General features: G+C 71.1%; 88 protein-coding genes, 1 tRNA gene and 2 pseudogenes (1 of these 91 only partly in view). 56 read left to right on the plus strand and 35 right to left on the minus strand.

Translation table 11 applies throughout. The features are described 5' to 3' along the window. From ACIBCM_RS18730 to ACIBCM_RS18760, 7 genes are all read left to right on the plus strand, one after another. Positions 1–358, plus strand: partial view of a GNAT family N-acetyltransferase gene (locus ACIBCM_RS18730; protein ID WP_399244537.1) — the 3' portion only. The gene continues 167 nt to the left of window position 1, outside the view; 358 of the gene's 525 nt are visible here — the last part of the coding sequence; its start codon lies off the left edge, out of view; its stop codon occupies positions 356–358. A 209-nt stretch (positions 359–567) separates the two neighbouring features. Beyond that, a complete protein-coding gene (locus ACIBCM_RS18735) occupies positions 568–870 on the plus strand; it encodes a DUF4229 domain-containing protein (RefSeq protein ID WP_399244539.1) in 303 nt (100 codons plus the stop codon). Between the two features lie 694 nt (positions 871–1,564). After that, positions 1,565–2,899 (plus strand): dicarboxylate/amino acid:cation symporter, encoded by a 1,335-nt coding sequence (locus ACIBCM_RS18740; RefSeq protein WP_399244541.1) that lies wholly within the window; start codon positions 1,565–1,567, stop codon positions 2,897–2,899. Positions 2,900–3,067: 168 nt separating this feature from the next. Continuing rightward, positions 3,068–3,880 carry a helix-turn-helix domain-containing protein gene (locus ACIBCM_RS18745; RefSeq protein WP_399244543.1) on the plus strand — a complete coding sequence of 271 codons (813 nt, stop codon included), beginning with the start codon at positions 3,068–3,070 and terminating at the stop codon, positions 3,878–3,880. Between the two features lie 223 nt (positions 3,881–4,103). Then, on the plus strand, positions 4,104–4,700 hold the full coding sequence (locus ACIBCM_RS18750; RefSeq protein WP_399244545.1) for a dihydrofolate reductase family protein: 597 nt from the start codon (positions 4,104–4,106) through the stop codon (positions 4,698–4,700). Positions 4,701–5,396: 696 nt separating this feature from the next. Further along, positions 5,397–9,677, plus strand: a complete 4,281-nt coding sequence (locus ACIBCM_RS18755) for a Pls/PosA family non-ribosomal peptide synthetase (protein ID WP_399244547.1) — start codon at positions 5,397–5,399, stop codon at positions 9,675–9,677. Between the two features lie 184 nt (positions 9,678–9,861). Beyond that, entirely contained in the window at positions 9,862–11,193 is a 1,332-nt protein-coding gene (locus ACIBCM_RS18760; protein ID WP_399244550.1) for a M1 family metallopeptidase, read from the plus strand. Between the two features lie 202 nt (positions 11,194–11,395). Here the strand turns inward: ACIBCM_RS18760 and ACIBCM_RS18765 are convergent, their stop codons facing one another. After that, positions 11,396–11,599 carry a cold-shock protein gene (locus ACIBCM_RS18765; RefSeq protein WP_003967102.1) on the minus strand — a complete coding sequence of 68 codons (204 nt, stop codon included), beginning with the start codon at positions 11,597–11,599 and terminating at the stop codon, positions 11,396–11,398. Between the two features lie 402 nt (positions 11,600–12,001). Between ACIBCM_RS18765 and ACIBCM_RS18770 the strand changes: the two genes are divergently transcribed. The 5 genes from ACIBCM_RS18770 (at position 12,002) to ACIBCM_RS18790 (ending at position 18,023) form a co-directional block, all read left to right on the plus strand. Then, positions 12,002–12,883, plus strand: a complete 882-nt coding sequence (locus tag ACIBCM_RS18770; RefSeq protein ID WP_399244887.1) for a menaquinone biosynthetic enzyme MqnA/MqnD family protein — start codon at positions 12,002–12,004, stop codon at positions 12,881–12,883. 181 nt (positions 12,884–13,064) lie between these two features. Further along, positions 13,065–14,873, plus strand: a complete 1,809-nt coding sequence (locus tag ACIBCM_RS18775; protein ID WP_399244552.1) for a protein kinase — start codon at positions 13,065–13,067, stop codon at positions 14,871–14,873. A gap of 278 nt (positions 14,874–15,151) precedes the next feature. Beyond that, a complete protein-coding gene (gene mqnC / locus ACIBCM_RS18780) occupies positions 15,152–16,351 on the plus strand; it encodes a cyclic dehypoxanthinyl futalosine synthase (RefSeq protein WP_399244554.1) in 1,200 nt (399 codons plus the stop codon). Positions 16,352–16,562: 211 nt separating this feature from the next. Then, a complete protein-coding gene (locus ACIBCM_RS18785; RefSeq protein WP_399244555.1) occupies positions 16,563–17,222 on the plus strand; it encodes a hypothetical protein in 660 nt (219 codons plus the stop codon). A gap of 102 nt (positions 17,223–17,324) precedes the next feature. Further along, positions 17,325–18,023: a demethylmenaquinone methyltransferase gene (locus ACIBCM_RS18790; protein ID WP_399244557.1), complete on the plus strand. Its 699-nt coding sequence runs from the start codon at positions 17,325–17,327 to the stop codon at positions 18,021–18,023. Positions 18,024–18,225: 202 nt separating this feature from the next. Here ACIBCM_RS18790 and ACIBCM_RS18795 read toward each other — a convergent pair whose 3' ends face one another. Continuing rightward, on the minus strand, positions 18,226–18,702 hold the full coding sequence (locus tag ACIBCM_RS18795) for a hypothetical protein (RefSeq protein ID WP_399244559.1): 477 nt from the start codon (positions 18,700–18,702) through the stop codon (positions 18,226–18,228). Between the two features lie 40 nt (positions 18,703–18,742). Beyond that, positions 18,743–19,261, minus strand: a complete 519-nt coding sequence (locus ACIBCM_RS18800; protein WP_399244561.1) for a GNAT family N-acetyltransferase — start codon at positions 19,259–19,261, stop codon at positions 18,743–18,745. Between the two features lie 101 nt (positions 19,262–19,362). Between ACIBCM_RS18800 and ACIBCM_RS18805 the strand changes: the two genes are divergently transcribed. Next, positions 19,363–20,649: a geranylgeranyl reductase family protein gene (locus ACIBCM_RS18805; RefSeq protein WP_399244563.1), complete on the plus strand. Its 1,287-nt coding sequence runs from the start codon at positions 19,363–19,365 to the stop codon at positions 20,647–20,649. A 1,137-nt stretch (positions 20,650–21,786) separates the two neighbouring features. Next, positions 21,787–27,060, plus strand: a complete 5,274-nt coding sequence (locus tag ACIBCM_RS18810) for a DUF6923 family protein (RefSeq protein WP_399244565.1) — start codon at positions 21,787–21,789, stop codon at positions 27,058–27,060. Between the two features lie 234 nt (positions 27,061–27,294). Here the strand turns inward: ACIBCM_RS18810 and ACIBCM_RS18815 are convergent, their stop codons facing one another. From ACIBCM_RS18815 to ACIBCM_RS18830, 4 genes are all read right to left on the minus strand, one after another. Next, entirely contained in the window at positions 27,295–28,002 is a 708-nt protein-coding gene (locus ACIBCM_RS18815; protein ID WP_399244568.1) for a hypothetical protein, read from the minus strand. A 192-nt stretch (positions 28,003–28,194) separates the two neighbouring features. Then, positions 28,195–28,656, minus strand: coding sequence for a glycine-rich domain-containing protein (locus ACIBCM_RS18820; RefSeq protein WP_399244570.1), 462 nt, complete (start codon positions 28,654–28,656; stop codon positions 28,195–28,197). Positions 28,657–28,979: 323 nt separating this feature from the next. Next, complete coding sequence (locus ACIBCM_RS18825; protein WP_399244572.1) at positions 28,980–29,153, minus strand: hypothetical protein; 174 nt, start codon at positions 29,151–29,153, stop codon at positions 28,980–28,982. Positions 29,154–29,473: 320 nt separating this feature from the next. Beyond that, positions 29,474–30,703, minus strand: a complete 1,230-nt coding sequence (locus ACIBCM_RS18830) for a helix-turn-helix domain-containing protein (RefSeq protein ID WP_399244574.1) — start codon at positions 30,701–30,703, stop codon at positions 29,474–29,476. 444 nt (positions 30,704–31,147) lie between these two features. Here ACIBCM_RS18830 and ACIBCM_RS18835 point away from each other — a divergent pair. Continuing rightward, a pseudogene (locus ACIBCM_RS18835) lies at positions 31,148–32,071 on the plus strand (hypothetical protein); the annotation flags it as partial. Between the two features lie 298 nt (positions 32,072–32,369). Continuing rightward, the gene (locus tag ACIBCM_RS18840; protein ID WP_399244576.1) at positions 32,370–32,672 is read left to right on the plus strand and encodes a hypothetical protein; all 303 of its coding nucleotides are present in this window, start codon (positions 32,370–32,372) and stop codon (positions 32,670–32,672) included. Between the two features lie 325 nt (positions 32,673–32,997). Here ACIBCM_RS18840 and ACIBCM_RS18845 read toward each other — a convergent pair whose 3' ends face one another. After that, positions 32,998–34,422: an MFS transporter gene (locus tag ACIBCM_RS18845; protein ID WP_399244578.1), complete on the minus strand. Its 1,425-nt coding sequence runs from the start codon at positions 34,420–34,422 to the stop codon at positions 32,998–33,000. Between the two features lie 357 nt (positions 34,423–34,779). Then, entirely contained in the window at positions 34,780–35,595 is an 816-nt protein-coding gene (locus ACIBCM_RS18850) for a C40 family peptidase (protein ID WP_399244580.1), read from the minus strand. Between the two features lie 1,567 nt (positions 35,596–37,162). Here ACIBCM_RS18850 and ACIBCM_RS18855 point away from each other — a divergent pair. Genes ACIBCM_RS18855 through nuoN form a run of 15 tightly spaced genes read left to right on the plus strand, consistent with a single transcriptional unit; the run spans position 37,163 to position 53,382 of the window. After that, entirely contained in the window at positions 37,163–37,522 is a 360-nt protein-coding gene (locus ACIBCM_RS18855; RefSeq protein WP_003956195.1) for an NADH-quinone oxidoreductase subunit A, read from the plus strand. Between the two features lie 16 nt (positions 37,523–37,538). Beyond that, positions 37,539–38,093 (plus strand): NADH-quinone oxidoreductase subunit B family protein, encoded by a 555-nt coding sequence (locus ACIBCM_RS18860; RefSeq protein ID WP_003998928.1) that lies wholly within the window; start codon positions 37,539–37,541, stop codon positions 38,091–38,093. Further along, the gene (locus ACIBCM_RS18865) at positions 38,090–38,281 is read left to right on the plus strand and encodes a hypothetical protein (protein WP_399244582.1); all 192 of its coding nucleotides are present in this window, start codon (positions 38,090–38,092) and stop codon (positions 38,279–38,281) included. Before ACIBCM_RS18860 ends, ACIBCM_RS18865 begins: the two co-directional genes overlap by 4 nt. After that, positions 38,278–39,006, plus strand: coding sequence for an NADH-quinone oxidoreductase subunit C (locus tag ACIBCM_RS18870; protein ID WP_399244584.1), 729 nt, complete (start codon positions 38,278–38,280; stop codon positions 39,004–39,006). The genes ACIBCM_RS18865 and ACIBCM_RS18870 overlap by 4 nt, the downstream gene beginning before the upstream one ends. A 44-nt stretch (positions 39,007–39,050) precedes the next feature. Further along, complete coding sequence (locus ACIBCM_RS18875) at positions 39,051–40,361, plus strand: NADH-quinone oxidoreductase subunit D (RefSeq protein WP_399244889.1); 1,311 nt, start codon at positions 39,051–39,053, stop codon at positions 40,359–40,361. Next, complete coding sequence (gene nuoE / locus ACIBCM_RS18880; RefSeq protein ID WP_399244586.1) at positions 40,358–41,212, plus strand: NADH-quinone oxidoreductase subunit NuoE; 855 nt, start codon at positions 40,358–40,360, stop codon at positions 41,210–41,212. Before ACIBCM_RS18875 ends, nuoE begins: the two co-directional genes overlap by 4 nt. Then, a complete protein-coding gene (gene nuoF, locus ACIBCM_RS18885; RefSeq protein WP_399244588.1) occupies positions 41,212–42,588 on the plus strand; it encodes an NADH-quinone oxidoreductase subunit NuoF in 1,377 nt (458 codons plus the stop codon). Before nuoE ends, nuoF begins: the two co-directional genes overlap by 1 nt. After that, positions 42,585–45,092 (plus strand): NADH-quinone oxidoreductase subunit G, encoded by a 2,508-nt coding sequence (locus ACIBCM_RS18890; protein WP_399244590.1) that lies wholly within the window; start codon positions 42,585–42,587, stop codon positions 45,090–45,092. The genes nuoF and ACIBCM_RS18890 overlap by 4 nt, the downstream gene beginning before the upstream one ends. Further along, positions 45,089–46,498: an NADH-quinone oxidoreductase subunit NuoH gene (nuoH, locus tag ACIBCM_RS18895; protein WP_399244592.1), complete on the plus strand. Its 1,410-nt coding sequence runs from the start codon at positions 45,089–45,091 to the stop codon at positions 46,496–46,498. The genes ACIBCM_RS18890 and nuoH overlap by 4 nt, the downstream gene beginning before the upstream one ends. Next, complete coding sequence (gene nuoI / locus ACIBCM_RS18900) at positions 46,491–47,084, plus strand: NADH-quinone oxidoreductase subunit NuoI (protein ID WP_399244594.1); 594 nt, start codon at positions 46,491–46,493, stop codon at positions 47,082–47,084. The genes nuoH and nuoI overlap by 8 nt, the downstream gene beginning before the upstream one ends. Beyond that, entirely contained in the window at positions 47,081–47,956 is an 876-nt protein-coding gene (locus tag ACIBCM_RS18905) for an NADH-quinone oxidoreductase subunit J (RefSeq protein WP_399244596.1), read from the plus strand. The genes nuoI and ACIBCM_RS18905 overlap by 4 nt, the downstream gene beginning before the upstream one ends. Continuing rightward, entirely contained in the window at positions 47,953–48,252 is a 300-nt protein-coding gene (gene nuoK / locus ACIBCM_RS18910) for an NADH-quinone oxidoreductase subunit NuoK (RefSeq protein ID WP_389266582.1), read from the plus strand. The genes ACIBCM_RS18905 and nuoK (ACIBCM_RS18910) overlap by 4 nt, the downstream gene beginning before the upstream one ends. An 11-nt stretch (positions 48,253–48,263) precedes the next feature. Further along, a complete protein-coding gene (nuoL, locus tag ACIBCM_RS18915; RefSeq protein WP_399244599.1) occupies positions 48,264–50,159 on the plus strand; it encodes an NADH-quinone oxidoreductase subunit L in 1,896 nt (631 codons plus the stop codon). A gap of 5 nt (positions 50,160–50,164) precedes the next feature. After that, positions 50,165–51,736 (plus strand): NADH-quinone oxidoreductase subunit M, encoded by a 1,572-nt coding sequence (locus ACIBCM_RS18920; protein ID WP_399244601.1) that lies wholly within the window; start codon positions 50,165–50,167, stop codon positions 51,734–51,736. Next, the gene (nuoN, locus tag ACIBCM_RS18925; protein ID WP_399244603.1) at positions 51,733–53,382 is read left to right on the plus strand and encodes an NADH-quinone oxidoreductase subunit NuoN; all 1,650 of its coding nucleotides are present in this window, start codon (positions 51,733–51,735) and stop codon (positions 53,380–53,382) included. Before ACIBCM_RS18920 ends, nuoN begins: the two co-directional genes overlap by 4 nt. 205 nt (positions 53,383–53,587) lie before the next feature. Here nuoN and ACIBCM_RS18930 read toward each other — a convergent pair whose 3' ends face one another. From ACIBCM_RS18930 to ACIBCM_RS18970, 9 genes and pseudogenes are all read right to left on the minus strand, one after another. Further along, entirely contained in the window at positions 53,588–54,196 is a 609-nt protein-coding gene (locus tag ACIBCM_RS18930) for a Uma2 family endonuclease (RefSeq protein WP_399244891.1), read from the minus strand. An 86-nt stretch (positions 54,197–54,282) separates the two neighbouring features. Continuing rightward, complete coding sequence (locus tag ACIBCM_RS18935) at positions 54,283–57,024, minus strand: fumarate reductase/succinate dehydrogenase flavoprotein subunit (RefSeq protein ID WP_399244893.1); 2,742 nt, start codon at positions 57,022–57,024, stop codon at positions 54,283–54,285. Positions 57,025–57,156: 132 nt separating this feature from the next. Next, positions 57,157–58,038 carry an ABC transporter ATP-binding protein gene (locus ACIBCM_RS18940; RefSeq protein ID WP_399244895.1) on the minus strand — a complete coding sequence of 294 codons (882 nt, stop codon included), beginning with the start codon at positions 58,036–58,038 and terminating at the stop codon, positions 57,157–57,159. A gap of 233 nt (positions 58,039–58,271) precedes the next feature. Then, positions 58,272–59,108 (minus strand): annotated as a pseudogene (locus tag ACIBCM_RS18945) (ABC transporter permease); the annotation flags it as partial. Then, positions 59,105–60,472 carry an ABC transporter substrate-binding protein gene (locus tag ACIBCM_RS18950; protein WP_399244605.1) on the minus strand — a complete coding sequence of 456 codons (1,368 nt, stop codon included), beginning with the start codon at positions 60,470–60,472 and terminating at the stop codon, positions 59,105–59,107. The gene ACIBCM_RS18950 and the pseudogene ACIBCM_RS18945, both read right to left, overlap by 4 nt. Positions 60,473–60,488: 16 nt before the next feature. After that, positions 60,489–60,716: a ferredoxin family protein gene (locus ACIBCM_RS18955; protein ID WP_399244607.1), complete on the minus strand. Its 228-nt coding sequence runs from the start codon at positions 60,714–60,716 to the stop codon at positions 60,489–60,491. A 128-nt stretch (positions 60,717–60,844) separates the two neighbouring features. Next, positions 60,845–61,615 (minus strand): GntR family transcriptional regulator, encoded by a 771-nt coding sequence (locus ACIBCM_RS18960; RefSeq protein WP_399244609.1) that lies wholly within the window; start codon positions 61,613–61,615, stop codon positions 60,845–60,847. Positions 61,616–61,897: 282 nt separating this feature from the next. Then, complete coding sequence (fahA, locus tag ACIBCM_RS18965; RefSeq protein WP_399244611.1) at positions 61,898–63,124, minus strand: fumarylacetoacetase; 1,227 nt, start codon at positions 63,122–63,124, stop codon at positions 61,898–61,900. 61 nt (positions 63,125–63,185) lie between these two features. Continuing rightward, the gene (locus tag ACIBCM_RS18970; RefSeq protein ID WP_399244897.1) at positions 63,186–65,678 is read right to left on the minus strand and encodes a CocE/NonD family hydrolase; all 2,493 of its coding nucleotides are present in this window, start codon (positions 65,676–65,678) and stop codon (positions 63,186–63,188) included. 332 nt (positions 65,679–66,010) lie between these two features. Here ACIBCM_RS18970 and ACIBCM_RS18975 point away from each other — a divergent pair, with 332 nt between their 5' ends. The 5 genes from ACIBCM_RS18975 (at position 66,011) to ACIBCM_RS18995 (ending at position 72,009) form a co-directional block, all read left to right on the plus strand. Next, on the plus strand, positions 66,011–67,021 hold the full coding sequence (locus ACIBCM_RS18975) for a polyprenyl synthetase family protein (RefSeq protein ID WP_399244612.1): 1,011 nt from the start codon (positions 66,011–66,013) through the stop codon (positions 67,019–67,021). A 316-nt stretch (positions 67,022–67,337) separates the two neighbouring features. Beyond that, entirely contained in the window at positions 67,338–68,108 is a 771-nt protein-coding gene (locus tag ACIBCM_RS18980) for a nucleotidyltransferase domain-containing protein (protein WP_399244614.1), read from the plus strand. Between the two features lie 183 nt (positions 68,109–68,291). Beyond that, positions 68,292–69,596 (plus strand): outer membrane lipoprotein carrier protein LolA, encoded by a 1,305-nt coding sequence (locus ACIBCM_RS18985; protein ID WP_399244616.1) that lies wholly within the window; start codon positions 68,292–68,294, stop codon positions 69,594–69,596. Positions 69,597–70,028: 432 nt separating this feature from the next. Then, positions 70,029–70,970: an ABC transporter ATP-binding protein gene (locus tag ACIBCM_RS18990; protein WP_399244618.1), complete on the plus strand. Its 942-nt coding sequence runs from the start codon at positions 70,029–70,031 to the stop codon at positions 70,968–70,970. Further along, positions 70,957–72,009, plus strand: coding sequence for an ABC transporter permease (locus ACIBCM_RS18995; protein WP_399244620.1), 1,053 nt, complete (start codon positions 70,957–70,959; stop codon positions 72,007–72,009). The genes ACIBCM_RS18990 and ACIBCM_RS18995 overlap by 14 nt, the downstream gene beginning before the upstream one ends. Positions 72,010–72,321: 312 nt before the next feature. On the opposite strand, the gene ACIBCM_RS19000 is transcribed toward ACIBCM_RS18995, so the two are convergent. Then, positions 72,322–73,662, minus strand: a complete 1,341-nt coding sequence (locus tag ACIBCM_RS19000) for a M28 family metallopeptidase (RefSeq protein WP_399244621.1) — start codon at positions 73,660–73,662, stop codon at positions 72,322–72,324. Positions 73,663–74,554: 892 nt separating this feature from the next. Then, positions 74,555–75,004: a VOC family protein gene (locus ACIBCM_RS19005; protein ID WP_399244622.1), complete on the minus strand. Its 450-nt coding sequence runs from the start codon at positions 75,002–75,004 to the stop codon at positions 74,555–74,557. A gap of 21 nt (positions 75,005–75,025) precedes the next feature. On the opposite strand from ACIBCM_RS19005, the gene ACIBCM_RS19010 reads away from it, so the two are divergent. After that, a complete protein-coding gene (locus tag ACIBCM_RS19010; protein ID WP_399244624.1) occupies positions 75,026–75,661 on the plus strand; it encodes a CGNR zinc finger domain-containing protein in 636 nt (211 codons plus the stop codon). Between the two features lie 576 nt (positions 75,662–76,237). On the opposite strand, the gene ACIBCM_RS19015 is transcribed toward ACIBCM_RS19010, so the two are convergent. Next, the gene (locus ACIBCM_RS19015) at positions 76,238–76,681 is read right to left on the minus strand and encodes a winged helix-turn-helix transcriptional regulator (protein WP_399244626.1); all 444 of its coding nucleotides are present in this window, start codon (positions 76,679–76,681) and stop codon (positions 76,238–76,240) included. Positions 76,682–76,831: 150 nt separating this feature from the next. Here ACIBCM_RS19015 and ACIBCM_RS19020 point away from each other — a divergent pair, with 150 nt between their 5' ends. Beyond that, the gene (locus ACIBCM_RS19020) at positions 76,832–78,244 is read left to right on the plus strand and encodes an MFS transporter (protein ID WP_399244628.1); all 1,413 of its coding nucleotides are present in this window, start codon (positions 76,832–76,834) and stop codon (positions 78,242–78,244) included. A 291-nt stretch (positions 78,245–78,535) separates the two neighbouring features. Here the strand turns inward: ACIBCM_RS19020 and rarD are convergent, their stop codons facing one another. Further along, positions 78,536–79,690: an EamA family transporter RarD gene (gene rarD, locus ACIBCM_RS19025; protein ID WP_399244630.1), complete on the minus strand. Its 1,155-nt coding sequence runs from the start codon at positions 79,688–79,690 to the stop codon at positions 78,536–78,538. A 310-nt stretch (positions 79,691–80,000) separates the two neighbouring features. On the opposite strand from rarD, the gene ACIBCM_RS19030 reads away from it, so the two are divergent. From ACIBCM_RS19030 to ACIBCM_RS19040, 3 genes are all read left to right on the plus strand, one after another. Continuing rightward, positions 80,001–80,843 carry a hypothetical protein gene (locus ACIBCM_RS19030; RefSeq protein WP_399244632.1) on the plus strand — a complete coding sequence of 281 codons (843 nt, stop codon included), beginning with the start codon at positions 80,001–80,003 and terminating at the stop codon, positions 80,841–80,843. A 629-nt stretch (positions 80,844–81,472) separates the two neighbouring features. Further along, the gene (locus tag ACIBCM_RS19035) at positions 81,473–83,791 is read left to right on the plus strand and encodes a bifunctional serine/threonine-protein kinase/ABC transporter substrate-binding protein (RefSeq protein WP_399244634.1); all 2,319 of its coding nucleotides are present in this window, start codon (positions 81,473–81,475) and stop codon (positions 83,789–83,791) included. Positions 83,792–84,113: 322 nt separating this feature from the next. Then, positions 84,114–86,465, plus strand: coding sequence for an ABC transporter substrate-binding protein (locus tag ACIBCM_RS19040; protein WP_399244636.1), 2,352 nt, complete (start codon positions 84,114–84,116; stop codon positions 86,463–86,465). A gap of 125 nt (positions 86,466–86,590) precedes the next feature. On the opposite strand, the gene ACIBCM_RS19045 is transcribed toward ACIBCM_RS19040, so the two are convergent. The 8 genes from ACIBCM_RS19045 to ACIBCM_RS19080 form a co-directional block, all read right to left on the minus strand. After that, the gene (locus ACIBCM_RS19045; RefSeq protein WP_399244638.1) at positions 86,591–87,190 is read right to left on the minus strand and encodes a dihydrofolate reductase family protein; all 600 of its coding nucleotides are present in this window, start codon (positions 87,188–87,190) and stop codon (positions 86,591–86,593) included. After that, a complete protein-coding gene (locus tag ACIBCM_RS19050; RefSeq protein WP_399244640.1) occupies positions 87,187–87,684 on the minus strand; it encodes an SRPBCC domain-containing protein in 498 nt (165 codons plus the stop codon). Before ACIBCM_RS19050 ends, ACIBCM_RS19045 begins: the two co-directional genes overlap by 4 nt. A gap of 17 nt (positions 87,685–87,701) precedes the next feature. Next, a complete protein-coding gene (locus ACIBCM_RS19055) occupies positions 87,702–88,082 on the minus strand; it encodes an ArsR/SmtB family transcription factor (protein WP_399244642.1) in 381 nt (126 codons plus the stop codon). Positions 88,083–88,969: 887 nt separating this feature from the next. Further along, positions 88,970–90,031: a 2-oxoacid:ferredoxin oxidoreductase subunit beta gene (locus tag ACIBCM_RS19060; RefSeq protein ID WP_399244644.1), complete on the minus strand. Its 1,062-nt coding sequence runs from the start codon at positions 90,029–90,031 to the stop codon at positions 88,970–88,972. Beyond that, entirely contained in the window at positions 90,024–91,994 is a 1,971-nt protein-coding gene (locus tag ACIBCM_RS19065; RefSeq protein ID WP_399244646.1) for a 2-oxoacid:acceptor oxidoreductase subunit alpha, read from the minus strand. Before ACIBCM_RS19065 ends, ACIBCM_RS19060 begins: the two co-directional genes overlap by 8 nt. A gap of 307 nt (positions 91,995–92,301) precedes the next feature. Further along, a complete protein-coding gene (locus ACIBCM_RS19070) occupies positions 92,302–92,973 on the minus strand; it encodes a LuxR C-terminal-related transcriptional regulator (protein ID WP_399244648.1) in 672 nt (223 codons plus the stop codon). A 490-nt stretch (positions 92,974–93,463) separates the two neighbouring features. After that, entirely contained in the window at positions 93,464–94,828 is a 1,365-nt protein-coding gene (locus ACIBCM_RS19075; protein WP_399244899.1) for a sensor histidine kinase, read from the minus strand. Between the two features lie 338 nt (positions 94,829–95,166). Further along, positions 95,167–96,444, minus strand: coding sequence for a sensor histidine kinase (locus ACIBCM_RS19080; RefSeq protein ID WP_399244649.1), 1,278 nt, complete (start codon positions 96,442–96,444; stop codon positions 95,167–95,169). A gap of 270 nt (positions 96,445–96,714) precedes the next feature. Here ACIBCM_RS19080 and ACIBCM_RS19085 point away from each other — a divergent pair, with 270 nt between their 5' ends. The 12 genes from ACIBCM_RS19085 (at position 96,715) to ACIBCM_RS19140 (ending at position 108,616) form a co-directional block, all read left to right on the plus strand. Beyond that, entirely contained in the window at positions 96,715–97,116 is a 402-nt protein-coding gene (locus ACIBCM_RS19085; protein WP_399244651.1) for an NADH-quinone oxidoreductase subunit A, read from the plus strand. Beyond that, positions 97,107–97,715, plus strand: coding sequence for an NADH-quinone oxidoreductase subunit B (locus tag ACIBCM_RS19090; RefSeq protein WP_399244653.1), 609 nt, complete (start codon positions 97,107–97,109; stop codon positions 97,713–97,715). Before ACIBCM_RS19085 ends, ACIBCM_RS19090 begins: the two co-directional genes overlap by 10 nt. Next, on the plus strand, positions 97,712–99,385 hold the full coding sequence (locus ACIBCM_RS19095; protein WP_399244655.1) for an NADH-quinone oxidoreductase subunit C: 1,674 nt from the start codon (positions 97,712–97,714) through the stop codon (positions 99,383–99,385). The genes ACIBCM_RS19090 and ACIBCM_RS19095 overlap by 4 nt, the downstream gene beginning before the upstream one ends. Next, positions 99,382–100,347, plus strand: a complete 966-nt coding sequence (locus tag ACIBCM_RS19100) for an NADH-quinone oxidoreductase subunit H (RefSeq protein WP_399244657.1) — start codon at positions 99,382–99,384, stop codon at positions 100,345–100,347. Before ACIBCM_RS19095 ends, ACIBCM_RS19100 begins: the two co-directional genes overlap by 4 nt. Then, the gene (locus ACIBCM_RS19105) at positions 100,347–101,027 is read left to right on the plus strand and encodes a NuoI/complex I 23 kDa subunit family protein (RefSeq protein WP_399244659.1); all 681 of its coding nucleotides are present in this window, start codon (positions 100,347–100,349) and stop codon (positions 101,025–101,027) included. The genes ACIBCM_RS19100 and ACIBCM_RS19105 overlap by 1 nt, the downstream gene beginning before the upstream one ends. Beyond that, the gene (locus ACIBCM_RS19110) at positions 101,024–101,605 is read left to right on the plus strand and encodes an NADH-quinone oxidoreductase subunit J (protein WP_399244661.1); all 582 of its coding nucleotides are present in this window, start codon (positions 101,024–101,026) and stop codon (positions 101,603–101,605) included. Before ACIBCM_RS19105 ends, ACIBCM_RS19110 begins: the two co-directional genes overlap by 4 nt. Beyond that, positions 101,605–101,988: an NADH-quinone oxidoreductase subunit NuoK gene (gene nuoK / locus ACIBCM_RS19115; protein ID WP_399244663.1), complete on the plus strand. Its 384-nt coding sequence runs from the start codon at positions 101,605–101,607 to the stop codon at positions 101,986–101,988. Before ACIBCM_RS19110 ends, nuoK (ACIBCM_RS19115) begins: the two co-directional genes overlap by 1 nt. Further along, on the plus strand, positions 101,985–103,997 hold the full coding sequence (locus ACIBCM_RS19120) for an NADH-quinone oxidoreductase subunit L (RefSeq protein WP_399244665.1): 2,013 nt from the start codon (positions 101,985–101,987) through the stop codon (positions 103,995–103,997). Before nuoK (ACIBCM_RS19115) ends, ACIBCM_RS19120 begins: the two co-directional genes overlap by 4 nt. A gap of 3 nt (positions 103,998–104,000) precedes the next feature. Continuing rightward, positions 104,001–105,608, plus strand: a complete 1,608-nt coding sequence (locus tag ACIBCM_RS19125) for a NuoM family protein (protein WP_399244667.1) — start codon at positions 104,001–104,003, stop codon at positions 105,606–105,608. Positions 105,609–105,664: 56 nt separating this feature from the next. After that, positions 105,665–107,221: an NADH-quinone oxidoreductase subunit N gene (locus tag ACIBCM_RS19130; protein WP_399244901.1), complete on the plus strand. Its 1,557-nt coding sequence runs from the start codon at positions 105,665–105,667 to the stop codon at positions 107,219–107,221. Between the two features lie 145 nt (positions 107,222–107,366). Next, a complete protein-coding gene (htpX, locus tag ACIBCM_RS19135; protein ID WP_399244669.1) occupies positions 107,367–108,227 on the plus strand; it encodes a zinc metalloprotease HtpX in 861 nt (286 codons plus the stop codon). Next, the gene (locus tag ACIBCM_RS19140) at positions 108,224–108,616 is read left to right on the plus strand and encodes a YccF domain-containing protein (protein WP_399244671.1); all 393 of its coding nucleotides are present in this window, start codon (positions 108,224–108,226) and stop codon (positions 108,614–108,616) included. Before htpX ends, ACIBCM_RS19140 begins: the two co-directional genes overlap by 4 nt. A gap of 430 nt (positions 108,617–109,046) precedes the next feature. Here ACIBCM_RS19140 and ACIBCM_RS19145 read toward each other — a convergent pair whose 3' ends face one another. After that, a complete protein-coding gene (locus tag ACIBCM_RS19145) occupies positions 109,047–110,360 on the minus strand; it encodes an APC family permease (protein ID WP_399244673.1) in 1,314 nt (437 codons plus the stop codon). An 88-nt stretch (positions 110,361–110,448) separates the two neighbouring features. On the opposite strand from ACIBCM_RS19145, the gene ACIBCM_RS19150 reads away from it, so the two are divergent. Further along, positions 110,449–110,718 carry a GlsB/YeaQ/YmgE family stress response membrane protein gene (locus tag ACIBCM_RS19150; RefSeq protein ID WP_399244674.1) on the plus strand — a complete coding sequence of 90 codons (270 nt, stop codon included), beginning with the start codon at positions 110,449–110,451 and terminating at the stop codon, positions 110,716–110,718. Between the two features lie 9 nt (positions 110,719–110,727). Here the strand turns inward: ACIBCM_RS19150 and ACIBCM_RS19155 are convergent, their stop codons facing one another. From ACIBCM_RS19155 to ACIBCM_RS19165, 3 genes are all read right to left on the minus strand, one after another. After that, positions 110,728–111,432: an alpha-ketoglutarate-dependent dioxygenase AlkB family protein gene (locus ACIBCM_RS19155; RefSeq protein ID WP_399244676.1), complete on the minus strand. Its 705-nt coding sequence runs from the start codon at positions 111,430–111,432 to the stop codon at positions 110,728–110,730. Then, positions 111,429–111,944, minus strand: coding sequence for a methylated-DNA--[protein]-cysteine S-methyltransferase (locus tag ACIBCM_RS19160; protein ID WP_399244678.1), 516 nt, complete (start codon positions 111,942–111,944; stop codon positions 111,429–111,431). Before ACIBCM_RS19160 ends, ACIBCM_RS19155 begins: the two co-directional genes overlap by 4 nt. Before the next feature lie 360 nt (positions 111,945–112,304). Then, a complete protein-coding gene (locus ACIBCM_RS19165) occupies positions 112,305–112,793 on the minus strand; it encodes a YajQ family cyclic di-GMP-binding protein (RefSeq protein ID WP_399244680.1) in 489 nt (162 codons plus the stop codon). 236 nt (positions 112,794–113,029) lie between these two features. Here ACIBCM_RS19165 and ACIBCM_RS19170 point away from each other — a divergent pair. Together ACIBCM_RS19170 and ACIBCM_RS19175 are read left to right on the plus strand one after the other, a co-directional pair. Beyond that, positions 113,030–113,111 (plus strand) — tRNA-Tyr (locus ACIBCM_RS19170). A gap of 947 nt (positions 113,112–114,058) precedes the next feature. Beyond that, positions 114,059–114,673, plus strand: coding sequence for a hypothetical protein (locus tag ACIBCM_RS19175; RefSeq protein ID WP_399244681.1), 615 nt, complete (start codon positions 114,059–114,061; stop codon positions 114,671–114,673). Positions 114,674–114,778: 105 nt separating this feature from the next. Here ACIBCM_RS19175 and ACIBCM_RS19180 read toward each other — a convergent pair whose 3' ends face one another. After that, the gene (locus ACIBCM_RS19180) at positions 114,779–115,303 is read right to left on the minus strand and encodes a GyrI-like domain-containing protein (protein ID WP_399244683.1); all 525 of its coding nucleotides are present in this window, start codon (positions 115,301–115,303) and stop codon (positions 114,779–114,781) included. Positions 115,304–115,343 lie beyond the last annotated feature (40 nt).

Genomic DNA, 115,343 nt, shown 5'->3' on the forward strand with positions numbered 1-115,343 from the left:
CGACGGCTCCGCCCGGCTGCTGGTCGGCCGGGACGAGAACGGCGAGGTCGCGGCCACCGCCTTCTTCTCCTTCAACTCCCACCGGCTGATGACCCACTGGGTCTGGCTCTACACCGTGATGGTCCACCCCCGCCTCCAGGGCGGCGGCCACGGCCGGGAGCTGATGGCCGCGGTCGCGGCGGCCGCCCGCGGATTCGAGGGCATCGAGGCGATCCGGCTCGGCTGCCGGGGCGGTATGGGCATCGAGCGCTTCTACGCCTCCTGCGGCTATAAGGAGGTCGGACGGGTGCCCGGCGCGATCCGGGTGGCCGACGGCGACGACCGCGACGACATCACCATGCTCCTGCCGCTGTACTGATCGTTTTCCGTCCGTGCTTCACTGGTCCGAGGACATCAGCGTCCGTGACCGCGGCCGTGACGGTTGAACGCGGCCGTGTCCGCGGGCGCGGCCGTTTCCGTCACCGCACGGACCGCACCGCTTCCGAGGGAGCAGCCGCGTCCGCGTCCGTGCCGCGTCCGTGCCGCGTCCGTGCCGGAAGTAAGACCGGAAGAGAGAAGGGCCCCGCCGTGTCAGCCAAGTCGAGCGCCGCGCTCAAGTACACCGGCATGCGAGTCGCCGTCTTCGCCGGCTGCTTCGTCGTGGTGGCCGTCCTCGTCCAGTTCGGCATCCTGCCGAAGGGGCTCGGCGACTCCAACTTCATCTGGGTCGTGCTGCTCGCACTGGTGCTGTCCGCGCCGCTCAGCTTCATCCTGCTGCGCAAGCAGCGCGATGCCATGTCCGAGCAGATCGTCCACAAGGTCGACCGGGCGAAGGCACGCCTGGAGGCGAACCGGACGCAGGAGGACGGCGTGCGGGACGGCGCGGCGTAAGGAAGCACGGGCGTACGGCCTTCACGGCTCCGGTCTGTCCGGGGCCCGTACGGCTCCGGGCCGTCCGGGTGGTTCGCAGGGGCCGTCCGGGTTCGGTACGGGGCCGGTGCGGTCCGGCGCGGCGGGGGGCTTCGAGGCACACGGGGCCTGAGCGAGGCTCACGTAACCCCCTTGGTGTCCGGTACGTCCCCGTATCCCTCGCATATCGCATATCTCACACACGCCCCCGGCTGGAGCAGACGCTCCGGCCGGGGGCGTGGCCGTGTTCCGTGGCCCGTCGGAGGGGAGCGTCCCAGGGCCCTGAGGAGCCGTTCGGGAGCTCTCCCCGGGGCTGTCCAGGGGAGCCGGGGGGTGCCAGGGGAGCGGCCCGGCCCCGGCCCGCGCACGGGTCCTGGGGAAACGTTCCAGCATCATCGCGTCGATGGCTGGTTTCGTCCTGCTCCACCCCAAGGGGGCCTTTGAGAACCTCAAAGTTCAAGTGTTAACGTGTGCAGTATGAAGACAGCAGTGCGCCACCACGATGCCGCGAGCCCCCCGCTCGTGGCGCGCCTGCATGTCGACCTCTGCCGCTGTATGTCGGCGGTCTGTTGCCGCTCGTTCTGACCCCGGCATCACCCAGCGGAATCGCCCCTACTCGCGCACGGGCGCCGCCACCCGCTCTTCTCCCCCTTACGCCTTTCACTGGAGTGTGTCCGTGTCCGCGAACACGACGTCCCCCGCTGCCGGAAAGCCCTCGGGCCCCGGCTTCCGTATACCCAAGGTCCCCTTCTGGGCCCAGATCGTCGCCGGTCTGGTGCTCGGTGTCCTCCTCGGCTGGCTCGCCCGGGGCCAGGACATCGGCTGGCTCAAGGACACCCTTGAGCAGATCGGCGGCATCTTCATCCGGCTGCTGAAGCTGGCCGTCGCGCCCCTCGTCTTCTTCGCGATCCTGGTGTCCATCACCAATCTGCGGAAGGTCAACAACGCCGCCCGGCTGGCCTCCCGTACCCTCCTCTGGTTCATGATCACCTCGCTGATCGCGGTCGCCATCGGCATCACGATCGGCCTGCTCACCAACCCGGGCTCGGGCACCGGGCTCAGCCCCAAGGACGGCAAGCTCCCCGAGAACCAGGGCAGCTGGATCGACTTCCTCACCGGCATCATCCCCACGGACGTCATCACGCCCTTCACCGAGCTGAACGTCCTCCAGATCGTCTTCATCTCCGCGGTCGCCGGTATCGCGGCCCTCGCCCTCGGTGAGAAGGCCAAGCCGGTCCTCGACCTCAGCGAGGCCGTGCTCGAACTGCTCCAGAAGGCCCTGTGGTGGGTCATCCGCCTCGCGCCGCTCGGCACCGTCGGGCTCATCGGCTACGCCATCGCCGACTACGGCTGGGACCTGATCGGCAAGTACGCGACCTTCACCGCCGATGTCTACATCGGCTGCGCCCTGGTGCTGTTCGGTGTCTATCCGCTGCTGCTCGCGACGGTCGCCAAGGTCAACCCGATCCAGTTCTTCAAGGGCGCCTGGCCCGCCATCCAGCTCGCCTTCGTCTCCCGCTCCTCCGTCGGCACGATGCCGGTCACCCAGAAGGTCACCGAGCGGCTCGGTGTGCCGAAGGAGTACGCGTCCTTCGCCGTCCCGTTCGGCGCGACCACCAAGATGGACGGCTGCGCCGCGATCTACCCGGCCCTCGCCGCGATCTTCATCGCCCAGATCTTCGACGTCCAGCTCGGCATCCAGGACTATCTGCTGATCGCCTTCGTCTCGGTCGTCGGCTCGGCGGCCACGGCGGGTCTGACCGGTGCGACCGTCATGCTCACCCTGACCCTCTCCACGCTGGGTCTCCCGCTGGAGGGCGTGGGTCTGCTGATGGCGATCGACCCGATCCTGGACATGATCCGGACCGCCACGAACGTCGCGGGCCAGGCCCTGGTCCCCGTGATCGTCTCCGCGAAGGAGAAGATCCTGGACCACGACGTATACAACTCGGCCACTTCTTCGCCGGTCGACGAGATCGACTCCGGCCGCGAGGTCCCCGTCCCGGCCTGACGCCGGCCCCGTGATCACGGGCCTCTGACGGGCCATGAGCCCACGGCCCCCGCCTCCGCACCTGCGGAAAGGCGGGGGCCTTGGCGCGTTGTTGACCTTGTGGCGGCCCGTAGGCTTACCCGGCAGTAGGGGTGGATCTTCACCAGCTCGGGGCGGAGGGGTCTTGGCATGGGTGCCGTGAGGGGCGCGAAGAGCAAGCGGTTGCCGCGGGCCGTCCGGGAGCAGCAGATGCTGGACGCCGCCGTGCGGACCTTCGGGCGGCGCGGCTACCGCGCGGCGTCCATGGACGAGATAGCCGAACTCGCGGGGGTCTCCAAGCCGCTGGTGTATCTGTATCTGAACTCCAAGGAGGAACTGTTCACCGCGTGCATCCGGCGGGAGGCGGCGGCGCTGCTGGCCGCCGTACGGGACGCGGCCGAGCCGGACCCGCCGGCCGAGCCGGATCTGTCCGCGCGGGACGAGCGGGGACTGTCCGCGCCGGACGAGTCGGGTCTGTCCGCGCGGGATGAGCCGGGTCGGTGCGCGCCGGACGAGTCGCATGTGTCCGAGTCGCACATGTCCCGGTCCGACGAGCCGGGTCTGTCCCCCGAGCGGCAGCTGTGGGCCGGGCTCATGGCGTTCTTCACGCACACCGCGGAGAACCCGGACGGCTGGTCCGTACTGCACCGGCAGGCCCGGACCCACGGGGAGCCGTTCGCCCGGGAGGTGGGGGCGATGCGGAACGAGATCGTCGACCATGTGGCCACGCTGATCGCCGCGGCCGCCGCGCAGGAGGCGGGCGCCCGGCGCCGGGAGCCCGAGCCGGGCGCCCGGGACGTGACCGCGCTGGCGCAGGCGCTGGTGGGGGCGGCGGAGTCGCTGGCGGGGTGGATGAACGACACGGGCGCGGTCTCGGCGCGGGAGGCCGCCACCACGCTGATGAACCTCGCCTGGGTGGGCCTCGGCGATCTGCTCACGGGCGCGCGCTGGTCATCACGGTGATCCGGGGGCGCGGGGACGCGGGCACGTAGTGTCGCAGGGCGGCGGTCCGGACAGGGTTCGCCCTGCCCCGGGGCGGTGATCCGGGCGGGGTTCGCCGTACCCCGGGGCAGCGGTCCGGGCTGTTCCGCTGACCGCGGGCCCCCGGACAGCGGTCGCGATGAGTTCGGGGCCGCGGGACAGTCTTCATGTCGTAGCAGAGCAACAAGCAGGAGGAGCAAGTTCCGTGCGCATAGTGATCAGCGAGTTCATGAGCCTGGACGGAGTCGTACAGGCACCGGGCGGAGTCGACGAGGACACCGAAGGGGGCTTCGCCCACGGCGGGTGGTCGCACACGTTCTTCGACCCTGAGGTGGTGGGCGGCTTCATCGACGAGGCGATGGGCAAGGCGGATGCGCTGCTGTTCGGGCGCCGCACCTGGCGGACGATGGCCGACGCATGGCCGGACCGGGAGGGCGATCCGTTCGCCGACCGGATGAACTCCATCCCGAAGTACGTCGTGTCCGACACGCTCGGCGACGCCGACCTGACGTGGGACAACAGCACCCTCATCCCCGGCGGGGACGCCATCGCCCGGATCCGCGAACTGCACGCGACCGAGGGCGGTGATCTGCTGATCATGGGGAGCCCCACGCTGGTACGCGCCCTTCTGTCCGAGGGCCTGGTCGACGAGCTGCGGCTGATGATCATGCCGGTGCTGCTGGGCGGAGGGAAGTCGATCTTCCCCGAGGACGGCGGGCAGCGACCGCTCGAACTGGTCTCGACCGTCACGAGCGCGGCGGGCGTACAGGTGAGCACCTACCGGCCGGCCGCCAAGGAGTAGAGACCGGGGCGGCGGTCATGGACGGGCGTGAACCGCCGGGAGGGGGGCGGAGAAGGGCCGGGAGAGGCAACAGTTGGGGGAGCCGGGGCGGCCGGTCCCGCTGGCCAGGGATGCCCGGCCCGGGGCGAGCAGCGGGCCGGGTGAAGGCGTACGGTCAGGGGTGTACGGGCCCCGGGGGATCGCCCCCTCGCCCATGAGCCCGGCGGTGCGGCCGCACTCCCCGCAGGACGCGCCCGGGCCGTACAGCGTGTGATCGGTTCCGTGAGGTCCGGGGCAGACGCGCCGTTCCACTGTGCGGAACGCCCCGGGCCCGGGCTTCCGCGCCCGCCGCGGGGCCGTTCCATGCCTCGCGAGAGCCCGTACTCAGGGCCGGAAGGCGTGCCTTTCGCCACAATCCGGAGGCGGTGGCCGCGCCGGACGCGCGGCCCGGCCCGGGCCCGGCTCACCGTGGCGAGCTGGGACGATGTGCCTCGCCAGGGGCGTGAAGCGGGGGTGCTCCTTACGCCATGGTCGCGTTCTCACAACAGGCGAGTCGGGTCATCGCTGGATAAACTCCTCGTTTGCCGTGCGCGGAACGGGGATTCACAGCGCACTCCACACGACGGACGGAGAGTGAGAGATGCGTACGCACCAGTCTCGTATCGACCGGGGTGAGCCCGCGCGCAGGGTCCTGTCGGCCGACGACGGGTGCGCTGTATGACCGTCGCCCCGGTACCTCCCGATCTGCTCGACCCGCTGCTCGACGACGCGGCGCCGCCGGCGTACTTCTCCGCGGGGCCCGCGGCCCCCACCCGTACGCTCCTCGACATCCTCGACGAGACGGCCCGCCGTCACCCGGACGCTCCCGCGGTGGACGACGGAGTCACCCCGCTCACCTACCGCGCCCTCCTCGACGAGGTCGAGGACCTGCGGCGGCTGCTCGCCGCCGAGGGTGTCGGCGCGGGTGACCGGGTCGGTGTGCGGGTCCCCTCCGGCACGGCCGATCTCTATGTGTCGATCCTCGCGGTCCTGGCGGCGGGCGCGGCCTATGTCCCGGTCGACGCGGAGGACCCCGACGAGCGCGCGGAGCTGGTCTTCACGGAGGCCGCGGTGCACGCGGTGATCGGCGAGGCCCGCGCGATCACCCGGTCCGCCCCGGCCGGTACGGCCCCGGTCTTGGACCGTACGGCACCGGACCCGGCCGGTGCGGTGCCGGGCGCATCCGCCCCGGGCGCACCCGCCCCGGACGTACGTGACCTGGGCGGTACGGTCCCGGACGGTCCGGTTCCAGACGGTACGCGTGCCGCCGATGCCTCCGTACCGGCACCGGGCGATACGGACCCGGCCGCCGCACCCGAACCGGCCGGAACCCACCCCGGCGCACCGGCCCTCGGCCGTACCGCCCCGGACACACCCCGCCCGGCCGGGGCGAACCCGCCCGCGTCCGTGCTGAACGCGTCCGCGCCGGACGGGCCCGCGCTCAGGCGGCCCCTCCCCGGCGACGACGCGTGGATCATCTTCACCTCCGGCTCCACCGGAAAGCCCAAGGGCGTCGCCGTCACCCACGGCAGCGCGGCGGCCTTCGTGGACGCCGAGGCGCGGCTGTTCCTGCGGGACGCGCCGCTGGGCCCCGGCGACCGGGTGCTCGCAGGGCTCTCCGTCGCCTTCGACGCGTCCTGCGAGGAGATGTGGCTGGCCTGGCGCCACGGGGCCTGTCTGGTGCCCGCGCCCCGCTCACTCGTCCGTACGGGAATCGACCTCGGCCCCTGGCTTGTCGAGCAGCGCATCACCGTCGTGTCGACGGTCCCCACGCTCGCGGCCCTCTGGCCCGCCCACGCGCTCGACGACGTACGCCTGCTGATCTTCGGCGGTGAGGCATGCCCGCCCGAGCTGGCCGAGCGCATGGCCGTCCCCGGCCGCGAGGTCTGGAACACCTACGGCCCCACCGAGGCCACGGTCGTCGCCTGCGCCGCGCCGCTGACCGGCCGGGGTCCCGTACGCATCGGGCTGCCGCTCGACGGCTGGGAGCTGGCCGTCGTGGACGGCCGGGGCGAGATCGTGCCCATGGGCGCGACGGGCGAGCTGGTCATCGGCGGCGCGGGTCTCGCCCGCTATCTCGACCCCGTCAAGGACGCGGAGAAGTACGCCCCGCTGCCGTCCCTCGGCTGGACCCGCGCCTATCGCAGCGGTGATCTGGTGCGCGCCGAGGAGGAGGGGCTGCTGTTCGTCGGCCGCGCGGACGAGCAGATCAAGCTGGGCGGGCGCCGTATCGAACTCGGTGAGATCGATGCCGCGCTCCAGGCTCTCCCGGGCGTCGCGGGCGCGGCCTCGGCGATCCGTACGACAGCCGCCGGTACCCAGATCCTGGTCGGGTACGTGGTCCCGGACGGCACCCCGACGCCCCCGGCGCCCGGCCACGAAACTGGAGCCGGGTCCGTGACCGGGCCCGCCCACGCCTCCCGTGCCTTCGACCGCGCCGACTCCCTCGCCCGCCTCCGCAAGGAGCTGCCCGCCGCCCTGGTGCCGCTGCTCGCGGTCGTCGCGGAGCTGCCGACCCGGACGTCCGGAAAGGTGGACCGGGACGCACTGCCCTGGCCGCTGCCGGACACCGTCACCGGCACCGGCCCGGCGGAGGATTCCGAACCACTCACGGAGAGCGAGACCTGGCTCGCCGGACAGTGGACCGAACTGCTCGGGGTGCCCGTCTCCGGTCCCGGCGCGGACTTCTTCGCCCACGGCGGCGGCAGCCTCGCGGCCGCCCGGCTGGTGTCCCGGATCAGGGAGCGCTACGGCACCGGCTCCGTCGGGGACATCTACCAGAACCCGACGCTCGGGGCACTCGCCCGGACGCTGGAGACCACGGCGTCGAAGCGCGGGAGGATCCGCGAGGTACGGCCCGTACCGGTACGGACACAAGCGGCGCAGCTGCTGCTCATGGTGCCGCTGCTGACCGTCGCCGGGCTGCGGTGGAGCGTCGTCGCGGCGGCCGTCGCGAACATCCTCGGGCTCGGTCCCGGAGTCTCCTGGTGGTGGATCGCGCTCGGCTGGCTGCTGGTCGTCAGCCCGCCCGGGAAGATCGTCATCGCTGCGGGCGGCGCCCGTCTGCTGTTGCGCGGGGTCCGCCCCGGCACCTACGCGCGCGGCGGCGGTACGCATCTGCGGCTGTGGACCGCCGAGCGGCTGGCCGAGCTGAGCGGGGCGACGAGCCTCGCCGGTTCCTGGCTCACGTACTACGCCCGTGCCCTGGGTGCCCGCGTCGGCGAGAACGTCGATCTGCACGCCCTGCCGCCCGTCACCGGCATGCTCCGGCTCGGCCGGGGCGCGGCCGTCGAGCCCGAGGCGGATCTGTCCGGGCACTGGCTGGACGGCGACCGGCTGCACATCGGAGCCCTGCGCATCGGCGCGGACGCCGTGGTCGGCGCCCGCAGCACGCTGTTCCCGGGCGCGCGGATCGGGAAGCGGTCGGAGATAGCGCCCGGGTCGGGCGTCACCGGGTCCGTACCGGCCGGTGAGCGCTGGTCGGGCGTGCCCGCCACCCGCGACGGGAAGGCGCGCAGGGGCGAACCCCGCCCGCCGCGCCGCCGCCGCTGGACGGCCCTGTACTCGGTGGCCTCCCTCTGCCTCGGCCTGCTGCCCGCCGTCGCGGCCCTGCCCGCGCTGCTGGTGCTCACCCTCGGGCCCACCCCGCTCGCCGCGGTGCCGCTCGCGACGGTCACCGCCCTGGTGACGTACGCGCTGCTGATCCTCGTGGGCGTACGGGCGCTGAGCGTCGGGCTGCGCGAGGGCAGCCACCCCGTCGCCGGGCGGATCGCCTGGCAGGCGTGGGTGAGCGAGCGGCTGATGGACATGGCGCGGGTGCATCTGTTCCCGCTGTACGCGAGCCTGCTGACGCCCGTGTGGCTGCGGGCGCTCGGGATGAGGGTCGGCCGGGGCGTCGAGGCGTCGACCGTGCTGGCGCTGCCCGCGATGACGACGGTCGGCGACGGCGCGTTCCTCGCCGACGACACGATGGTGGCGTCGTACGAGCTGGGCGGCGGGCGGCTGCGGATCGCCGAGGCCCGGGTCGGCAAGCGCGCGTTCCTCGGCAACTCCGGGATGACGGCCGCGGGCCGCCGGGTGCCCAAGCGCGGTCTGGTCGGGGTGCTGTCGGCGACGCCCAAGCGGGCGAAGGCGGGCAGTTCCTGGCTCGGGATGCCGCCGATGAAGCTGCCGCGCTCGGCGGAGGAGGGCGACCAGAGCCGTACCTTCGCCCCGCCCGCGCGGCTGAAGTGGGCCCGTGCGGCGGTCGAGATCTGCCGGATCGTGCCGGTGATGTGCAGTGTGGCGCTGGCCGTGCTCGGGATCATGGCCTTCGCGGCTCTGGCGGAACGTTTCGGCTGGATGGCGGCGGTGCTGCTCGGCGGGGCTGTGCTGCTCGTGGGCGGACTGATCGCCGCCCTGACGGCGATCGCGGTCAAATGGGTGCTCGTCGGCCGGTTCCGGGCGGTCGAGCACCCGCTGTGGTCGGCCTTCGTCTGGCGCAATGAACTGGCGGACACCTTCGTCGAGGTGCTGGCCGTGCCGTGGCTGGTCGGCGCGGTCCCGGGCACCCCGCTGATGAATCTGTGGCTGCGCGGTCTGGGCGCCCGGATCGGGCGCGGTGCCTGGTGCGAGACGTACTGGCTGCCGGAGGCCGACCTCGTGACGGTCGGCCGGGGCGCCAGCGTGAACCGTGGCTGTGTGGTGCAGACGCACCTCTTCCACGACCGGATCATGCGGATGGACAATGTCGTTCTCGGGGCGGGCGCCACGCTGGGCCCGCACGGCATCGCGCTGCCCGGCGCGGTGATCGGCGACCGGGCCGTGGCGGGTCCGGCGTCCCTGGTGATGCGCGGGGAGCGGGTGCCCGCGGACACCCGCTGGCTGGGCAATCCGATCGCCGCGTGGCGTGGTCCGGGTCCGGGGCCGTCGGACCGCTCGCGCCGCCCGGCCCGCCGCCGGGCAGCACGGGCCTCGTGAGCAGGTCCGTGTCCGCCGGCACGGCGGTGTGAGCGGGGCTCCGGGGGCACGGGCAAGGGCACGGGTTCGGCAGCAGGCACCGGACACGGGCGGCGGGCGGCAGGAGTCCGGAGACGGGGGTTTCGCGGGGGAACCGCGGGGAGCACAGGGTTCCACAGGCACGGTTGGGTAAGGACGCACCAGGGTGACGGATTCGTATTTTCCGCAGCACGGCGACAGCGGTTACAGCACCGGGGAGTACGACCTGGAGCTGGACTACATCCCGCACACCGGGCGGCTCGCGGGCCGCGCCAGAATCCGGGCCGTCGCCACGCGGACCCTGCCCGAGATTCTTCTCGACCTCGGGCGGTTCCGCCTCACCAAGGTGCTCGTGGACGGCCGCCGCCCCGCCCGCTACACCCACCGCGCCGACAAGCTCCGTATCAAGCCGGTGAAGCCGCTCCGGGCGGGGACGGCCTTCACGATGGAGGTCCGCTACACCGGAGTCCCGCACCCGGTGCGCACCCGCGACTGGGGTGAGCTGGGCTGGGAGCAGCTGGAGGAGGGCGCGCTGGTGGCCTCGCAGCCGCACGGCGCGCGCTCCTGGTTCCCCTGCAACGACCGCCCCGACGACAAGGCCGCCTACCGGATCTCGGTGACCGCGCCCTCCCCGTACACCGTGGTCGCGAACGGCCGGCTCGTCTCCCGGACGATCAGCGCCTCCACGACGACCTGGGTGTACGAGCAGCCCGCGCCGATGGCGAGCTATCTGGCGACCGTGCAGATCGGCCCGTACGAACTGGTGGACGTGCCGGCCGGGGGAGAGGCGCCCCCGGGGGCCGTGCCGCAGCCCGCCGCCGTGCCCGCCGCGCTGCTCGGGGGCCGGTTCGAGCACGACTTCGCCCGTCAGCCGCGGATGATGGCCGCCTTCCAGGATCTCTTCGGCCCCTACCCCTTCGACGACTACGCGGTCGTGGTGGTCGACGAGGAGCTGGAGGTGCCCGTGGAGGCGCAGGGCCTGTCCGTGTTCGGAGCGAACCATGTGGACGGCCGGCGCGGCAGCGAGCGGCTCATCGCTCATGAGCTGGCCCACCAGTGGTTCGGCAACAGCCTCACCGTGGCGGACTGGCGCCATATCTGGCTGAACGAGGGTTTCGCGAAGTACGCGGAGTGGCTGTGGTCCCCGCTCGCCGGAGGGCCCTCCACGGCCGCCATGGCGGCCAGGTCCCGGGCCAGGATCGCGCTGATGCCGCAGGATGTGCGGATCGCCGACCCCGGACTGCGCCGGCTCTTCGACGACCGGGTCTACGAACGGGGGGCGCTCACCCTGCACGCGCTGCGGACGGAGATCGGGAACGAGGCGTTCGTGGCGCTGCTGCGGGAGTGGACCGGGACGCACCGGCACGGGGTGGTGACGACCGAGGCGTTCATCGCGCTGGCCCGCCGCCATTCGTCCCGTCCTGTGGACAAGCTGTTCACGATGTGGCTGTACGAGACGAGGCTCCCCGAGCTGCCCCGCCCCCGGGGGCGTTCCTGAGCGGGCCCGTGAACCGCCCGGAACCGCCTGTTGGCTACTCGGAACCGTCCTGAGGCGCCGTGGGGGTGCCGCACGGACACGGACTCGCGGTCGCGGTTACCCCGATCGGGTGGTGCCGGGAAAAGGCAGGAGCCCCGTTCCTGGCGGACGGGGCTCCTTGGGTACTGCTAAGTCGGTACGCGATCGTCAACCCAAATGGCGATTAGGCCGGGGTGACGTTCTCCGCCTGCGGGCCCTTCGGGCCCTGGGTGACGTCGAAGTTCACGACCTGGTTCTCCTCAAGGGAGCGGAAACCAGACGCGTTGATCGCGGAGTAGTGGACGAAGACATCCGGGCCGCCGCCGTCCTGGGCGATGAAGCCGAAGCCCTTTTCAGCGTTGAACCACTTGACGGTTCCGGTAGCCATAAGCCCTCCTTGGGCCAAAGGGTTGCCCTGCTCCAGAACCTGTAACAAGTCTGAAAACTACAAAAGCCTGCGGGTCACATGCTCCGCAGGCTCTGTACTGCAAGGGAAACCAAACTGCAACTTGCGTCGAGCCTAGCACGCAGGGTGTTCGCAGCGGTAGGGGCAATGATCACTTCACCCGGACGCCTGAACCGATCACTCTTTCGCCGATGAACCGCAGGTCGCAGGGGGCGCGGAAGCAGGGGCTCCGGCGCGCGCCCGGCGTGGCGGGCTGATGGATCGGTGCGGCTCTTCCGCGCCCCCGCGGCGTCCGGAACCCGTCCACGGGTCTAGCCTCACGATGTGGACAGTCTCGGAGAAAGCTCAGCAACCACCGAAGCCGGCCTCCCGGCGGCGGCCGAAATCCGGTCCCCGTCCGACCTCGGGACGGCGGCCGGACAGCGCCCCGCCCGGCCCCGCGTCGGCCATATCCAGTTCCTCAACTGTCTCCCCCTCTACTGGGGGCTGGCCCGCACCGGAACCCTTCTCGACTTCGAGCTGACGAAGGACACCCCGGAGAAGCTCGGCGAACGGCTGGTGCGCGGCGAACTCGACATGGGGCCCATCAGCCTCGTGGAGTTCCTTCGCAACGCCGACCGGCTGATCGCCCTCCCCGATATCGCCGTCGGCTGCGACGGGCCGGTGATGTCCTGTGTGATCGTCTCCCAGACGGGTCTGGAGAACCTCGACGGCGCCCGGGTCGCCCTCGGCTCCACCTCGCGCACCTCGGTACGCCTGGCCCAGCTCCTGCTCTCCGAGCGGTACGGGGTCACGCCCGACTACTACACCTGCCCGCCCGACCTCGGCGTGATGATGCACGAGGCGGACGCTGCCGTGCTGATCGGGGACGCGGCCCTGCGCGCCTCGCTGCACGAGGCGCCCCGGCTCGGTCTCCAGGTCCACGATCTGGGGCTGATGTGGAAGGAGTGGACGGGGCTGCCGTTCGTCTTCGCCGTCTGGGCGGTCCGCAGGGAGTACGCGGCACGTGAGCCCGGGATGGTCGACGAGGCGCACCGGGCGTTCCTCGACTCGCGGGATCTGTCGCTCCAGGAGGTCGCCAAGGTCTCCGAACAGGCCGCGCGCTGGGAGGTGTTCGACGCGGAGCTGCTCGAACGGTACTTCCGGACGCTGGACTTCCGTTTCGGCTCCGACCAGCTCGCGGGCGTACGGGAGTTCGCGCGCCGCACCGGCCCGACGTCCGGATTCCCCGCCGATGTCACCGTGGACCTCCTCGGAGCGGGGTAGCGGGGCAGCCCGAGTGGGGGCGGGAGGCCGCCGCCACCGGGCCCCGCCCGCCAGGCCGGCACCCCTGGTCCTCCCGTGCCCTGCCCCGCGTTCCGCCGGAGTTCCGCGTCCGGCGGGCGCCGTCCTGTTTCCTCTAGGCTGAGTTGCCGTACGGGCCGGGGTGCGACGGGGGGGAAGACGGATGCGGCCGCTGGATCCGGACGAGCCACGGAGCATCGGTGCGTACCGGCTGCTCGGACGGCTGGGCGCGGGCGGGATGGGCCGGGTCTATCTCGGCCGCAGCGCGGGCGGGCGAACGGTCGCCGTCAAGGTCGTCCATCCGCACTACGCGCTCGACGACGAGTTCCGGGAGCGGTTCCGCCGCGAGGTGGCGGCGGCCCGGCGGGTCGGCGGGGCCTGGACCGCGCCCGTTCTCGACGCCGACCCCGACGCGTCCGTGCCCTGGGTCGCCACCGGCTATGTCGCCGGACCTCCGCTCTCGGCGGCGGTGACCGGACACGGTCCGCTGCCCGGCCGCGCTGTACGCGCGCTGGGCGGCTCTCTCGCCGAAGCGCTGACGGCCGTGCACGCGCTGGGACTCGTGCACCGCGATGTGAAACCGTCCAATGTGCTGCTCGCCCTCGACGGGCCGCGTCTGATCGACTTCGGCATCGCCCGCGCGACGGACGGCACCGCCTCCCTCACCTCCACCGGGGTCTCCGTCGGCTCACCCGGCTATATGTCCCCCGAGGCCATCCTCGGCAAGGGCGTCACCGGTGCCGCCGATGTGTTCTCGCTGGGCGCGGTCCTGGCGTACGCGGCGACCGGTTCGGCCCCCTTCCGGGGCGACTCGTCGGCGACCCTGCTCTACAAGGTGGTCCACGAGGAACCCGAACTGGACGAACTGCACGGCGAGGTGAAGGAGCTGGTGGCCGGCTGCCTCGCCAAGGACCCGGCCGCCCGGCCGGTGCCGGGGGAGATCGCGGACGCCCTGGCCCCGGGCGGCGCGGCGGCCCTCGTCGGCGCGGGCTGGCTGCCGGGCCCGCTGGTGGAGGAGGTCAGCCGGGCTGCGGTCTCCCTGCTCGATCTGGAGCCGGACGCCCCGGTGGGGAGCCCCGAGGCGGCCTCGGGGCCGGTGCCCTTCAGCAGCCCGGCGATCGGGACGTTCGGGCCGCCGGTGGAGCCGTCCGGTGGGTTCGGCGCCCCGCACCCGGGCCCGGCTACCGCCCCCGGGCCGTACGGCACCGCTCCCGGGACCGCGTCCGGGCCCTACGGCTCTGCTCCCGGCACCGCCTCCGGACCGTACGGCACCGCTCCCGGGCCGCCCGCCCCGGATGCCGCCGGTTCCGCTCCCCCGGCCGGGGGAGCGCCCCGTGAGGAGCCGCCGGAGCCCGGCGCCTCCCGTCCCGGCCGCCGCCGGAGGGTCACCTGCTCGGTCACCCTCACCCTGGGGCTCGCTCTCGTCGCGGTCACCCTGGGCACGGCGGTGCTGTTCGACCTCTGGCCGGGGGCCGGCGGCAACACCGAGGACAACGCGACCGACACGCCCCCCGCGGCCTCCGCGCGGCCCTCCACCGGACCGCCCGGGACCACCGGACCCGGTGCCACGCCGGGAACCACCGGTCCCACGGCCACGCCCGGCGGCAGGACCGAGAACGTCCCCGAGGCGTTCATCGGCACCTGGAACGGCCCGTACACCCTGGAGTTCGCGGGCAGCGAGATCGAGAGCGGGAGATTCGTCGTCGTGCTCAAGGCCGGGAAGACGGGCGCGCGGATCGGCACGGTCAGCCAGTACAACGCGCTCGGCGGCCTCACCTGCGTCGACGATCTGGTACTGCGCGACGCGACCGCCACCCGGCTGACCGTCGACGGCACATCCAACGGCGAGTTGTCGACCTGTACCTCCGGCACCCACAAGGTCGAACTGCGCCTCGACGGATCCCGGCTGCGGTACCTCTCGAACGAGCCCCGCGCCGGCAACCCCAAGGCCGTCCTGACGAAGGGCGGCTGAGCACCCCGGCGGAGCCGGCCGTACGAGCGGCCCGGCCGGGCCCGTACGAGGGGGGGCGTTGAGGACGCGCGCGGTTCGGAAGGCCCGTACGGGCGGGGCAGGAGCGGGTGCGGACGGGTGGGTTCCGGCCGGTCCGAGGCCCGCCGGGGCACCTGGCGTAGGCTGGACCGGCCCGCAGACCGCCCGTACACGATCCGGATCCGACACGATCCGTATGCGACACGATCCGCATCCGATTCGGTACGGGCTCAGGAATCGACCGCCGAAAGGTGCACCCGGTGACCGAGAAGGCCGACCACCAGTCCGTGCTGGACCGTGCCGCCGAGGGCGGGCGCATCACCCCCGAAGAGGCGCTCGACCTCTACCGTTCGGCCCCCCTGCACGCGCTCGGCCGCGCCGCCGACGCCGTGCGCCGCTGCCGCTACGCCGGTACGGAGCACATCGCGACGTACATCATCGAGCGCAACATCAACTACACCAATGTGTGCGTCACGGCCTGCAAGTTCTGCGCCTTCTACGCCGCGCCGAAGGACACCGCCAAGGGCTGGACCCGCGACCTCGACGACATCCTGCGCCGCTGCGCGGAGACCGTGGAGCTGGGCGGCACACAGATCATGTTCCAGGGCGGGCACCACCCCGACTACGGCGTCGAGTACTACGAGAAGCACTTCTCCGCCATCAAGGCCGCCTATCCCCAGCTGGTGATCCACTCCCTCGGCGCGTCCGAGGTCGAGCACATGGCCCGGATCTCCGGCGTCTCCGCCGAGGACGCCATCCGCCGGATCCACGCGGCCGGTCTCGACTCCTTTGCGGGCGCGGGCGCCGAACTGCTCCCCGAGCGCCCCCGCAAGGCGATCGCCCCGCTCAAGGAGTCCGGCGAGCGCTGGCTGGAGATCATGGAGACCGCGCACGGCCTCGGCGTCGAATCCACCTCCACCATGCTGATGGGCACCGGCGAGACCAACGCCGAGCGGATCGAGCATCTGCGGATGATCCGGGACGTCCAGGACCGGACGGGAGGCTTCCGGGCCTTCATCCCGTACACGTACCAGCCCGAGAACAACCATCTCAAGGGCCGCACCCAGGCGACGATCTTCGAGTATCTGCGGATCATCGCGATCGCGCGGCTCTTCCTCGACAACGTCGCCCATATCCAGGGCTCCTGGCTGACCACCGGCAAGGAGATCGGCCAGCTCTCCCTGCACTACGGCGCGGACGACCTCGGCTCGATCATGCTGGAGGAGAACGTGGTCTCCTCGGCGGGCGCCAAGCACCGCTCGAACCGGCAGGAGATCATCGATCTGATCCGCAAGGCGGGCCGCGTCCCCGCGCAGCGCACCACGACCTATGAGCACATCGTCGTGCACGAGGACCCGGCGGACGACCCCGTCGACGAGCGCGTGGCCTCGCACATCTCCTCGACGGCGATCGCGGGCGGCACCGCGCACCCGGAGCTGAAGCTCCTGAACGCCAACTGAGGTTTCTGATCGCCCGGTGAGGCTCCTGAACACCGGCTGAACTCCCGGTCGCCTGGTGAAGCTTCTGAACAACCGGCTGAGGTTTCTGATCGCCCGGTCAGGCTTCTGAACACCGGCTGAGGCTTCTGAACAACCGGCTGAGGCTCCTGATCACCGGCCACCGGTCACCGGTTGACGCTCCCGCACTTCCACCGACCCCGGACGGAACGGCTTGCTCACGATCCACACGGCCCCGCTGCTGCTCCCCGGCGGCGGGCTGCCCCCGCTCCGGGACGGGGCCGTCGCCGTCCGGGGCCGTGAGATCGAGGCCGTCGGCCCGTACGAGCGGCTGGCCGCCGACCGCCCGGCGGCCCGGATCCGCCGCTGGCCCGGCGTCATCACCCCGGGCCTGCTCAACCCCCATGGCCCCGAGCTGCTGGAGCGGATGTACCACCCCGACCCGCGCGAGGCCGCCGAACTCGGCACCGAGCCGCTGACCGGGGACGCGCTCGCCGCCCTGGCCCCCGACGAGGTGCGGTGGGGCGCGAGCGCCCGCCGGGGCATCCAGCGGATGCTGGCCCACGGCACGGTCGCCGTCGACGGGACTCCCCGGCGGCCCGCTGTCGTGGACGCGCTCATCCGCGCGGGCCTGACGGTGCTGCCGCGCCCGGCCGAACCGTCCGGTCCGCCCTCGCTGGACCCGCTCGCCGGACGCTCCCCGGCCGATGCCTTCCTGACGCCCCTCATGCCCCTGACGCCCCTGACGGTGGAGGGCGGCCGGGCCGACTTCGCCGTCTTCGGCGTCGCGGACGAAGAGGACCTCGCCGCACGGGGCGCCGCGACCTGCGTCGTCACCGTGCTCGCCGGACGGCTGGTCCACCGCCGGCGCTGAGGCACGGCCGGGCGCGGCAGCGCGTACCGGACCGGTCCACCCGAGGCGAGCCCGGGTCCCCTGCCCGGCACCCCGCCCGGCCCAGGCGGCACAATGGGCCGGGTGAACCGAGCCTCCCTGGACAAGCAGCCGCATGAAGTCGCCTCCATGTTCGACAAGGTGGCGAAGAACTACGACCTCACCAATGACGTGATCTCGCTGGGCCAGGACCGCAGATGGCGCAAGCAGGTCGCAAAGGCGGTCGACGCCCGTCCGGGGCAGAAGGTCCTCGACCTGGCGGCCGGAACGGGCACGTCCTCGCTCCCGTTCACCGAGACCGGTGCCTATACCGTCCCCTGCGACTTCTCCCTGGGCATGCTCCACGAGGGCAAGAAGCGCCATCCCTGGCTGCCGCTGACCGCCGGCGACGCCACCCGGCTCCCCTTCCGCGACGGGGTCTTCGACGCGGTCACCATCTCCTTCGGCCTGCGCAATGTGCAGGACACGGACCAGGCGCTCCGTGAGCTGCTCCGGGTGACCAGGCCCGGCGGCCGGGTGGTGATCTGCGAGTTCTCCCACCCCACCTGGACGCCGTTCCGCACGGTGTACGAGGAGTATCTGATGCGGGCGCTGCCGCCGCTGGCGCGCTCGGTCTGCTCCAACCCGGACGCGTACGTCTATCTGGCCGAGTCCATCCAGTCCTGGCCTGACCAGCCCGCGCTGGCGGCGAAGCTCCAGAAAGCGGGCTGGTCGAAGGTGGCGTGGCGGAATCTGACGGGCGGTGTGGTGGCGCTGCACCGGGGAACGAAGCCGGTGGCCTGAGCCCGGAGGGCCGGGGCGGGAGTACGGGGCCTGGGCCCGGAGGACCCGTGCGGGGCCGGTGCCCGAGCCCGGGCGGCCACGGACGAGGCCGGTGCCCGAGCCCGGGCGGCCACAGAGAGCCGGGGCGGGGTACGAAGCCGGTGGCCTGAGCCCGGAGAGCCGGGGCCGGAGATCCGTGGAGCCGGGCGCGGGCCGGAGCGGGTCATTCCGCCCCGTCCGCGCCGTCCGTCCCGAGATCCTTGCGCATCGCGGCCCGCAGCCCGGTGAGCGCGCTCTCGTACGCGGCCCGTCCGCTCTCGTAGCCGTCGTCCCCCGAGACCACGCCTTCGGCGGTGATGTTGCGTACGTGCCTCAGCCGCCGGAAGGCCGCCTCCGACGCCTCGTGGACCGGCGGCGAGGCCGTGATCGACATCTGATAGCGCAGCGCGTAGCAGGGTTCGAACGCCTCCCGGGCCGCCGCCGCCCGCTCCGCGAGGGGCAGCTCCCGGTTCCGCCCGAGGCTCCGGAAGGCGTTCCGGGAACTCGCCAGGGCCGCCAGGTACTCCCCGTACAGCTGCCGCCGTATCTCGGCGGACCGCGCCTGCCGTTCACGTTGCCAGCGCGTGCGCTCCAGCAGCGTCGCGGAGGCGGTCGCGATCACCGCACCGACGACCGCCGCCGCCAGCGTTATCCACTCCATACGCACCTCACCCCGAGGTCCCCCAAGTGCAGCACCGTCCTCAGACCGTGCCCAGTTCCAGGCTGAAGCAGTACCCCTCGCGTTCCGAGTCCGGCACCCGGAACACCTGGGTCCGCTCCATCCCCAGCCGGGCGGCCACCGCGAGGGAGCGCTCGTTCCCGGCGTCGACCATGGCCACCACCCGCCCGACTCCCGCCGCCCGCACCCGGTCCAGCGTCAGCCTCGCCGCCGCCGTCGCATACCCCTTACCCCAGGCGGACCGGGCCAGCCGCCAGCCGATCTCGATCTCGCCGTACGGACCGAAATCCTCGTGCGGCCAGGGCTGCGCGCCCGTGAAGCCGACGACCCGGCCCCGCTCGTCGAGAACCGTCCACAGACAGAAGCCGCGTTCGGCGTCGTGCCGGCGCTGGCGCGCGGTCAGTTCCTCGTACACCGACAGCTCGGCCCCGCGCCCGCCGTGGAACTCCATCACCTCCGGGTCGTCGAACACCCGGTGCCAGGCGAAGGCGTCCTCGTCGGTGGGCACACGGAGCTGTACGGCGGGCAGGAGCCTGCTCATAAGAGGGAGCCCTTCAGTCGGCTGATCGTTACGTCCCCCTAGACTGCCCTTGTCCCGTGCCGTTCAGCACGCCCCATCTTCGAGCCGTCGGGAGAACCGCCGTGACCGAGCCCCTCTCCGAACACACCGCGGATGTGATCGTCGTCGGGGCAGGCCCGGCCGGCTCCACGACCGCGTACTACCTCGCCAAGGCCGGACTCGACGTCCTGCTGCTGGAGAAGACGGCGTTTCCGCGAGAGAAGGTCTGCGGCGACGGCCTCACGCCCCGCGCGACCAAGCAGCTCGTCGCCATGGGCATCGACATCTCCGAAGAGGCCGGCTGGCTCCGGAACAAGGGTCTGCGGATCATCGGCGGCGGAGTACGGCTCCAGCTCGACTGGCCGGAACTCGCCTCGTACCCGGACTACGGACTCGTCCGCAAGCGCGACGACTTCGACGAGCAGCTCGCCCGGCAGGCGCAGAAGGCGGGGGCCCGGCTGTACGAGCGCTGCAATGTGGGCGCGCCGGTCATCGACGAGCGGACCCGCCGGATCACGGGCGTGGAGGCCAGGCTCGGCGAGGAGAAGACCCCGGTCACCTTCCACGCGCCGCTCGTGGTCGCCGCCGACGGCAACTCCTCGCGTATCTCGCTCGCGATGGGCCTGCACCGCCGTGAGGACCGTCCGATGGGCGTGGCCGTACGGACGTACTTCACCTCCCCCCGCCACGACGACGACTATCTGGAGTCCTGGCTGGAGCTGTGGGACCGCCGCGGCCCCGGCGAGGACCGGCTGCTCCCCGGCTACGGCTGGATCTTCGGCATGGGCGACGGCACGTCCAACGTCGGCCTGGGCGTGCTGAACACCTCCGCCTCCTTCAAGGAGCTGGACTGGCGCGAGGTCCTCAAGGCGTGGTGCGCCTCGATGCCCGAGGACTGGGGCTACACCGACGAGAACATGACCGGCCCGATCCGCGGCGCCGCCCTCCCGATGGCGTTCAACCGCCAGCCGCACTACACCCGCGGTCTGATGCTGGTGGGTGACGCGGGCGGGCTGGTGAACCCGTTCAACGGCGAGGGCATCGCGTACGCCATGGAGTCGGCCCAGATCGCGGCCGAGGTGATCGTGCAGGCGTACGCCCGCGCGACCCCGGCACAGCGCGAACTCGCCCTCCACCGCTACCCGAGGGTCCTCAAGGACACCTACGGCGGTTACTACACGCTCGGCCGCGCGTTCGTGAAGCTGATCGGCAACCCGAAGGTCATGAAGATCGCCACCCAGCGCGGTCTGACCCACCCGATGCTCATGCGCTTCACGCTGAAGATGCTGGCGAATCTGACGGACCCGACGGGCGGCGACGCGATGGACCGGATCATCAACGGGCTCTCCAAGGTGGCGCCCAAGGCGTGACCGCCTGACTGTCTGACCGGCCCGTCGGGGCGCGTCCGATCCCGCGGGCGGCCCCGTCGGGCAGTGCGGGCCCGACTCGCCCTGGCCGGGGAGCCTCCGGCCGGATGTTCCCCGGGCCGGATCCGCGCCGGGCGGATGCCGGCCCCGGGCTGGCCGGTCCCGTAGGACCCGCGCCCTCGCCGGACGCCCCCGCCCGACGCCCCCGCCGGACGTGCCCCGGGGCGGGCGGTCGACCCCACGTGGACGGTCGACCCCGGGAGCGAGCGGTCGACCCCGGGCCCGTACCGAATCGGCGCCCGCGCGCCCCTGAACGCCGCCCGGTGCCTCGCCCACCCCCCTGCTCCCGGGCGTGCGCGTCCGGCCGGCCGCCTCGCCTCCGGGCGCACCGAAGTGAAGTCACGTACGCCGTCGGCGGCCATGCGCGCCTGACGCCGTACGGGGGACAGGCCGCCGCCACCCGTACCCGATGCGCGGCCTTGTCCTGTGTGTCCGCGACACGCGGCGAGCCGATCTCCCGTGCTGGAAACGCCCGGAGGGAACCGCCTTCCCACCCTCCGTCAACTCCCCGGTCACCAGCGTCGAGTGTGCAGGTCAGCGGGCTCGGGCCGACCTCTCCCGTTCGGTCGTCCGTCCGACGACACCGGGCGCTGGAGTTACTTATATGCCCGGAATTGACGCTTATGGGTGCTTTACTCACCCGTCAGGGGCAGGTGTTCTTTTGGCTGGCTCCGGTGCGCGCGTGCGGGGTTTGTGCGGGCGCGTGCCGGACCACCGCTGGAGGGGAGAACGCGGGATGGGCTGGTGGGGGTGGCGGTCGCGAACCGCTGTGGTCGATCCGGGTGCGGGTCTTCGCCGTACCCGTTTCTGTCCCGTTCCCGGCGTGCCGGCCCGGTCCACTGGGCTGAGGAGCCCGGACCGCTGTGGCCGGCGCCCGCTCGTACCGCGCCGCCGTGATCCCGGCGGGCAGCGAACAGTACGGCGTTCCTACAGGTCACCCCGTCCGTGAATTCCCGGTCCGCCGCCGACCTCCGTCGGCGCGGACCCGGGCCGGGACGGCCGAACGCCTTGTCAGAAGAGGACCCCACGGGACCCGGTACCCCATCGCGGTGTGCCACAGCAGAATCCGGAAGGTACTGAATGACCATGATGGTTCGCCGCACCAGGCGGCAGAGAGGGCGGCCACGCCGCTCGCTCATCGGGTTGCTGTTCACGGCCTTGCTGATCGTGACCAGCGCCTTTGTGTCTCCGATCGTCACCGCACCGCAGTCGTACGCGGCGCCCGGTGACGCGTTCGATCCGGCCGATCCGACGGTCTTCGTCGCGCAGGAGATTCCGACTCGCCTCTACAAGGCGATCACAGATGCCTCCGGCAGTGTCACCTTCCAACCGGAAGGTGCGGTGGCCGCCATCACCTATAACGCCATCAGCTACAACACGGCGGACAACTATCTGTACGGCGTCGCCTTCGAAGGGAACGCCGCCATTCCGATCGGTTCGGTGGTCCGGATCGGCCAGGGCGGCACCGTCACCCGGGTGGGCACGTCCATCGTGCCGTCACGCATGACCTGGGGCGCCTTCGCGTCCGACGGCTTTCTCTACGTCGGGACGGCGACCTCCGCCACGGTCTACCGGATCAATCCCGCGAACGGTCAGTTCACGACTCTGACGCTGTCCGCCATCCCCAACGCCAGCGACTTCACCTTCGCCGACGGCTACCTCTGGGGCGCCACCAACGGCGACGGTCGGATCGTGCGCGTCAACATCCTCGGCGCGACCAAGACGGTCACCACCTTCCCGGCGCCGTTCCTGGGCCCCAGCACCGCGTACGGGGCGGCCTGGACGTTCGGCAACGGCAACATCGGGCTGTCCAACAACGACACCGGTCTGGTGACCCAGGTCAAGATCACGAACCCTGGGTCGGCGAACCCGGTCTTCGCCGCGGTCTCGACCTCGCCCGGCCCGGCGAGCAGCAACAACGACGGCGCGGCCTCGTCCGGTCTGCCGACCGATCTGTCGGTCGTGAAGGACGCGCCTGAGTTCATCAAGCCGGGTTCGCCGGTGACGTACACGCTGAAGGTGAAGAACAACGGTCCTGGCAACTCCAGTGGATACACGGTGAAGGACACCGTTCCGGCGCCGCTGACCAACGTGGCGAGTTCGACGCCGGGTTGTACGGTGTCGGGCAACACGGTGACCTGTGTCGGCGGACGTACGCTGGCGGGTGCCGAGAACACGATCACCATCACGGCGAACAGCCCGGCCACGATGACGGGGTGTGTCACCAACGCCGCCTCGGTTCTGGCCAATGAAGAGGACCCGGTTTCGGAGAACAACCAGTCCGAGGCGGAGATCTGCCCCGGGCAGCCGGGCCTGACCCTGGAGAAGACGGCCGATCCGACCACGGTGAACGCCGTCGGTGAGCGGGTTACGTACTCGTTCAAGCTGACCAACACCGGTAACGTCGCGCTGACGAACCCGGGTGTCAACGAGACCGACTTCTCGGGCAGCCCGTCGCCGACCGTTCAGTGCCCGGCGGGTCCGCTGGCCGTGGGTGGGTCGCTGACCTGCACCGCCGCCTACACGGTCACCCAGGCGGACCTGGACGCGGGTTCCATCGAGAACACCGCGACCGGGCAGGGGACCCCGCCCGGTGAGACCACTCCGACTGTTTCGGAGCCGGACACGGCTACGGTCGGCGTCGGCTCCGACCCGTCCCTGAAGGTCGTGAAGTCCGCGACCACCAGCGAGCCTGATGAATTGGTTCTGGGTGAGGAGATCACGTACAGCTTCGTGGTCACCAACACGGGCAATGTGACGCTGAAGGATGTGAAGGTTGAGGAGGGTGAGTTCACCGGTAGTGGTGAGCTGAGCCCGGTGACCTGTCCGGCTGGTGCTGCTTCTCTGGCGTCGGGTGCTTCGGTGACCTGTACGGCTACGTACACGGTGACGCAGGCTGATGTGGATGCCGGTGAGATCACCAACTCGGCGACGTCGACGGGTACTCCTCCGTCGGGTCCGCCGCCGGTTTCGCCTCCGTCCGAGGTGACGGTTCCGTCGGTGTCGGACCCGGCGCTGACGGTGACCAAGTCCGCCTCCACCGACAAGCTGGTGGCCGGTGAGGAGATCACGTACAGGTTCGTGGTCACCAATACCGGCAATGTGACGCTGAAGGATGTGAAGGTTGAGGAGGGTGAGTTCACCGGTAGTGGTGAGCTGAGCCCGGTGACCTGTCCGGCCGGCGCTGCCTCCATGCTCCCGGGTGCGTCGGTGACCTGTACGGCTACGTACACGGTGACGCAGGCGGATGTCGACAAGGGGTCGGTGAAGAACACCGCCACTTCGACGGGTACTCCTCCGTCTGGTCCGCCGCCGGTCTCGCCTCCGGCGGAGACCACGGTGACCACGGACGACAAGCCGGGTCTGAAGGTGGTGAAGTCCTCGTCCACCGACAAGATGGCGGTCGGTGACGAGATCACGTACGAGTTCGTGGTCACCAACACCGGTAACGTCACGCTGAGGGATGTGAAGGTTGAGGAGGGTGAGTTCAGCGGTAGTGGTGAGCTGAGCCCGGTGACCTGCCCGGCCGGTGCCGCGTCTATGGCTCCGGGTGCGTCGGTGACGTGTACGGCTACGTACACGGTGACGCAGGCCGACATCGACAAGGGTTCGGTGAAGAACACGGCCACGAGCACCGGCACCCCGCCCCGTGGTGAGCCGCCGGTCTCACCTCCGTCCGGGACCACGGTGAACGCGGACGACAAGCCCGGTATCTCCGTCGTCAAGTCCGCCACCAGCAGCGAGAAGGACAAGCTGGTCGTAGGCGAGGAGATCGACTACAGCTTCCTGGTCACCAACACCGGCAATGTGACGTTGAAGGATGTGAAGGTTGAGGAGGGTGAGTTCAGCGGTAGTGGTGAGCTGAGCCCGGTGACGTGCCCGGCTGGTGCCGCGTCTATGGCTCCGGGGGCTTCCTTCACGTGCACGGCGACGTACACGGTGACGCAGGCCGATGTCGACGCGGGTTCGATCAAGAACACCGCGACCGCGACCGGTACTCCTCCGTCCGGTCCGCCGCCGGTCTCGCCTCCCAGCGAGGCGGAGGTTCCGGGGACGCCCGAGCCCGCGCTGAAGGTCGTGAAGTCCGCGACCACCAGCGAGTCGGGCGAACTGGTTCTGGGTGAGGAGATCACGTACAGCTTCGTGGTCACCAACACGGGCAATGTGCCGTTGAAGGATGTGAAGGTTGAGGAGGGTGAGTTCACCGGTAGTGGTGAGCTGAGCCCGGTGACCTGCCCGGCCGGCGCTGCTTCTCTGGCTCCGGGCGCCTCGGTCACCTGCACCGCCACCTACACGGTCACCCAGGCTGATGTGGATGCCGGTGAGATCACCAACTCGGCGACGTCGACGGGTACGCCTCCGTCGGGTCCGCCTCCGGTTTCGCCTCCGTCCGAGGTGACGGTTCCGTCGGTGTCGGACCCGGCGCTGACGGTGACCAAGTCCGCCTCCACCGACAAGCTGGTGGCCGGTGAGGAGATCACGTACAGGTTCGTGGTCACCAATACCGGCAATGTGACCTTGAAGGATGTGAAGGTTGAGGAGGGTGAGTTCACCGGTAGTGGTGAGCTGAGCCCGGTGACCTGTCCGGCTGGTGCCAAGTCCATGGCTCCCGGTGCTTCGGTCATCTGTACGGCCACCTACAAGGTTACGCAGGCGGATGTCGACAAGGGGTCGGTGAAGAACACCGCCACCTCGACGGGTACTCCTCCGTCTGGTCCGCCGCCGGTCTCGCCTCCGGCGGAGACCACGGTGACCACCGAGGACAAGCCCGGTCTGAAAGTGGTGAAGTCTTCGTCCACCGACAAGCTGGTCGCTGGTGAGGAGATCACGTACAGGTTCGTGGTCACCAACACCGGCAATGTGACCTTGAAGGATGTGAAGGTCGACGAGGGCGAGTTCACCGGGTCCGGCGAGCTCAGCCCGGCGGTCTGTCCGGCGGGTGCCAAGTCCATGGCTCCGGGTGCGTCGGTGACCTGTGCGGCGACGTACAAGGTGACGCAGGCGGATGTCGACAAGGGTTCGATCAAGAACACGGCGACCAGCACGGGTACCCCGCCTCGGGGTGAGCCGCCGGTCTCGCCTCCGAGTGAGGTGGAGGTTCCGGGGGCCTCGGAGCCTGCGCTGACCGTGGTCAAGACGGGCAAGGCGGAGAAGCCCGGCAAGCTGGTGACCGGTGAGGAGATCACGTACAGCTTCCTGGTCACCAATACCGGTAACGTCACGTTGAAGGATGTGAAGGTTGAAGAGGGTGAGTTCACCGGTAGTGGTGAGCTGAGCCCGGTGACCTGCCCGGCCGGCGCTGCTTCTCTGGCTCCGGGGGCGTCGGTGACCTGTGCGGCGACGTACAAGGTAACGCAGGCCGATGTCGATGCGGGTTCGATCAAGAACTCCGCGACCGCGACCGGTACTCCTCCGTCCGGTCCGCCGCCGGTTTCGCCTCCGAGTGAGGTGGAGGTTCCGGGGACTCCGGAGCCCGCGCTGACCGTGGTCAAGACGGGCAAGGCGGAGAAGCCCGGCAAGCTGGTGACCGGTGAGGAGATCACGTACAGCTTCCTGGTCACCAATACCGGTAACGTCACGCTGAAGGATGTGAAGGTCGACGAGGGCGAGTTCACCGGTAGCGGCAAGCTGACCCCGGTGACCTGCCCGAGTGGTGCCAAGTCCTTGGCACCGAGTGCGTCGGTCACCTGCACCGCCACCTACAAGGTGACGCAGGCGGACGTCGACAAGGGTTCGATCAAGAACACCGCGACCGGTACCGGCACTCCTCCGTCTGGTCCGCCGCCGGTCTCTCCGCCGTCCACCGTGACCCTGCCCTCCGACGGCAAGGGCAGGATCGGTCTCACCAAGGGCGCCGAGGTGACGGACGCCAACAAGAACGGCCGGACCGACGCGGGTGACCGTATCGACTGGAAGTTCACCGTCGCCAACGAGGGTCCGCTGACCGTCACCGACATCAAGGTGGTCGACCCCACCGCCGGTGCGGTGACCTGCCCGAAGACCAGCCTGAAGCCCGGCGAGACGATGAAGTGCAGCGCCAAGCCGCACACCATCACCGCTGAGGAGGTCAGGCGCGGAAAGGTCGTGAACACCGCGACCGCCACCGGCAAGGCGGGCGGCGGCAACATCACCTCCCCCGAGGCCACCGCCACGGTCAAGGTCACACCCGGGACTCCCGGAACCCCCACCACCCCGGTCCACACCGACCAGCCGGGGACCCCCAAGCCGGCACCCACCGGCGTGCTCTCCAAGACCGGCACGACCGCGATCGTCGTGGCCTCCATCGCCGCGGGACTGCTGCTCGTGGGCGGCCTCGCCTTCGGCTTCAGCAAGCGCCAGCGCCGTCACCACTAACACCCCATAACCCCTGAGCGGGTGCTCATGGCAGCCGGCCATGAGCACCCGCTCACTCATGTTCAGGGGCAATCTCGGTTCTCCAAGGTGATGCCCAAGGCGTGAGCGTCCGGTGACGACTGCCGCGGGGACGGTGTCACCACGGTTGTGAGCACCCATCCGGACGGTTCGGACCGCATGGCCTGGACACTAGCTTCAAGTGACAGGGCTACGGACTGTCGAGGAGGGCGCCCTCTAGGGAAACGGCACGCTCCGGCGATGGGCAGCCCACTCCCGGGCGGCGGCAGTGAGGGCGGCCCGGTGTGGAAGCGGGCGAGTCCGTTCCCAGTTCTCCCACGCTGCGTAGACGGTTCTTGCGAAGGCCGTGACGGTGTCGGAGTCGGCGTCGCGGTACGCGGGAACCTGCCGGGCGATCTTCTCGGCCTGTTCCGGTGTGTGCCCGGCGGAGATCAGCCGGGGGACGGTGAGGGCAGCATCTGCCCAGGACGGAGCAGGACAGGCCAGGGCCCAGTCCAGTAGCAGCAGCTCATCTGCGGAGGTCATGAGCATGTTGTGCAGAGACACATCCGTGTGGGCGAGCCCTTGGCCCTGGAAGCCGGACGGCACATGCGTCGGCAGAAACTCCGCCCACCGCGTGTGGAGCGGCTTCTTGCGCAGAGCCTCGGGCCAGTGCACCTCGGACATGATGGTGAGCGTGCGTACGAGGGGACCGATATCCCCGGAGCCAGGAGTAAGTTGCGGGTGGAATCCCTCGATGAACTCGTACCCGCAGAGCAGCCATCCGCCGGCATCGACCTCCCACAGCACATGGGGTGCGTGCGGCGCCAGTCGTGTGACCTGCACCTCATGGCGGTACACCCACGCTTGAGGGTCGTTCAGGGGTGTGCCCTTGACGAACGCCCGTCCGCCCCGTGCGTGGATGGTGCAGGCGAGTCGGGACATGACACCGTGCGGTGCGGTCCTAGCGGCTTCGACAGGGCCCGTGTGTCTCTCGACAGCGCTCCGGGCCGCCGCTGGTAGGTCGTGCCATCCGATGCGGTCCACCCGCCTGCTCCTGAATTGGTCGAACGAGACTGGAACCGGCGCTCGGCCCGGCCACAGCGTGGCACAGACCGAGGGCCGACAGGGGAACCGTCAGGGATGGTTCGGGCTGTCCGAGCAGTTCGCGTGGCACTGTGAGCACTGCACAAGGTCGAGTTCGGGCCAGAACTCCATGTCGATCTCGTACCCGGCGCAGGTGATCGCGTCGACGGTACGGGCGCGTAGCTCCTTGCCGCCGCCGTGCTCCTCAGTGTCGAGATAGCCAGGCTGGTGGTCGAGGAACCGGCTGAAGTGCTCGTCGCAGAAGTCCCGGTACGCCTTGGTGTGGAGCAGGAAGGCGTGCCAGAAGTCGTCCACCAGCGGCGAGGGACTGAGCGGCTTCTCGCTGTAGGCGCACGCTGCGAGGAAGGCGAGCATCTGACCGACGCCGCGGTCGGCCCTCTCCTCGGTCAGCTGCGAGAACTTGGCGCGCATGTTGTCGACCAAAGTCTCGCGCAGTCCCGCGTTGATCAGCGTCCGTGCGTCGATCGCGGTGCGCTTCTGTGCGGTGGTCACGTTCTGTGCCTCCTTGTGTTTGGGTGGTACTTCGGACGCGGTGGTGGGCACCGCGGCGGCCCCGGTTGACGGCCTCAGCCGCGGTGGAGTTCCCGACCTGAGGGCGCACGGAGCGTCCGGGCGGGCGGAGCCTTATGCCGCTTCCGGGGCGGCGTCGGGGACGGTCAGTGCCGGGCCATCGGCTTGCGGGCCGTCGAGGCCAGTGCCGACGAGCATCCCGATACAGGTGAAACCGGTCGCTGTGCCGGTGGCCCAGAGCAGGCTGAGGAAGAACCCGACAGGATCGGAGAAGCGCCGCATGCGAGTGGACGCGTGGCGGGCGCTCACAGCTTGCCCTTGCGTGACGCGTCGCTCAGTTCGCGGAGGTGCCCAACCTGGTCGGCGTACAGCACCAGTTGCGCTGGATCGAGCACGAGCAGGGATTCGCTGGTCTCGCCGTCTTCGTAGTGGACGGTGACAGGTAGCCCGCCCTGCTTCGCGCGCTGGTCGTACATCATGTCTTGCTTCTGCGGAGTGATGTGTGTGACCTGAGAGGGGACAGGGCGCAGGGTTGTTCCGTCCTGTGGAGCGGACCATTCGCCGCCGCCCCCCGGCAGCACGAGGCCGTAAGTCCGTCTGCCATCGCCGGGCAGAGCCACGACGACGCCGATCGCGCCCTTGGTGGTGTCCCGAACAAGGTCGCCGAGTCGGGGACAGAATGGAGCGGCGGTCCCTAACTCGCCGCCCTGTGTAGGGAGATGGGGGTTTCCTCGTCGAGTCATGCCCCTGACGCTAAGAGTGCGCAAGGGGCCGAATATGAATCAGAGGAATACGACCCTCATCCGTCGAGGTGGAACCGGTCTGACATGCGGCGCAGCTTTTCGCGGGTTGCGGACCGTTCGGCGTGGACGATACTCCGCAGGGTAGAACGGGCCATGGGGTGGTTGCGCACCAGCTGAGGGGCGATGCGCTCAGCGGTCTCCAGTTCGGCGAGTGCCTTGTCGCGGTTTCCGTGCCACAGCCAGGCCCGGGCGAGGTCCATGCGATGGTGTCCTTGCCGGGAGTTGGGCAGGGCGGCGACCAGTTCGGGACTCGTACGACGGTTTACTGCGAGCGCTCGTGTCTGGTCGCCGCATTCCAACGCGACGCTGATTGCGTGAATCTGCACATTGCCCGGTGAGAACGTCACTGAATGCCGATCGTAGACCGGCGGGCCCTGATGGTTGGTCATGCGCTCGGCGGCGGCGCGGGCGCGCACGATGCGGTCCTCGGACTCCGATGGTCGTCCCGCGCGGGCGGCCGACACCGCAGCGCGCAGCTGCAGAGATCCCCACATCCGGATGGCAAGGGGGTCGCCGTGGTCATAGTCGTCTTGGATGCTGCCCAGGGCTTTGTCGGACAGAGACAAGGAGTCGTTCCAGTCGGCGGTTGCCCACATGTCCCAAATGCGCATCCAATCGGCGAGTGCAGGCATGACGGGGTCACCGGACAGGCGGGCGGACCATGCCGCGCGCTCTGCGGCCATGGTGATCAGTTCGGCGTGCCCGAGGGCATGGGCGGCCGTGTGGGCGAACTTGCAGGCGACGGCGTAGGTGGCGTATGCCTCTTCGCGTTCGTGGCCGCTGGAGACCTCGGCGAGGGCTCGGGCCTCGCGCAGCAGGTCCGGCAGCACACGCAGAATGGCCACGTAGGCGGCGGCGTCTCGTAGGCGGTGCAGCCTGGTCATGTCGCGCCATAGTCCGCTGGATAGCCGGGGGGTGCCCTCGAATACCGGCGTGAGGTCGTAGCGGCGTAGTTCACGCAAGATGGACGCGGCGGCGACTTGCCACTGGTTGTCAGCCGGGCTGCTGGTGTACGGGCGCCCGATCAGGTCGTTGGGATGAACGTGCAGCTCAGCCGCGATGGTGCTGAGCAGGCCGACGCGGTCGATCTCGATTTGTCCGCGTTCCATCTTGGACACCCACCCCTGAGACTTCCCCAGGGCGGCGGCTAGGTCCGCCTGTGGCATGCCCAGGCGCAAGCGCGCGCGCCGAACACGCCGGCCGATTTCCTCTGTTTCTTCCAGCATGCGCGAGGGCTCCATCCGTTCGGGCTCTTTCACGAACGGTACCCATGAGGCACCGTGAGCGTCCTCTACGGCGGCAGAACGACGGAACGCCTCCCGGTGCTTCCGCGTGTGGCCGTACGGGGTGCGTGAGTGGGTCACCTGGTGTGGTGACTGCCTCCATCTGAGTTGGGCGGACCGCGGCCGGGACAACCCCAGTGAGGTCGATCAGGGCGCCAGAGGCCGGCAGGGGCCACCGCCGGTTTTCGAGTTCGTCGAAGCGGCCTTCGAGTTCGTCGAGGTGCACTTCGGTTTGGTCGCTCCGCTGGGCAAGCAAGGCGAGTGCGCCATCGCTCGGCCCGGACCTCTCCCGGCCCGGTGGCCTCCCGACACGCCGTGCTTGACCTTCACACCGTGTGAGGTCGTGGACTGGCCGCCCCGACCCATCGCACCGAGAGAAGGTCCGCCATGGCCACCCCGTACACCGGATCCGGCCCCTACTGCTACGCCAATTCCCTGGTGATGGTCCTCGGGCCCGACGCGCCCGCGCCCGTCGTCGTCGAGGTGCTGACCGGCTCGCCGTACGGAGTCCAGCTGATCGGCGGGGCGCTGCCGATGTTCGATCCGTACGGCTGGGATCCGGAGCTGGGACTGGACGCCGCCGCCGGACTGCTCGGTTTCCGCTGTACCCGCGCGGCCGGTGGTACGCCCGATGAGGCCCTGGCCCGGCTGCGGACGGCGGCGGCGCGGGGGCCCGTTCTGGTCGGGCCGGTGGATCTGGGGCTGCTGCTCTACCGGCCCGGCACTCCGGGGCCCGGGGGCGGTGACCACTATGTGGCGGTGCTCGCGGTCGAGGGTGACACCGTGCTGCTGCACGATCCGGAGGGGCATCCGTACGCGACGCTTCCGGTCGCCGCCTTCCTGGAGGCGTGGCGGGCGGACTCGGTGACGTACACGGACACGCCGTACGTGATGCGGACCGACTTCGTCCGGGAGGAGAAGGTCACCGAGACCGAGGCCCTGCGGCGCTCCCTTCCGGAGGCCGTCCGGTGGTTGTCCGGCCGCCAGGACCTCCCGGTGCCGCCCGGCACGCTCGGCGGAGCCGCCGCGGTCGAGGGCCTCGCCGCGCTGGTCTCCCGGGGGCTCGACCCGGATGCCCGGGAACTGCTGGGCGACTTCGCGATCCGGGTCGGGGCCCGCCGGCTGAACGACGCGGCCCGCGGTCTGGCCCGGCTGGGCCTGTGGGAGCCCGCCGCAGTCGCGGCCGGACAGGCCCGGGCCCTCGGCGCACTCCAGGGTCCGCTGGTGACCGGGGACGACCGGGCACTGGTCGCCGGTCTGCGGCGGCTGGCGCCCGGATACGAGCGGTGGCGTACGTCGCTCACCGAGGCGCTGGGCACCGGCGCGCCGGTCACGGGGGAGTCCGCGGCGCCGGTCACGGGCGGGCGCGCCAGGCAGGTCGGCGAGACCTCCGGTCAGCGGGACCGGGGCGCCGGAACCCCGGAGCTGACCGGGCCCCGGGGAGAGGGCGGGGCCTTCGGGTGACTTTGTCCCAACGGCGCCTCCCCGTACGCTCCTTCCTCATCTGTCACGAAGGGGAAACCGTTCGCATGGAGCAGGGCGTGACAGGAAACTGTCTCGTCTGCACACCCCGCCGCAGCAGGGTGGCCGAACGGATCGGGAGGAACACTTGGACGATGCCGAGGACCGACGCCTGGGGGCCATCGCCCCGGACATCTCACGGATTTCGGTCAGCCTGCTCCGAAGAGTCGTCGGCCTGTATCCCGAGGAGCGCATTCCGGAGGAGGCCCTCCGGACTGCCGACGAGGTCCTGGCGGAGTACGGCACGGACGGACTGCGGGTGCTGGTGATGAGCCTGACGGGGTGGGCGGCGGTCGAGATCGAGAAGGACGCCGATACGAGCGGCCGTACGGTGGAGGCGCTGCTGGACGACATGGACCTGACCCGTCTGGAGACGAACCCGGACGGCTGACGGGGCGGGCGCGTCGCCGCCGGGGCCGATGCCGTTGTCGGTGCCGGATGGATCGGTCGCGGTCCTGAGCCCGCGGTTCTTGATCCCCCGCGGCCCTGGGCCACGCGGGTTTGAGCCCACCGGGGGCGGGCCGGCGCCGCCGGGTCGGCGGGGCCAGGGCCGGGGCCGGGGCCGGGCGAACGGAGCCTGCCCCACCGCCTCACCGCACCGGCGGCCCGATGGCCGCTCAGCCGCGAGGAACCGGGCCGCCGCGAGGAGCCCGTCAGGCCCCGAGGTGCCGCCCGAGGAGCCCAGCCGCCCCGAGGAACCCGCCCCAAGAAGCCCGTCAGCCGCGAGGTGCCCGTCCGCGCCCGAGCAGGGTCACGACGACGAGAGCGCCGAGTACGAGCAGCCCGGCGGCGACCGTGAGCGCGAAGGAGAAACCTTCCGTCGCGGCCCGCAGCGGATCGGCCGAGCCGGCCGGGTCGTCTCCGCGGCGCGCGGCCAGGGTGACGAGGACAGCCAGCCCCACCGCGCCGCCGACCTGCTGGACGGAGGTGAGGAAGGCGGAGCCGAGACCCGCGTTCTCCTCATTGGTGTCCGTGACCGCGGCCACCGCCAGCGCGGGGTGGCTCAGACCGCATCCGAGGCTGGTGACGAGCATGCCGGGCAGCACCCCGGACACATAGGCGTCGCCCGGAGCCACACCGGAGAGCAGCAGCAGCCCGGCCGCGCTGATCAGGAGCCCCAGCACGAGTGCGGGGCGCAAACCGAGCCTGATCAGCGCACGCGAGGAGAGCCACATGCCGGCGAGGATCCCGGCGCCGAAGGGCAGATAGGCGAAGCCCGTCTTGAGGGGGTCGTAGCCGAGCACGGTCTGCAGATGGATCATCAGGAGGAAGGCCATCGCGTAGAAGGCGGCGGAGAACAGCAGGCTCGTACCGTTGGCGACCGCGCGGATCCGGGAGGCCAGGAACGACAGCGGCACCAGGGGCTCGGCCGTCCGTGTCTCGACCACGAGGAACGCGACGGCCAGGACGGCTGCGAGGATCAGCGGCCCCACGACGGCGGTGTCACCCCAGCCCGTCCCCTCGGCCTGGAGCAGGCCGTAGACGAGCGAGATCACGGCACCGGTGCCGAGGACCGCGCCCGGTACGTCCAGCCGGGCCCGGTGGGGGGACCGGCTCTCGCCGACCAGGCGCGGGAGCAGCACCAGCGCCAGAGCGGCCACGGGCAGATTGATCAGGAAGATCCACCGCCAGGACGTGAGGTCGGTGAGCGCACCGGAGATCACCACGCCCATCGTGCCGCCCAGGCCCGCGATCCCGCCCCAGATGCCGAGCGCCTTGGCGCGCTCCTCGGTACCGGGATACAGCAGCGTGATCAGGGACAGCGCCGCCGGGCTGGCCATGGCCGAGCCCGCGCCCTGGGCGAACCTCCCGGCCACGAGCTGCCAGGGCTCCTGGGCGAGCCCGCAGGCGAGGCTGGCCACGCCGAACACCGCCACGCCGGTGAGGAAGACACGGCGGCGGCCCAGGAGATCGGCCATCCGGCCGAAGAGCAGCAGCAGTCCGCCGAAGGCGAGGAAGTACGCGTTGACGACCCAGGCCAGGCCCGCGGTGCCGAAGCCGAGCTCGTCACGGATGCTCGGCAGGGCCACGTTCACCACGGTGTCGTCGAGGACGAGCATGAACTGCACCAGACAGAGCACGACCAGCACGGGGCCGCGCCGGCCGGTGGCGGCGGCGAGCGTCGCGGGCGGCGCTGTCATGACGGCCGTCCCGTCGTGGCGGCGGTCGGCATGGGCAGGTTCGGGTGGCGCCCGGGGCGCAGATGGTTGAACGGCATACGACGACGCTAGGCAGCGCCGGGTTTGGCCACAATCGGCTATGGGGCCATGTTGTATCGCGTTGGGGACATGGGCTCCGCACAGGACCTGGTCGGGCGACCGGGCAAACCGGGCTTCCAGGAATCGGGCGGGCCGCTCGGGGTGGCCGGCGGAACGGGCCCGGCGCACGCGGAAGGGCCGTGGCTCCGCCCCCGAGCGGGGGAGGGGAGCCACGGCCCTCCTGACGTCCTACGGGTACGGCTTCAGGTCACCCGTACCGAGCGCCGTACCGAGCGGGGGTCAGAGCACCCGTACCGCGCCGGTCGCCGGGTAGCCCGACAGATCCTGGATGACGACGCCCTTGCGGGGGTTGGCCGCGTCCAGGTACTTGCCGTCGCCGATGTAGACACCCGTGTGCCACGCGCTGCCCGCGCTGCCCCAGTAGAGGATGTCGCCGACCTGGAGGTTGGACGTACCGACCTGGCGTCCGGCCGTCGACTGGTCCTGCGAGACCCGGGGGAGGTCGATGCCGACCTGGCGGAACGCGGCCTGGACCAGGCTGGAGCAGTCCCATGAGTTGGGGCCGGTCGCACCCATGACATAGGCGTCGCCGACCTGCGCCTTGAGGAAGGCGATCACGGTCCCGACGGAGCCGGACGGCGTGGAGGAGGAAGAGGAGGGCTTCGACGAGGTGCCGGCGGTGGTCGCCGAGAGCGCGGTGCGCTCGGCCGTACGGGAGGCACGCTCCTGGGCGGCGGCCCGCTTCTTCGCCTCGGCCTTGGCCGCCTCCTCCTTGCGGACCGCCTCGGCCTTGGCCTTCTTGGCGGCCTGCGACGCCTTCACGGCGGCGGCGTCCTCCTGGGCCTGCAACTCCTGGTCCAGGACGATCTGCTGGGTGGCCTGCGCGGACTGCGCGACGGCCTCGGAGAGACCGGCCACATTGAGCGCGGGCATCTCGATGGTCTCGGTCACCGGGTCGGCGCTCGCCGGCCCGGCCGCACCGGCCACGGCGATGGTGCTGAGGACGCCACCGGCAACCCCGGCCCGGAGCGCGATGGTGGAGGCGCTCCGCTGACGGGGCTTCCGGTGGCTGGGTATGTGAGCGGTGAGGGACATGGGTACACCGTTATCAGTCGTACATAGTTCCCATCAAGAAACGTGGGTTGCGCCACAGTTACGACCGGAATCTCTCAATCCACTTCCGATGGGCCTTTATTGACGCCGTAACGGGCAATACGGACACTCTTGATCGCGCTCATGAGCACGAGCTTTCGTGAAAAGGTCCGAATTGCCTGACGCCTACCACCCGTGCGTACGGTTGGCCAAGCCCGCTTTCGTCGGGGCCCGTTAGGGGTGATGCAGGTCACATTGCCGTCATCGGTGGGACTGGTTTCAGTCATTACCGTCCCGCTGGGCTCCACGGCGAACGTTCCGAGCGCTGCCGCTCCTCTTCCGCGGAGCCGGTGCCGCGCCCTCCGCCGGGCGGCGGCCGAGCGTCCCCGCCGCCCCGGTTCCGCGGGTCCCGCCGACCCTGCCGGCCCAGGCCGGGGGGCCTCGGAGGGGCGGCGCCGATGAGTGCCCCCGGAGGATTCTCGGCCGCAGTGGCCGGGATAGGGCGCTGACCGGCCACCGGAACGCCGGGCCGGAGGCCCGAGGCTCCTGAAGGACTCTCGGCCGCGGTGGCTGGATACGGCGCCGCCGCCCCGCCGCCGGACGCTGGACCGACGACCGACGACCGACGACCGACGACCGACGACCGACGACCGACGACCGGCGACCGGGGAGCGACGGCGGAGTTCAGGGGAGTCGGCCTCCCTGGTGTACGGCGCACAGCGCGGGGAGCCGAAGGCCGGTCCCGGGCCGGCGGGCGGCTCCCCGGCCGACTTTGCCCACGGCGGTGACGGTCGGCCTCCACCCGGTCGCGGACCGTCGCTGGGCTCGGCGAGGCGCCCCGCAACGGCGATGCCCCCTAGTAATAAGGGGAGTGCTCGGATGTCGCCCGAGTCTGCGAGGCGGCCCCCGGGCGGCGCGAGGCGTCCCCGGGCAACCCGGGGGAATGCCGAGGGGCATCCGAAGACGGCCCCGGGGGTTGCCCGGGGGGCGCCCGCCGGGAACCCGGGGTCCGATCGGTCCATGGCCCAGGGGCGGGCGCGGGCCCTTCCGGGCGGTGTGCCGCTGTCCCCCTTATAGGGCCGCGGATTTGCCGACAGAAGTTCGTGAACCCGCGCACGCGTCCGCCCGGCCCGCGCGTGCCCCGCGCCCCACTTCCACACGAGCACCCCGGAATGCTGCCTTCCGTATCTGCTCGCCCCCGGCCCGCTCGAATGAGGTGAGGGCATGTATCACCCAAACCGGTCCATGGCCAATTTGCCCCGAAGGGTCGCTCCTTGATAGAAGCTCACCCCTCGCGACCAGGGAAAACGCTGAGGGATGTCACGTCCGGTGATCCCTTGCGCGCGTCCCGTACGAAGATCGCTGCCAGGGAAGGCGTTTGATCGATCAACGGGTGGTGGAGATCACAAAGCCGAAGGTCGACCCCGTGTCGCAGATCACAGACCGACAGGCATAGGATGCGGGGCAGTCGGGCTTGTGAACTGCCTCACATGAACGCGATCTTCGAGGCGGCTGGCGGAATGCCCGGTGCGGTCCAAACGGTCAGAGACGACTGGAAGGAGCGAGGAGGGTGAATGCTTACGCGCCCATCCTTGTACTCGGCGCCCTCGGGGCAGGGTTTGCGATCTTCTCCGTGGTCATGGCCACGCTAATCGGCCCCAAGAGGTACAACCGGGCAAAGCTGGAGGCGTACGAGTGCGGCATCGAGCCCACTCCCACGCCGGCCGGAGGCGGTCGCTTTCCCATCAAGTACTACCTGACGGCGATGCTCTTCATCGTCTTCGACATCGAGATCGTCTTCCTTTACCCCTGGGCGGTCAGCTTCGACGCCCTCGGGCTTTTCGGGCTCGTGGAGATGCTGCTCTTCGTGCTCACCGTCTTCGTCGCCTACGCCTATGTATGGCGGCGCGGCGGCCTGGAATGGGACTAGGGGCTGAGGGGCACCTATGGGACTCGAAGAGAAGCTGCCGAGCGGTTTCCTGCTGACCACGGTCGAGCAGGCCGCCGGCTGGGTACGCAAGGCATCCGTCTTCCCGGCCACGTTCGGTCTGGCCTGCTGCGCCATCGAGATGATGACGACGGGCGCGGGCCGCTACGACCTGGCCCGCTTCGGCATGGAGGTCTTCCGCGGCTCGCCGCGCCAGGCCGACCTGATGATCGTCGCGGGCCGGGTCAGCCAGAAGATGGCGCCGGTGCTGCGGCAGGTCTACGACCAGATGCCGAACCCCAAGTGGGTGATCTCCATGGGGGTCTGCGCCTCGTCGGGCGGCATGTTCAACAACTACGCCATCGTGCAGGGTGTTGATCACATCGTCCCGGTCGACATCTATCTCCCCGGCTGCCCTCCGCGCCCGGAGATGCTGATGGACGCGATCCTCAAGCTCCACCAGAAGATCCAGACCTCCAAGCTCGGCGTCAACGCCGAGGAGGCGGCCCGTGAGGCAGAGGAAGCAGCGCTCAAGGCACTGCCGACCATTGAGATGAAGGGGCTGCTCCGGTGAGCGACGCACGCGTGGCCGCCGGGCTGCGGACGATCACGATGGCGGCACCTCTGCGCCGCGTGGGCGGAGAAGCTCACGAGGCAGCAGGGGTGAGCGACGCACGCGCGGCCGCCGGGCTGCGGACGATCACGATGGCGGCACCTCTGCGCCGCGTGGGCGGAGAAGCGAAGGAAGGGCTGCAGCGGTGAGTGATCAGCCGAACCCCGAGAAGGAACTCAGCGAGCAGAACCTTCCGGGACGACGTGGTGAGCACGGCGAGGAGATCCGCGTACAGCGCGGCATGTTCGGCGCCGACAACGGCGGCGACACCTCGGGCTACGGCGGCCTCGTCCGCTCCGTACGCCTGCCGGGCGAGGCCACCCGGCCCTACGGCGGCTACTTCGACGAGGTCGCCGACGAGCTGGAGGGCGCGCTGGAAGAGCAGGGGCTCGTCCCCGGGAACGCGATCGAGAAGACGGTCGTCGACCGGGGCGAGCTGACCTTCCACATCGCCCGCGAGCATCTGCTCCAGGTCGCCCGGACCCTGCGCGACGACCCCGCCCTGCGCTTCGAGCTGTGCACGGGGGTGAGCGGGGTGCACTACCCGCAGGACAAGGGCCGTGAGCTGCACGCCGTCTACCATCTGCGCTCGCTCACGCACGGACGGCTGATCAGGGTCGAGGTGTCCGCTCCGGACGGCGATCCGCATGTCCCCTCGCTGGTCGCGGTCTACCCCACCAACGACTGGCACGAGCGCGAGACATACGACTTCTTCGGCCTGGTCTTCGACGGCCACCCGGCCCTCACCCGGATCATGATGCCGGACGACTGGCAGGGCTTCCCGCAGCGCAAGGACTATCCGCTCGGCGGTATCCCCGTCGAGTACAAGGGCGCCCAGATCCCGGCTCCTGACCAGCGGAGGTCGTACTCGTGAGCACTTCCCACGCCCACTCCACCCCGGGTGCCTCCGGGACCCCTCTGTCGGATCGCCGCGAGACCACCGAGGGACCGGTCTACACGGTCACCGGCGGTGACTGGGACGAGATCGCCCAGACCGCCGCCAAGGCCGACGACGAGCGCATCGTCGTCAATATGGGACCGCAGCACCCCTCCACCCACGGTGTGCTCCGGCTGATCCTGGAGATCGACGGCGAGACCGTGACCGAGGCCCGCTGCGGCATCGGCTATCTCCACACCGGTATCGAGAAGAACCTCGAATTCCGGAACTGGACCCAGGGCACCACCTTCGTGACGCGCATGGACTACCTCACGCCGTTCTACAACGAGGCGGCGTACTGCCTGGGCGTGGAGAAGCTCCTCGGTATCGAGGACCAGGTCCCGGACCGGGCGTCGGTGATCCGGGTGCTGCTGATGGAGCTGAACCGGATCTCGTCCCACCTGGTCTGTATCGCCACCGGCGGTATGGAGCTGGGCGCCACCACGATCATGATCTACGGCTTCCGCGACCGCGAGCTGGTCCTGGATCTGTTCGAGCTGATCACGGGCCTGCGCATGAACCACGCGTACATCCGCCCCGGCGGGCTCGCGCAGGATCTGCCGCCGGGCACCGTGGACCAGCTCCGCGAGTTCGTGAAGACCATGAAGAAGAACCTGCCGGAGTACGACAAGCTCGCCACCGGCAACCCGATCTTCAAGGCCCGTATGCAGGACGTCGGTTATCTGGATCTGACCGGCTGTATGGCCCTCGGCGCCACCGGCCCGATCCTGCGGTCCGCCGGCCTCGCCCACGATCTGCGCAAGACCGATCCGTACTGCGGATACGAGAGTTACGAGTTCGACGTCCCGACCGCGGACACCTGCGACTCGTACGGCCGCTTCCTCATCCGCCTGGAGGAGATGCGGCAGTCGCTGCGGATCATCGAGCAGTGCGTCGAGCGGCTGGAGCCCGGCCCGGTCATGGTCGCGGACAAGAAGATCGCCTGGCCCGCGCAGCTCGCGCTCGGCCCGGACGGACTCGGCAACTCCCTCGACCACATCAAGAAGATCATGGGCACCTCCATGGAGGCCCTGATCCACCACTTCAAGCTGGTGACCGAGGGATTCCGCGTCCCGCCGGGACAGGTGTACGCGGCCGTCGAGTCACCCAAGGGCGAACTGGGCGCCCATGTCGTCTCCGACGGCGGCACCCGCCCCTTCCGGGTCCACTTCCGTGATCCGTCCTTCACCAACCTTCAGTCCATGGCGGCGATGTGCGAGGGCGGCCAGGTCGCCGATGTCATCGTCGCCGTCGCGTCCATCGACCCCGTGATGGGAGGCGTCGACCGATGACGGCCCAGTCACCCAATCCACAGGTGGGGCTCGGGATGCCCCAGCTCCCCGCTCCCGACTACCCGGCCGATGTGCGCGCCAGGCTGGAGACGGACGCCAAGGAGCTGATCTCGCGCTACCCCGGCTCGCGCTCGGCGCTGCTGCCGCTGCTGCACCTCGTGCAGTCCGAGGAGGGGCATGTCTCCCGTACGGGCATGCAGTTCTGCGCGGACATGCTCGATCTGACGACCGCCGAGGTCACCGCGGTCGCCACCTTCTACAGCATGTACCGGCGCAAGCCCGGCGGCGACTACCAGGTGGGCGTCTGCACCAACACGCTCTGCGCGGTCATGGGCGGCGACGCGATCTTCGAGGAGCTGAAGGCGCACCTCGGGGTCGGCAACAGCGAGACCACCGAGGACGGCGCGGTCACGCTGGAGCACATCGAGTGCAACGCGGCCTGCGACTTCGCGCCCGTCGTGATGGTCAACTGGGAGTTCTTCGACAACCAGACGCCCGAGTCCGCCAAGCAGCTCGTCGACGATCTGCGCGCCGGACTGCGGGTGGAGCCGACCCGGGGCGCTCCGCTGTGCACCTTCAAGGAGACCTCGCGGATCCTCGCCGGCTTCCCCGACGAGCGCCCCGGCGCGGTCGAGGCCACCGGTGGAGCCGGACCCGCCTCCCTGATCGGACTGCGACTCGCCAAGGGCGAGGGGGTGCCGCCCAGCAGGGTGGTCTCCCCGCGCGGTGCGGCCCCCTCGGACGAACCGCAGCCCGGCTCCCAGCACCTCAGTTCCCACGACGCACCGCAGCCGACTGCGGACTCCGACCCGGCGCACCCGTCCGGACCGGTCACCGAGGAGGGGGAGTGATGACCTTGTCCACCGAATTCGGGGGCACCCGGCCCGGAGCCGGAGGAGACCCCGAGAAGCTGCTCGCCCCGGTCCTTTCCGCGTTCTGGGACGAGCCGGAGTCCTGGACCCTGGCGACCTACCGCCGTCACGAGGGCTACGAGGGGCTGCGCAAGGCCCTGGCGATGTCGCCGGACGAGGTGATCGCCTATGTGAAGGAGTCGGGTCTGCGCGGCCGGGGCGGCGCGGGCTTCCCCACCGGGATGAAGTGGCAGTTCATCCCGCAGGGTGACGGCAAGCCTCACTATCTAGTTGTCAACGCCGACGAATCAGAGCCGGGGACCTGCAAGGACATCCCGCTCATGTTCGCGAACCCGCATTCCCTCATCGAGGGGATGATCATCGCCTGCTACGCGATCCGGTCGAATCACGCCTTCATCTATCTCCGCGGTGAGGTCGTGCCCGTACTGCGGCGGCTGCACGAGGCAGTGCGTGAGGCGTACGAAGCGGGATACCTCGGCAAGAACGTTCTCGGCAGCGGACTCGACCTCGACATCACCGTGCACGCGGGCGCCGGCGCGTACATCTGTGGTGAGGAGACCGCGCTGCTGGACTCACTGGAAGGACGGCGCGGCCAGCCCCGGCTGCGACCTCCCTTCCCCGCGGTCGCCGGTCTGTACGCGTGCCCCACTGTGGTGAACAACGTCGAATCCATCGCTTCGGTTCCCGCGATCCTCAACCGCGGAAAAGAATGGTTCACCTCGATGGGAAGCGAGAAGTCCGCGGGCTTCACGCTCTACTCGCTCAGCGGCCATGTCGCCAACCCCGGCCAGTACGAGGGCCCGCTCGGCATCACCCTGCGCCAGCTGCTCGACATGAGCGGCGGCATGCGGCCCGGCCACCGGCTCAAGTTCTGGACGCCCGGCGGCTCCTCCACCCCGCTGCTGACCGACGAGCACCTCGACGTACCCCTCGACTACGAGGGCGTCGCGTCGGCGGGCTCCATGCTCGGCACCAAGGCGCTCCAGTGCTTCGACGAGACGACCTGTGTCGTACGGGCCGTGACCCGGTGGACCGAGTTCTACGCCCATGAGTCCTGCGGCAAGTGCACGCCCTGCCGCGAAGGGACGTACTGGCTCGTCCAGTTGCTGCGCGACATCGAGGAGGGCCGGGGCGTGATGTCCGACCTCGACAAGCTCAACGACATCGCCGACAACATCAACGGCAAGTCGTTCTGCGCGCTCGGCGACGGCGCGGCCGCCCCGATCTTCTCCTCGCTCCAGTACTTCCGCGAGGAGTACGAGCAGCACATGACCGGCCACGGCTGTCCCTTCGATCCGGCGAAGTCGACCCTGTGGGCCGACCGCCGCTCCCACTCCACGGAGGTGAACGCATGACAGTGACCACCAGCGCTCCCTCCGGGGGCGGGGAGGCGGCTGTTCCGCCCGAGGACCTCGTATCGGTGACCATCGACGGCGTCGAGATCAGCGTGCCCAAGGGAACGCTCGTCATCCGGGCCGCCGAACTCCTCGGCATCGAGATCCCGCGGTTCTGCGACCACCCCCTCCTCGACCCCGTCGGCGCCTGCCGCCAGTGCATCGTCGAGGTCGAGGGCCAGCGCAAGCCGATGGCGTCCTGCACCATCACCTGCACCGACGGCATGGTCGTCAAGTCGCAGCTCACCTCGCCCGTCGCCGAGAAGGCGCAGAAGGGCGTGATGGAGCTGCTGCTGATCAACCACCCGCTGGACTGCCCGGTCTGCGACAAGGGCGGCGAGTGCCCGCTCCAGAACCAGGCCATGTCCCACGGCGACGCCGACTCCCGCTTCGACGGGAAGAAGCGGACGTTCGAGAAGCCGGTGCCGATCTCCACCCAGGTGCTGCTCGACCGTGAGCGGTGCGTGCTCTGCGCCCGCTGCACCCGCTTCTCCAACCAGGTCGCGGGCGACCCGATGATCGAACTCCTCGAACGCGGCGCGCTCCAGCAGGTCGGCACCGGCGAGGGCGACCCCTTCGAGTCGTACTTCTCCGGGAACACCATCCAGATCTGCCCGGTGGGCGCGCTCACCTCGGCGGCGTACCGGTTCCGCTCCCGGCCCTTCGACCTGGTGTCCACCCCGAGCGTGTGCGAGCACTGCTCGGGCGGCTGCGCGACCCGCACCGACCACCGCCGCGGCAAGGTCATGCGGCGGCTCGCGGCCGACGACCCCGAGGTCAACGAGGAGTGGATCTGCGACAAGGGGCGGTTCGGCTTCCGCTACGCCCAGCGTCCGGACCGGCTGACCACCCCGCTCGTACGGGACGAGGAAGGCGTTCTGCGGCCAGCGAGCTGGCCCGAGGCGCTCGCCGCGGCCGCCGACGGGCTGAGCGCGGCCCGCGGCCGGGCCGCGGTCCTCGCGGGCGGCAGGCTCACCGTCGAGGACGCGTACGCGTACGCCAAGTTCGCGCGGGTCGCCCTCGACACCAACGACGTCGACTTCCGCGCCCGGGTCCACTCCTCCGAGGAGGCCGACTTCCTGGCGTCCCGGGTCGCGGGACGCGGACGGGACCTGGACGGTACGGGCCTGACGTACACGCTCCTGGAGAAGGCGCCCGCGGTCCTGCTCGTCGGGTTCGAGTCCGAGGAGGAGGCGCCCGGCGTCTTCCTGCGGCTGCGCAAGGCCAACCGCAAGCACGGCCAGCGCACCTACGCCCTGGCCACCCATGCCACCCGCGGTCTGACGAAGGCGGGCGGCACCCTGCTCCCGGCCGCGCCCGGCACCGAGACGGAGTGGCTGGACGCGCTCGCCGGCAATGTCGGGCTCGACGGCGACGGTGCCACGGCCGCCGGGGCCCTGCGCGCCGAGGGCTCCGTGATCATCGTCGGTGAGCGGCTCGCGGCCGTGCCCGGCGGGCTCACCGCCGCCGTACGGACGGCGACCGCGACCGGCGCGAAGCTGGTGTGGATCCCGCGCAGGGCCGGTGAGCGCGGTGCCGTCGAGGCGGGCGCGATCCCCTCGCTGCTGCCCGGCGGACGCCCGGCCACCGATCCGCGGGCCCGCGAGGAGCTCGCCGAGGTGTGGCGCGTACGCGAACTCCCGCACCGTTACGGGCGGGACACCGGCCAGATCGTCGAGTCCGCCGCCACCGGTGAACTCGGCGCGCTGGTCGTCGCCGGAGTGGAGGTCGCGGACCTCCCGGATCCGCCACGCGCGCGTGAGGCACTGGACGCGGTCGGCTTCCTGGTCTCCCTGGAACTGCGGCCCAGTGAGGTCACCGAGCGCGCGGATGTCGTCTTCCCGGTCGCCGCCGTCGCGGAGAAGCCCGGCACCTTCCTCAACTGGGAGGGCAGGGCGAGGTCATTCGAGGCCGCGCTGAAGCCGGAGCAGATGACGCGCAAGCTCGCCCCGGCGGACGCCCGGGTGCTGCACATGATCGCCGACGAGATGGACATCCCCTTCGGGCTGCCGGACCTCAGGTCGGTGCGCGGGGAGCTGGACCGGCTCGGCGCCTGGTCCGGATCCCGCGCGGACGAGCCGATGGAGTCGGCGCGGCCCCTGCCCCGCGCGGGCGAAGGCGAGGCGGTGCTCGCCGGACACCGGCTCCTGCTCGACCAGGGCCTGCTCCAGCAGGGCGACAAGGCGCTGGCGGGCACCCGCCACGCGGCCGTCGCCCGGCTGTCGGCGGCCACCGCGGCCGAGACCGGCGTCAAGGACGGCGGTGAACTCGCCGTCACCGGCCCCGCGGGCACGGTACGGCTGCCGCTCCAGGTGACCGAGATGCCCGACCGGGTGGTGTGGCTGCCGCTGAACTCGGCCGGCGGCGGAGTCGCTTCGGACACCGGAGCGCTTCCGGGCCGGCTGGTCCGTATCGGTCCGGCCTCCGCCGAGGCCGCAACGGAAGCGCCGGAGGTGCGCTCATGATCGCCCAGGCCCAGGCCCGGCTGGGGGACCAGGTCCTCGCGGCCGAGGACCTCTCGATGTTCGGGCGCGACCCCTGGTGGCTCATCGTCATCAAGGCCGTGTTCTGCTTCGCGTTCCTGATGCTGACGGTGCTGTTCTCCATCGTCTGGGAGCGCAAGGTCGTCGCCTGGATGCAGCTGCGCATCGGCCCCAACCGGCACGGCCCCTGGGGCATGCTCCAGTCGCTCGCCGACGGCATCAAGCTCATGCTGAAGGAAGACCTGATCGTCAAGCGCGCGGACAAGGTCGTCTACGTCCTCGCCCCGGTCATCGCCGCGATCCCCGCCTTCATGGCGATCGCGGTCATTCCCTTCGGCCCCTCGGGCAACGAGGTCTCGATCTTCGGCCAGCGCACCACGATGCAGCTCACCGACCTGCCGATCGCGATGCTGTACGTCCTCGCGATCGCCTCCGTCGGCATCTACGGCATCGTGCTGGCGGGCTGGTCCTCCGGCTCGACCTACCCCCTGCTCGGCGGCCTCCGCTCCTGCGCGCAGATGATCTCGTACGAGATCGCGATGGGCGCGGCCTTCGCCTCCGTCTTCCTCTACTCCGGGTCGATGTCGACCTCGGCGATCGTGGAGGCGCAGGCGGACCGCTGGTTCGTCATCCTGCTGCCGGTCTCCTTCATCATCTACGTCGTCACGATGGTCGGCGAGACCAACCGGGCGCCGTTCGACATGCCCGAGTCCGAGGGCGACCTCGTCGGCGGCTTCAACACCGAGTACAGCTCGATCAAGTTCGCGATGTTCATGCTGGCGGAGTACGTCAACATGGTCACCGTCTCCGCCGTCTCCGTCACGCTCTTCCTCGGCGGCTGGCGGGCCCCGTACCCCATCTCCACCTTCTGGGAGGGCGCGAACCACGGCTGGTGGCCGATGCTCTGGTTCGTCATCAAGGTCCAGCTGCTGCTGTTCTTCTTCATCTGGCTGCGCGGCACCCTCCCCCGGGTCCGCTACGACCAGCTGATGAAGCTCGGCTGGAAGGTCCTCATCCCGGTCTCGGTGGTCTGGCTGATGCTGGTGGCGACCGTACGGGCGCTGCGGAACGAGAACTACGACTTCCAGGACATCCTGCTGTACGTCGGCGGCGCGATCATCGCCGTACTGCTGCTCTCCTTCGTCGCGGACATCTTCCGCGGCGGCAGGGAGAAGAAGGCCGAGGCGGCCAAGGGCGCGCCCCCGGCCTTCGACCCGATGGCGGGCGGATATCCCGTGCCGCCGCTGCCCGGACAAACGCTCCCGCCCGTGCCGCGCAGGCGTCCGCGCCGGGAACGCGAACTCATTGTCAGTGGCGGGGTCAATACTGTGAGTGACGGTCCTGCTGACGGACAGTCTCGTGACGGAAAGGAGGCTGACGGTGTCTGAGTCCGACAAGTCAGAGAGCAAGTTCCAGAACCCGGTCGCCGGCTTCGGCGTGACCTTCAAGGCCATGTTCAAGAAGCGGCTGACCGAGCAGTACCCGGAACAGCAGAAGGTCACGGCGCCGCGCTTCCACGGCCGGCACCAGCTCAACCGCCACCCCGACGGTCTGGAGAAGTGCGTCGGCTGCGAGTTGTGCGCCTGGGCCTGCCCCGCCGACGCGATCTATGTGGAGGGCGCGGACAACACCGACGAGGAGCGCTACTCCCCGGGCGAGCGGTACGGCAGGGTCTACCAGATCAACTACGCCCGCTGCATCCTGTGCGGACTGTGCATCGAGGCGTGTCCCACGCGGGCGCTGACCATGACGAACGACTTCGAGCTGGCCGACAGCTCCCGCGAGAACCTCATCTACACCAAGGAGCAGCTGCTCGCCGGTCTGGAAGAGGGCATGGTCGACTCGCCGCACGCGATCTTCCCGGGCATGGACGAGACGGACTACTACCGGGGCCTGGTCACCGAGGCCGCGCCGGGCACGGTCCAGCAGGCCGCCACCTCCAAGGAGGAGAAGGACGAGGAGGTGGACGCATGACCGGCCTCGACGCCCTCGCCGCGACCACCACCTCGACGGGGGAGGCGTTCCAGTTCTGGGTGCTCGCCACCGTGGCGGTGCTGGGGGCGTTCGGCACGATCCTGATGCGGCGGGCCGTCCACAGCGCGCTCTGCCTCGCCGGGACCATGATCATCCTGGCGGTGTTCTACCTCGCCAACGGCGCGTACTTCCTGGGCATCGTCCAGATCGTCGTCTACACCGGCGCGATCATGATGCTGTTCCTCTTCGTCGTCATGCTGGTCGGTGTCACCGCCGCCGACTCGCTCAAGGAGACCCTGAAGGGCCAGCGCTGGCTCGCCGCCCTGTGCGGCCTCGGCTTCGGCGTACTGCTGATCGCCGGCATCGGCAACGCCTCGCTGAAGAACTTCAACGGGCTGGGCGCGGCCAACAGCGCCCACGGCGGCAATGTGGAGGGCCTCGCCGCCCTCATCTTCACCAAGTACGTCTTCGCCTTCGAGATCGCCGGCGCGCTGCTGATCACCGCGGCCGTCGGCGCGATGGTGCTCACCCACCGGGAGCGCACCGAGCGCGCCAAGACCCAGCGGGAGCTGGCCGAGGAGCGCGTGCGGGAAGGCAAGCACCTGCCGCCGCTGCCCGCCCCCGGTGTCTACGCCCGGCACAACGCGGTGGACATCGCCGGTCTGCTTCCGGACGGCACCCCGTCCGAGCTGACCGTCAGCAGGACACTGCGCGAGCGCGGTCAGATCCGCGATGTGTCGACCCAGGCGATGGAGGACCTCAAGGCGCTGGAGCAGCGCTCGGAGGAGCGCCTCGGGCGTGAGAGCGCCAGCGATGCGGGGGGCCACGGCGACTCCCGCCGGGACCGGGACGAAGAGGAGGCCACACGGTGAATCCGGTCAACTACCTCTATCTCGCCGCACTGCTGTTCACCATCGGCGCGGCCGGGGTCCTGATCCGGCGGAACACGATCGTCGTCTTCATGTGTATCGAGCTGATGCTCAACGCCTGCAATCTCGCGTTCGTGGCCTTCTCCCGGATGCACGGCAATCTCGACGGCCAGATCATCGCCTTCTTCACGATGGTCGTCGCCGCCGCGGAAGTCGTGGTGGGGCTCGCGATCATCGTGTCCCTGTTCCGTTCCCGCCACTCGGCCTCGGTCGACGACGCCAGCCTGATGAAGCTGTGAGGGGCTGAATCGTGGAGAACCTGATTGCGCTGCTCGTAGGGGCGCCCCTGCTCGGAGCGGCGGTGCTGCTCTGCGGCGGGAAGCGGCTCGACCGCACCGGCCATGTGCTGGGCACGGTGCTCGCCGCCGTGTCCTTCCTGATCGGCCTGGTGCTGTTCGCGGACATGCTCGGCAAGTCCGCCGACGACCGCATGCTGCACCAGAAGCTGTTCAGCTGGATCCCCGTCGAGGGCTTCCAGGCGGACGTCGCCTTCCAGCTCGACCAGCTGTCGATGACCTTCGTCCTGCTGATCACCGGTGTGGGCACCCTGATCCACCTCTACTCCATCGGGTACATGGAGCACGACGAGCGGCGCCGCCGCTTCTTCGGCTATCTGAACCTGTTCCTCGCGGCGATGCTCCTCCTGGTCATCGCCGACAATTATCTGCTGCTGTACTTCGGCTGGGAGGGCGTCGGCCTCGCCTCGTACCTCCTCATCGGCTTCTGGCAGCACAAGCCCAGTGCGGCCACGGCGGCGAAGAAGGCGTTCCTCGTCAACCGCGTCGGTGACATCGGCCTGTCCATCGCGATCATGCTGATGTTCACCACCTTCGGGACCTTCGCCTTCGGGCCGGTCCTGGAGTCCACCGGCGAGACCAGCGAGGGCAAGCTCACCGCCATCGGGCTGATGCTGCTGCTCGCCGCCTGCGGCAAGTCGGCCCAGGTGCCGCTGCAGTCCTGGCTCGGCGACGCGATGGAGGGCCCGACCCCGGTCTCGGCCCTGATCCACGCGGCCACCATGGTGACCGCCGGTGTCTATCTGATCGTCCGCTCCGGCGAGATCTTCAACGCCGCTCCGAACGCGCAGACGGTGGTCGTGGTCGTCGGCGCGGTCACACTGCTCTTCGGTGCGATCGTCGGTTGTGCCAAGGACGACATCAAGAAGGCGCTGGCCGGTTCGACGATGTCGCAGATCGGCTACATGATCCTGGCGGCCGGGCTCGGCCCGATCGGCTACATCTTCGCCATCATGCACCTGGTGACCCACGGCTTCTTCAAGGCCGGGCTCTTCCTCGGCGCCGGCTCGGTCATGCACGGCATGAACGACGAGGTCGACATGCGCAAGTACGGCGGGCTGCGGAAGTACATGCCGGTCACCTTCGTCACCTTCGGCCTCGGCTATCTCGCGATCATCGGCTTCCCGGGCCTGTCCGGCTTCTTCTCCAAGGACCTGATCATCGAGGCCGCGTTCGCCAAGGGCGGCACCGAGGGCTGGATCCTCGGCGGGGTCACCCTGTTGGGCGCGGCGATCACCGCGTTCTACATGACCCGCGTGATGCTGCTGACGTTCTTCGGCGAGCAGCGGTGGCAGCCGGACGCGGAGGGCCATCAGCCGCATCCGCACGAGTCCCCGAGGTCCATGACGATCCCCATGATCATCCTGGCGTTCGGCTCGGTCTTCGCCGGAGGCTTCTTCGCGATCGGCGACCGCTTCGTCAACTGGCTGGAGCCCGTCACCGGTTTCGAGCACGGCCACTCGCCCGTCAGCGCGATGACCGTCACCTCCGCGACCGTCGTCGTCCTGGTGATCGGCGTGACCATCGCCTGGCTGATGTACGGGCGCAGGCCCGTCCCGGTCACTGCCCCGCGCGGCTCGCTGCTCACCCGGGCCGCCCGCCGCGATCTCCTCCAGGACGACTTCAACCATGTGGTCCTGGTCCGCGGCGGTGAGCACCTGACCCGCTCGCTCGTCTATGTCGACCACACCCTGGTCGACGGCGTGGTCAACGGCACGGCCGCCACCTTCGGCGGCCTCTCCGGCCGGATGCGCAAACTGCAGAACGGCTACGTCCGCTCGTACGCCGTCTCGATGTTCGGAGGTACGGCGGTGCTGATCGCCGCGACCCTGCTGATGAGGGCGGTGTAACTGCTATGTCCTTCCCGCTCCTTACGGCGACTGCGGTCCTCCCGGCGGCCGGTGCGATCGTCACCGCCGCCGTGCCCGCCGCGCGCAGGACGGCAGCGAAGTGGGTGGCGCTGCTGTTCTCGCTCGCCACCCTGGTGCTGGCCGCGATCGTGCTGGTCCGCTTCGAGCCGGGCGGTAACCGCTACCAGCTCACCGAGTCCCACTCCTGGATCAAGGAGTTCGGCGTCCGGTACGAACTGGGCGTCGACGGCATCGGGGTCGTGCTCATCGCGCTGACCGCGCTGCTCATCCCGTTCATCATCATGGCCGGGTGGAACGACGCCGACCCCCTGGAGGACAGCAACTCCCGGTGGCGGCCCACCCAGGGCTTCTTCGCGCTGATCCTGATGGTCGAGGCGATGGTGATCCTCTCCTTCGAGGCCACCGACGTCTTCCTCTTCTACATCCTCTTCGAAGCCATGCTCATCCCGATGTACTTCCTCATCGGCGGCTTCGGGGACCGTGCCCACGGGGGCAGCGACGAGAACGCGGCGGCCCAGCGCTCGTACGCGGCCGTCAAGTTCCTGCTCTACAACCTGGTCGGCGGGCTGATCATGCTGGCCGCCGTCATCGGGCTCTATGTGGTCGCGGGCAGCTTCTCGCTCTCCGAGATCGCCGAGGCCCGCGCGAGCGGCCAGCTCGACATGGCGACCAACACCGAGCGGCTGCTGTTCCTCGGCTTCTTCTTCGCCTTCGCGATCAAGGCGCCGCTGTGGCCCCTGCACACCTGGCTGCCGAACGCGATGGGGGAGTCCACCGCACCGGTCGCCGTCCTGATCACCGCGGTCGTCGACAAGGTCGGCACCTTCGCGATGCTGCGCTTCTGCCTCCAGCTCTTCCCGGAGGCGTCGAAGTGGGCCACCCCGGTGATCGTGGTGCTCGCCCTGGTCAGCATCGTGTACGGAGCGCTGCTCGCGGTCGGCCAGCGGGACATCAAGCGCCTGGTGGCCTATGCCTCGATCTCGCACTTCGGCTTTATCGTCCTGGGTATCTTCGCGATGACCTCCCAGGGCCAGTCGGGCGCGACGCTCTACATGGTCAACCACGGGATCTCGACCGCCGCGCTGATGCTGGTGGCCGGGTTCCTGATCTCCCGGCGCGGCTCGCGGCTCATCGCGGACTACGGTGGAGTGCAGAAGGTCGCCCCCGTGCTCGCGGGCACCTTCCTCATCGGCGGCCTGGCGACGCTCTCGCTGCCGGGGCTCGCGCCGTTCGTCAGTGAGTTCCTGGTCCTGGTGGGCACCTTTGCGCGCTATCCGGTGGCCGGGATCATCGCAACCTCCGGCATCGTGCTGGCCGCGCTGTACACCCTCGTCCTCTACCAGCGGACGATGACCGGCCCGGTCAAGGCCGAGGTGCGGGGCATGCCCGACCTCAAGGCGCGTGAGCTGGCGGTCATCGCCCCGCTGATCGCGCTGCTGCTCTTCCTCGGCGTCTTCCCGAAGCCGCTGACGGAGATCGTCAATCCCGCCGTGGAGCACACGATGTCCGACGTACAACAGAAGGACCCCCGGCCCGAGGTGGAGGCGGCCAAGTGAGCGCTACAGCTGTCCACAGCCTGTGGACAACGGCGGCCGATCCGGTCTCCCGGATCAATGCCCCCGACATCGAGTACGGCCAGCTCGCACCGATCCTGATCGTCGTGGGCGCGGCCGTGGTGGGCCTGCTGCTGGAGGCGTTCCTCCCGCGCAGGGCCCGGTACCACGCCCAGGTGTTCCTGGCCACGCTCGCACTCGTCGCCGCGTTCGCCACCGTCGTGGGCCTCGCACAGGCCGGGTACGGCACCTCGAAGGTCAATATCGCCGCGATGGGCGCGATCGCCATCGACGGACCCACGCTGTTCCTCCAGGGCACGATCCTGCTGGCGTCGCTGGTCGCCGTGTTCACCTTCGCCGAGCGCAGGCTCGACCCGGAGGCACACGGCAACCGCATCGACTCCTTCGCCGCGCAGGCCGCCTCCGTGCCCGGCAGCGACAGCGAGAAGGCCGCGGTCCGGGCCGGGTTCACCACCACCGAGGTCTACCCGCTGGCCCTGTTCGCCGTCGCGGGCATGCTCGTCTTCCCCGCGGCGAACGATCTGCTGACCCTCTTCATCGCGCTGGAAGTCTTCTCCCTGCCGCTCTACCTCCTCTGCGCCCTCGCCCGCCGCAAGCGGCTGCTGTCGCAGGAGGCCGCGGTGAAGTACTTCCTGCTGGGCGCGTTCTCCTCGGCGTTCCTGCTGTTCGGCGTTGCCCTGCTCTACGGGTACGCGGGCTCGGTGTCGTACGCCCGTATCGCCGATGTCGTCGACGGCTCCGTCCGTACGATCGACCCGGCCCTCGCCGACACCATGGGCAATGACGCGCTGCTGCTGATCGGCTCCGCGATGATCCTGATGGGTCTGCTGTTCAAGGTCGGCGCGGTGCCGTTCCACATGTGGACGCCGGACGTCTACCAGGGCGCGCCCACCCCCGTCACCGGCTTCATGGCGGCGGCGACCAAGGTGGCCGCGTTCGGCGCGCTCCTGCGGCTGCTGTACGTGGTGCTGCCGGGGCTGCGCTGGGACTGGCGGCCGGTCATGTGGGGCGTCGCGATCGTCACCATGCTGGCGGGCGCGATCATCGCCGTCACCCAGACCGACATCAAGCGCCTCCTGGCGTACTCCTCGATCGCGCACGCCGGCTTCATCCTGGCCGGTGTGATCGCGGTGACGCCCGACGGAGTCTCCTCCGTCCTGTTCTATCTGGGCGCCTACTCGTTTGTGACGATCGGCGCGTTCGCGGTGGTCACGCTCGTGCGGGACGCGGGCGGCGAGGCCACCCATCTGTCCAAGTGGGCGGGGCTCGGGCGGCGTTCGCCGCTGGTGGCGGCGGTCTTCGCGGTCTTCCTGCTCGCGTTCGCCGGAATCCCGCTCACCTCGGGCTTCGCCGGTAAGTTCGCCGTCTTCAAGGCGGCGGCGGAGGGCGGCGCCGGGGTGCTGGTCGTGATCGGTGTGATCTCCTCCGCGATCGCCGCGTTCTTCTATATCCGGGTCATCGTCCTGATGTTCTTCAGCGAGCCGAAGGCGGACGGCCCGACGGTCGCCGTGCCCTCCGCGATGACGATGATGGCGATCGGGGCCGGTGTCATCGTGACCCTGGTCCTGGGTGTCGCCCCGCAGTACTTCCTGGACCTGGCGAGCCAGGCGGGAGTCTTCGTCCGGTAGCGCCGCCCGCGGTTCTCCAGGCGGTTCCGGTACGCGGATCTGCATGTGAAGGGGTCCGGCTCCCCCGGGAGCCGGACCCCTTCGCGCTGCCGGGACGAAGCCGCCCGGCCCGCGCCGGTACGCACCGGGGCCCGGATCCCCTCGGGGAGCCGGGCCCTCCGCTCTGTCCCGTCAGTCGTTCCGCCGCGTGCTTCGGCAGGTGCTCTCAGCCGTTGCGCCCGCGCCGGGGAGTGATCCGGGTGAGGTCGAGATCGATGGCGAAGGGGACGGAGACCTTCAGCCGGTCGTGGAAGATCCCGGTGCAGGTGTACTCGCCGGCCGCCGGTTCCCGCTCGAAGACGTACACCACGGCCCGGCCCTCGTCACTCTCCACCCGCCAGTAGTGGGGGATCCCGGCCCGCGCGTACTTCAGCGGCTTGGTCTCGCGGTCCCGCCCGATGGAATCCGGTGAGACGACCTCGATGGCCAGCTCTACGGCGTCGGCGGGAAACCGGGTCTGCTCCGGATTTTCGACGACATCGCCGCGGACCACGACCACATCGGGCTCGGGCCGGTTCTGCCGGTCGATGTCGATGGTGAATTCCCGGATGACCTCCACATCCTCGGGCGCTACGGATTGCAGCTGCCATTCGAAGAAACTCACTGCCCGTGCATGGAACAGGGTTTGCGCACTCACGAAGACGAGGCTCCCGTCGATCAGCTCCGTGTGCGGAGGCAGATGGGGAAGCCGATCGAGATCGTCGGCGGTCCAGCCGCCCGGGGGCGGAACCGGCCAGTGGGGCTCGGGCCTCGGGGCCTCGGGTTCCGCGCTCATCAGTGCTCCCATACGACGGAGTCTCACGGGTCCGGTCAGGGTATCGGGCGGGAAGGGGAACAGGCTCGCTCATTCGTGTGAGCCGGTCACGCGCCGTTGCCGAGCCCGGCGGCCCCGGCGCGGGAGGCGTACGCCCTGACGTCCGCGTCCGGGTCGTGGACGGCCGTGGCCAGGGCCGAGAGGGCGGCCGGGGCCGGGACATGGCGCAGGAGCGCCAGCACCGCGGACTTGCGGACATCGGCATGGGGGTCGCCGAGGGCCTTGGCGAGTGCCGGGACCGCCAGGTCCTGGACATCCCGCGCGGTGGCGCCGAGGGCCGTGGCGGCTCCGGCGCGGACCTGCCAGACGGGGTCGGACAGTGCCCGGAGCGCGGGTTCCACCAGGGGCGGGGGGCAGCCCGTGGCACCCAGCGCGCCGAAGGCCGCCGCGCGGACCAGGGCGTCGGGGTCGCCGGCCAGCACGGCGAGGGTGTCCAGCGGGGGCTCCGCCACCGAGGCCAGGGCCTTCGCCGTCGCCACCCGGACCTCGCGGGCGGGGTCGGCGGCGGCCCGCGCCAGTTCCGCCGGGGCGTCGACGGAGACCAGGGCGCGGACCGCCTCCGTTCGGACGGCGAGATCGGGATCGGCCAGCGCCGCCGCGTACAGGGCCGTTCCGCCCAGCCGCAGTGTCCACAGCAGCCCGAGCGCCGCGGCCCGTGCGACCGGGTCGTCGAAGGAGAGCGCCGAGACCAGGGGCGTACGCAACGCGGGTCCCGGCGGCAGGGTCTCGGCCAGCTCCCGCAGCGACGCGGCGGCGGCTGCCCGTACGGCGCCGTCCGCATCCGCCAGCGCGGCGGCCAGTGCCGGGCCCGTGCCCTCGGGCGCGGTCTCCGTGAGCGCCGTGACCGCGGCGCGCCGGACGGCCGGATCGGGATCGGCCAGATAGGGCGCCAGCGCGTCGAGGGCGGGCTCGCCGTCGGCGAGCACCAGCAGTTCCAGGATCCGGGGCGAGGTGCTGCTCGCGGCGACCGCCCCGGCCCGTACGGGAGCGGGGGCGATACGGGAGCCGGTCGGGGCACTCTCGCGCGGGCCGGCCGTGGCCGTCGGCTCCAGCCGGACCTCCCCGAGGTCCCGGGACTCCCCGCCCACCGGCGAGAACTCCTCCACCGGCACCAGATAGGGCGCGACCGGCCGTGCCGTGAACTCCATCGCCCCGCCCGGAGACTTGCGCAGATCCAGATGGTGCAGCCAGGCCCGGTCGTCGCGCCGGGGATGGTCCGTACGCTCGTGGTACAGCCCCCAGCGGGACTCCGTACGGGCGAGCGAGGCACGCGCCGCCATCTCCGCGCAGTCCCGGATGAAGCTCACCTCCGCGCAGCGCATCAGTTCGTGCGGGGTCCGCGCGCCCATCTCCGCGATCTCCCCGCGCATCCGCTCGAAGTGCTCCACGGCGAGGGAGAGCCGCGCCCCCGACTTGGGCGGGGCGACATAGTCGTTGACGAAGCGGCGCAGTTTGTACTCGACCTGCGGCTGCGGCGGCCCGTCCGGGTGGCGCAGCGGCCGGTAGACCAGTTCATGGGCCTCGCGCAGCTGATCCTCGGGCAACTCGCCCTCGTACGCCCGGTACCGGGCCGCGTCCTCCCCCGCCAGATCGCCGAAGACGAAGGCCCCGATCATGTAGTTGTGCGGTACGCAGGCCAGATCGCCCGCCGCGTACAGCCGGGGCACGGTCGTGCGGGCGTGGTCGTCCACCCGCACGCCCGAGGCCGAGTGGCCCCCGCAGAGCCCGATCTCGGAGATGTGCATCTCCACGTCGTGGGTGCGGTAGTCATGGCCGCGGCCCGCGTGGAAGGTGCCGCGGGTGGGGCGCTCGGTGGTGTGCAGAATCGTTTCCAGCGCCGAGACCGACTCCTCGGGCAGATGGCTGAGCTTCAGATAGACCGGGCCACGGTCGGAGGCGAGTTCGGCGGCGAACTCCGCCATCATCCGCCCCGACCAGTAGTCGGAGTCGACAAAGCGCTCACCGTGCCGGTTCACCTGGTAGCCGCCGAAGGGATTGGCGACATACGCGCAGGCCGGGCCGTTGTAGTCCTTGATCAGCGGATTGATCTGGAAGCACTCGATCCCGGTCAGCTCGGCGCCCGCGTGGTACGCCATGGCGTAGCCGTCACCCGCGTTGGTCGGGTTCTCGTACGTGCCGTACAGATAGCCGCTCGCGGGCAGGCCGAGCCGCCCCGCCGCACCGGTCGCGAGGATCACCGCACCCGCGCGGACGGTGACGAAACGGCCCGTACGGGTGTGGAATCCGGCCGCGCCGACGGCCCGGCCGCCGGCCGTCAGCACCCGTACGGGCATCACCCGGTTCTCGATACGGATGCGTTCGCGCATCTCGCGCCGGCGCAACTGCCGGTAGAGGACCTTCTTGACGTCCTTGCCCTCGGGCATCGGCAGGACGTACGAGCCGGAGCGGTGGACCTGGCGCACCGCGTACGCGCCGTGCTCGTCCTTCTCGAACTTCACTCCGTACGACTCCAGGCGCCGTACCATCGCATGGCCGCGGACCGCCGTCTGGCGGACGGTGGACTGGTCGACGATGCCGTCGTTGGCCCGGGTGATCTCGGCGACGTAGTCGTCGGGGTCCGCGCGGCCCGGGATGACGGCGTTGTTGACCCCGTCCATGCCCATGGCGAGGGCGCCCGAGTGCCGTACATGGGCCTTCTCCAGCAGCAGCACCCGCGCGCCCTTCCCGGCCGCGGTGAGCGCGGCCATGGTGCCGGCGGTGCCGCCGCCGATGACGAGGACGTCGCAGGACAGCTCGTCCGCGTCGCTGAGCGCGGGGATCACGGGCATCGCGGCGGACGCGGGGGGCGCGTCGGACGCAGGGGTGGCCGGGGTCGCGGGGGTCTGCATGACGGGCCTTTCGCCGGGGTGGTCGGGTGTCGGGTGCCGTGGCCGGAGCGTTGTGCCGGGGAACGCTTCTGGTCACAGCGCCAGGGACGCGAGGACCTCGCGGCGCAGGGCGAGCGTCTCGGGCGCCGCGTGGGCGGCGCGGTCGCGGGGGCGGGGGACGTCCAGGACCCGGCCGGTGCCGAGGAGGGCGAGGCGGTCGCCGAGGAACAGCGCCTCGTCCACGTCGTGCGTGACGAAGACGACGCTCGCGCCCGTGCCCCGCAGCACCTCGGTCAGCAGCCGCTGCATCTCGGACCTGGTCTGCGCGTCCAGCGCGCCGAACGGCTCGTCCATCAGCACCGCCCGGGGCTCACCGGCGAGCGCGCGGGCGAGCTGGACACGCTGGCGCTGCCCGCCCGAGAGCCGGTGCGGGAACGTTCCCGCGTGACCGGCGAGCGCGACCCGCTCCAGCCAGGACGCGGCGGTCCGCCGCCGTTCCGCACGGGGAACGCCCTTGATGACGAGGGGCAGTTCGACATTGGCCCGGACCGTGCGCCAGGGCAGCAGGGCGTCGTCCTGGAAGACGAGGGCGCGTTCGGCGCGGGGAGCGGTGACGGGGATCCCGTCCTCGGTCACCTCGCCGCCGAGCGGGGGCAGCAGTCCGGCGAGCGTCCGCAGCAGGGTGGACTTGCCGCAGCCGGACGGGCCGACGACGGTGAGGACCTCGCCGGGCGCGACATCGAGATCGACGCCTTCGAGGACGGGGGTCCCCGGTCTGCCGAGCGTGACGTTCCGGAGGGCGAGCCGCGCGCCCCGGGGGCCGGTGGCGCCGGGGGGACTGCGGTCGGGGGTGCCGGCGGCGGAGGGGCCGGACGGCTCCGGGGCGGGGGTGGTGGACAGGGCGGCGGCGGGGTCCTCCGGGTTCGCGGGGACCGTCGGTTCTGTGGAGTTGTTCGTGGAATCCGTGGTGTTCACCGCGTTCACGGCACCTCGCTCCTTCGGTGTACGGGGACGGGTACGGGAGAGGGCCCGGCCGTGGCGGACCCGGCGTCGGGAACGGGAACGGGACCTGCGTCGTGCCCGTGCTCGGGCCCGGCGTCCCGCTCGTGCTCCTGGCCGGGTCCGTTCTCCGGGCCGGGTCCGGGGGCGGGATCGCGTACGGGGCCGGCACCGGGACCCGGACCCGGACCTGGATCGAGTACGGCCCCGGCAGGGGCGACCGCGGGCACGGCCGGACGGGCCCCGCGCGGCGACGGCCCGGCGCCTCCTGCAACCGCCGCCGCCCCCGTCCGTGGCAGCCAGCGCGTCAGCCGGCGGCCCGTCAGCTCCACCGCCGTGGACGTCACCCAGCCGAGGACGCCGATGGTCACCATCCCGACGAACACCCCCGGGTAGTCGACGACCGTGTAGTCCTGCCAGGTCCGGTAGCCCACCCCGTACTCACCGGAGATCATCTCCGCCGAGATCACACAGATCCACGAGACGCCGATCCCCACCGACAGCCCCCCGAGGATGCCCGGCAGCGCCCCCGGCAGCACCACCGAGAAGAGGACGCGCCACCGGCCGCCGCCCATGGTGAGGACCGCCTCCTCCCAGACCGGGGTGAGAGCCCGTACCGCGTGCCGCGTGGAGACCGTCACCGGGAAGAACGCGGCCGTGAACGTGATGAACACGATCCCCTGCTCATTGCTGGGGAACAACAGGATCGCCACCGGTACCAGGGCGATCGCCGGGATCGGGCGCAGCACCTCCAGCACCGGCCCGAGGAGGTCGGAGGCCAGCCGTGAGCGGGCCGTCGCCGTCCCCACGGCCACGCCCGCCACCGCCGCCAGTACGAAACCGGTGACGATACGGGTGAGGCTGTCGGTGAGGTCCTGCCAGTACGTGCCGCTGCCCGCCCGGTCGCCGAAGGCGCGCGCCACGTCCGTCACCGTCGGGAACTGCTCGAACCGCAGCCACAGCGTCACGTCGTACGCGGTGAGCAGCTGCCACAGCGCGAGCGCCCCGGCCAGGGACAGGACCCGCAGCAGCCGCCGGGAGGTCATGAGGCCCGCCCGGCCAGTTCCAGGGCCTCGGTGTACGAGACCGCCCGGGCGCCGGGATGGCCGGCGGTGTACGCCTCGGCCGTCGCCGGTGCCACGAACGGCAGCAGCCGGGTGCCGTCCGCGACCCACACCGCCCGGTCGGCGAACCAGGGCGTGCCGGTGGTCGCGTCGGGCACATACGCGGCGCGGTCCGTCCCCGGGTTCTCGGCGAGATGGGCGAGCAGCAGGGCGGGGGTGGCGAACGTCCTCGTCGCCGTACCGCCCTCGGGCCACAGCTCGGAGAGGGCGGGCGGCGGCGCGGCGCCGAGCGCCTTCGCGTAGCCGGAGGAACCGTACGCCCGCTTGAGATACCGGTCGTCGGCGAACGCGTCCACGTCCACATCGCCCACCAGCTTGGCGGACTTCAGGACCGGTACGTCCTCCTTCAGCGCCGCCAGGAGCGAGGGCTTCAGCGTGGGGTCGAAGGTGGCGATGCCCCGCGCGCCGTTGTAGAGGTAGACCACCTCGGCGGGCAGCCCGGTCGCCTTCGCCACCGACTCCGCCGCCTCCACCGGGCGGGCGCGCAGATACCCGGTCGCCCGGATCTGCGCGCGCAGGAAGTCCTCCAGCACGGCGGATCGTTTCTCCGCGAAGTCCTCGCGCGCGGTGACCCCGTGGAAGGTCGGCAGATTCAGCGCGGCTCCGTCGTACAGGGCCTTTGCCCGCCCCTGGAACGCCAGCAGTCCCGGCCAGGCCACGAACTGCGAGAGCGCGTCCGCGCTGCCCGCCGTGAGCGCCGAAGCACCCACCGACGGCTGCTGGTTGAGCTTGCGGATGTCCTTCTGCGGATCGAGCCCGGCGCGCTCCAGCGCCCGTACGAGCGTGCCGTCGGCCGCCGAGCCGACGGAGGTGGAGACCTTCTTCCCCCGCAGGTCGGCCAGGGTGCGCAGATCCGAACCGGGTGCGGTGACCACGGTGTTGAGGCCGCCGCGCGGGTTGTACCCGGTGACGGAGACCAGCCGGGTGGGCCGGTCGAGCTGTCTGCCGCGCGCCGCGTTGATCAGCAGCGGGAAGTCACCCATCGAACCGATGTCGATTTTCCCGGCCGTCATCTGCGCGGTGATCGGCGCGCCCGTGGCGTAGTCCTGCCACTTCACCTTGTAGGTGATGCCGTCGCGTTCCCCCCGGGCCCGCAGCTCCTGCTCGAAGTAGCCGAGGGAGCGCAGCAGGGTGCCGGCGGTGACGGTGTTGATGGTCTTGGACTGGTAGCCGACGGTGACGGTGACCGTCCGGGAGCCGTCGGCGTCCGCGTCGCCGCCGCAGCCCGTGGCGAGGCCGCCGACGAGGAGCGCGCTCAGTCCGAGGGGAAGTGCTGTGCGTTTCATGGGGTACGGGCCTCTCTCACCGCAGCAGATAGGGCATGTTGACGCTGACCGCGCCGGTCGGGCAGCGGGCGGCGCACGGGCCGCAGTACCAGCACTCGTCCACATGCATGTACGCCTTGCCGCTGTCCGGGTTGATCGCGAGGGAGTCGAGCGGGCACATGTCCACGCAGAGGGTGCATCCGTCGATGCACTTCGACTCGTCGATGGTCACGGGCACGTCGGTGCGCTGGGCGGTCAGAGGCATGGCGGTCTCCAGGAAGGTGCGGTACGGGAATGGGCTGAGGGAGATACGCGAGGCAATAGGGGCAAAAGGGGCGGGGATTGGCAGGTGTATGCGGTCAGGAAGGGGAGGTGTGAAGGTACGGGCAGGTGTCAGGCGGAACGGTGCAGCAGACCGCTCATCGCGATCCGGTCCCCCCGGAAGCGGATGAACTCCAGGTCCACGGGCCGGCCGTCGGAGAGATGGGTCAGGCGCTCCAGCATCAGCACGGCCGAACCGCGCGGGGCTTCGAGCACGGTGGCGGAGTGCGCGTCGGCGTTGACGGCCTCCAGGGTGATCTCGGCGGTGCCGAGCGGCTGCCCGGTGAGCCGTTCGAGCAGCCGGAACACGTCGGTGTGCTCCAGATCGCAGCCGAGCAGCCCGGTGCCGATGTCCATCGGCACATAGGTGAGGTCGAGGGAGAGCGGCAGCCCGTTCAGCCGCCGCAGCCGTTCGATGCACAGGACGTCGCCGTGTTCGGCGAGGCGGAGGCGGCGGGCGACCGGCGCGGGCGCGGTGACCGGACCGACCGTACGGACCTCGTTGGTGACCTCGCCGTGCTCGCGCAGGGTCTCGGCGAGCCCCTGGAGCCGGTCCAGTCCGTGCGGGTACTTCTCGGCCACCACGACGGTGCCGACGCCCGGCTGCCGTTCGACCAGCCCCTCCGTACGCAGCAGATCCAGTGCCTGGCGCACGGTGTTGCGCGAAACGCGGTACTCCTCGCCGAGCGCGTCCTCCAGCGGCAGCACTCCGCCGGGGAAGCCGCCCCTGCGCATCTGGTGGCGCAGCAGATCGGCGAGCTGGCGCGCCCGGTCCGCGCGCAGCCGCCGCCGTCGTGCGGCGGCGACCGGCACGGTGTGGTCACGGATGCGTTCGGCTGGCATGGCGTGGACGATACCGACGGGGTGCCGACGATGGTGTTGCCGCAGTGTTGCGCCATCAACAACTCGGGCTGCACCGCTGTGACCTGCGGTTTCATCCGGGGCGTGGCAAGATCTGCCACTATCACGGGCTGTACGGGGGGCCTGTGCGGGGTGCCCGCCGACGCCCGCCGTGTCCCCGCTCGTTCCCGTCCGTGTCCGTCCGTGTCCGCCCGTGCCCGCGTGGGTCCATGCCCGTGCCGGGGCCGGCGCGGGCACGGAGGCTGGGGCCGGGCCCCGCCCGGGTCAGGCCGAGGGGACGATCCGGCCCGTGACCTCGCCCAGCCCGACCCGTACCCCGTCCGGGCCCGGCGCCCACGCGGTCATCGTCACCACATCGCCGTCCTCCAGGAACGTCCGCTTGCCCTCGGGGAGTTCGAGGGGATCCCGGCCGTTCCAGGTCAGCTCCAGCAGGGAGCCGCGCTGGTGGACCTCGGGCCCGCTGACCGTGCCGGAGCCGTACAGATCGCCCGTACGCAGGGACGCGCCGTTCACCGTCATCTGCGTCAGCTGCTGGGCGGCCGTCCAGTACATGGTGGCGAACGGCGGCTCGGCGATCACATGGGCGTTGACCGCGACAGTAATACGGATGTCGAAGCCGCCCTTCTCCTCCTCGGCGGAGTCGTCGAGATAGGGGAGCAGCCCGACGTCCCGCGCGGGCGGATCGGTCCTCGCCGCGTCGAGTGCCTCCAGAGGGGTGACCCACGCCGACACCGAGGTGGCGAAGGACTTGCCGAGGAACGGTCCCAGCGGGACGTACTCCCACGCCTGGATGTCCCGGGCCGACCAGTCGTTGAGCAGGAACAGGCCGAACACATGCTCCGTGAACTCCCCGAGCGGCACCGGGCGGCCCATCGGAGTCGGCGCCCCGACCAGGAAGCCGACCTCCGCCTCGATGTCGAGCTTGACCGACGGGCCGAAGACGGGCGCGGGGTCGGCGGGGCCCTTGCGCTGGCCGCTGGGGCGTACGACATCCGTACCGGAGACGACGACCGTGCCGGAGCGGCCGTGGTAACCGATCGGCAGATGCTTCCAGTTGGGGGTCAGCGGCTCGCCGTCCGGGCGGAAGATCCGGCCGACGTTGGTGGCGTGGTTCTCGCTGGCGTAGAAGTCGACGTAGTCGGCGACCTCGTACGGAAGGTGCAGCGTGACCGAGCCGAGCGGGTGGAGCAGCGGTTCGACCGTGGCTCGGTGGGCGGGCACCGTCACCCACGCGGTGAGCGCGCGCCGCACATCGCGCCAGGCGGTGCGCCCGGCGGCGAGCAGCGGGTTGAGATTCGGCCGGTCCAGGAGTGCGGCATAGGGGGAGCCGAGAGCGCGGGCCGCCGCGCCGACGTCGAGCACATACCGTCCGACGCGGACGCCGAGCCTGCGGCGTTCGGGCTCGTCCTCCGTGGTGAAGACGCCGTACGGGAGGTTGTGCGGGCCGAAGGGATCGCCCTCGGCGAGATCGAGCGGGCTCTGCTCGGACATCGGTGCCTGCCTCGCTTTCCACAGTGTGGGGGACACGTTACGTGGGCCTCGCACGGGTCCGTCAGGGTGCGATCTCCGAGCGGGCCGAGGTGTCACCTGGGTGGACGGGGAGCCGTCTGCGCCACGTCCGGTGGAAGACGACTTCCCCGCCGTGGCGGCAGATCACCTCGTCCTCCGCGATGAAGCCGGGCGGGGGTACGGGGGCGGAGCCCTGGGCGGGGGCCGGACCTGTACCCGAGCCCGGGGCCGTACCCGAGCGGGGGCCCTGGGTGGAGGCCGCTCCCGCGCCCGAGCCGGAGCCCCGGGCGGGGGCCGCTCCCGGTTCCGCCGGGTCGCGGGTGAGGACGGAACGCGTCTCGACCGTCACGTCCCAGGCCAGGTCCGGCCGGTGGAGCCGGACCGTCCGGGTGGACTCGGCGCGGGCCGACCGGGGGTCGTCCTCCCGGATCGTACGGATCTCCCGGGCCTCCTCGACGAGTTCGAGCCCGTCGGGGAACAGGCGCCGGCCGCCCGTGTCCCGGGTCTCGGGGTCGGCCTCCACCCGCCACTCGCCCGCACCGACATCCCGCACGACCAGCCGCTCGGGGCGCCGCTCCCCGGGGGCGGTCAGCGTCGCCGGGGTGCTGACCCCGAGGGGCTCGGTCCGCTCCGGCGGCCCGAAGGCGGGGTCGTACGCGGGGCCGCGCACCGGGTCGTACGCCGTGTCCGTGCGGACGGGCAGCTCCAGCCGCGAGCCCCCGGGATCCAGCACGAACCCCGCCGCACCCGGCTGGGGCCACACCCACGGCCAGTACGCGGACGAGAGGGCCAGCCGCACCCGGTGCCCCGGCGGGAACCGGTGGCCCGCTCCGTCGAGGGCGAAGGCCACCTCCCCGGCCGTACCGGGCGGCCAGGCGTCGGCCCGCTCGGTGCCGTGGCGGGCGGCGAGATTCAGTACGCCCCTGGTGACCAGCGCCGACGAGCCGTCGGGCGCGATGTCGCAGAGCCGGGCGATCACCTGCCCGTACGGGACGTCCAGCCGCAGCCGCAGGGTGACCCGGGGCCGGCCCAGGATCTCCACGGCGGCGCCCTCGACCGGGAACTCGAAGCAGGCCGAGCGGGCGTCCTCCGCCCGCTGGTCGGGCGGGAGATCGGCGCCCCGGCCGCCGGCGGGCAGCCAGCGGCCCGCGTCCACTCCGGTCTGCTGCGGCGAGTCGACGATCCCGGGCGGGCCCTGGAGGGCGTACGACACGGTCCGCAGCGCGGGCGACGGCCAGACGTTCTCGGCCACCCAGTAGCCCCCGGGGCTGCCCTCGCCGGGTCCGGGACCGCCTTTGCCGGGGACGGGCCCAGGTCCGTCCTCTCCGGGACCGGGGCCGGCGGGCCCGTCTCGGCCGGGGCTGCCGCGTCCGTCCGCGCCGGGTCCGTCCCGGCCCGTACGGGACCCGCCGCGTCCGCCGCCGCCCGTACCGGGGGCCTCGATCCATGCCCGCAGCAGGGGCCCGTCCATCACCCCGTTGGCCTCGTCGCGCAGATGGCGGTCCCACCAGGCGAGGGTCTCCCGGAGGAACCCGATCGCCGGGCCGGGGCGCCCGTGGTCCGGATACTGGAGGGCCCACGGCCCGATCAGACCCCGTACCCGGTCGGCGGGCAGCGCGTCGAGCAGCGCGAACACGGTGTCGCGGTACGGCTCGTGCCAGCCGCCCACCGCCAGCACCGCCGCCCGTAGGGATGAGAGGGGCTCCCCGCGCGTCCAGTGGTCGTCCCGGAGCGGATGGGCGAGCAGCCGGTGGAGGGGAGGTTCGACGGACTCCAGCCGCCTCAGCCACAGCTCGCGCCACCCGTCGCCCGCGTACGCCGGGTCCGGCGGGCGGCAGAGCGCCGAGAGCAGCGCGGCCGACCGGCTCTGCATCGCGTCGGCCGACGGTGAGCCGCCCGGGTAGGAGGCGCCGTTGTCGTAGTTGTCGTAGTCGTCGTAGGGGGCACCGGCCGCGCCCACGGTGACGACCGCGTCCAGCGGACCGGGCGCCAGGGCCGCGAGCCGCAGCGCCCAGGTGGCGCCCCGGCCGAGCCCGAACATCCCGACCCGGCCCGTGCACCAGGGCTGTCCCGCCAGCCAGTCGATCACCTCGGCCCCGTCGGTGAGCACGTCGGGCCCGTTCGCGGGAGCCTCCGGAACGCCCGCCCCGGTCGTCTCCAAGCCGTCGGCCCCGGTCGTCTCCGGGCCGCCGGTCCCGGTCGCCGCCTTGTCCTCGTCCCCCGGCCCGGGGAGACGCAAGGGTACGGAGGGGTCGGCCGGCACCCCCTCGCTGTTGCCGTAGCCGCGCGCGTCGACGCGTACGGAGGCATAGCCGTGGGCCGCGTACCAGGGGTGGCGCTGGGCGTCGCGCGGGGCGGTCGCGTCGGTCAACCGGTCCGGGGCGTATTCGAGCAGAACGGGGACAGGAGCGTCGGTGAGCGGACGCCAGAGCCGGGCGTACAGCCGGGTCCCGTCGAGGAGAGGAATCCGGATGTCCTCATGGCTGGTTTCATGGAGAACAGGGGGAACAGGGGGAACAGACGGACGATGGCGCATGGTGAGGCCTCGCTGCACGGGGTGGGTCCCCACCGCCGGGCCGGTCCCGGACCACCGCGCCCCGGACCCGGAGACGGACCCGGAACCGAGTCCGGAGACGGACCCGGAGACGGACCTGGAACACCGCCCGGAACCCGGAACCGCATCCGGGGGAATTCCGTCGCCGGTCCCGGTGAAAAGGCTCACCCCTGGTCGTATGTGCTGATCACGAACATACCGGCGGCGGCGGGAAGGCGCTCATGGTGATCGAAACGCGACCGGATACGCTGACTTGAGTGAATCCAGCGACACATCGACAATCCGTGTGATTATCAGCAGACAGGAGACCCCTCGTGACCGTCGTCGGGCCGTTCGGGCTGAGCGTGCGGGACCAGGCTCTTGAGGCCGATGTCCAGAACGGGCTGTCGGCCGTCGAGGCGGGGCTGCTCGAAGCCACCAAGAGCGAGGTGCCCTTCATCACGGAGGCCGCACAGCATCTCGTACGCGCCGGGGGCAAGCGGTTCCGGCCACTGCTGGTGATGCTCGCGGCCCAGTTCGGCGATCCCCACGCGCCGGGTGTCGTGCCCTCCGCGGTGGTCGTCGAGCTGACGCATCTCGCGACCCTGTACCACGACGATGTGATGGACGAGGCCGAGGTACGGCGGGGTGTGGACAGCGCCAACGCCCGCTGGGGCAACTCCGTCGCCGTCCTGACCGGCGACTTCCTGTTCGCACGCGCCTCCCACATACTGGCCGATCTGGGCCCGGAGGCCGTACGCGTCCAGGCCGAGGCATTCGAACGGCTGGTCACCGGCCAGATCCTGGAGACGGCGGGTCCGCGCGACGGCCGCGACCCGGTGGAGCACTACCTCGATGTCATCGGGGGCAAGACGGGTTCGCTGATCGCGGTCTCCGGCCGGTTCGGCGCGATGATGTCCGGCGCGGACGAGGGCGTCGTCGACATCCTCACCCAGTACGGGGAACGGCTCGGCGTCGCCTTCCAGCTCGCCGACGACGTACTGGACATCGCCAGCGACTCCCATGAGTCCGGCAAGACGCCCGGCACGGATCTGCGCGAGGGAATCGCCACCCTGCCGGTACTCCATCTGCGTGCCCGGGCCGAGGCGCACGCGCGCCCGGACGATCTGGAACTTCTCGGCCTCCTCGACGGCGATCTGGCCGACGACACCCGGCATGCCGAGGTGCTGCAACGGCTGCGTGCCCATCCGGCCCTGGAGCAGGCGCGGCGGGACACCGTCCGGTACGCGGAGGAGGCGCGCGCCATGCTCGCACCGCTGCCGGAGTGTTACGCCAAGGCGGCTCTGGAGGAGCTGTGCGACGCGGTGGTGCACCGCGCGGGCTGACACCGGGTTCCCGGGCCCGGGGTGACGGGTGGGCGGCCCGGCCGTACGAGGTGACGGCGCCCCGCCCGGGCGCGGGGCCCGCCCTGTCGGCATCCGACCGCACCCGGTGCCGACCCGAGCGGACCCGGTGACGGCATCCGACCGCACCGGTGCCGGCACGGACCCGGTCGGGGCGTACTCGCGAACGGCCTCAGGCGCCCGCCCCGGCCGCCGAACCGCTCGCCCGGACGGCCCAAGGCCCTCGCCCCGAACGGTGAAGCGCCCGCACGGACGCGGTCGGGGCGTACCACTCGAACCGGTCGAGCAGACTGTTCTCATGACGGATCAGCTCACTCACAGACTTCTCGAACGTTTTGTCGACGCTGTACGGCAGGCGCTGCCCGTGGTCTCCGTGTGGGTGCACGGTTCGCTCGCCGCCGGGATCGACTTCCGCCCCGGCCGCAGCGATCTCGATCTGATAGCCGTGCTCGAACGGCCCTGCACACCGGCCGGGGAACAGCGGCTCGCGGATCTCCACGCGACCCTGGCGAAGGACGTCCCGGCCGCGGTGAAGCTGCACTGCGGCTATCCGCCCGCCGGCGAACTGGCCGACCCGGCGGGGGAGCACCTCACCTGGGCCCACGGTGAGCTGTTCCGCCGTCCGGTCGGCCCGGTGACCAGACGCGAGCTGCACGAGTTCGGCCGCGTCCTGTACGGCCCTCCCGTGGCCGAACTCCTGCCCCCGATCACGGACACCCAGCTCAAGGAGGCCATCGTCGGTGAGCTGACGGACGACTGGCGGCCCAACCTGAGCCGGGAACGGCTCCGCCAGGACGCGTGGGTGGACCACGGCTTTCTGGCCCTGGCACGGGCGGCGGTCACCCTGCGCAGCGGCGATCTGATCAGCAAGCGCGAGGCCCTCGGTGTCCTCACGGTCGAACTGGGCGCGCCCGCCGAGGTGGTGGAGGACATCAGCAGACGGCGGTACGCCGATCCGCCCCCCGCCCCCGCGTCCGAGGAGTGGACGGCCCGGCGCGCGGAACTCGCCCTCGCGTTTCTGGCGCCCGCGCTGGACAAGGTCATTGCCTCGTACGGACCGCGAACGTGAGCCGTGTCACCGGGCCTTGCGGCGACCCGGTGCCGTGACCCCTACTGGATGGGGAGGTGAAGGGCCCGGTCCGTCATACCGGAGCAGTACGGGAAGTTGCTCCCGGGGAGTGACGCCCCGGCGGGGCCGATTTGGTCAGATTGACATCACCACTTCTGACCGACCACGGAGGTAGGGCACACCATGGCACCGAACGACAGCGCACAGACCACCGAAGAGGCCGGGGACCTCTCGGCGCGCCGCCGCAAGGCGGCTCGCTACGTCGTCCCGGTCGCGGTGGCCGGGGTGGCGGCGGCGACCATCGGGCTCGTCCCGGCGCTCGCTGCCTCCGGTGACCCGAAACTGCCGGAGATCAGCGCACAGGAACTGATAGAGAAGATCGCCGCGTCCGACACGGAACAGCTCTCCGGCACGGTCAAGATCAGCACGGACCTCGGCATTCCGGACTTCGGCGGACTCGCGGACTCCTTCGCACCCGGCGCGGGCGGCGGAGGCGGGGAGCCCGGCGCGGAGGAAGGCGGCCCGTCCGCCTCGCCCGACGGCAAGCTGATGGAACTGGCGACCGGGTCGCACACCCTGCGGGTCGCGGTGGACGGTCCCGAGAAGCAGAAGGTGTCGATCCTGGAGAAGGCCGCCGAGTACAGCCTGATCCGCAACGGCGACGAGGTCTGGGCGTACGACAGCGGGACGAACCAGGTCTACCACGCCGAGGACACCGGCTCCGGCCACGGCAGGAACGGCTCCAAGGACGGAACCGGGAACGGGTCCGAGGACGGGGGCGCTCCGGACCGGAAGCCGCCGGGGGATCTGCCGGCCACGCCCAAGGACTTCGCCGACCAGGCCCTGAAGGCGGCGGGCGACACCACGTCGGTCAGCGTCGACGGCACCGCGCGGGTGGCCGGGCGCTCGGCGTACCAGCTGGTCATCAAGCCCAAGCAGAGCGGTTCGACGGTCGACTCGATCAGGGTCGCGGTGGACTCCAAGACCGGTACGCCGCTGAAGTTCACCGTCATCCCGAGCGGTGGGGGCAAGGCCGCGATCGACGTCGGCTTCACCACGGTCGACTTCTCCCGGCCCGCCGCGTCCACCTTCGACTTCAGCCCGCCCAGGGGCGCGAAGGTGACCGAGGCGGACGAACTGGAGAAGCAGGCGCCCGGGGGCCACGAGAAGATCCCGTCGGACGCGTTCAAGGGCGGCGGCCTGCCCGGCGGCTCCGAGGGACTGAACGTCCTCGGGGAGGGCTGGACCGCCATCGCGAAGTTCGAGTCTCCCGGCGGCAAGGGCCTTACCCCGCCGAAGGACGGCGAGCTGCCGGCCGCGGCCGAGGGCTTCCTGGACTCGCTCGGCGACCCGGTCAGCGGGAAGTTCGGCTCGGGCACCGTCTTCAAGACCCGTCTGGTGAACGCGCTGATGACGGACGACGGCACGGTGTATGTCGGCGCGGTGACCAAGGACGCGCTGGTGAAGGCCGCGAACGCCGACAAGTGACGAATGAGCCTCCGCGGCCCGGCACCCCGGCGGTTGACCGGTTGTCCGGGTCCGGGTGGTCAGGCGACCGGCCTGGCCCGTCCGGCGGACGGTCGTCGGGCGGGCCGGTTCCGTGGGTCGCGGTCGTGGGTTGCGGTCGCGGGCCGTGGGCCGTGGGTTGTGGGCCGTGGGTCCGCCGTGCAGCAGCCCGTCCTCCTGTCGGGTGGCGCGGCGGGTGGCGGCGGGTCGCGATGGCACGTCGCCATGGCTGACGGAGGAGGTCGGCCACGGCCGTCGGCCGGGGCGGCGCCGGCCCGTGTCGGCCGGTCGACGGAGCAGGCTGAGGCAGTCGGCTGAAGTCGTATGAACGGCCACCGTTCGGTTTCCTCCGCCCCGTCGTGCGCCAGTACGGTGGGGCGGAGTGCTGTGCGGACGACGGGGACGGAGAACCGGATGACAGCGGTGATCGAGACGCGCGGGCTCACCAAGCGCTACCGGGGCGGTCAGCCGGCCGTCGACCGGCTCGATCTCACCGTGCCCGCCGGCAGCGTCTTCGGCTTCCTCGGCCCCAACGGCTCGGGCAAGACGACCACCATCCGGATGCTGATGGGCCTCATCGAGCCGACCGCGGGCAGCGCGACCGTGCTCGGCGGGACCATGCCGGGGGCGGTGCGTTCCGTACTGCCCCAGGTGGGTGCCCTGATCGAGGGGCCCGCGCTGTACGGGTTCCTGAACGGCCGGGACAATCTGCTGCGGTACGACTCCGCCGACCCGACCGCCGATCCCCGTACCCGCAAGGCCCGCGTCGCCGCCGCGCTCGACCGGGTCGGGCTCACCCCGGTGGCGGGCAAGAAGGCGAAGGCGTACTCCCTGGGGATGAAGCAGCGCCTCGGGCTCGCCTCCGCGCTGCTCCGGCCGCGCAGGCTCCTCGTCCTGGACGAGCCCACCAACGGGCTGGACCCCCAGGGGATGCGCGAGATCCGTTCCCTCGTACGGGAGCTGGCCGCCGACGGCACGACCGTCTTCCTCTCCTCCCACCTCCTCGACGAGATCGAGCAGGTCTGCACGCACGCCGCCGTGATGGCCCGGGGACGGCTGCTCATCCAGGGTCCGGTCGCCGACCTGGCGGCCGGGACCCGGGGCCGTCTCACCGTCGTCACCCCCGATACGGGAGACGCGGCCCGTCTCCTCAAGGAACTCGGCGTCGCCGGGGTCGCCGTCGGGGACGGCGACCAGGTCACCGGCGAGCCACCGGGTCCCGGCACGGATCTGGCGGATCTCAACGCGGCGCTGGTGGAGGGCGGCGTACGGGTACGGGGTTTCGGGGTCGAGCGGGCCTCGCTGGAGGACGCGTTCGTGGCGCTGACGGGAGAGGGCTTCGATGTCGCAGGCTGAGCAGCGTCAGGACGAGTCCGGCCCGGTGGCTCTCGACAGCGCGGCCGATACGGAGACCGGGACCGGGACCGATACGGAGACCGGGACCGGGGTCCGGGTGGACGCCGGGCAGGAGGGCGGGGCAGGCTCGGCGACGGCAACGACGGCTGGGGCGACAGCGACAGCGGCGGCTGGGGCGGTCGTGGCGGCGCGGCCACGGGCGGGCGTGCTGTGGACGTTCGGCCTCTTCCGTTCCGAACTGGCCGTCACCCTCCGCCGCTGGCGCACGCTCGCCCTGCTGGGTGTGCTCGCGGCCGTCCCCGTCCTCATCGGGGTGGCCGTGAAGATCGAGACCGACGGCGGTGGCGGACCGTCGGGCGGCGGCGAGGGACCCGCCTTCATCGCCCAGATCACCAACAACGGACTGTTCCTGGTCTTCGCCGCGCTCGCCGCGACCCTGCCCGTCTTCCTTCCGATGGCGATCGCCGTCGTCGCGGGTGACGCGATCGCGGGCGAGGCGAACTCCGGCACCCTGCGCTATCTGCTGGTCGCCCCGGCCGGCCGTACCCGGCTCCTGATCGCCAAGTACGCCACCGCCCTGGCCTCCTGTCTGATCGCCGCGCTGGTGGTGGCGGTCTCGGCGCTCGCCGTCGGGGCGGCGCTCTTCCCGCTCGGGGACGTGACGACGATCTCGGGCACCACGCTCTCGTTCGGGGAAGGGCTTCTGCGGGCCGCGCTGGTCGCGCTGGTCGTGGCGGCCTCGCTGGCGGGGATCGCGGCGCTGGGGCTGTTCGTCTCCACGCTCACGGGCAGCGGTATCGCGGCGATGGCGACCACGGTCGGGCTGCTGATCACCGTGCAGATCCTGAACACGATCCCGCAGCTGGACGTGATCCACCCGTATCTCTTCCCGCACTACTGGCTGTCGTTCTCGGATCTGATGCGGGAGCCGGTCTACTGGGACGAGGTGCAGAAGAACCTCGGCCTCCAGGCGCTGTACGCGGCGGTGTTCGGCTCGGCGGCCTGGGCGCGGTTCACGACGAAGGACGTCAACGCCTGAGCCCTCTCCGGACCGACGGACCGCCGGGGCCCCTCGCGCCGCCGGGGCCGGGCGGGTGCGGTCGGCTCCGGCGGGTGCCGCTGTCCCGGCCGGTCGCCTTCGACGCGGGCGCTGAACAGGCGTACGGGGCCGGGCGGGCGTACGGGCCCGGACGTGGCTGCATGCGTGTGCGGTGGGTGCACACGCATGCAGCCTGCGGGGGGTGGCGGTCCTGTGGTCTTGCGGTCTTCCGGTCCTGCCGGGAAGCCCTCGGAACGTAACCTCAGAGCTTCCGGACTCCCGGACGTCCGGGAGTCCCGGGCCCCGGAGCCCTCAGAAGGTGAGCTTCCAGCTGTCGATGTACCCGGTGTCCTGGGCGGCCACGTCCTGGACGCGCAGCTTCCACGCGCCGTTGGCGGGCTCGCCGGAGGCGTTCACGGTGTAGGCGGTGACGACATTGTCGGCCGAGTCGTTGGCGCTGGAGTTCTTCAGCCGGTACGCGGTCCCGTCCGGCGCCACCAGATCCACGACCAGGTCGCCGCGCCAGGTGTGTTTGATGTCCACACCGACGGCGAGAGCGGCGGGGGCGTTCCCGGTGCGGCCCGCGACCTCGACCGTGGAGGTCACGGCGGGTCCGTTGTCGGGGACGGTGACATCGCCCGTGTTCTCGTACGCCTCACCGGGCGGGACCGTGACCGCGGTGCCGAGGGTCCACACGGCGTGGGCGGCCGCATCGCTGTTGCGGTCGAGGGCGGTGTCGTTGATGTTCGTCGTGTTGTCGCAGGCGGAGTGGTAGCAGCGGTCGAAGGACTGGCCGGCCGTGCCGCCCCACTTCTGGGCCTGCGCCGCCGTTTTGACACGGCCCGCTCCGGTGAACAGTCCGCCGACCCGTATCCCGGCATTCTTGAAGGAGGCGTGGTCCGAGCGGCCGTCCCCCTCGGTCTCGATCTCCGTGGAGACGCCGATGCCCGTGAAGTAGTCCTTGAAGACCTTCTCCAGCGCGGCATCGTCGTCGTAGACGAAATAACCGGCGTTCGGCGATCCGATCATGTCGAAGTTCAGATACGCCGAGATCTTGGCGCGGTCGGCGCCGGGCAGGTTGCCGACGTAGTGCTTCGACCCGACGAGCCCCAGTTCCTCCGCACCCCACCAGGCGAACCGCAGATGCCGGGTGGGCCGGAGCCCCGCGCGGGAGACGGCGAGCGCGGTTTCGAGTACGGCCGCCGAGCCCGAGCCGTTGTCGTTGATACCGGCGCCCGAGGCGACGGAGTCGAGATGCGCGCCCGCCATCAGGACCTGGCCCTCGTCGCCACCGGGCCAGTCGGCGACGAGGTTGTAGCCGATGGCTCCAGCGGTGGTGAACTGCTGGACGGCGGTGGTGTATCCGGCTGCGTCCAGCTTGGCCTTCACATAGTCGATGGACGCCTTGTACCCGGTACGGCCATGGGCGCGGTTGCCGCCGTTGGCGGCGGCGATCGACTGGAACTGCGTGAGATGCCCCTTCACCGAGGCGAGCGGTATGTCGGGTGCGGCCGCCGCCGCGGTCGGGGCTGCCGCGGTCGCTGTGGCCGGTGCCGCCGAGACGCCTGCCGCCGCGGGGACGGCGGTGGCGAGCAGCCCGGCCAGGGCTATGGAGGCGGCGGCGAGCGTACGTCTGGAAGCGGAGAGTCTCATGTGGGGGCTCCGGGAATTCCGTACGGGGACAGGACGGAACGTGCACCGCACCACGGAGCAGCGGATTCCGGGGTGCGGCGATGGCGGGGGGCGGTGCTGGGTCCGGTGGTGCCGTGGTGCCGTGGTGCCGTGGTGCCGTGGTGCTGTGGTGCCGTGGTGCCGTGGTGCCGTGGTGCGGGGAAGGTGGCGCAGAGGGCCGTACGGGGGAAGGCGGTACGGGGACAGCGGTGCGGCGGCTGCGGTGCCGGGGTCGAGCGGCGGTGCGGTGTGCGCGAGCACGGGACCTGGCAGGTACCGGTGGGGCACGGTGTGACGGGGGTGGCACGGGGTGCGCTGTGCCTCATGAGTTCAGCGGTAGTTCGACACACCGTCAAGGGCGGAATCCGGTCAGTAGTGTTCGTATATCGGATGGATATTCCGTTGACGGGGTCGTGACGTCGGCCCATGAAGAGGGGGCGTCGCCCGCCGTCCCCCGGTCCCATCGCCTGTCACGGGTCCGTGGCCCGGCCGGGGGAGCGCTGCGGGCGGTGGGGTGAGGTCCCGTACCCATTGGGTGCCCGGGGCGGAGTGGTCGGCGCCCGGAGGTCCGGGGGCCTCGCCCCCTGACCCGGCGTCAGGCTCGACGATCTTCGGGGACGGCTTTCCGGGTGACGGCCTTCCGGGGTGGCCGTCACCCGGAACGGCGGACGGTGGCACCGGCGCACTGCGGCACCGCGAGTGGCCAGGGGCGAGTTCTGCCCGCACCCGGGGCGGTTCCCGGCCGCGGGATGCTCCGGGCGGGTGGGTCCTCAGCCGCGGGTACGGGGAGGGGCGCCTCGGCCCTCGGGCTTCGCCGGGCCGTGCGGCGTACTGAAAGAGGGCTCACGGGTGGAGTGTCATCGCGGGAAGCGGGTCACTCCACGCAGAACTCGTTGCCCTCGGGGTCGGCCATGGTGGTCCAGACGCCGATGGGCTGGTCCTGGTGGTAGAGGACGGTCGCGCCGAGCGCCTCCAGCCGTGCGACCTCCGCCGCGCGCTGCTCGGTGCCGACATGGAGATCCAGATGGAGCCGGTTCTTGGTCGTCTTGCCCTCCGGGACGCGCTGGAAGAGGAGCCGGCGGCCGAGGCCCACGCCGGTGTCCTTCTCGTAGGGGTCGTCCGGATGGCGGACGGCGGCGTAATCCCGCCAGGCGTCGCGGTCGTGGGCCCGGACGGTGGAGTCCTCCGGCAGTTGCCCCGACGCGCGGAGCTGTTCGATGAGGGTGCTGTGGTCCTCCACCTCGTAACCGAGGGCCCCGGCCCAGAAATCCGCCTGGGCGAGGGGGTCGGAGCTGTCGAGGGTGAGTTTCCAGTGAGTAGCCATGAAACCAGTTATATTGGTTACATGAGTGAGGCTGCAAGGGGATTCATCCTCCGTCCATCGAATGGCCGCCCCTTCCACTTCGATCCCGGAGCGCTCTGTCTGGAGTTTCTGCTCCTGGGCGGACCGGGGATCCTCGCGCGCTTCGACGTGCTGCACGAACCGGAGGACCTGGTGCGCTGGGCCGCGGAGAGCCGGCTGCCGGGAGGGCTCGATCCGGCGGTGACCCCGGAGGAGGTCCGGGACGCGCGGGTCCTCCGGGACGCCGTCTACCGGCTGGCCGCAGCGCGCGCGTACGGCGACGAGCCGCCCGCCGGGGACATCGCCGTCGTGAACGCTGTGGCTGAGCAGGCGCCGCCGGTCCCCCGGCTGACCGCGGAGGGCGCCCGGGCGTGGGCCCCGGGTGTCACCGGCACCCAGCTGCTGTCGGCGGTGGCCCGTGACGCGGTGGACCTGTTCTCCGGCCCGTACGCCGACCGCGTCCGCGAATGCGGCACCCACAACTGCTATCTGCTCTTCGTCGACACCTCCCGGCCGGGCCGCCGCCGCTGGTGCTCCATGGAACGCTGCGGCAACCGCCAGAAGGTCCGGGCCCACCGCGCCCGCCACGCCGATGCCGCGGATGCCGCCGGCGCCACGAAGGACGCCGATGTGACGTGAGCCGGGAGGTGCTGCCCTCCGGCCGCAGCACCGGGCGCGGACTTTCCGACTCCCCGGGGCAAGGGCCGCCCGCACTCCGGGTCCGGCGGTATCGCGGGCGGACTCCGCGGCTTCCCCCGAACGATGGGGTCCGCCTCAAAAGACCCCGCCCCCTCCGGCTCGCGGTCACTCCCGGACGGCCCCGGACACGGCCGTCCCGCGCTTCCACGAGGAAGACCCGGCCGACGCGGACGACCGCCCGGCGTCGGCGGACGCGCTGGAAGCATGGCGGGGATGGCGGGGATGGCGGCGGTCGTACGGGCGCCGGGCGTCGACCGGGCCCCGCGCGGAGCCGAGCGGGGCCGGCCCGCGCGCCGAGAGCGGGCGAGCGGGTGTGACGCGTACCCGGACCCCGTGCCCGTACGGGGGAGTTCTGAGCAGCCCGGCACCGGCATCCCGCACCCGGGGTCCACGGCCCGGGGCGCGACCGCCCGGACCCGGAGTCCGCAGCGTTGGGCGCGACCGCCAGCGCCTCACCCTCGGGCGCCCGCAGTCCCGCACCCCCGGCCGGATCAGGCCCCGCCAGGGGAATCCGCGCTAAGAGGATTTCGCGCTCTCGCGCGCGTCATAGGCGGCGCGGGCCGTCGCGATCTCGTTCTGGTGCTGCTCGGTCCAGGTGACCAGCGAGCGGATCGTGGTGTGCAGCGTGCGGCCGAGCACGGTCAGCTCGTACTCGACGCGCGGCGGTACGACCGGATGGACCGTCCGCAGCACCAGCCCGTCCCGCTCCAGCTGCCGCAGGGTGACCGTCAGCATCCGCTGGCTGATCCCGTCGATCTCGCGGCGCAGCTCGGTGAAGCGCAGGACACGTCTGTCCAGCAGGGCGATGACCAGCAGGGACCACTTGTCCGCGACCCGGTCCAGGATCTGGCGGACCTCGCAGTCCTCACGGGTGTCCCACTGGAACGGGTCCGGATCGCCGTTGTCCTCGAAGCCGGTCACCTCGGGGTAACCAGGTGACTTCGAAGTGCCTTCTTCCACATGGATTAATCCTGCCCCAGCATCGAGTTGGTTACAAGAAGGAACTGGCCATTGATTGAGTAACCGGCCGATTCCTTCCACCGACCAGCACCTCACGAGACCGTGGAGTCATCCATGTCAGCTGCCGCGCCGCCGTCATCGCACCCGGCCATGTCCCGACGAGCCTGGGCCCTGCTGCTCATCCTCTGCGGCGCGACCTTCCTGGAGGGCATCGACGTCGCCATGCTCGCCGTGGCCGTACCGTCGATCAGGGCCGATCTCGGGCTCTCCACGGGCACCGCCGCCTGGGTGATCGGCGCCTACGTCCTCGGCTACGCGGGCTTCACCCTGCTCGGCGGGCGCGCGGCCGATCTGCTCGGCCGCCGCCGGATGTTCCTGATCTGGCTCACGGTCTTTCTGGCCTTCTCGGGCCTCGGCGGCTTCGCCACGGCGGGCTGGATGCTGATCCTGGCGCGCTTCGTCACCGGTGTGGCGTCGGCCTTCATGACCCCGGCCTCGCTGTCGATCATCACCACCTCGTACGAGCAGGGGCCGCAGCGCAACAAGGCGCTTCTGATCTTCGCGGGCACCTCCGCGGGCGGATTCTCGCTCGGCCTCGTCATCGGCGGACTGCTCACCGAACTCGGCTGGCGCTGGGTCTTCTTCGCCCCTGTCATCCTCGCGGGCGTGATCCTCGTGGCCGCCGTCAAACTGATCCCCGCCGAGGCGGCTCCCCCGCGGAAGGGCGGCTTCGATCTGGCGGGCGCGAGCGCGGCGGCCGGTTCGATGCTGCTGCTGACGTACGGCATCATCCGGCTGGAGCACGGCTTCGACGGCTGGACGACGACGCTCGCGGCCGTGGGCGGCGGACTGCTGCTGGTGGCGCTGTTCGTCTTCATCGAACGCCGGGCCTCCGCGCCCCTGGTCCGCCTGGGCATTCTGCGCCGCTCGTCCCTCGTACGGGCCGATCTGGGAGCGCTGCTGTTCGTGGGGGCGTTCATGGGGTTCCAGTTCATGATGACCCTCTACCTCCAGGAAACGAGGGGCTGGTCGTCCCTGGAGACCTCCCTCGCCCTGCTGATCATGGGCGTGGACGTGATCCTGGCCCCGACGCTCACCCCGATCCTGGTGAACCGATTCGGCAATGCCCGGGTGATCCTCGGCGGGTTCCTGCTGGCGATCGCGTCGTACGCGCTCTTCCTGCCGGTCGGTTCCGACTGGAGCTACTTCGCCATGCTGCCCGCCCTCACCCTGACCGGCCTCGCCTTCGCCCTCGCGTACGGCCCCCTGACCATCGCCGCGACGAACGGCGTCGCCCCCGGGGAACAGGGACTCGCGGGCGGACTGCTGACCACCTCGATCCAGTTCGGCGCCGCGGTCGGAGTCTCGTCGGTCACGGCGGTGTACGGCCTGGTGGCGGACGGCGCCTCCCGGATGGACGCGTTCCGGTCGGCGCTGGTGGTGCCGCTGGTGATGGTCCTGCTGGGAGCCGCGATCACGGTGACGGGGGTACGCCGACCCCGGAAGGCGGTCGGAACCCCGCTGCCCGAGAAGCAACTGGCCACCGTCGGCAGCGAGGTGTGAATCCGGCCGCCGGGGCGGGGACCGCCCTGGGCCGCCCCCAGGAGCCGGGCCCCTGACCGGTTGCCGGAGGGCCGGGGGATCCGCCGGTGACGTCCCCGTCACCGGCGGATCCGTCGTCCGCGGGTCCGTCACCGGGTGATCCGTCGTGGGCTGGTCCTTCGTCGGCGGGCCCGTGGCAAGGTGATCGTCCGGGCCGACGCGCCGCCCGACCGGACCACAGGATCAGGCTGTTCGCCGCGCCCCGCCGAGTCCTTCCGCGGTGCGGGCGCACCGGGCCGGCGAGGCCATCCGTTACGTTCCGCGCGGAACCGTGCCCGGCGCGGGGGCCGGCGCGGTCATCGTGGCCGTGGCGTCCGCGCTCGGCCCGGTGCCCGACCCGGTCGGCTGCCCGGAGGCTTCCCCGGTGGCCGACGCCGTGGCCGCCGCCGGATCCGTCTCGGGGGCATCCGCCGGGACGGTCCCCCTCATCCGCCACCTCGGCGGCGGCGGGTAACCGGAAGCCATCACGGGGGCCGCGCCCTCGGTCGCCTCCGCCGTCCGCAGGGCCTCCGCCTGTGCCCTCGTACGCCGGGCCGTCCGCAGCGCGTCCCAGGTCAGGACCGTCAGCGCCAGCCAGACCAGAGTGAAGCCCGCCCACCTCTCGGGGGGCATCGCCTCATGGAAATACAGGACGCCCAGCAGGAACTGGAAGACCGGGGCCAGATACTGGAGCAGCCCGATCGTCGACAGCGGCACCCTGATCGCCGCCGCGCCGAAGCAGACCAGCGGTACCGCGGTCACCAGTCCGGTCGACGCGAGCAGCGCCGCGTGGCCCACACCCTCCGTACCGAAGGCGGCCTCGCCCCGGGAACCCAGCCACAGCAGGAAGCCCAGCGCGGGCAGGAAGAGGACCACGGTCTCCGCCGCGAGGGACTCCAGCCCGCCGATGTTGATCTTCTTCTTGGCGAGACCGTACGCGGCGAAGGAGAACGCCAGGATCAGCGAGATCCACGGCGGCTGCCCGTAGCCGATGGTCAGTACCAGCACCGCGAGGGCGCCCGTGCCGACCGCCACCCACTGGGCCGGGCGCAGCCGCTCCTTCAGCAGGAGCACGCCGATGGCTATGGTCACCAGGGGATTGATGAAGTAGCCGAGGGACGCCTCGACGACCTTGCCGGAGTTGACGGCCCAGATGTAGACGCCCCAGTTCACGGCGATGACGAGCGCGGCGACGGTGACGAGCCCGAGCCGGCGGGGATCGCGGATCAGCTCCCCCATCCAGCTCCAGCGCTTCAGCACCAGCAGGGCCAGTGCCACGACGACGAGCGACCAGGCCATCCGGTGCGCCAGGATCTCGGTGGCGTCCGCCGGTTTGAGGAGGGGCCAGTAGAGGGGGACCAGGCCCCACATTCCGTAGGCACTGATCCCGTACAGCAGCCCTGCACGCTGTTCGCCGTCCGACTTCACCGGACCTCCTGCCCTGTGCGTGTGGCTCCGTCGTGACCCCGTCGGCCACTTCGTCGAAGGTACGCGTCACCCGAGTCGACTGTCATGCTCGTATCGGAATACGGTCATGACCTCTCGGGGGGAACGGGGACGCCCGGCCCCGTCTCGCGCCGCGGATCCGGCCCGTCTCGCGCCGCTGGTCCCGGGCGCGGCACACGCCGGGCCGCGAGAGTGACGGCGGGCAATCTCCCCGGAGGCACAGACGGCTGTCGGTAACTGGTCGTACGATCAGCGGCACACCATGGGGGAGAACGTGCCGAGCGGGGGCTTGATGGCATACGCAAGAGTGGTGCGCGCCGGGGGCGGCGCACTGGCGGGGGCGCTGCTGTGGACCGGCTGCACCACGGATCCCGGAGGGGACGGCAAGCCGTCCGCGGCCCCTTCCGCTTCCGCGCCCGGGGGCGGGGCGGCGAGTCCCGGCGGGCCTGGCACGGGACCTTCGGGGGACCCGGCGCCGGTCGCGAGCCCCGGATTGCTCGACTACACCCCCGACCCCGCCCGCCTGCCCAGGACGAAGGCCGACGCCCGGAAACTGGCTCAGGCGGTCGTGGCCGGTCCCGAGCTGTGGGGCCCGGGCTATGTGAAGCGGACGCCCTATCTGAGCGCGCCCGGACACTGGCCCGTACTCGGCGAGGACTGCGTCTGGCACGGCGGCACCCAGCCGCCCGGAGTGCTGTACTCCGTCACCGCCTACAGCGAGCTTCCCGCGACCGGCGGAAAGGGCCCGGTCCGGGTCGCCGCCACCGTCACCGTCCATCGCGACGACCGTTCGGCGGACTGGGAGATGGCCGAGACCCTGGAGGAGGCCCTCCGCTGCCCGGACCAGAAGCTGCGTGACGGCGAGCGCATCAGCGGACTGCTCTCCCTCGGCACCGCGTACGGCAAGGGCAACTTCACCGCGCACGACTCGGTCGCCGAGAGCGGCCAGTACCACAACGAGGCGTTCGACGCCGAGTACATCTACGACTGGTACCAGGCCCGGCTTGGTCAGGTGACCGTCGCAGCCGTCTCCAAGGGCGCGAAGGGATACACCACGGACGAGATCAACCAGGCGAGGGTGGAGGCCCTGACGGCGATGCTCAGCCGTATCGAGAAGCAACTGGAGAGCGAATGAGCGCCGAGCCACCACCGCAGGACTCCGGTGAGTACGGGGAGCCCGGGGCCCCCGGGGAGCCGGAGCCCCGCGATTCCGTCCGGCCCGTCCCGCCGACCGCGCCGACTCCACCGGCCCCGGCGGACCGGACCGGGCAGGAGGGCTTGACCGGTCAAGCGGATCCGACCGGGCAAGAGGGCCGGGTGGACCGGACCGGGCAAGAGAGCACGGCGGACCCGGCGGACCCGGCGGAGCCCACCGTCCCCGTGGTCCCGTCGGACCCCGCTGACGGCCCGGTCCGAGCCGACGGGCCCGCACCGGCCGAGCCCGGCACCGCCGATACCTCCGGCCCCGCGGCTCCGACGGCTCACGCGGCCCCCGTCGCTCCGGCCGACGGCTCCGGCTCGGCCCCCGCGCCCGGTCACGCCGTCCCGACGGTTCCGCCGACGCGGGGCGGTCCGGCGGGGCTGACGGAGGGCCGGCCGCCAGGGGATGCGCCCGGCGGCCACGGGGCCCCCGCCTCGGCCCATCCGGCACCGCCACTCCGCCCCCAGGCCCCGGCGGCCCGAGCCACCACCCCGCCCCGGCCCGCCGGGGAACCGGAACGACTGCTGCCGGGCGACCCCTCGTCCATCGGCGGATACCGCCTTGTGGCCCGGCTCGGCGCGGGCGGCATGGGCGTGGTCTACCTCGGGCGGACGGACTCGGGAGAGCTGGCGGCCGTCAAGGTGACGCTGGCCGACCTCGCCGATCAGCCCGACTTCCGCGCCCGCTTCCGCCGCGAGGTGGACGCGGCCCGCAGGGTCTCCAGCCCCTGGGCGGTCCCGGTCACCGGAGCCGACGCGGACGCGCCCGAACCGTGGCTGGCCACGGCCTTCGTACCCGGCCCCTCACTGGCGGAGGCGGTCGCCGCGGAGGGCCCGCTGCCCGCGAGCAGCGTCCGCGTGCTGGGCGCGGCGATCGCGAAGGCACTGGCCGCCGTGCACGAGGCCGGGCTGATCCACCGGGACGTCAAGCCCGGCAATGTGCTGCTCGCGCTCGACGGCCCGCGCCTGATCGACTTCGGGATCGCCCGTACGGCGGGCGAGACCCCGATCACCTCCACCGATGTGGTCGTGGGAACTCCCGGCTTCCTCGCCCCCGAGCAGGCCGAGGCGCGCGGCGCTGAGATCGGCCCGCCGAGCGACGTCTTCGCGCTGGGCTGTCTGCTGGCGTACAGCCTGACCGGACGGCTGCCCTTCGGCCGGGGAGCGATGGACGCGCTGCTGTACCGGACCGTCCATGACGACCCCGATCTCGACGGCGTCGAGGAGGGGCTGGCACGTCTGCTGAACGCCTGTCTGGAGAAGGACCCCCGCCGCCGCCCGACGGCCGTCGAGGTGGCGGACCGTCTGGCCCGCCCCTCGGCGTACGAGGAGCAGGAGCACCGGCCCGCACACCCCGCACGCCCCGACCAGGCAGGCCAGGAGGCCGGCCCGGGCGACGGGAGTGACGGGAGCCACGGGAGCGGACCGGGTCACGTGAGCGCCCCGGGTCACGGGAGCCACCCGGGCGACGGAACCGCCGCCTCCGGGAAACCGCCCGCCACGGCGGCCCCGGCCGGGGAGCCCCCGGCCGCCGGTACCGACTGGCTGCCGCCCGGGGTCGTACGGATCATCGCCGAGCGTTCGGCGCGCATGCTCGCGCTGCCCGGCATCGAGCCGACCCTGGCGGAGGACCCGGAGCAGGAGAAGAAGCCGGTCCGCAGACGGGCGTTCCTGCTGGCCGCGTCCGGTGGCGCGGTCCTCGTCGCGGGCGGCGGCGCCGCGCTGTGGGCCGGACTGCGCGACGACGACGGCCGGGGCGGCGAGCCCGCCGCCGCACCGGACCGCCGGCGCTGGATGATCGGCGTACAGGCGGACCTGACCGGTCCGCAGAAGGAGATCGGGATCGAGCAGGAACGCGGAGCACGGCTCGCGGTCGACCTGTTCAACGCGCAGAAGGACAAGCCGTTCACCCTCGGACTGAAGACCGAGGACGACGCGGGGGACAAGACCCGGGCGCCCGCCGCGGCCCGCCGGATAGCGGCCGAGCGCGGTGTCTTCGCCGTTCTCGGCTCGACCGGCGACTACACGACCGAGGCCGTCATCCCCGCGTACGACGAGGCGCAGCTGGCGCTGATGACGACCTCCGCCGGGCTGAACACCCTGGCCACCGCCGAGAACAACGTCTTTCTGCGCGCCTGCCCACAGCACCCGATCGTCGCGATGCAACTGGCGTACTACATCCACGGCAAGGCCAGGTCCGTACGCCCGGGGCTGCTCCAGGACCGCGACGACGACAACTACGCCTGGCAGTACATCGCGCTGATCAACTCCGTCCTGGCGAAGCAGTACGGCCTCCGGCCGCATCCGCGGGTCGTCCCGGCGGGCGTCGACGCGTACGGGCCCGTCATCAAGGAGATGGTCCGGGCGGGCATCGACGCGTACGTGCACTGCGGCCCTGCCCGCAGCGCGGCCAAGGCGGCCCGCGCCCTGGCGGAAGCGGGCTTCACCGGGCCGAGGTTCGGCGGCCAGCAGGTGCTGGGCTCGGAGTTCCTGAGGCTCGCCGGGGACGCGGCCGAGGGCTGGATCATCGGTGCTCCCGTCGTGGACCCGGTGGCCGTGCCGGGGGCGAAGGCGTTCTCGGCCGCGTACCGCAAGCGGTACGGCAGGGCCCCCGGGTTCTACGCGGGAGAGTCCTTCGACTGCGTGAACATGATGGTCCGTTCGTTCATCAAGGGCTCGAAGGGCACCCGGCGGCCGAGCCGCGGCGAACTCGCCGCGGCCCTGCGCAAGGCGAAGTACACCGGAGCCATGGGTTCCTACCTCTTCAAGCAGGACACCGGCGACCTCGGGGGACTGGGTACGTATCTCTACACCGTCGACGGCGGCCGTTACCGCTACCTCGGCTCGGCGCCCGTCGAGGACCCGGGACGGAGGAAGTCATGACGGGCGGGCGGCCGGCGGCGTACGTGCCGGGCCGGCGATCTGCGGCGCACCTGCCGGGCCACCGCCCCCGTGTGGGGGGCCCTCGGCCGGGGGAGCGGGGACCCCGGCGCGGGGAGGCGAAGCCGGGGCGGGGAGAACGGAAACCTCCGTACGGAGAGGCGAAGTCGGGGCCGGGAGCGCGGGAACTCCGGTGCGGGAACGCGAAGCCGGGGCCGGGAGCGCGGGGCCCCCGCCCTCGAACGCGGGGTCCCCGCCCCGGCGCACGGGGATCTCAAGTCGGGCAAGTCAGGCAAGGCGGGCAGGCCCCCCGGGCGGCTGAACCGTGCAGCCGCTGAGGCCCGGCGACCCCTCGTCCGTCGGCGGATACCGGCTGGTCCGCCGGCTCGGCGCGGGCGGCATGGGCGTGGTGTATCTCGCCCGCTCCGAGCGCGGCGCCCTCGCCGCGGTCAAGGTGATCCGGGCGGAGCATGCCGCCGACCCCCGCTTCCGAGCGCGTTTCCGGCGCGAGGCGCAGATCGCCCGGCGGATCAGCGGTCCCTGGGTGGTACGGGTCGTGGGCGCGGACGCGGAGGCGCGCGAACCATGGCTGGCCACCGAGTATGTGCCGGGGCCCTCGCTGTCGGAGGCCGTCGCCGCCCATGGACCGCTGCCCGAGCGCACGGTCCGCGCACTGGGCTCCCGTCTCGCGGAGGCCCTGGCCGGTGCGCACGCGGAGGGCCTGGTCCACCGGGACGTCAAGCCCGGCAATGTGCTGCTGGCGCTCGACGGCCCCCGCCTGATCGACTTCGGCATCGCCCGCGCGACGGGAGCCACCGCCCTCACCGCCAGCGACGCCGTGATCGGGTCGCCCGGCTTTCTCGCCCCGGAACAGGCGCGGGCGGCCGGATCCGGTGAGGTCGGCCCGGCCAGCGATGTCTTCTCCCTCGGCTGTGTCCTCGCCTACGCCGCGACCGGACGCAGGCCCTTCGGTACGGGGACACCGGCCGCGGTCCTCTACCGTACGGTCCACGAGGAACCCGACCTCGTCGGCGTACCTCCCGGCCTGCTGGAACCGGTACGGGCCTGCCTCGCCAAGTCCCCGGCGGACCGGCCGTCGCCGTACGGGATACGGGCCGCGCTCGCCGAGCCGCAGCGCGGTGACGGCGACTCCGGCCGGGCGGGGTCCGGTGTATCCGGAACGGGCGGGCCAGGGCTCCCCGACCCCCGGCTCGAACCCGGCCCCCGCCGATCCGGACCGGGCGAGGCCGGACCGAGTGACACGGGGCCGCGCCCCACCGGACCGCGGGACGCCGGACCGCGGGAACCGCGACGGGGCGAGCCCGCGGACGACTGGCTTCCGGACGGGCTTCCTGCGCTGATCGCGGAACGCTCCTCCCGCGTTCTCGAACTGCCCGTGCCCGACCCGACCGTGGTCGTGACCCCGGCGGACCCCCGGGCGGCCCCGCCGTCCCGCCGCCGATTTCTGGCCCTGGGCGGGGTGGGGGCAGTGGCCGCGGCCGGCGGGGTCGCCGCCTGGCTGGCCAACCGCCCCTCCGGCGGTTCACCGGGGTCCAACGGAGCACAACGTTCCGGCGGCCCCCGCCCGCGCCGTGTCGTGGCCGTCGCCACCGACCTGAGCGGTCCGAACAAGGCGGACGGAAAGGCTCAGGAACGAGGTGCCCGGCTCGCGGCCGAGACCTTCAACGCCCGCCCCGACCGCCCGTTCAACCTGGTCCTCACCTTCTTCGACGACGGTGGCGCCCCCCAGCGGGCGGTGACACTCGCCAAGACCCTCATCGCCGACCCGTCCGTCCTCGCGGTCATCGGGCCCACCACCTCCGCGATCTCGCACGCGGTGATGGAGACGTACGACTCGGCCTCTCTGCCCGTGCTGTCCGTCTCGGTGGGCTCCGGCCAGTACGAGGTGTCCCGGCGGCGTGCGTACTTCGAACTGCGGCCCAGCGAGAACCAGTTGATCATCCCGGTGAGCCGGTACTTCGTCATCGGCAAGACGGAACGGGTCGCCGTCGTGGACGACAAGGCGGGCGGCGCCTACTCATGGAGCCTGGTCAAACTGCTGAACTCCGGGCCGTCCGAACTGGGTGAGGTCACCACCCACCCGGTAGCGGCGGACAGCGACGACTTCGCCTCAGCGGTACGTGCCGCGCTGGCGGTCCGACCGGACGGTCTGGTGTACGCGGGCAACTCCCCCTCCCGGGCCGCGCTGACCGCCCGTGCCCTGCGCGACCAGCGGTACAAGGGTCTCCTGGGCGCCACCGAACCCGCCATGGGCCCGGAGTTCCTCGCCGATGCGGGTGCCTCGGCGGAGGGCTGGGTCTTCGGCGCGGGATACGTCGATCCGGCACGGATGCCCGGCGCCAGGGCGAAGGAGTTCCTGGCGGCCTACCGCGAGCGATGGAAGCTGCCGGGCGCCGAACGGCACGCGGTGGAGGCGTACGACAGCGTCCTGTTCGTCGCCCAGGGGATCGAGGGCCTGGGCGACGACGGGGCCACAAGGGGCGCGCTCGTGCGCAGACTGCGCGGGATGACCTACACCGGGGTCGCGAAGCCCATCTCCTTCCAGCCCAGCACCGGGGAGTTCACGCTGAACGTGGGGCTGTTCCTCCACCGGATGGAGGGCGGGCGCCCCCGGTTCCTCGGCCAGTACCAGTCGGTGACGTCCACGAAGACCTGACGTTCACGAAGACCTGACGTCTTGGAAGACCTGATGTCCTCGAAGTCCCCGGTGTCCACGGGACGGGGTCCGGGCGCCGTCCCGTGCACGACACGGTCCGCGGCGGCCCGGAACCCCGGTACGGCTCAGCGGACCCGGTCGTAGACCATGGCGATCTCGCCCAGTTCGCCGGTCTCCTGGTGGGTGAGCGCCCACTTCGAAGCCGGCAGGCCGTCCTCGAACAGCCTCTGACCGCCTCCGGCGATCTCCGGGAAGATCATGAGATACAGCCGGTCCACCAGGTCTGCCGCGAGGAGCGCCTTGATGACGCTCGGGCTGCTGTTGGCGAGGATGTCGCCCTCGCCGGTGCTCTTGAGTTCTGTGACGACATCCGCGGCCGGGGCGTTCACCACGCGGGCGCGGTCCCACGGCGCTTCGGCCAGGGTGGTCGAGAAGACCACCTTCTCCGTGTCCACCAGCCACTTGGCGTAGCCGCGATCACGCGGATCGGCGTTCTCGTCCTCGGCGACCGGCGTCCAGTACCCCAGGAATCCCTCGGCGTTGATCCGGCCGAGCAGTGCCGTCGTCGCGCCCTCCCAGATCCGGGTGAGCTGGTCCCGCGCGACCTCGGAGGTCACATACGGCGCGAACATGCTGAAGTCACTGGGCCCGCCGGGACCGTGATAGCGCCCGTCGAGGGAGAGGCTGAGGTTCGCTGTCACCCTGCGGCCTGTCACGTCGGTCATTTCGTGCTCCTTGCGTCGTTGCTGATGCTGTCGGTGTTCGTGTCGGTGTTGCTGCCGGTTTCGGTGTCGGTGCTGTGCGCGTCCGCGGCGAGGGTTGCCGCGAGCTTGTCGAGGCTCTGGCCGAAGCCGATCTCGATGCCTGCGATGAAGTCGGCGGAGTCGACGGTGCTGTCGGTGATCCGCCAGTGGGCGTCGAGGTCTGTGCCGGTCCCGGTGGTCCGCAGGTCGAGCGCTACATGGGCGGTGAAGGCGAGGCCGCCGTCGGGAAGCCGGGGGGAGAGCCGGTAGGCAAGGCGCTCCCCGGGGTGTGCCTCGTCGACGACTCCCTCCGCGTACCCGGCGACCAGGTCGGATCCGTCGGCGTCCTCGACATCGCGGTACTCCAGGACGATCCGCCCGCCTTCCTGCGCCTCGAAGACGAGTCCGGAGACACGGAGGTCGTCGGGCGTCCACCAGCGGGCGAGCAGGGGGGCCTCGGTCAGATGGCGCCACACCAGGCCGGGGCGCCCCGTCAGGGACCGGCGGAAGCTGAACGAGCGGCCGTCGGCCCACCCGGCTCCTCCGCGGCGAGCCGCTCCGCGTGGAGGTGGGTCCCATAGCGGTCGTAGGTCTCGCGTGGGCCACCGATGTGCTCCGCGGTGTCGGCGAGCCGGCCGAGCGCGGCGGCCAGTTCCCGCAGCGGGCCGGGCCGGAGCGCGTAGATACGGCGTCGGCCGGTGCGCTGCGAGGTGACGACACCGGCGCGCTCAAGGGTCTGCAGATGTTTGGTCGTCTGCGGTTGGCGTGCCCCGGCCAGCCGGGCGAGGACACCGACCGGGCGAGGCCGCTCGGCCAGCAGGCTCACGAGCCGCCAGCGCGCCGGGTCGGCCAGTGCGGTGAGGAGTGCGTCCATGTGGGCAAGTATTCTTCAAAGAGAATATTCGTGTCAAGGAATATGTTGGAAATGGCGAGGGAGGCGGAGAGTGAACGGAGTCGGCCGGCCCGGTCGCGACCGAGAAGTCCTCACCCTGGACCGCGATGCGGATGACCGTCCGAGCACGACGACACTCCGGCGCGGGTGCCGGTGCGGTGGGTCGGGCCGCGCGGCGGTCCGGCGTGGCACCGTCCGGTACGGGTCGGTGATGCGGTGGGTGGGGCACCGCGCCGACCGGGACGGTGTCCCGGGGTCCGGACAGCCCGCTTGGACCGTGCGGCGGTTCGGCACGGGCCATGCGGGTCAACGGCCCGGAGCGGCCCGGTGCTCATGGGCGGTGGGGACGGCCCTGTGACGGGAGTGCGTCAGATCGGGCACGGCGGCCCGGCCCCGTTGGGCACGTCCGGTGCGGCGGAGGTGTTCCGGGGGTACGGGCGGGACCCTGGCCCGACCGCCACGGGACGGAAGGTACTCCTGCTGGGCCGCCGAAGCGCGGGCGCAGAGGTACGGGCATCACGCGGGCGTAGGGAGGGGGCGGCGCGCAGGGGTGCGGGAGGGCGCGCGGGCACCACGCGGGGGCCGGGTCGCAGGGGTGCGGGAGGGCGTCGAGGCGCGGGCACAGGGAGGGGGCGCGGGCACCACGCAGGCACAGGGAGGAGGGAGAGGCGCGCGGCGCAGAGGCGTGGCAGACGCGCGGGCGCAGAAGTACGGGCACCACGCGGAGGCCGGGGCGGCGGGGCGCCGGGGCGCAGGGGTGCGGGAGGGTGCGCCGGCGCCGAGGCACTAGCACAGAGGTGCGGGCGCCGCCCGTAACCGGAAGGCGCCCGCTGTGACGGCCGTCAGCAAGAAGGCCGCTTCACCGCCCGTCAGCCGACAACGGTCCAGGTGTCGTTGCCCGCGAGCAGCGCGGCCAGATCCCCCTTGCCGTTCTGCTCGATGGCCGCGTCCAGCTGCTCGGCCATCTGTGTGTCGTACACGGGACGCTCCACACTGCGCAGCACCCCGATGGGTGTGTGGTGCAGGGTGTCCGCGTCGGCCAGCCGGGAGAGCGCGAAGGCCGTGGTCGGCGAGGCGCTGTGGGCATCGTGGACGAGGATGCTCGACTCGTTCTCCGGGGTCACGGCGACGACCTCCAGATCACCGGTCGCCTGGTTCCGTACGACGCCCTTCGAGCCGTCGGTGCCGAACCGGATCGGCTGCCCGTGCTCCAGCCGGATGACCGCCTCTTCGGCCTGCTGCTTGTCCTTCAGTACCTCGAACGCGCCGTCGTTGAAGATATTGCAGTTCTGGTAGATCTCCACCAGTGCCGTGCCCTGGTGGTCGGCCGCCGCGCGGAGCACCGAGGTGAGGTGCTTGCGGTCCGAGTCGACCGTACGGGCCACGAACGACGCCTCCGCGCCGATCGCGAGCGACACCGGGTTGAAGGGCGCGTCCAGCGAGCCCATCGGCGTCGACTTGGTGATCTTCCCGACCTCGGAGGTCGGGCTGTACTGGCCCTTGGTCAGGCCGTAGATCCGGTTGTTGAAGAGCAGGATCTTCAGGTTGACGTTCCGTCGCAGGGCGTGGATGAGGTGGTTGCCGCCGATGGAGAGCGCGTCGCCGTCACCCGTGACCACCCAGACCGACAGATCCCGCCGGGAGGAGGCGAGCCCGGTGGCGATGGCGGGGGCACGGCCGTGGATGGAGTGCATCCCGTAGGTGTTCATGTAGTACGGGAAGCGGGACGAGCAGCCGATGCCGGAGACGAAGACGATGTTCTCCTTCGCAAGGCCCAGTTCGGGCATGAAGCCCTGTACGGCGGCGAGGATCGCGTAGTCACCGCAGCCGGGGCACCAGCGCACCTCCTGGTCGGACTTGAAGTCCTTCATGGACTGCTTCGCCTCGGCCTTGGGCACCAGGGACAGCAGACCCGGCACAGTCTCAGACATCGATGGCCTCCTTGAGAGCCGTGGCGAGCTGCTCGGCCTTGAACGGCATGCCGTTGACCTGGTTGTAGCTGTGCGCGTCGACCAGATACCTCGCCCTGATCAGGGTGGCGAGCTGGCCGAGGTTCATCTCCGGGACCACTACCTTGCCGTAGCGCCCCAGCACATCCCCGAGATTCGCCGGGAACGGGTTGAGGTGGCGCAGATGGGCCTGGGCGATGGGTTGCCCCGACGCCCGCAGTCTGCGTACGGCGGCGGTGATCGGCCCATAGGTCGACCCCCAGCCCAGCACCAGGGTGGACGCGCCGTCCGGGTCGTCGACCTCGATGTCCGGGACCTCGATACCGTCGATCTTGGCCTGACGGGTGCGGACCATGAAGTCGTGGTTGGCGGGGTCGTACGAGATATTGCCGGTGCCGTCCTGCTTCTCGATGCCGCCGATGCGGTGTTCGAGACCGGGGGTGCCGGGCACGGCCCAGGGGCGCGCCAGCGTCTGCGGGTCGCGCTTGTAGGGCCAGAACACCTCGGTGCCGTCGGCCAGCTCATGGTTCGGGCCGGTCGCGAACCGCACCCGCAGATCCGGGAGCTGGTCCACATCGGGCACCCGCCACGGCTCGGAGCCATTGGCGAGATAACCGTCCGAGAGCAGGAACACCGGCGTCCGGTACGTGAGCGCGATCCGGGCCGCGTCGATGGCCGCGTCGAAGCAGTCGGCCGGGGTGCGGGGCGCGACCACGGGCACGGGCGCCTCACCGTTGCGCCCGTACATCGCCTGGAGCAGATCCGCCTGCTCGGTCTTGGTCGGCAGTCCGGTGGAGGGGCCGCCGCGCTGGATGTCCACGACGAGCAGCGGCAGCTCCAGGGAGACCGCGAGCCCGATGGTCTCCGACTTGAGCGCCACTCCCGGGCCGGACGTGGTGGTGACGGCGAGCGCGCCGCCGAAGGCCGCGCCCAGTGCCGCGCCGATCCCGGCGATCTCGTCCTCGGCCTGGAACGTCCGCACACCGAAGTTCTTGTGCTTGGACAGCTCATGGAGGATATCGGAGGCCGGGGTGATGGGGTACGAGCCCAGATACAGCGGCAGATCCGACAGCCGGCTCGCGGCGATCAACCCGTAGGACAGGGCGAGATTGCCGGAGATATTCCGGTAGGTCCCGGTCGGGAACGCCGTACTGGCGGGGGCGACCTCGTAGGAGACGGCGAAGTCCTCGGTCGTCTCGCCGAAATTCCACCCGGCGCGGAAGGCCGCGATGTTCGCCTCGGCGATCTGCGGCTTCTTGGCGAACTTGGACCGCAGGAACGACTCCGTCCCCTCGGTCGGCCGGTGGTACATCCAGCTCAGCAGCCCCAGCGCGAACATGTTCTTCGAGCGCTCGGCCTCCTTGCGGGAGAGCCCGAACTCCTTCAGCGCCTCGATGGTCAGCGTCGTCAGCGGTACGGGGTGGACGTGGTAGGCGTCCAGCGAGCCGTCCTCCAGCGGGGAGACGTCGTAGCCGACCTTGGCCATCGCGCGCTTGGCGAACTCGTCCGTATTGACGATGATCTCGCCGCCGCGCGGCACATCGGCGATATTCGCCTTGAGCGCGGCGGGATTCATGGCGACCAGCACGTTCGGCGCGTCGCCGGGGGTGAGGATGTCGTGGTCGGCGAAGTGCAGCTGGAAGCTGGAGACGCCGGGCAGGGTGCCGGCGGGCGCGCGGATCTCGGCGGGGAAGTTCGGCAGCGTGGAGAGGTCGTTCCCGAATGACGCCGTCTCCGAGGTGAACCGGTCGCCCGTGAGCTGCATACCGTCACCGGAGTCACCCGCGAAACGGATGATGACCCGGTCGACGCGGCGGACTTCCTTCGGCGCGGGCCCTCCGCCGAGGGCACGCTCGCGCGGCCCGCCGGCAGACGCGTCGTGGGCGTCGCCTGACCCGTCAGCCTCGTCGGCGTGGTCGGCTGGGCTACTGACCTGGCTGGTCACTGAACTGGACCTCCCTTGAGGCGGCTGCTCGGGCCGGCCGTCCCACTGACCGTTCCCCGTGCCACCCTACGTGGGTAAGGGTGACCTTCCCCGGACCGCTCATATGCTGGACGTCAATTTGAGACGACCTTGTGTCCTGGTATGGCATAGTTTGCCCGCCCCCCGCGGTCTTCTTGGTAAGACGCTCCCTGCTCGTACTTTGGTTGTAGGACCCTGGTCCCGGTCCGCCCCCCGGATCTCCCGTGTCCGGGGGAATCCAGCTGCCGGAACCGCAGCTCCGCTCCATATCTGACAGAGTGTCAGCTAACTATGAGTTGAGGTAGGTCAGTACCGCCAGTACGCGCCGGTGATCCCCGTCACTCGGAGAGAGTCCGAGTTTCAGGAAGATATTGCTCACATGCTTCTCGACGGCGCCGTCGCTCACCACCAGCTGCTTGGCGATCGCCGAGTTCGTCCGCCCCTCCGCCATCAGGCCGAGGACCTCCCGCTCGCGCGGTGTGAGTTTCGCCAGGACATCCTGCTTGCGGCTGCGCCCCAGCAGCTGGGCGACCACCTCGGGGTCCAGCGCCGTGCCCCCCTGGGCCACCCGCACCACCGCGTCCACGAACTCCCGGACCTCGGCCACCCGGTCCTTGAGCAGATAGCCCACCCCCCGGCTGCTGCCCGCCAGCAGCTCCGTGGCGTACCGCTCCTCCACATACTGGGACAGGACCAGGACCCCTATCCCCGGATGGTCCCCGCGCAGCCGCACCGCGGCCCGTACCCCCTCGTCCGTGTGCGTCGGGGGCATCCGCACATCCGCGACCACCACATCGGGCAGCTCGTTCTGCTCGGCCAGCTCCCCGACCGTCTTGACCAGGGCGTCCCCGTCGCCCACCCCTGCCACGACCTCGTGTCCCCGGTCGGTCAGCAGCCGGGTCAGCCCTTCTCTCAGCAGCACCGAATCCTCGGCGATGACCACACGTACCCTGTCGCCCACCACTGCCCCGTTTCCCCACGTTGATCCGCTGTGCCGGTACGCGGTGTCCGTCCATCCCGGCCTTGTGCGATACAGCATCCCAGCATTCGGATCGGACTGGGAAAGCCTGTGGATAACCCTGCGGAGTCATGCGGGATACGGGGTTGTCACCAGGGCGTACGCGAGGCGGGACGGGTGCTTGCACAAAGGGGCGTACGCGGGCGGTGACGCGGGCGGGAGGGGCGTCGGCGGTCAGAAGCCGCCCATGTTTTCGGGGACTGCGGTCCGTGGACAGTCGGCGCACAACGGCCCGGGTGGCCGGGCGGGGTGGTGGCGCAGGAGGGGCGGGCGGTCGGTTGACGGACGGGTCGGCTGGGACGGCGCGGTCCGGAGCCCTGCTGCCGGAGCCCTGGCGCCGGATCCCTGGGTGCCGGAGGGCGTGGTCGGGGGCGGTGACCTGGGGCGGCCGTCCGGGTGCCGGTCCCGCGCGGCTCCTTCCGGGCCGCGCGGCTCAGCCGCGCCAGGGAAGTTCCGCGGTCACCGTGGTCGGGCCGCCGACCGGAGAGTCGATCGCCAGGATCCCGTCCACCGCGCCCAGCCGCTCGGCGAGTCCCGCGAGCCCGCTGCCCGAGGTGATGTCCGCGCCGCCCCTGCCGTCATCGGTGACCTGGAGCATCAGCCGGTTGTCCGTACGCCAGACGTCCACCGACGCCTTACGGGCCTGGGCGTGCTTGCTGACGTTCTGGAGCAGCTCGGAGACGGTGAAGTACGCGATCCCCTCGATGGCGGGAGCCGGCCTGAACGGCAGATCCACCTCCACGGTCACCGGAACCGTGCAGCGGGAGGCGACGGACGACAGCGCCGCGTCGAGTCCCCGGTCGGTGAGGACGGCGGGGTGGATGCCCCGGGCCAGGTCACGCAGCTCCTGAAGGGCGATCTTGACCTCGCCGTGTGCCTCGTCGACCATGGCCGCGGCCGCGTCGGGGTCCTCCAGCAGTTTCTCCTTCGCGAGACCAAGGTCCATGGCGAGGGCGACGAGCCGGGCCTGGGCGCCGTCGTGGAGATCACGCTCTATTCGCCGCAGGTCGGCCGCCGCCGTGTCCACGACGACCCCGCGGTCCGACTCCAGCTCCACCACCCGCGTGGCCAGGACGGACGGCCCGAGCAGACCGGTGACCATCACCCGGTCCACATAGGCGAAGCCCCTGATCAGCCACGCGGTGCACAGCACCAGCGCCAGACCTCCCACCGAGGTGGCCGCGATCTCCAGGGGTGTGTCGAGATAGAAATTGTTCCCCTGGCCGTCGCCGAAGACCTGAGCGCCCGGCTCGTCCATGAAGGCGGGGAAGGTCCACTGCCACAGCGGATACAGCAGCATCGACCAGCCCATGGACCACAGCGTGAGGACCGTCACAAACGCGGTCACCGCCCACGGGAAGTGCAGCAGCGCGTAGAGCAGGTGGCGCCAGGACGTACCGCTCTTGAGGACCGCACCGATCCAGGACATCAGCCCGTTCGTCCGGGCGCGCAGGGGCTCGGGGTTGCCCACGTCGAGCCGCAGCAGCGCGCGTGCCCGGCTGCGCTCCAGCGAACCCAGGGCACGGCAGCCGGCGAGCCCGGCGGCCAGGACCGGAACGCCTATGAATGTGACCAGCAGCCCCGCGCTGAGCGAGATGGTGACCACGGCGAAGGTGAACAGGATCACGCTGATCGGCAGATTCAGCATGAGGTACCAGAACTCGCGCCAGGTCCGGCCCTCGAACGGTGCGCGCAGGGCCGAGGGGACGATGTGGTTCCGCTCAGCACGCCGGTCTGCCCGGTCCAGTCGGTCCAGGTGATCGTGATCCATGCGGTCCGGTCGGTAGTCCGTGGCCATCGGCGTCGTCCGTTCTGCGCTGCGGGCTGTCATGACTTCCAGAGTGCGGTGTGCGCGGCCCTTCCACCATGAGGGCGGTTCCCGTCATTGACCGGGGGTTTTCCCCACCATGCGCGGGGGATGCCACCCGCCGCGCATGGGACGGGCTCCCGCGGCGGCCGGATGACCGGCTGTGCGGTACGGCTGGCTGTAGCGGCTGTAGCGGCTGTAGCGGCTGTAGCGGCTGTGCGGTACGACTATCCGGTGCGGCCGTGCGGTAGGGCCTTGCCCCAGGGCAGCGGGTCCCGGCACCCCGTACCGTACGCGGCAGCCTTGTCCGTACCCGGTGAACCACCAGGTCAGAGCTGCTTGTGGTGGCCACCGCGAACCGTATCGCCCTCCCTGCTCCCGGCCCGTCCGCCGCCGCCGGTGCGATGACGCCACGGAACCTCCACCGTCACCGTCGTCGGGCCGCCGACCGGGGAATCGAGGACGAACAGACCGTCGACCGCCCCCAGCCGCTCCGCCAGGCCGGCCATACCCGTACCGCCGTCCAGCCGCGCGCCGCCCTTGCCGTCGTCGGTGACCTGGATCAGCAGCCGGTCGCTCACGCGCCACACCTCCACGGAGGCGTGTCGGGCCTGGGCGTGCTTGCTGATGTTCTGGAGCAGCTCGGAGACGGTGAAGTACGCGATGCCCTCGATGGCCTCCGCGGGCCGTTCCGCCAGATCCACGGACACCGTCACCGGAGCCGTACAGCGGGAGGCGATGGAGGACAGCGCGGCGTCGAGTCCCCGGTCGGTGAGGACGGCGGGGTGGATGCCCCGGGCCAGGTCACGCAGCTCCTGGAGCGCGAGTTTGACCTCGCCGTGTGCCTCGTCGACCATGGCCGCTGCCGCATCGGGGTCCTCCAGCAGCTTCTCCTTCGCGAGGCCGAGCCCCATGGCGAGGGCGACGAGCCGGGCCTGGGCGCCGTCGTGGAGATCGCGCTCGATCCGGCGGAGGTCGGCCGCCGCCGTGTCCACGACGACCCCGCGGTCCGACTCCAGCTCGGCGATGCGACGTTCCAGCTCGTCGGAGGGCGAGAGCAGCCCACGGACCAGGGCGCGGTCGACGTTCGTCAGCCCTCGTACGACGAACGCGAGCACCGGCCACAGAACGAACAGGCCGACCACCGTCACCGTGAAGGTCACGATCCCCCAGGGCAGCCGGATGAAGCAGTAGAGAACCGTCCGCCACCCGACCGGATCCTTCAGGCTCGTCCACAGCCAGGAGAAAAGCCCGTCCTCCCGCCGCGCGGCCCTCAGCGGGCTGGGCTCGTCCACGCGGACCCCGAGCAGTGCCCGGGCCCTCCCGCGTTCCAGACGTCCGAGCGTCCGCGCCCCGGACAGCGAAAGAGCCAGGATTGGCAGACCGACCACGGTGACCGACATGCCCACGCCCAGGCTGATCGTGAACACCACGTAAACAAATCCGAAAACCGCCACCGGAAGATTGGCGAGGAGATGCGCGATCTCCTTCCACGCGTGGGCGTCCACGGCGAAACGTGCCGGCGGTGGCGCGTCGGGGTGCGGTACACCCGGAAGCCCGGTGTCGGCTCCCCGGACGGCATCGGATGCGGTGTTGCTCACGGTCATACGTGCCAGCCTGCACGGCTCCGGCGCCGGGCGCCATGGGGCTACACAGGAGGCCCGGGGTGGGGATAACCCCACCCCGGTCGGGACGCGACTGCTTACGGCCCCTTTAGCAGGGCCTAGACTCCCGTGCGTGCAGAACACGGGTTCTGCCGGGTATGACAGGGTCGACGACCCCGTTCAGGCCGACGCGACCGTCCTGGCCGACGCGATCGTCGGGAACATCGAGCACATCGGGATTGCCAGCAGGGTCCCAGGGAGCGAGGGGCGGACATGCCGGAACAGCCGACCGTCGCCGTACTCGCGGCCGACTACTTCGCAAGTTATTCGGTCGTCGGACTGCTCGCGCTGATCGGCGCGCTCTTCGTCGCCGTGGCCTTCGGCGCGGGGCGGCTGCTGCGGCCGGTGGTGCCCACGCCCGAGAAGCTGCTGACGTACGAATGCGGTGTGGACCCCGTCGGCGAGGGCTGGGCGCACACCCAGGTCCGCTACTACGTCTATGCGTTCCTGTACGTGATCTTCGCCGTCGACTCGATCTTCCTCTTCCCCTGGGCCACGGTCTTCGCCGCCGCGGGATACGGGGCGACGACGCTCGTGGAGATGTTCATCTTCCTCGGCTTTCTGGCCGTGGGACTGCTCTACGCATGGAAGAAGGGCGTCCTGACATGGACGTGACCCCACCCCAGGTCTCGGCCCCGGTGCCGCTGCCGGAGCCGAAACGGCTGGGGGTTCTCTCCCGGCTCGCCCCCGAGCCGATGAAGGTGGTCCTCAACTGGGGCCGCCGCTACAGCCTCTGGGTCTTCAACTTCGGGCTCGCCTGCTGCGCCATCGAGTTCATCGCCGCCTCCATGGCGCGCCACGACTTCATCCGGCTCGGCGTGATCCCGTTCGCGCCTGGCCCGCGCCAGGCGGACCTGATGGTTGTCTCGGGCACCGTCACCGACAAGATGGCGCCCGCGGTCAAGCGTCTGTACGAGCAGATGCCCGAGCCCAAGTACGTCATCTCCTTCGGCGCCTGTTCCAACTGCGGCGGCCCGTACTGGGACTCGTACTCCGTCACCAAGGGCGTCGACCAGATCATCCCCGTCGATGTGTACGTACCCGGCTGCCCGCCGCGCCCCGAGGCGCTGCTCCAGGGGATTCTCAAGCTCCAGGAGAAGATCGCCCGCGAATCGCTCGGGGAGCGGTACGGATCCGGGCCGCCGTCCGCCGCCGAGCTGCGCAGCGGGCTGGTCACCCCGCCGCCGGCCCCCTCCCGGGACGGTGAGCGGTGACCGTCTACGACAGCCTCCCGGACTCGGTCACCGAGGTCTTCGGCCCGGAGGCCACCGCCGAGTACGCCTATGACCTGCTCACGGTCGATGTTCCGCCCGGCTCGTGGATCACCGCCCTGGAGACCGCGCGCGACCGCCTGGGCTGCACCTATTTCGACTGGCTGAGCGCCGTCGACGAGCCCGGCACCGGATTCCGGGTCTGCGCCCATCTCGCGTCGCTGCCGCGGAAGGGCGAGTCCGAGGGTCCCGAAGGTTCTGGGAGCCCTGGGCGTCCTGGGAGGCCAGGGATTTCTGTGCGTTCTCCTGGTTCTCCTGTGGGTTCTGAGACTTCCGCGGCTTCTGAGAGCCCTGAGGGTGAGGGCGGGCTCGCGGTCGGCAGCGGGAGCGGAAGCCGGGACCGGGGCGGGGCCTCGGGCGGTGGCGGAGGTGGCCGGGTCCGCCGGCTGCTGCTTCGTACGACCGTGCCGCACGACGCTCCCGTACTGCCGTCCGCCGTTTCGGTCTACGCGGGCGCGGGCTGGCACGAGCGGGAGACGTACGAGATGTTCGGCGTCTCCTTCACCGGCCATCCGCACCTCGTACCACTGCTGCTGCCCGACTCCTTTGAGGGCCACCCGCTGCGTAAGGACTTCGTCCTGGCGGCGCGGGTCGTGAAGGCGTGGCCCGGCGCGAAGGAGCCGGGGGAGTCCGAGCACGGTGGCCCGAAGCGCCGCCAGATGCTCCCGCCGGGCGTCCCCGACCCGAACGAGTGGGGCCCCCTCAAGGGTCAGCTCCCCCCTGCCCCGGCCCGCGCGGCCCGTACCGCCCGCACGACGGGCGCCACCGGGACGGCCGGCGACCGCCCGGCCCGCCGTACCCGCAGCGCGAGCGAGGGTTCGGCGAGTCAGGCCACCGGGACGACTCCGCCCCGCCGGACGCGCACCGCGGGCGAGGGCTCGGCGAGCCAGGCGGCGGCTCCGGCATCCCCGGAGGCAGCCGGTGGCCCGGCCGCACCCCGGACCGGGGCCGGTCCGCGTCGTACCCGCAGCGCGAGCCAGGGCTCGGCGAGCCAGACGCAGAGCACGCCGCCTCCGGACACGGCGACACCGCCACCACCGCCTGCCGCGCCCGCGCCGGAATCCCCGGCCCCCGGACCGGCACGCTCTCGGGGAAGCGACGCCCCCTGGCACCACGCCCGCCCCGCGTACGGCGACCAGCCCGACACGGCTCAGTCCGGGGCCGAGCCCGAGCCCGCGGCCGAATCCGGGGCCAAATCCGGGCCTGAATCCGGGGGCGAGCCCGCCCCCGAGCCTCAGCCTGAGCCCGGGGTTGAGCCCGAGACCGAGACCGAGCCTCAGCCCAAGGCCGGTCCCGAGTCAGGCGCGGGATCAGCCACCGAGTCCGGTCCCGCACGGGAGCCCGGCGCCGAATCCGCCACCGAGTCCGGAGCTCAGCCCGAACCCAGGGACGAGCCTGCTTCCGAGCCTCAGCCTGAGCCCGGGGCCGGTCCCGAGCCGGGGGGCGAGCCTGCCCCCGAGCCCCAGCCCGGATCCCGGCCGCAGGCACCTCCGCCCGCCCCGCACCGGGCCGAAGGTGAGCCGGGTCCCGGGTCCCGGCCTCGGTCCGCCGACGGATCCAGCTCCCCGGGCGGCGATCCCGACGGCGACACCACTGGAGGCGAACCCGCGTGAACGACGCTCTCGACGTCGCCTTCCGGCTGCTCGTCGTCTTCGGTGTGTTCCTGGTCTTCCCACTGGTCATCGGGCAGACCGAGCACAAGGTCATGGCCCATATGCAGGGCCGCCTCGGCCCCATGTACGCGGGCGGCTTCCACGGCTGGGCCCAGCTCGTCGCCGACGGTGTGAAGTTCGCGCAGAAGGAGGACGTCGTCCCGGCAGGCGCCGACCGGCGCGTCTTCCAGCTCGCGCCCGCCGTCGCGCTTCTGCCGTATCTGCTGGTCCTGCTCGTGATCCCGATCGGCCCCGGCGAGGGCGCGGTCGGCCAGGTCGTCGACGCGGGCATCTTCTTCGTGATGGCCGTCATGGGCGTCGGTGTGCTCGGCTCGCTGATGGCGGGCTGGGCGTCGGCCAACAAGTTCTCCCTTCTCGGCGGCCTCCGTACGGCCGCGCAGCTGCTGGCGTACGAGCTGCCGATGCTGCTCACCGCCGCATCCGTCGCCATGGCGGCGGGCACGGTCTCGCTGCCCGGCATCCTGGACGCCTTCGAGTGGTGGTGGCTGCCCTGGCAGATCGTGGGCGCCCTCGTCTTCTTCGTGGCCGGCCTCGCCGAACTCCAGCGTCCGCCCTTCGACATGCCGGTCGCCGACTCCGAGATCATTTTCGGTGCGTACACCGAGTACACCGGTCTGCGATTCGCCCTGTTCCTGCTCGCCGAGTACGCGGGCATCGTCGTTCTGTGCGGTCTGACCACCGTCCTCTTCCTCGGCGGCTGGCACGGCCCCATGGGCGCGGACGGTCTGGGCTGGGTCTGGACCCTGCTCAAGACGGCCGTGCTCGCCTTCATCGTCATCTGGCTGCGCGTGAGCTATCCCCGGATGCGTGAGGACCAGCTCCAGCGGCTCGCCTGGACCACCCTCGTCCCGCTCGCCCTCGCCCAGATCGCCCTCACGGGCGTTGTGAAGGTGATGATCTGATGCCCCCGATCCCCGGCTCCGGCCTGGCCAAGGGCCTGGCCGTCACTCTCCGTACGATGACGAGGAAGTCCGTCACGGCGCAGTACCCGGACACCCAGCCCGACCTTCCGCCCCGCACCCGCGGTGTGATCGGCCTGTTCGAGGAGAACTGCACGGTCTGCATGCTCTGCGCCCGTGAGTGCCCCGACTGGTGCATCTACATCGACTCCCACAAGGAGACGATCCCGGCGGCGGCTCCCGGCGGCCGGGAGCGCAGCCGCAATGTCCTCGACCGGTTCGCCATCGACTTCGCGCTCTGTATGTACTGCGGTATCTGTATCGAGGTCTGTCCTTTCGACGCGCTTTTCTGGTCCCCGGAGTTCGAGTACGCGGAGACGGACATCCGCGAACTCACCCACGAGCGCGACAAACTCCGCGAGTGGATGTGGACGGTCCCCGCGCCGCCCGCCCTCGACCCGGGGGCCGAGGAGCCGAAGGAGCTCACGGCCGCCCGTAAGGCGGCCGACAAGCTCGCCGCCGCCCAGGCACCCCCACCCCAGGAGCCCCAGGAGCCCCAAGAGCCCGGCACCTCAGGGCCCGGCGCGCCCGGGTCCGGGGCTCCCGGGTCCGGCGGTACGGCCGCTCCGGACAGTGGGACCGGTCCCGCCGCCCCTCCCGCCGGTGAGGGAGGTCCGGCATGACGTTCGCCGCCGCGACCCAGAGCTTTCTCTCGCCGACCGGCGTCGAGATCGCCTTCCTCCTCGTCGGCCTCGTCACCCTCGGCGCGGCCGTCATGACCGTCACCACCAAGCAGCTGGTGCACGCCGCCCTCTGGCTGGTCGTGGCGCTCGGCGGTCTCGCCGTCGAGTACCTGCTGCTCACGGCCGAGTTCATCGCCTGGGTACAGGTCCTGATCTACGTCGGTTCCGTGGTCGTCCTCCTTCTCTTCGGGCTGATGCTCACCAAGGCGCCCATCGGCCGCTCGCCGGACGCCGATTCCGGCAACCGGCCCGTGGCCCTGGCGGTGGCCGTCGCCGCCGCGGCCGCTCTGGTCTGGGTGGTCGTGGACGCCTTCCGCACCACCTGGATCGATCTGGACGGACCCGCCCAGGGCTCCACCGGGACGGTCGGCGCGATCCTCTTCCGGCACTGGGTACTGCCCTTCGAGGCCCTCTCCGTCCTGCTCCTCGCCGCACTCGTCGGCGCGATCGTCCTGTCCCGCAGACGCGCCGGGACCACCGGTGCGGAGCCCGAGCCGGACCGTGAGGGGAAGAGCTGATGCATCTCGCCTATCCCGCTGTGCTCGCCGTCCTCCTCTTCTGCGTCGGCGTCTACGGCGTACTCGCCCGGCGCAACGCGATCCTGGTCCTGATGTCCGTCGAGCTGATGCTCAACGCGGTCAACCTCAACCTCGTCGCCTTCGACGTCTGGCTGCGCGACGCACTGCACTCCGGCCAGGCGCTCACCCTCTTCACCATCGCCATCGCGGCCGCCGAGATCGGCATCGGCCTGGCGATCGTGCTGATGGTCTACCGCAACCGCGGACTGTCCGACATCGACCGCCTCCGTGACACCGCTGAGGGTCCTGAAGGCGATGACGACGAGACCGCCGTCACCGGCACGACCTCCCCGGCGACGCAGAAGGCCGAGGCCACCGCGTGACCACCACCACCCTGGCCGTTCTCGTACCCCTCCTTCCGTTCCTGGGTGCGGCCGCAGGTCTCCTCCTCGGCCGCACCGCCCCCGGTTTCGTACGGCCGCTGGCCGTTCTGCCGACCCTGACCTCGGCCGTCCTCGCGGTCGTCGTCGCCGTACGCCAGGGCGGCGGCGAGGCGATCGACGCCGCCACCCGGCTCACCCCGACCGGCTCGGTCCCCATCGACCTCGCCCTGTACCTCGACGGCTTCGCCGTCCTCGTCGCCGTCCTGGTCGCCGTCGTCGCGTCGTGCGTGCAGATCTACTCGACGGCCTATCTGCGCGACGACCCCCGCTACCCCTCGTACGCGGCGCTCGTCTCCCTCTTCACCTCCGCGATGCTGCTCGTCGTCTACTCCGGCGACCTGATCGTGCTGCTGGTCGGCTGGGAGATCATGGGCATCTGCTCGTACTTCCTGGTCGGCCACTACTGGGAGACTCCCGAGGCACGTGCCGCCTCCCTCAAGGCGTTCCTGGTCACCAAGCTCGGCGATGTCCCCTTTCTGATCGGTCTGTTCGCGCTCGCCACCGACGCCGGCACCTTCCAGATCACCGGAGTCCTCGGCTCCGTCGCCGCGGGCGGAATCGATCACCCCACCCTGGTGGCGCTGCTGCTTCTCGCCGGAGTGGCGGGCAAGTCGGCGCAGTTCCCGCTGCACACCTGGCTGCCCGACGCGATGGCGGGCCCCACTCCCGTCTCCGCGCTGATCCACGCCGCCACTATGGTCGCGGCCGGTATCTATTTCGTGGCCCGGCTCCTTCCGCTGTTCGCCGCCTCCGCGGCCGCCCTCACCGTCCTCGCCGTGATGGCCGCCTTCACCATGGTCGGCTCGGGGCTCGCCGCACTCGCCCAGGACGACATCAAACGGGTCCTCGCCTACTCGACCATCGGCCAGCTCGGCTATATGGCGGGTGCCCTGGCGGTCGGTGACCGAGGAGCCGCCGTCTTCCACCTCCTTGCGCACGGAGCGTTCAAAGCGCTGCTCTTCCTCGCCGCAGGCGTGATCATCCACGCCGCCGGCACCAACTCACTGGCCGCCATGTCCCGGATGAGCGACCTGCCCAAGCGGGTCCCCGACGCCTACTGGACGATGACCGTGGCCCTGTTGGCGCTGGCCGCGATCCCGCCGTTCGCCGGCTTCTTCTCCAAGGAAGCCGTCCTCGTCGCCGCCGAACACACCGCCCTGGGCGAGTCCGACGTCGCCCCCGGCGCCGCGGGCTGGACGGTGCTTGTCGCCGGCCTGCTGACCGCCTTCCTCACCGCCGCGTATGCGACACGTCTGTGGCTGCTGGCCTTCCGCGGCCGGGGCGCCGAAGCCCCGGACCACGGCCGTGAGCCCCTCGCCATGACTTCCGTACTGTGGCTGCTCGCCGTCCCCTCCTTCGGTTTCGGACTCACCTACGGCTACTTCGACGGTTGGTTCGACGGCCACGGCCTCGCCCCCACCCTGACCACCGCTGTCCTCGGCACCGGCATCGCCGTCGTCGGCGGGCTGCTCACCTACGCGGCCTGGCGCTCACTCCTCGCCCGTGGCGCCCTCGCGGCGGCCGGCACTCCCGCCGGGGCCGTCACCCCCCACCCGGACGCGGCACCGTCGGTCATCGAGGCGGACGCCATCACCGCCCACACCCCCGTCTACGGCAGCATCGCGGCGGCCTGCGACCCCGCCGACCCCGGCCGGATGCTGCTCGGCCCGCTGCACCGTCACGCCGCTGTCGGCTTCCATCTCGATGCCGTCTACCACGTGCTGTTCGTCCGCCCCGTCCAGGCCGGTGCCGGTCTGGTCCGCTTCCTCGACCGAGAGGTCGTCGACACCTACGTACGCGGCGCCGCCACCGGCAGCAACTGGCTCGGCCTGCTGGTCCGGCGGGCCCAGACCGGCAATGTGCAGACCTACGTCGGCGCGCTGCTGGCGGGCACGGCCGTCCTGGCGATCGCCGCCGTCGTCCTGTCCAACGTCAACGCGGGATCGTGAGCCGTGATCGATATCAGCGAGTCCGTGATGCAGTTCCTTCTCGCGTTCATCGTCGTCGGCCCGCTCATCGGCGCCGTGGCCGCGCTGCTGCCCGCCCCGCCCGGACTGCGCGGCAGGAACCCCGGCCAGGCGGTGCTGCGCCATGGCGTGACCGTCACCGGAGCGGTCCTGGCCGCCGCGGTCGTCCTGGTCATCGGCTTCGACCACGACCATCCGTCGAAGATGCAGGCAAGCACGGACATCAGCTGGATCCCCGCACTCGATGTGCGGATCCACCTCGGCGTCGACGGCATTTCCCTCCCCCTTCTGGTCCTGACGGCCCTGCTGACCTTCCTCTGCGCGCTCTACAGCTACTTCTCCATGCGGGACCGGCCCCTGACCGCGAAATCCTCGGGACGCTCCCCGAAGGCCTTCGTGGCGCTGCTGCTCGTCCTCGAATCGGGGACCCTCGCGACCTTCGCGGTCCTCGATCTGCTGCTCTTCTTCCTGGCATTCGAGATGGTGCTCATCCCGATGTACTTCCTCATCGCCCGCTGGGGCGGCGAGGCCAGGCGGGCCGCCGCCTGGAAGTTCATCCTCTACACGCTGCTCGGCTCCGTCGTCATGCTGCTCGGCCTGCTGCTCATCGGGCTGAAGAGCGGCACCTTCGACATGGTGGCACTCGCCACTGACAACGGCCGGGGGCTGACCGCGTCCACGCAGGTCATCGCGGTGCTGGCGATCGGGATCGGTCTCGCGGTGAAGACGCCGATGTGGCCTCTGCACAGCTGGCTGCCCGATGCCCACACCGCCGCTCCGACCGTCGGCTCGGTGCTTCTGGCGGGCGTCCTGCTCAAGATGGGTACGTACGGATTCGTCCGTATCGTCCTGCCCATCGCGCCCGACGGAATGCGGACCTTCGCGCCCTACCTCGCCGCATTCGCCGTGGTCGGCATCATCTACGGCTCCCTGGCCTGTCTCGCACTCGCCAAACAGGGCGCGGGCGGCGACCTCAAGCGCCTGATTGCCTACTCCTCCGTCGGCCACATGGGCTTCGTCCTCCTCGGCATCGCGACGATGACCCCCACCGGTGTGAACGGCGCGCTGTTCGCCAACATCGCCCACGGCCTCATCACCGGCCTGCTGTTCTTCCTGGTCGGAGCGGTCAAGGACCGCTACGGCACGGCCGACCTCGACACCCTCGCCGGAGCCACCGGGGCGGCCCTCTACGGCCGTGCGCCCCGCCTCGGCGGCCTCCTCGCGTTCGCCGCCGTCGCCTCCCTCGGGCTGCCGGGCCTCGCCGGATTCTGGGGCGAGATGCTGGCGCTCTTCGGCGCGTTCGACCCGGCCGACGGTCTCAGCCGCCCCGCCTTCCTCACCTTCATGGTGATCGGCGGCTTCGGCACCCTGCTCACCGCCGCGTATCTCCTGATCGTCGTGCGCCGCGTCTGCATGGGCGTACCGCTCCCGGCGGAGCGTGAGCCCCAACCGCTCGCCGACGTCCGGGGGTACGAATTCGCCGCCTGGACCCCCCTGGTTGCCCTCACCGTCCTCGCCGGGCTGTGGCCCGCGATCCTCCTCGGCCTCACCGATCCGGCCGTGCAGAAGCTCCTCGCAGGAGGCAAGTCGTGACCCTGGCCATCGGCGGCGCCGGTCCCGCCGCAGCTTCCACCGGCCCCGCCGCGGCCATCGCGCCCTCCGGCACCGACGGCGTCACCGGAGCCTCGGGAATCGTGAACCTCGTCCAGTCCGTCGACTGGGTCACGATCGCGCCGCCCACCATCACGGCGGCGGTCGCCCTGATCATCCTGGTCGCCGATCTGTTCGTGCCCCAGAAGCACAAGAACCTGCTGGGCATCGGGGCGGTCACCGGCCTCGCCGCCGCACTGCTCGCACTCGTGCCGCTGAACGGGGGCGACCGCAGCACCTTCTGCCTCACGACCGACACCGACACCTGCAGCTACACCGCGGACCACTTCGCCCTCGCCATCCAGCTCCTCGTGCTCGGCGGCGCCCTCCTCACCGCGCTGCTCTCGCTCCAGGACACCCGCCGAAAGCTCCCCGCGGGCGAGTACTGGTTCCTGCTGCTCTCTTCCGCGGCGGGAGCGGCCCTGCTGCCCGCCTCACGGGACCTGGCCACCCTCGTCGTCGCCCTCGAAGTCGCCTCGCTGCCGGCCTTCGCGCTCGTCGGCCTCCGGCGCGGGGACCGGCTCTCCAGTGAGGCGGCGCTGAAGTTCTTCCTGTCCTCGGTGACCGCGACGGCCGTGACCCTGCTGGGCGTGAGCTTCGTGTACGCCACCACCGGCACCCTCCACCTCACCAGGATCGCCGCAGAGCTCGACGGCGTCCCCGGCCAACTGGACACCCTCGCGAAGACCGGAGTGGCGCTGACCCTCATCGGCTTCGCCTTCAAAACCGCCGCGGTCCCCTTCCACTTCTGGGTCCCCGACACCTATGTGGGCGCACCCCTGCCCGTCGCCGCCTTCCTCTCCGTCGTCGGCAAGGCGGTCGGATTCTCCGGTCTCGTCCTGGTGACCGTGATCGCCTTCCCTGCGTACGCCGACGTCTGGGGTCCCGCGATCGCCGTACTGGCCGCCCTGACCATGACCGCCGGCAACGTCGCCGCGCTCCGGCAGTCGGCCACGCGCGCGTGGAGCGCGGTACGCCTGCTGGCGTGGTCGTCCGTCGCCCAGGCGGGCTACATCCTGGTGCCGATCGCGGCAGCCGCGTACACCAGCGAGGACCAGATCGGCTCGACCGTCGCTTACGCCCTCATGTACGCCGTTGTCAACCTCGGTGCCTTCGCCGTTGCCGCAATCGTCGCCCGTACGCACCCGGCCAACCGGATCGCCGACTACCGGGGCCTGTACGCGGAGCGTCCGCTCACCGCCCTGACCATGGGGTTCTTCCTGATCTGCCTGGCCGGGCTGCCGCCCGGCATCATCGGGCTGTTCGCCAAGGTGACCGTCTTCTCGTCCGCCGTCGACGCCGGTCTCGGCTGGCTGGCCGTCGTCATGGCCGTCAACGTGGTGATCGCCCTGTACTACTACCTGCGTTGGACGGCGATCCTCTTCCGGGCCCCCGAGGGCGCGGCGGACACCGTCGCGGAAACGGCGGCCCCGGCCCGCGCCCCGGCGGCCCCCGCCCCCCTTGTCGCGGCCCTCTCCCTCACCGCCGTCGCGGGCGTCGTCCTGTCCGGCTACCCGGAGCTGGTGCTGCGGTTCGTGACGACCAGCCTGTTCTGACCGTCACCCGAACGGCTCCCCTCCAGCCCCGGAGCGCCGGGGAACTTGCCCCCTTCGCCTGGCGTTGACCAGTACAGAAGGGTCCACTGGAGAGTGGAGACACCACGTAGAGGGGTCCCCTGCCGCACCATTTGGAGGGCGTACCGTGCACCGCCGGCACAACGGGCTGAAGACCGCCGTACTCCTCGGTGGACTATCCGCACTCATCCTCCTCATCGGCAGCTTCTTCGGCCGTACGGGACTGATCGTCGCGCTCGTCGTGGCGGTCGGGACCAACGCGTACGCCTACTGGAACAGCGACAAACTGGCGCTGCGCGCCATGCGCGCCCGACCCGTGAGCGAATTCGAGGCCCCGGGGCTGTACAAGATGGTCCGTGAGCTCTCGACGGCGGCCCGCCAGCCCATGCCACGGCTGTACATCTCACCGACCCAGGCGCCCAATGCCTTCGCCACCGGCCGCAACCCCCGCAATGCCGCCGTCTGCTGCACCGAGGGGATCCTCCGGATCCTCGACGAGCGGGAGCTGCGCGGGGTCATCGGCCATGAGCTCAGCCATGTGTACAACCGGGACATCCTCATCTCGTCCGTCGCCGGAGCCCTCGCGTCCGTGGTGATGTTCCTGGTGAACTTCGCCTGGCTGATCCCCGTCGGCCGGTCCGACGACGACGGACCCGGCCTTCTGGGCATGCTGCTGATCATGATCCTCGGCCCGGTGGCCGCGTCGATCATCCAGCTCGCCGTCAGCCGCTCCCGGGAGTACGAGGCCGACGCGTCGGGCGCACAGCTCACCGGAGACCCACTGGCCCTCGCGAGCGCCCTGCGCAAACTCGACGCGGGCACCAAACAACTGCCCCTGCCCCCCGAGCCCCGGCTGGAGACCGCGAGTCACATGATGATCGCAAACCCCTTCAGGCCGGGTAGGGGTCTGTCAAAGATGTTCTCCACGCACCCGCCCATGGCGGAGCGTATCGCCCGACTCGAACAGATGGCAGGTCGACGTCCATGAAGACAATCCTGAACATCATCTGGCTCATCCTGTGCGGATTCTGGATGTTTCTGGGCTACATGCTCGCAGGCGTGCTGCTCTGCATCACCATCATCGGCATCCCCTTCGGCCTGGCCGCGTTCCGTATCGGTGTCTACGCCCTCTGGCCCTTCGGCTACACCGTGGTCGACCGCCATGACGCGGGGGCACCGTCGTGCGTCGGCAATGTGCTGTGGCTGATCCTCGCCGGCTGGTGGCTGGCCCTCGGGCATGTCGTCACCGGAATCGTTCTGTGCATCACCATCATCGGCATCCCCCTGGGCCTCGCCAACTTCAAGCTGATCCCGGTCTCCCTGCTGCCTCTCGGCAAGGAGATCGTTCCGACGGACCAGGCGTTCGGCGTCCGCTGACACCGAACAACCGGGGGACCCCTTCCGCAGGGCCCCCGGGCCGGTGGATCTGACCCTCCACCGGCACGAGGACCACGACCGGCCGCCCCGCGCCGCCTTCGCGGTCCATGAACCATGGGCCGAGGCGCCGCCGCGGACGGGCCGGGCGCGATTCGACCAGGCGGGGCGCTCTTTCCCGGCGTGCCCTCGCCCTACCGCTCTACGGCGTTGTCCGGACGGCCCTCCCGGCGGCACCTACCGGATCGCAAGCACGCGCATCACCGATATCGAGGGCATCTCCTGAGCACGCTCGGAGGAACGATGGGGCTCTCGACGTCGTCGCCGAGGCCCGGTGCCTGTGGTCGGCTCGTCCGCCGGAGAGGGCTCTGACCGGGCTGGTCTCCTCCGCCGTACGACGTCGTGCACCCAGGCCGTACGGCGGGGGCCATGGCTACCACCCGGATTCCGGCCGCCGGGACCTGTGCCGGAGCCGCCGTACGCCGTAGAGCGCCGCCCCCAGCGCCAGCACGGCGGAGCCCGCCAGGACCGAGGAAGCGGGCAGGGCGAAGGCCAGCACCAGACACCCCACCAACCCGCAGACCGCCGTCATCCGCACAACACCGAACCCGGCCGTACTCGTACCCGTCTCCGTCACTCGAACGGGTGTACCTCGATCCCGGTCGGAACTCAGTGTCCAGGCCGAGGCGTTGGCCAGGGTGTAGTACAGAAGCACTCCGAACGACGAGAAGCCGATCGCCCCGCGCACATCCGCGGTCGCCGCCACCACGGCGACGACCGCCCCCACAGCCAGCTCCGCGCGGTGCGGCACCCGAAAGCGCGGATGCACGGCGGCGAGCGTGCCCGGCAGATGGCCGTCCCGGGCCATCGCCAGTGCTGTCCGTGAGATGCCGAGGATCAGCGCGAGCAGTGACCCGAGGGCCGCCACGGCGGCACCGACCCGTACCACAGGCGCCAGCCACCCGGCGTCCGCCGCCCATACCGCGTCGGCGATCGGCGCCACCGACCGGCCCAGTCCACCGGGCCCCAACACAGAAAGGACCGAAACCGCGACGCCCGCATAGACGAGCAGCGCGATGCCCAGTGCCAGGGGGACGGCCCGCGGGATCGTGCGCGCCGGATCCCGCACCTCCTCGCCCAGCGTGGTGATGCGCGCATACCCGGCGAAGGCGAAGAACAGCAGCCCCGCCGCCTGGAGCACCCCGCCGAACGATGTGTCCGCCCCCGGCTCCAGGCGCCCGAAGTCCGTCGTACCCGAGCCCAGACAGGAGACGATCACCGCCGCGAGAACCGCCGTGACGACCGCCACGATCGCCCGCGTCAGCCATGCCGACTTCTGGATACCGCCGTAGTTCACGGCAGTCAGCACGGCTACCGCGGCCACCGCCACCGTGTGTGCCTGATCCGGCCAGACATACGCGCCGACCGTCAGTGCCATCGCCGCGCACGAAGCGGTCTTGCCCACGACGAACGCCCACCCGGCCAGGTATCCCCAGAACGGGCCGAGCCGTTCCCGCCCGTACACATAGGTGCCGCCCGACGCCGGATACCGGGCGGCGAGCCGGGCAGACGACATGGCATTGCAGTACGCCACCACTGCGGCGAGGGCCAGCCCGAGCAGCAGTCCCGAGCCGGCGGCACGGGCAGCGGGCCCCAGCGCCGCGAAAATACCCGCACCGACCATCGACCCGAGTCCGATCACCACCGCGTCGACGACACCGAGTGACCGTGTCAGCTGCTGCGCCATGGGGCCGCACCCTACTGAGCTGCCGCAACCGCTGTCCGACGGCCCGGCGTCTTCCGTATGACACCGCCACGAAAGGCAGGTTCAAGGCATGAGCATCATCAGCTGGATCATCCTCGGGCTGCTCGCCGGAGCCATCGCCAAGATTCTGCTGCCCGGACGTGACCCGGGCGGTCTGATCGGCACCACACTCATAGGGGTCGCCGGTGCGTTCATCGGCGGCTGGATCTCCGCCCGCTATCTGGACCGGCCGTTCACCAAGGAGTTCTACGACGGGACCACCTGGGCCGCGGCGATAGGCGGCTCCCTGGTGCTGCTGATCGCCTACCGGCTTCTGTTCGGCCACTCCCGCTCACGGTAGTGGGACCGGTCAGCCCGGCAGGCCGGTCTCCCGCAGCGTGATGTTCAGCCGTCCGCTGTGCATACCCGTCGCCGGGTCCGCCGTGCCCGGATACACCTTCGGGACTCCGTGGTACGCGAAGCGCGAGGGGCCGCCGAAGACGAACAGGTCCCCTGACACCAGTTCCACATCGGTGTAAGGGCGCCCGCGCGACTCCGTGTTGCCGAAGCGGAAGACACAGGTATCACCGATGCTGAGGGACACCACCGGCGCACCGGACCGCTCCTCCTTGTCCTGGTGCATTCCCATCCGGGCGGCTCCGTCATAGAAGTTGATCAGCGCGGTGTCCGGGGTGTACTCCTGCCCGACCGCCCCGACCGCCCCGACCGCCCCGACCGCCCCGACCGCCCCGACGTCGCCGTAGGCCACGGCCAGTGCCGTACGGCCCCACTCCACCAGCCAGTCCGGGAACGGGGCGACCCGGGCGCCGTTCACATCGTCCGCGGTACGGCTGTACCGGTAAGGCTGCCAGTGCCAGCCCAGGCACACGGTCCGGACGGACATCACCCCACCGCCCGGCAGCACGGTGTGCCGAAGGGGCACCGGGCCGCGGGCCCAGGAGCGGCAGGCGCCGACCAGTTCCCCCTGGCGCTCGACCGACAGCCATCCGGGCACATGCACCGCGCCCGGGGCGATCACCGTCGGCTCCCTCGGGAAGAGGGCGTCGCCGTTCATGACGTCAGCGCGCCCTCAAGACCCAGGAGGTGTTCCTTGCTCGCCAACCCGCCAGCGTAACCCCGCAGGGCCCCGTCCGAACCGATCACCCGGTGACATGGCCGCACCACCAGCAGCGGATTCCGTCCGATCGCGGTTCCCACCGCCCGGACCCCGGCCCTCGGCGCACCGACCTGCCGGGCGATCTCCCCATAGGTGGCCGTCGTGCCATAGGGGATTTCCTCCAGCGCCTGCCACACCCGCCGCTGGAAGTCCGTGCCCCCGTCCGTCGTGTAGTCGAGGGTGAAATGTGTCAGTCCGTGGTCGAAGTACGAAGTCAGCTGCCGCCCGACCTCCTCGAACGCCGCGGGGGAGCGCCGCCAGCCGTCCTGGACGACCGCGCCGCCCTTCTGGCCGGGCAGTGACAGCGAGGCGAGCGCCGTGCCGCCCCGAGCCGTGGCGGAATCGGTGCCGACGAGCAGCAGCTCGCCCAGCGGGCTGTCGATGGTCGTGTAGACCGTCTCGGCGGTCATGGCTCGTTCCTCTCCTCGGGGTGTGTCCTGCGTTCTCACACCTACGAGTCTGTGCCGCCTCCGCCGTCGAAGCTGGCGGAAATCGGACGTCACGCCCGCCGCCCGCGCGGCGTCGAGGGCCGTACGCCCCCAAGGCCGCTCATCCGGTCCGCAGCCCGGGGCTCCGACCGCCGCCTCGGGCCCAGCGCCGACTCGGTCGCCCGCCCCGCCGACACTGCTCTGTCGACCTGGGGTCGCGGGCGGGTCGGGGTATCGGCTTGTCGCCCGTCGGTCGGCGGTGCCCCGCGGTCATGGCCGGTCGGCCCTGCCCTGCTGGTTCCGATCCGCCGGCCTCCGGGGAGGCCGGCGCGGCCGGCTACATCACCGGTAGTTCACAAATTGCAGGGCAAAGTCGAAGTCCTGCCCCTTGAGCAGGGCCTGCACGGCCTGGAGGTCGTCCCGGCTCTTGGAGCTGACCCGCAGCTCGTCGCCCTGCACCTGGGCCTTGACGCCCTTGGGGCCCTCGTCACGGATGATCTTCGCGACCTTCTTGGCGTTCTCCTGGGAGATCCCCTCCTCGATCGACGCGAAGATCTTGTACTCCTTGCCGGAGAGCTGGGGCTCACCCGCGTCCAGCGCCTTCAGCGAGATCCCGCGCTTGACCAGCTTGGACTGGAACACATCGAGGATCGCGGAGACCCGCTCCTGGGAGTTCGCCTGCATCAGGATCTTCTCGCCGGACCAGGCGATCGACGCCCCGACGTTCTTGAAGTCGTAGCGCTGGGAGATCTCCTTGGCGGCCTGGTTGAGGGCGTTGTCGACCTCCTGCCGCTCGACCTTCGAGACGATGTCGAAACTGGAGTCGGCCATGTCCTGTGGCTCCTTGTATCAGGTTGAAATCAGGTGGAATCGGCTTGCATCGACTGCATGGGATGTGGGTGCGAAAACGGCTGGAGTCCCCGAACCGCTTGGTCAAGCCTAGCCACCCGCACCAGCTCCGAGGGCTGATCAATCCAGTGGCGGAGCACCCCCGGGCATCGGGTATCGTTTACGTCGTCGCCACGGAGCACCGCCCAACAGCGGTCCATCTTGAGGCGATATCCCATGGCGGTGTGCCCGAGTGGCCAATGGGAGCGGACTGTAAATCCGTCGGCTTAGCCTACCCAGGTTCGAATCCTGGCGCCGCCACGCGATGAAAACGGCCCCTGAACTGCGGAAACGCAGGACAGGGGCCGTTTTGCTGTGCGGGGAAAGGGCGTTCTGTCTCCCTCGGCCCGGGGCGACATCGTTCCAGGGCGGAGGGCTGGGGACACCGCGTCCGCCGATTGCCCGGGGGACTCGGCTCCGGGCCGGGGATCGCGGGGAGGCCCGTGCTGTGGAGGGCCCGACGACGTTGCTGGTGGCGTGCGATGGGGTGGCGCCGAAGCGGGGGAGCGGCGGTGGATGCTCCCGGTTGCCTGATGGTCGGCCGATGTCCGGGAAGCCATTCGTAGGAAGTGCGTACGCAATGGCCTGAACCCTGCCCGGTGATCGGGGGACGATCACGTGGGAAGAGCCAGACTTCCGGACAGGGAACCAGCGCGTTGCCGAAGCCGAGAGCCGAGTGAGCAGGGGACTATGCCGGTCTGTCCAGCCATGGCCATGGAAGTGGTGACCCGCGTCCACGCCGGTCCAGCCGGGCGGCGGCGCTCTTCGGGCGGCGCCCCGGCCGGCCGGTGTGGCGGTGCCGGCGCGGAGGTGGGCGCGGTGGTCATCGGTTCCGGTGGCGCCGGAAGCCCCGACACCGCCGACGTCATCGACGCCGGAAGGGCCGGGGCGGGGCCGGATGTGCCGCACGGTGCATCGCGTGCGCAGGGGGCCGGCGCCTCCGCCGCGCGTGCCCGGCGGCTCGGCGTTCCCGCACCACATGTCGGTGCCCCGCGCCGGCAGCTCCGCGTCCCCGCACCGCATGCCCGGCCGGTCAACGCCCCAGCCCTGCGACCCGGTGCCTCCCCGTATGCCCGTAGGAGTAGCGCTCCCGCCCCGCGCCCGGGCAGCGGTCGGACATGAACGGACACCGCCCCGGCACCTCCCGTACCAGTGGCAGGAGCGATACCGAGCCGCAGCGGGCTGTGTACGGGGAAGCCCGGTGGCCGATGGCCGGAGCCGTCGTCGCCGTCATGGTGCTGACCCTGCTGATGCCCGACTACCTGCGTCTGGGGGCGCCCTGGCTGCTCCCCCTCGGCGAAGGGCTGCTCCTGCTGGCGCAGATCGCGGGCGACCCCGGCCGGATCGACCGCCGCTCCGCCGCCCTGCGCACCGTGTCGATCGCCCTCGTCGGCGTGCTGGCTCTCAGCGCCGTCTGGTCGACCGTCCGGCTGGTCGACGACCTCGTCCACGGCGGGCCCGAGACCAATTCCGCCACGGAACTCCTCCAGGCGGGCAGCGTCGTCTGGGTCTCCACCGTGCTGACCTTCTCCCTGCTGTACTTCGAACTCGACGGCGGTGGACCGGCCGCGCGGGCCCACCGTATGCCCGCCGTCCCCGAACTCGCCTTCCCCCAGCAGCTCAGCGCCGATCTGAACGCCGAGGGATGGCGCCCCCGCTTCATCGACTACCTCTATCTCGGCCTCACCAACTCCACCGCCTTCAGCCCCACCGACGTCATGCCGCTGGCCCCCTGGGCCAAGATCGCCATGGCCGTCCAGTCCCTGGTGTCCCTGCTCGTCCTCGGACTCGTGATCGCCCGAGCCGTCAACGTCCTCGCCTGACGGATGCTCCCGGCGTCGGATGCCCCCCGACGTCGGGCGTTCCCCGGCCACGGGCCCGTACGCGTGTGGTGGCCGGCGGGGTGACCGGGATCCGAACGAGAGGTCCTACGCCGCAGGGGCGCTGGTCCCGGGAGTGTCCGCAAGGCGGAAGGACAGCTCGATCTGCCACTTGTTCATGTCCGGTTCGACGCGAGGGTCGGTCAGATACGACTCCAGGCGGCAGCCCCAGCGTTCGGCGCCGTCGATCTCCTTCATGTCCCAGACCAGGCCCTCCCGGTCGGCCCAAGCGCGGAAGGCCGTGATCACGCCGAACAACGTGTCGGGGTGTCCGGTGTGGAGGACGGTGGCGTAGCGGCCGGCGGGGAGAGTACCGATCTGGATGTCCCCCTCGGGAGCGGGCAGCGCGGCGATGGGGATTCCGGCCTCGACCTCCGACTCGGCGGCCATGTCGACGGTGTTGAAGCGGAAGAAGGGCGCTCCGGCGAAGGGGACGCCGTGGCCGTCGAGCCAGCCGATCAGTTCGCCGAGGCGGTCGGCGATCAGGCCGAAGGCGTCCATGCGGACGGATCGGCGGATGAAGGCGTACGGCTGCTCCGGGCGGTCCACGACCGTGGGCTCGATGTCAGACATGTCGTTCCTCATGGCGGATAGGACCGGAAGAAGTGTTCGG

The sequence above is a fragment of the Streptomyces sp. NPDC051018 genome (assembly GCF_044456085.1).
Taxonomy (GTDB): Bacteria; Actinomycetota; Actinomycetes; order Streptomycetales; family Streptomycetaceae; genus Streptomyces.

Bases quoted from the DNA above. Each gene is read 5' to 3' on its own strand.
- ACIBCM_RS18745 (WP_399244543.1), top strand. From the start codon at position 3,068: ATGGGTGCCGTGAGGGGCGCGAAGAGCAAGCGGTTGCCGCGGGCCGTC.
- ACIBCM_RS18755 (WP_399244547.1), top strand. From the start codon at position 5,397: ATGACCGTCGCCCCGGTACCTCCCGATCTGCTCGACCCGCTGCTCGAC.
- ACIBCM_RS18765 (WP_003967102.1), bottom strand. From the start codon at position 11,599: ATGGCTACCGGAACCGTCAAGTGGTTCAACGCTGAAAAGGGCTTCGGC.
- ACIBCM_RS18775 (WP_399244552.1), top strand. From the start codon at position 13,065: ATGCGGCCGCTGGATCCGGACGAGCCACGGAGCATCGGTGCGTACCGG.
- ACIBCM_RS18795 (WP_399244559.1), bottom strand. From the start codon at position 18,702: ATGGAGTGGATAACGCTGGCGGCGGCGGTCGTCGGTGCGGTGATCGCG.
- ACIBCM_RS18800 (WP_399244561.1), bottom strand. From the start codon at position 19,261: ATGAGCAGGCTCCTGCCCGCCGTACAGCTCCGTGTGCCCACCGACGAG.
- ACIBCM_RS18810 (WP_399244565.1), top strand. From the start codon at position 21,787: ATGACCATGATGGTTCGCCGCACCAGGCGGCAGAGAGGGCGGCCACGC.
- ACIBCM_RS18815 (WP_399244568.1), bottom strand. From the start codon at position 28,002: ATGTCCCGACTCGCCTGCACCATCCACGCACGGGGCGGACGGGCGTTC.
- ACIBCM_RS18825 (WP_399244572.1), bottom strand. From the start codon at position 29,153: ATGATGTACGACCAGCGCGCGAAGCAGGGCGGGCTACCTGTCACCGTC.
- ACIBCM_RS18830 (WP_399244574.1), bottom strand. From the start codon at position 30,703: ATGCTGGAAGAAACAGAGGAAATCGGCCGGCGTGTTCGGCGCGCGCGC.
- ACIBCM_RS18845 (WP_399244578.1), bottom strand. From the start codon at position 34,422: ATGACAGCGCCGCCCGCGACGCTCGCCGCCGCCACCGGCCGGCGCGGC.
- ACIBCM_RS18850 (WP_399244580.1), bottom strand. From the start codon at position 35,595: ATGTCCCTCACCGCTCACATACCCAGCCACCGGAAGCCCCGTCAGCGG.
- ACIBCM_RS18860 (WP_003998928.1), top strand. From the start codon at position 37,539: ATGGGACTCGAAGAGAAGCTGCCGAGCGGTTTCCTGCTGACCACGGTC.
- nuoE (WP_399244586.1), top strand. From the start codon at position 40,358: ATGACGGCCCAGTCACCCAATCCACAGGTGGGGCTCGGGATGCCCCAG.
- nuoF (WP_399244588.1), top strand. From the start codon at position 41,212: ATGACCTTGTCCACCGAATTCGGGGGCACCCGGCCCGGAGCCGGAGGA.
- ACIBCM_RS18890 (WP_399244590.1), top strand. From the start codon at position 42,585: ATGACAGTGACCACCAGCGCTCCCTCCGGGGGCGGGGAGGCGGCTGTT.
- nuoH (WP_399244592.1), top strand. From the start codon at position 45,089: ATGATCGCCCAGGCCCAGGCCCGGCTGGGGGACCAGGTCCTCGCGGCC.
- ACIBCM_RS18905 (WP_399244596.1), top strand. From the start codon at position 47,081: ATGACCGGCCTCGACGCCCTCGCCGCGACCACCACCTCGACGGGGGAG.
- ACIBCM_RS18920 (WP_399244601.1), top strand. From the start codon at position 50,165: ATGTCCTTCCCGCTCCTTACGGCGACTGCGGTCCTCCCGGCGGCCGGT.
- ACIBCM_RS18930 (WP_399244891.1), bottom strand. From the start codon at position 54,196: ATGAGCGCGGAACCCGAGGCCCCGAGGCCCGAGCCCCACTGGCCGGTT.
- ACIBCM_RS18935 (WP_399244893.1), bottom strand. From the start codon at position 57,024: ATGCCCGTGATCCCCGCGCTCAGCGACGCGGACGAGCTGTCCTGCGAC.
- ACIBCM_RS18950 (WP_399244605.1), bottom strand. From the start codon at position 60,472: ATGAAACGCACAGCACTTCCCCTCGGACTGAGCGCGCTCCTCGTCGGC.
- ACIBCM_RS18955 (WP_399244607.1), bottom strand. From the start codon at position 60,716: ATGCCTCTGACCGCCCAGCGCACCGACGTGCCCGTGACCATCGACGAG.
- ACIBCM_RS18960 (WP_399244609.1), bottom strand. From the start codon at position 61,615: ATGCCAGCCGAACGCATCCGTGACCACACCGTGCCGGTCGCCGCCGCA.
- fahA (WP_399244611.1), bottom strand. From the start codon at position 63,124: ATGTCCGAGCAGAGCCCGCTCGATCTCGCCGAGGGCGATCCCTTCGGC.
- ACIBCM_RS18970 (WP_399244897.1), bottom strand. From the start codon at position 65,678: ATGCGCCATCGTCCGTCTGTTCCCCCTGTTCCCCCTGTTCTCCATGAA.
- ACIBCM_RS18980 (WP_399244614.1), top strand. From the start codon at position 67,338: ATGACGGATCAGCTCACTCACAGACTTCTCGAACGTTTTGTCGACGCT.
- ACIBCM_RS18985 (WP_399244616.1), top strand. From the start codon at position 68,292: ATGGCACCGAACGACAGCGCACAGACCACCGAAGAGGCCGGGGACCTC.
- ACIBCM_RS18990 (WP_399244618.1), top strand. From the start codon at position 70,029: ATGACAGCGGTGATCGAGACGCGCGGGCTCACCAAGCGCTACCGGGGC.
- ACIBCM_RS18995 (WP_399244620.1), top strand. From the start codon at position 70,957: ATGTCGCAGGCTGAGCAGCGTCAGGACGAGTCCGGCCCGGTGGCTCTC.
- ACIBCM_RS19000 (WP_399244621.1), bottom strand. From the start codon at position 73,662: ATGAGACTCTCCGCTTCCAGACGTACGCTCGCCGCCGCCTCCATAGCC.
- ACIBCM_RS19005 (WP_399244622.1), bottom strand. From the start codon at position 75,004: ATGGCTACTCACTGGAAACTCACCCTCGACAGCTCCGACCCCCTCGCC.
- ACIBCM_RS19010 (WP_399244624.1), top strand. From the start codon at position 75,026: ATGAGTGAGGCTGCAAGGGGATTCATCCTCCGTCCATCGAATGGCCGC.
- ACIBCM_RS19020 (WP_399244628.1), top strand. From the start codon at position 76,832: ATGTCCCGACGAGCCTGGGCCCTGCTGCTCATCCTCTGCGGCGCGACC.
- ACIBCM_RS19030 (WP_399244632.1), top strand. From the start codon at position 80,001: ATGGCATACGCAAGAGTGGTGCGCGCCGGGGGCGGCGCACTGGCGGGG.
- ACIBCM_RS19045 (WP_399244638.1), bottom strand. From the start codon at position 87,190: ATGACCGACGTGACAGGCCGCAGGGTGACAGCGAACCTCAGCCTCTCC.
- ACIBCM_RS19055 (WP_399244642.1), bottom strand. From the start codon at position 88,082: ATGGACGCACTCCTCACCGCACTGGCCGACCCGGCGCGCTGGCGGCTC.
- ACIBCM_RS19060 (WP_399244644.1), bottom strand. From the start codon at position 90,031: ATGTCTGAGACTGTGCCGGGTCTGCTGTCCCTGGTGCCCAAGGCCGAG.
- ACIBCM_RS19075 (WP_399244899.1), bottom strand. From the start codon at position 94,828: ATGGCCACGGACTACCGACCGGACCGCATGGATCACGATCACCTGGAC.
- ACIBCM_RS19080 (WP_399244649.1), bottom strand. From the start codon at position 96,444: ATGACCGTGAGCAACACCGCATCCGATGCCGTCCGGGGAGCCGACACC.
- ACIBCM_RS19085 (WP_399244651.1), top strand. From the start codon at position 96,715: ATGCCGGAACAGCCGACCGTCGCCGTACTCGCGGCCGACTACTTCGCA.
- ACIBCM_RS19090 (WP_399244653.1), top strand. From the start codon at position 97,107: ATGGACGTGACCCCACCCCAGGTCTCGGCCCCGGTGCCGCTGCCGGAG.
- ACIBCM_RS19105 (WP_399244659.1), top strand. From the start codon at position 100,347: ATGCCCCCGATCCCCGGCTCCGGCCTGGCCAAGGGCCTGGCCGTCACT.
- ACIBCM_RS19110 (WP_399244661.1), top strand. From the start codon at position 101,024: ATGACGTTCGCCGCCGCGACCCAGAGCTTTCTCTCGCCGACCGGCGTC.
- nuoK (WP_399244663.1), top strand. From the start codon at position 101,605: ATGCATCTCGCCTATCCCGCTGTGCTCGCCGTCCTCCTCTTCTGCGTC.
- ACIBCM_RS19140 (WP_399244671.1), top strand. From the start codon at position 108,224: ATGAAGACAATCCTGAACATCATCTGGCTCATCCTGTGCGGATTCTGG.
- ACIBCM_RS19145 (WP_399244673.1), bottom strand. From the start codon at position 110,360: ATGGCGCAGCAGCTGACACGGTCACTCGGTGTCGTCGACGCGGTGGTG.
- ACIBCM_RS19150 (WP_399244674.1), top strand. From the start codon at position 110,449: ATGAGCATCATCAGCTGGATCATCCTCGGGCTGCTCGCCGGAGCCATC.
- ACIBCM_RS19155 (WP_399244676.1), bottom strand. From the start codon at position 111,432: ATGAACGGCGACGCCCTCTTCCCGAGGGAGCCGACGGTGATCGCCCCG.
- ACIBCM_RS19160 (WP_399244678.1), bottom strand. From the start codon at position 111,944: ATGACCGCCGAGACGGTCTACACGACCATCGACAGCCCGCTGGGCGAG.
- ACIBCM_RS19165 (WP_399244680.1), bottom strand. From the start codon at position 112,793: ATGGCCGACTCCAGTTTCGACATCGTCTCGAAGGTCGAGCGGCAGGAG.
- ACIBCM_RS19175 (WP_399244681.1), top strand. From the start codon at position 114,059: ATGGCCGGAGCCGTCGTCGCCGTCATGGTGCTGACCCTGCTGATGCCC.
- ACIBCM_RS19180 (WP_399244683.1), bottom strand. From the start codon at position 115,303: ATGTCTGACATCGAGCCCACGGTCGTGGACCGCCCGGAGCAGCCGTAC.